General features: G+C 44.2%; 102 protein-coding genes and 6 pseudogenes (1 of these 108 cut by a window edge). 5 read left to right on the top strand and 103 right to left on the bottom strand.

The annotated features are described in order from the left end of the window. Positions 1-80 precede the first annotated feature (80 nt). From LJE11_RS01700 to LJE11_RS01510, 40 genes and pseudogenes are all read right to left on the bottom strand, one after another. Positions 81-1,022: a DUF5301 domain-containing protein gene (locus LJE11_RS01700; protein ID WP_227295392.1), complete on the bottom strand. Its 942-nt coding sequence runs from the start codon at positions 1,020-1,022 to the stop codon at positions 81-83. Between the two features lie 177 nt (positions 1,023-1,199). Next, positions 1,200-1,766, bottom strand: coding sequence for a CPBP family intramembrane glutamic endopeptidase (locus LJE11_RS01695; RefSeq protein ID WP_044952171.1), 567 nt, complete (start codon positions 1,764-1,766; stop codon positions 1,200-1,202). Positions 1,767-1,813: 47 nt separating this feature from the next. After that, positions 1,814-2,191: a TnpV protein gene (locus LJE11_RS01690; protein WP_227295390.1), complete on the bottom strand. Its 378-nt coding sequence runs from the start codon at positions 2,189-2,191 to the stop codon at positions 1,814-1,816. Beyond that, positions 2,151-2,423, bottom strand: coding sequence for a helix-turn-helix domain-containing protein (locus tag LJE11_RS01685; protein ID WP_002592127.1), 273 nt, complete (start codon positions 2,421-2,423; stop codon positions 2,151-2,153). Before LJE11_RS01685 ends, LJE11_RS01690 begins: the two co-directional genes overlap by 41 nt. Positions 2,424-2,587: 164 nt before the next feature. Next, positions 2,588-2,686 (bottom strand): annotated as a pseudogene (locus LJE11_RS20725) (Maff2 family mobile element protein); the annotation flags it as partial. A gap of 21 nt (positions 2,687-2,707) precedes the next feature. Further along, on the bottom strand, positions 2,708-4,318 hold the full coding sequence (locus LJE11_RS01680) for a recombinase family protein (RefSeq protein WP_227295388.1): 1,611 nt from the start codon (positions 4,316-4,318) through the stop codon (positions 2,708-2,710). Between the two features lie 100 nt (positions 4,319-4,418). Then, entirely contained in the window at positions 4,419-4,601 is a 183-nt protein-coding gene (locus tag LJE11_RS01675; RefSeq protein WP_227295386.1) for a transposon-encoded TnpW family protein, read from the bottom strand. Then, positions 4,598-5,455 carry an ATP-binding protein gene (locus LJE11_RS01670; RefSeq protein ID WP_227295384.1) on the bottom strand — a complete coding sequence of 286 codons (858 nt, stop codon included), beginning with the start codon at positions 5,453-5,455 and terminating at the stop codon, positions 4,598-4,600. The genes LJE11_RS01675 and LJE11_RS01670 overlap by 4 nt, the downstream gene beginning before the upstream one ends. Next, positions 5,452-6,216, bottom strand: a complete 765-nt coding sequence (locus tag LJE11_RS01665) for a phage replisome organizer N-terminal domain-containing protein (RefSeq protein ID WP_227295382.1) — start codon at positions 6,214-6,216, stop codon at positions 5,452-5,454. Before LJE11_RS01665 ends, LJE11_RS01670 begins: the two co-directional genes overlap by 4 nt. Continuing rightward, a complete protein-coding gene (locus LJE11_RS01660) occupies positions 6,206-6,397 on the bottom strand; it encodes a hypothetical protein (RefSeq protein WP_006058351.1) in 192 nt (63 codons plus the stop codon). Before LJE11_RS01660 ends, LJE11_RS01665 begins: the two co-directional genes overlap by 11 nt. Positions 6,398-6,581: 184 nt before the next feature. Beyond that, positions 6,582-8,204: a relaxase/mobilization nuclease domain-containing protein gene (locus LJE11_RS01655; RefSeq protein WP_227295380.1), complete on the bottom strand. Its 1,623-nt coding sequence runs from the start codon at positions 8,202-8,204 to the stop codon at positions 6,582-6,584. Continuing rightward, positions 8,176-8,574, bottom strand: a complete 399-nt coding sequence (locus LJE11_RS01650; protein ID WP_227295378.1) for a plasmid mobilization protein — start codon at positions 8,572-8,574, stop codon at positions 8,176-8,178. Before LJE11_RS01650 ends, LJE11_RS01655 begins: the two co-directional genes overlap by 29 nt. Before the next feature lie 327 nt (positions 8,575-8,901). Beyond that, positions 8,902-9,129: a helix-turn-helix domain-containing protein gene (locus LJE11_RS01645; RefSeq protein ID WP_055230545.1), complete on the bottom strand. Its 228-nt coding sequence runs from the start codon at positions 9,127-9,129 to the stop codon at positions 8,902-8,904. Next, on the bottom strand, positions 9,119-9,565 hold the full coding sequence (locus tag LJE11_RS01640) for a sigma-70 family RNA polymerase sigma factor (RefSeq protein ID WP_227295399.1): 447 nt from the start codon (positions 9,563-9,565) through the stop codon (positions 9,119-9,121). The genes LJE11_RS01645 and LJE11_RS01640 overlap by 11 nt, the downstream gene beginning before the upstream one ends. A 215-nt stretch (positions 9,566-9,780) precedes the next feature. Then, positions 9,781-10,260, bottom strand: coding sequence for a hypothetical protein (locus LJE11_RS01635; protein ID WP_118375090.1), 480 nt, complete (start codon positions 10,258-10,260; stop codon positions 9,781-9,783). 176 nt (positions 10,261-10,436) lie between these two features. Beyond that, positions 10,437-11,081, bottom strand: a complete 645-nt coding sequence (locus LJE11_RS01630; protein WP_055230542.1) for a zf-HC2 domain-containing protein — start codon at positions 11,079-11,081, stop codon at positions 10,437-10,439. Then, the gene (locus LJE11_RS01625) at positions 11,074-11,574 is read right to left on the bottom strand and encodes an RNA polymerase sigma factor (protein ID WP_055230541.1); all 501 of its coding nucleotides are present in this window, start codon (positions 11,572-11,574) and stop codon (positions 11,074-11,076) included. Before LJE11_RS01625 ends, LJE11_RS01630 begins: the two co-directional genes overlap by 8 nt. A gap of 198 nt (positions 11,575-11,772) precedes the next feature. Continuing rightward, positions 11,773-11,913 (bottom strand): Maff2 family mobile element protein, encoded by a 141-nt coding sequence (locus LJE11_RS01620; RefSeq protein ID WP_227295376.1) that lies wholly within the window; start codon positions 11,911-11,913, stop codon positions 11,773-11,775. A gap of 240 nt (positions 11,914-12,153) precedes the next feature. Further along, positions 12,154-12,847 (bottom strand): annotated as a pseudogene (locus LJE11_RS01615) (VirD4-like conjugal transfer protein, CD1115 family); the annotation flags it as partial. A gap of 41 nt (positions 12,848-12,888) precedes the next feature. Continuing rightward, a complete protein-coding gene (locus tag LJE11_RS01610; RefSeq protein WP_006428300.1) occupies positions 12,889-13,047 on the bottom strand; it encodes a transposon-encoded TnpW family protein in 159 nt (52 codons plus the stop codon). A gap of 142 nt (positions 13,048-13,189) precedes the next feature. After that, on the bottom strand, positions 13,190-15,061 hold the full coding sequence (locus tag LJE11_RS01605; RefSeq protein WP_227295374.1) for an AAA family ATPase: 1,872 nt from the start codon (positions 15,059-15,061) through the stop codon (positions 13,190-13,192). Further along, positions 15,058-16,554 carry a MobQ family relaxase gene (mobQ, locus tag LJE11_RS01600; RefSeq protein ID WP_118332364.1) on the bottom strand — a complete coding sequence of 499 codons (1,497 nt, stop codon included), beginning with the start codon at positions 16,552-16,554 and terminating at the stop codon, positions 15,058-15,060. Before mobQ ends, LJE11_RS01605 begins: the two co-directional genes overlap by 4 nt. Next, positions 16,520-16,879, bottom strand: coding sequence for a DUF3847 domain-containing protein (locus LJE11_RS01595; RefSeq protein WP_015516226.1), 360 nt, complete (start codon positions 16,877-16,879; stop codon positions 16,520-16,522). The genes mobQ and LJE11_RS01595 overlap by 35 nt, the downstream gene beginning before the upstream one ends. Positions 16,880-17,006: 127 nt before the next feature. Then, positions 17,007-17,531: a hypothetical protein gene (locus LJE11_RS01590; RefSeq protein ID WP_015516227.1), complete on the bottom strand. Its 525-nt coding sequence runs from the start codon at positions 17,529-17,531 to the stop codon at positions 17,007-17,009. 320 nt (positions 17,532-17,851) lie between these two features. Then, positions 17,852-18,460, bottom strand: a complete 609-nt coding sequence (locus tag LJE11_RS01585; RefSeq protein ID WP_227295372.1) for an ATP-binding cassette domain-containing protein — start codon at positions 18,458-18,460, stop codon at positions 17,852-17,854. Then, positions 18,457-20,421: a DUF1430 domain-containing protein gene (locus LJE11_RS01580; protein WP_227295369.1), complete on the bottom strand. Its 1,965-nt coding sequence runs from the start codon at positions 20,419-20,421 to the stop codon at positions 18,457-18,459. Before LJE11_RS01580 ends, LJE11_RS01585 begins: the two co-directional genes overlap by 4 nt. Before the next feature lie 215 nt (positions 20,422-20,636). Then, complete coding sequence (locus LJE11_RS01575) at positions 20,637-20,981, bottom strand: TnpV protein (protein ID WP_227295367.1); 345 nt, start codon at positions 20,979-20,981, stop codon at positions 20,637-20,639. Beyond that, a complete protein-coding gene (locus tag LJE11_RS01570; protein ID WP_227295365.1) occupies positions 20,978-24,031 on the bottom strand; it encodes a DUF4368 domain-containing protein in 3,054 nt (1,017 codons plus the stop codon). Before LJE11_RS01570 ends, LJE11_RS01575 begins: the two co-directional genes overlap by 4 nt. Next, complete coding sequence (locus LJE11_RS01565) at positions 24,028-24,519, bottom strand: PcfB family protein (protein WP_054752943.1); 492 nt, start codon at positions 24,517-24,519, stop codon at positions 24,028-24,030. Before LJE11_RS01565 ends, LJE11_RS01570 begins: the two co-directional genes overlap by 4 nt. An 82-nt stretch (positions 24,520-24,601) precedes the next feature. Next, entirely contained in the window at positions 24,602-25,396 is a 795-nt protein-coding gene (locus LJE11_RS01560) for an ATP-binding protein (RefSeq protein WP_024720794.1), read from the bottom strand. Then, on the bottom strand, positions 25,396-26,214 hold the full coding sequence (locus tag LJE11_RS01555; protein WP_024720795.1) for a replication initiator protein A: 819 nt from the start codon (positions 26,212-26,214) through the stop codon (positions 25,396-25,398). The genes LJE11_RS01560 and LJE11_RS01555 overlap by 1 nt, the downstream gene beginning before the upstream one ends. 9 nt (positions 26,215-26,223) lie before the next feature. Then, positions 26,224-27,102, bottom strand: a complete 879-nt coding sequence (locus tag LJE11_RS01550; protein WP_008688050.1) for a replication initiator protein A — start codon at positions 27,100-27,102, stop codon at positions 26,224-26,226. Continuing rightward, positions 27,095-27,487 carry a hypothetical protein gene (locus tag LJE11_RS01545; RefSeq protein WP_008688048.1) on the bottom strand — a complete coding sequence of 131 codons (393 nt, stop codon included), beginning with the start codon at positions 27,485-27,487 and terminating at the stop codon, positions 27,095-27,097. The genes LJE11_RS01550 and LJE11_RS01545 overlap by 8 nt, the downstream gene beginning before the upstream one ends. 13 nt (positions 27,488-27,500) lie before the next feature. Next, positions 27,501-27,899 carry a single-stranded DNA-binding protein gene (locus LJE11_RS01540; RefSeq protein WP_005344165.1) on the bottom strand — a complete coding sequence of 133 codons (399 nt, stop codon included), beginning with the start codon at positions 27,897-27,899 and terminating at the stop codon, positions 27,501-27,503. Positions 27,900-27,912: 13 nt separating this feature from the next. Next, the gene (locus LJE11_RS01535; protein ID WP_008688044.1) at positions 27,913-28,311 is read right to left on the bottom strand and encodes a hypothetical protein; all 399 of its coding nucleotides are present in this window, start codon (positions 28,309-28,311) and stop codon (positions 27,913-27,915) included. A 131-nt stretch (positions 28,312-28,442) separates the two neighbouring features. Then, positions 28,443-28,754: a DUF6050 family protein gene (locus LJE11_RS01530; RefSeq protein ID WP_215708070.1), complete on the bottom strand. Its 312-nt coding sequence runs from the start codon at positions 28,752-28,754 to the stop codon at positions 28,443-28,445. A 35-nt stretch (positions 28,755-28,789) separates the two neighbouring features. Then, positions 28,790-29,686, bottom strand: coding sequence for a ParB/RepB/Spo0J family partition protein (locus LJE11_RS01525; RefSeq protein WP_012744321.1), 897 nt, complete (start codon positions 29,684-29,686; stop codon positions 28,790-28,792). Then, a complete protein-coding gene (locus tag LJE11_RS01520; RefSeq protein ID WP_227295363.1) occupies positions 29,676-30,461 on the bottom strand; it encodes a ParA family protein in 786 nt (261 codons plus the stop codon). The genes LJE11_RS01525 and LJE11_RS01520 overlap by 11 nt, the downstream gene beginning before the upstream one ends. A 497-nt stretch (positions 30,462-30,958) precedes the next feature. Beyond that, positions 30,959-31,159, bottom strand: a pseudogene (locus LJE11_RS01515) (hypothetical protein); the annotation flags it as partial. A gap of 110 nt (positions 31,160-31,269) precedes the next feature. Beyond that, the gene (locus tag LJE11_RS01510) at positions 31,270-31,842 is read right to left on the bottom strand and encodes a hypothetical protein (protein WP_173684671.1); all 573 of its coding nucleotides are present in this window, start codon (positions 31,840-31,842) and stop codon (positions 31,270-31,272) included. A gap of 186 nt (positions 31,843-32,028) precedes the next feature. On the opposite strand from LJE11_RS01510, the gene LJE11_RS01505 reads away from it, so the two are divergent. Continuing rightward, complete coding sequence (locus tag LJE11_RS01505; protein WP_226839781.1) at positions 32,029-32,508, top strand: hypothetical protein; 480 nt, start codon at positions 32,029-32,031, stop codon at positions 32,506-32,508. Positions 32,509-32,531: 23 nt separating this feature from the next. Here the strand turns inward: LJE11_RS01505 and LJE11_RS01500 are convergent, their stop codons facing one another. Next, entirely contained in the window at positions 32,532-32,945 is a 414-nt protein-coding gene (locus LJE11_RS01500; RefSeq protein WP_005426519.1) for a winged helix-turn-helix domain-containing protein, read from the bottom strand. A gap of 118 nt (positions 32,946-33,063) precedes the next feature. Here LJE11_RS01500 and LJE11_RS01495 point away from each other — a divergent pair, with 118 nt between their 5' ends. Beyond that, entirely contained in the window at positions 33,064-33,438 is a 375-nt protein-coding gene (locus LJE11_RS01495; RefSeq protein ID WP_092073165.1) for a BlaI/MecI/CopY family transcriptional regulator, read from the top strand. A 10-nt stretch (positions 33,439-33,448) separates the two neighbouring features. Further along, positions 33,449-35,245 carry a BlaR1 family beta-lactam sensor/signal transducer gene (locus tag LJE11_RS01490; protein WP_020994034.1) on the top strand — a complete coding sequence of 599 codons (1,797 nt, stop codon included), beginning with the start codon at positions 33,449-33,451 and terminating at the stop codon, positions 35,243-35,245. 27 nt (positions 35,246-35,272) lie between these two features. Here the strand turns inward: LJE11_RS01490 and LJE11_RS01485 are convergent, their stop codons facing one another. From LJE11_RS01485 to LJE11_RS01470, 4 genes are all read right to left on the bottom strand, one after another. Beyond that, complete coding sequence (locus LJE11_RS01485) at positions 35,273-36,520, bottom strand: DUF6070 family protein (RefSeq protein WP_118339508.1); 1,248 nt, start codon at positions 36,518-36,520, stop codon at positions 35,273-35,275. After that, positions 36,507-37,664: a DUF6070 family protein gene (locus LJE11_RS01480; protein ID WP_118339510.1), complete on the bottom strand. Its 1,158-nt coding sequence runs from the start codon at positions 37,662-37,664 to the stop codon at positions 36,507-36,509. Before LJE11_RS01480 ends, LJE11_RS01485 begins: the two co-directional genes overlap by 14 nt. 40 nt (positions 37,665-37,704) lie before the next feature. Further along, a complete protein-coding gene (locus LJE11_RS01475; protein ID WP_144137109.1) occupies positions 37,705-39,807 on the bottom strand; it encodes a penicillin-binding transpeptidase domain-containing protein in 2,103 nt (700 codons plus the stop codon). A 727-nt stretch (positions 39,808-40,534) separates the two neighbouring features. Next, the gene (locus LJE11_RS01470; RefSeq protein WP_144137110.1) at positions 40,535-40,780 is read right to left on the bottom strand and encodes a transposon-transfer assisting family protein; all 246 of its coding nucleotides are present in this window, start codon (positions 40,778-40,780) and stop codon (positions 40,535-40,537) included. A gap of 247 nt (positions 40,781-41,027) precedes the next feature. Here LJE11_RS01470 and LJE11_RS01465 point away from each other — a divergent pair, with 247 nt between their 5' ends. Then, a complete protein-coding gene (locus LJE11_RS01465) occupies positions 41,028-42,176 on the top strand; it encodes an SLC13 family permease (RefSeq protein ID WP_020994035.1) in 1,149 nt (382 codons plus the stop codon). Between the two features lie 118 nt (positions 42,177-42,294). On the opposite strand, the pseudogene LJE11_RS01460 reads toward LJE11_RS01465, so the two are convergent. The 48 genes and pseudogenes from LJE11_RS01460 to LJE11_RS01225 all read right to left on the bottom strand — a co-directional run. Next, positions 42,295-42,567, bottom strand: a pseudogene (locus LJE11_RS01460) (cupin domain-containing protein); the annotation flags it as partial. Between the two features lie 127 nt (positions 42,568-42,694). Further along, a pseudogene (locus LJE11_RS01455) lies at positions 42,695-43,009 on the bottom strand (carboxymuconolactone decarboxylase family protein); the annotation flags it as partial. A gap of 25 nt (positions 43,010-43,034) precedes the next feature. Further along, positions 43,035-43,457: a cupin domain-containing protein gene (locus tag LJE11_RS01450; protein ID WP_008400007.1), complete on the bottom strand. Its 423-nt coding sequence runs from the start codon at positions 43,455-43,457 to the stop codon at positions 43,035-43,037. A 286-nt stretch (positions 43,458-43,743) separates the two neighbouring features. Further along, positions 43,744-44,127 (bottom strand): DUF6262 family protein, encoded by a 384-nt coding sequence (locus LJE11_RS01445; RefSeq protein WP_015533403.1) that lies wholly within the window; start codon positions 44,125-44,127, stop codon positions 43,744-43,746. After that, entirely contained in the window at positions 44,111-45,610 is a 1,500-nt protein-coding gene (locus LJE11_RS01440) for a tyrosine-type recombinase/integrase (protein WP_227295351.1), read from the bottom strand. The genes LJE11_RS01445 and LJE11_RS01440 overlap by 17 nt, the downstream gene beginning before the upstream one ends. Then, on the bottom strand, positions 45,603-47,354 hold the full coding sequence (locus LJE11_RS01435; RefSeq protein WP_195278058.1) for a tyrosine-type recombinase/integrase: 1,752 nt from the start codon (positions 47,352-47,354) through the stop codon (positions 45,603-45,605). The genes LJE11_RS01440 and LJE11_RS01435 overlap by 8 nt, the downstream gene beginning before the upstream one ends. Positions 47,355-47,366: 12 nt before the next feature. Continuing rightward, entirely contained in the window at positions 47,367-48,485 is a 1,119-nt protein-coding gene (locus LJE11_RS01430) for a tyrosine-type recombinase/integrase (protein ID WP_015513392.1), read from the bottom strand. Between the two features lie 169 nt (positions 48,486-48,654). Then, positions 48,655-50,631 (bottom strand): ATP-dependent DNA helicase, encoded by a 1,977-nt coding sequence (locus LJE11_RS01425; protein WP_015513391.1) that lies wholly within the window; start codon positions 50,629-50,631, stop codon positions 48,655-48,657. Positions 50,632-50,652: 21 nt separating this feature from the next. Further along, a complete protein-coding gene (locus tag LJE11_RS01420; protein ID WP_015513390.1) occupies positions 50,653-51,378 on the bottom strand; it encodes a DUF4240 domain-containing protein in 726 nt (241 codons plus the stop codon). A gap of 524 nt (positions 51,379-51,902) precedes the next feature. Next, on the bottom strand, positions 51,903-52,397 hold the full coding sequence (locus LJE11_RS01415; RefSeq protein ID WP_015513389.1) for a DUF3846 domain-containing protein: 495 nt from the start codon (positions 52,395-52,397) through the stop codon (positions 51,903-51,905). A 56-nt stretch (positions 52,398-52,453) separates the two neighbouring features. Beyond that, the gene (locus tag LJE11_RS01410) at positions 52,454-52,894 is read right to left on the bottom strand and encodes an ECF-type sigma factor (RefSeq protein WP_008400020.1); all 441 of its coding nucleotides are present in this window, start codon (positions 52,892-52,894) and stop codon (positions 52,454-52,456) included. A 272-nt stretch (positions 52,895-53,166) separates the two neighbouring features. Continuing rightward, positions 53,167-53,886, bottom strand: coding sequence for a winged helix-turn-helix transcriptional regulator (locus LJE11_RS01405; protein WP_006428314.1), 720 nt, complete (start codon positions 53,884-53,886; stop codon positions 53,167-53,169). A 30-nt stretch (positions 53,887-53,916) separates the two neighbouring features. Further along, complete coding sequence (locus LJE11_RS01400) at positions 53,917-54,333, bottom strand: metal-dependent transcriptional regulator (RefSeq protein WP_006428313.1); 417 nt, start codon at positions 54,331-54,333, stop codon at positions 53,917-53,919. An 18-nt stretch (positions 54,334-54,351) separates the two neighbouring features. After that, positions 54,352-56,100, bottom strand: coding sequence for an ABC transporter ATP-binding protein (locus LJE11_RS01395; RefSeq protein WP_227295348.1), 1,749 nt, complete (start codon positions 56,098-56,100; stop codon positions 54,352-54,354). Next, the gene (locus LJE11_RS01390; protein ID WP_006428311.1) at positions 56,101-57,885 is read right to left on the bottom strand and encodes an ABC transporter ATP-binding protein; all 1,785 of its coding nucleotides are present in this window, start codon (positions 57,883-57,885) and stop codon (positions 56,101-56,103) included. Positions 57,886-58,011: 126 nt separating this feature from the next. Continuing rightward, positions 58,012-59,478: an ABC transporter ATP-binding protein gene (locus tag LJE11_RS01385; protein ID WP_227295346.1), complete on the bottom strand. Its 1,467-nt coding sequence runs from the start codon at positions 59,476-59,478 to the stop codon at positions 58,012-58,014. Continuing rightward, positions 59,475-60,227, bottom strand: a complete 753-nt coding sequence (locus LJE11_RS01380) for an energy-coupling factor transporter transmembrane component T (RefSeq protein WP_015528444.1) — start codon at positions 60,225-60,227, stop codon at positions 59,475-59,477. The genes LJE11_RS01385 and LJE11_RS01380 overlap by 4 nt, the downstream gene beginning before the upstream one ends. Continuing rightward, on the bottom strand, positions 60,227-60,823 hold the full coding sequence (locus LJE11_RS01375; RefSeq protein ID WP_044921312.1) for an MptD family putative ECF transporter S component: 597 nt from the start codon (positions 60,821-60,823) through the stop codon (positions 60,227-60,229). Before LJE11_RS01375 ends, LJE11_RS01380 begins: the two co-directional genes overlap by 1 nt. A 130-nt stretch (positions 60,824-60,953) precedes the next feature. After that, the gene (locus LJE11_RS01370) at positions 60,954-61,919 is read right to left on the bottom strand and encodes a helix-turn-helix domain-containing protein (RefSeq protein ID WP_055238778.1); all 966 of its coding nucleotides are present in this window, start codon (positions 61,917-61,919) and stop codon (positions 60,954-60,956) included. Positions 61,920-62,034: 115 nt separating this feature from the next. After that, positions 62,035-63,978 carry a lysozyme family protein gene (locus LJE11_RS01365; RefSeq protein ID WP_173706279.1) on the bottom strand — a complete coding sequence of 648 codons (1,944 nt, stop codon included), beginning with the start codon at positions 63,976-63,978 and terminating at the stop codon, positions 62,035-62,037. Positions 63,979-64,009: 31 nt separating this feature from the next. Continuing rightward, entirely contained in the window at positions 64,010-66,340 is a 2,331-nt protein-coding gene (locus LJE11_RS01360) for a VirB4-like conjugal transfer ATPase, CD1110 family (protein ID WP_330386286.1), read from the bottom strand. After that, positions 66,333-66,767 carry a PrgI family protein gene (locus tag LJE11_RS01355; RefSeq protein WP_015535752.1) on the bottom strand — a complete coding sequence of 145 codons (435 nt, stop codon included), beginning with the start codon at positions 66,765-66,767 and terminating at the stop codon, positions 66,333-66,335. The genes LJE11_RS01360 and LJE11_RS01355 overlap by 8 nt, the downstream gene beginning before the upstream one ends. An 8-nt stretch (positions 66,768-66,775) precedes the next feature. Beyond that, positions 66,776-67,213 (bottom strand): DUF4313 domain-containing protein, encoded by a 438-nt coding sequence (locus LJE11_RS01350; protein ID WP_148462899.1) that lies wholly within the window; start codon positions 67,211-67,213, stop codon positions 66,776-66,778. Between the two features lie 12 nt (positions 67,214-67,225). Beyond that, a complete protein-coding gene (locus LJE11_RS01345; protein WP_227295342.1) occupies positions 67,226-68,065 on the bottom strand; it encodes a hypothetical protein in 840 nt (279 codons plus the stop codon). A gap of 74 nt (positions 68,066-68,139) precedes the next feature. Continuing rightward, positions 68,140-68,514: a hypothetical protein gene (locus LJE11_RS01340; RefSeq protein WP_008400039.1), complete on the bottom strand. Its 375-nt coding sequence runs from the start codon at positions 68,512-68,514 to the stop codon at positions 68,140-68,142. Then, complete coding sequence (locus LJE11_RS01335) at positions 68,514-70,247, bottom strand: VirD4-like conjugal transfer protein, CD1115 family (RefSeq protein ID WP_227295339.1); 1,734 nt, start codon at positions 70,245-70,247, stop codon at positions 68,514-68,516. The genes LJE11_RS01340 and LJE11_RS01335 overlap by 1 nt, the downstream gene beginning before the upstream one ends. 23 nt (positions 70,248-70,270) lie before the next feature. Further along, positions 70,271-70,522 (bottom strand): DUF4314 domain-containing protein, encoded by a 252-nt coding sequence (locus LJE11_RS01330; protein ID WP_015513377.1) that lies wholly within the window; start codon positions 70,520-70,522, stop codon positions 70,271-70,273. A 30-nt stretch (positions 70,523-70,552) separates the two neighbouring features. Continuing rightward, complete coding sequence (locus LJE11_RS01325) at positions 70,553-70,867, bottom strand: hypothetical protein (protein WP_015513376.1); 315 nt, start codon at positions 70,865-70,867, stop codon at positions 70,553-70,555. Positions 70,868-70,963: 96 nt separating this feature from the next. Then, a complete protein-coding gene (locus LJE11_RS01320; protein WP_008400043.1) occupies positions 70,964-71,902 on the bottom strand; it encodes an ArdC-like ssDNA-binding domain-containing protein in 939 nt (312 codons plus the stop codon). A gap of 3 nt (positions 71,903-71,905) precedes the next feature. Next, positions 71,906-72,742, bottom strand: a complete 837-nt coding sequence (locus tag LJE11_RS01315) for a PcfB family protein (RefSeq protein ID WP_008400044.1) — start codon at positions 72,740-72,742, stop codon at positions 71,906-71,908. Positions 72,743-72,747: 5 nt separating this feature from the next. Further along, entirely contained in the window at positions 72,748-74,037 is a 1,290-nt protein-coding gene (locus tag LJE11_RS01310; protein WP_021650207.1) for a relaxase/mobilization nuclease domain-containing protein, read from the bottom strand. Between the two features lie 3 nt (positions 74,038-74,040). Next, positions 74,041-74,349 (bottom strand): plasmid mobilization protein, encoded by a 309-nt coding sequence (locus LJE11_RS01305; protein ID WP_019162193.1) that lies wholly within the window; start codon positions 74,347-74,349, stop codon positions 74,041-74,043. A 126-nt stretch (positions 74,350-74,475) separates the two neighbouring features. Continuing rightward, positions 74,476-74,853: a DUF3789 domain-containing protein gene (locus LJE11_RS01300; protein WP_025577043.1), complete on the bottom strand. Its 378-nt coding sequence runs from the start codon at positions 74,851-74,853 to the stop codon at positions 74,476-74,478. 142 nt (positions 74,854-74,995) lie between these two features. Next, a complete protein-coding gene (locus LJE11_RS01295) occupies positions 74,996-75,319 on the bottom strand; it encodes a DUF7768 domain-containing protein (RefSeq protein ID WP_172678593.1) in 324 nt (107 codons plus the stop codon). A gap of 148 nt (positions 75,320-75,467) precedes the next feature. Then, on the bottom strand, positions 75,468-76,280 hold the full coding sequence (locus LJE11_RS01290; RefSeq protein WP_015513369.1) for a DNA-methyltransferase: 813 nt from the start codon (positions 76,278-76,280) through the stop codon (positions 75,468-75,470). Positions 76,281-76,346: 66 nt separating this feature from the next. Further along, positions 76,347-77,120, bottom strand: coding sequence for a hypothetical protein (locus tag LJE11_RS01285; RefSeq protein ID WP_070102285.1), 774 nt, complete (start codon positions 77,118-77,120; stop codon positions 76,347-76,349). A 4-nt stretch (positions 77,121-77,124) separates the two neighbouring features. Further along, on the bottom strand, positions 77,125-78,096 hold the full coding sequence (locus LJE11_RS01280) for a DUF3991 domain-containing protein (RefSeq protein WP_227295337.1): 972 nt from the start codon (positions 78,094-78,096) through the stop codon (positions 77,125-77,127). Further along, positions 78,096-79,256 (bottom strand): methionine adenosyltransferase, encoded by a 1,161-nt coding sequence (metK, locus tag LJE11_RS01275; protein WP_227295335.1) that lies wholly within the window; start codon positions 79,254-79,256, stop codon positions 78,096-78,098. Before metK ends, LJE11_RS01280 begins: the two co-directional genes overlap by 1 nt. A gap of 444 nt (positions 79,257-79,700) precedes the next feature. After that, positions 79,701-80,498, bottom strand: a complete 798-nt coding sequence (locus LJE11_RS01270) for a class B sortase (RefSeq protein WP_055267993.1) — start codon at positions 80,496-80,498, stop codon at positions 79,701-79,703. Continuing rightward, positions 80,495-80,992, bottom strand: coding sequence for a gamma-glutamylcyclotransferase family protein (locus LJE11_RS01265; RefSeq protein WP_082426267.1), 498 nt, complete (start codon positions 80,990-80,992; stop codon positions 80,495-80,497). The genes LJE11_RS01270 and LJE11_RS01265 overlap by 4 nt, the downstream gene beginning before the upstream one ends. 1 nt (position 80,993) lies before the next feature. Beyond that, positions 80,994-87,323 carry a SpaA isopeptide-forming pilin-related protein gene (locus LJE11_RS01260; protein ID WP_306557251.1) on the bottom strand — a complete coding sequence of 2,110 codons (6,330 nt, stop codon included), beginning with the start codon at positions 87,321-87,323 and terminating at the stop codon, positions 80,994-80,996. Between the two features lie 85 nt (positions 87,324-87,408). Then, entirely contained in the window at positions 87,409-88,359 is a 951-nt protein-coding gene (locus LJE11_RS01255) for an amidoligase family protein (RefSeq protein ID WP_071849528.1), read from the bottom strand. A 5-nt stretch (positions 88,360-88,364) separates the two neighbouring features. Beyond that, on the bottom strand, positions 88,365-89,666 hold the full coding sequence (dcm, locus tag LJE11_RS01250) for a DNA (cytosine-5-)-methyltransferase (RefSeq protein WP_255655308.1): 1,302 nt from the start codon (positions 89,664-89,666) through the stop codon (positions 88,365-88,367). 75 nt (positions 89,667-89,741) lie between these two features. Continuing rightward, positions 89,742-90,314 carry a hypothetical protein gene (locus LJE11_RS01245; RefSeq protein ID WP_015533347.1) on the bottom strand — a complete coding sequence of 191 codons (573 nt, stop codon included), beginning with the start codon at positions 90,312-90,314 and terminating at the stop codon, positions 89,742-89,744. Between the two features lie 218 nt (positions 90,315-90,532). Beyond that, complete coding sequence (locus LJE11_RS01240; RefSeq protein WP_006428275.1) at positions 90,533-90,826, bottom strand: hypothetical protein; 294 nt, start codon at positions 90,824-90,826, stop codon at positions 90,533-90,535. After that, complete coding sequence (locus LJE11_RS01235; RefSeq protein ID WP_227295395.1) at positions 90,814-91,722, bottom strand: ParM/StbA family protein; 909 nt, start codon at positions 91,720-91,722, stop codon at positions 90,814-90,816. Before LJE11_RS01235 ends, LJE11_RS01240 begins: the two co-directional genes overlap by 13 nt. A gap of 164 nt (positions 91,723-91,886) precedes the next feature. Beyond that, the gene (locus tag LJE11_RS01230) at positions 91,887-93,008 is read right to left on the bottom strand and encodes a DUF4062 domain-containing protein (RefSeq protein WP_055149049.1); all 1,122 of its coding nucleotides are present in this window, start codon (positions 93,006-93,008) and stop codon (positions 91,887-91,889) included. 122 nt (positions 93,009-93,130) lie between these two features. Next, positions 93,131-93,475, bottom strand: a complete 345-nt coding sequence (locus LJE11_RS01225; protein WP_015533346.1) for a hypothetical protein — start codon at positions 93,473-93,475, stop codon at positions 93,131-93,133. Between the two features lie 129 nt (positions 93,476-93,604). On the opposite strand from LJE11_RS01225, the gene LJE11_RS01220 reads away from it, so the two are divergent. Next, positions 93,605-93,856, top strand: a complete 252-nt coding sequence (locus LJE11_RS01220) for a helix-turn-helix domain-containing protein (RefSeq protein WP_015513363.1) — start codon at positions 93,605-93,607, stop codon at positions 93,854-93,856. Positions 93,857-93,910: 54 nt separating this feature from the next. Here the strand turns inward: LJE11_RS01220 and LJE11_RS01215 are convergent, their stop codons facing one another. From LJE11_RS01215 to LJE11_RS01170, 10 genes and pseudogenes are all read right to left on the bottom strand, one after another. Beyond that, on the bottom strand, positions 93,911-94,519 hold the full coding sequence (locus LJE11_RS01215) for a DUF6664 family protein (protein ID WP_055147690.1): 609 nt from the start codon (positions 94,517-94,519) through the stop codon (positions 93,911-93,913). A gap of 296 nt (positions 94,520-94,815) precedes the next feature. Further along, positions 94,816-95,313: pseudogene (locus LJE11_RS01210) on the bottom strand (carboxymuconolactone decarboxylase family protein); the annotation flags it as partial. 28 nt (positions 95,314-95,341) lie between these two features. Then, positions 95,342-95,812: a flavodoxin gene (locus tag LJE11_RS01205; RefSeq protein ID WP_020994036.1), complete on the bottom strand. Its 471-nt coding sequence runs from the start codon at positions 95,810-95,812 to the stop codon at positions 95,342-95,344. Positions 95,813-95,938: 126 nt separating this feature from the next. After that, positions 95,939-96,817, bottom strand: coding sequence for a LysR family transcriptional regulator (locus LJE11_RS01200; RefSeq protein ID WP_008703856.1), 879 nt, complete (start codon positions 96,815-96,817; stop codon positions 95,939-95,941). A 221-nt stretch (positions 96,818-97,038) separates the two neighbouring features. Next, positions 97,039-97,359: a nucleotide pyrophosphohydrolase gene (locus LJE11_RS01195; protein ID WP_008703857.1), complete on the bottom strand. Its 321-nt coding sequence runs from the start codon at positions 97,357-97,359 to the stop codon at positions 97,039-97,041. 92 nt (positions 97,360-97,451) lie between these two features. Then, positions 97,452-99,269, bottom strand: a complete 1,818-nt coding sequence (locus LJE11_RS01190) for a DUF6320 domain-containing protein (protein WP_008703858.1) — start codon at positions 99,267-99,269, stop codon at positions 97,452-97,454. Continuing rightward, positions 99,266-100,216 carry an alpha/beta hydrolase gene (locus tag LJE11_RS01185; protein WP_020994037.1) on the bottom strand — a complete coding sequence of 317 codons (951 nt, stop codon included), beginning with the start codon at positions 100,214-100,216 and terminating at the stop codon, positions 99,266-99,268. Before LJE11_RS01185 ends, LJE11_RS01190 begins: the two co-directional genes overlap by 4 nt. Positions 100,217-100,357: 141 nt before the next feature. Further along, entirely contained in the window at positions 100,358-101,506 is a 1,149-nt protein-coding gene (gene iadA, locus LJE11_RS01180) for a beta-aspartyl-peptidase (RefSeq protein ID WP_044952676.1), read from the bottom strand. Between the two features lie 32 nt (positions 101,507-101,538). Further along, positions 101,539-103,059: a putative basic amino acid antiporter YfcC gene (gene yfcC / locus LJE11_RS01175; RefSeq protein ID WP_008703861.1), complete on the bottom strand. Its 1,521-nt coding sequence runs from the start codon at positions 103,057-103,059 to the stop codon at positions 101,539-101,541. Positions 103,060-103,196: 137 nt separating this feature from the next. Next, positions 103,197-103,341, bottom strand: the 3' portion of a protein-coding gene (locus LJE11_RS01170) for a hypothetical protein (RefSeq protein ID WP_008703862.1). Its footprint extends 845 nt past the window's final position; 145 of the gene's 990 nt are visible here — the last part of the coding sequence; its start codon lies beyond the right edge, outside the window — the gene reads right to left on this strand; its stop codon occupies positions 103,197-103,199.

The raw sequence follows: 103,341 nt of genomic DNA, 5'->3' as shown, positions 1-103,341 counted from the left end.
CTTTGCGGTTTTACAGGTTTTCACATAATCTATTTGAAGTAGCACAATAGGTTAATTTAACTTATCTATCGTTTATTCTCTCATTCAGATTCTTCTCTGTATTCAAAGACGAACCACTTTTCATTCATATAAATTTCTATTGTATCGTCTGCTCCATACTGATAACCAAATCCACTTCCAAAATTAGACTGATTATCTTCTGTTGGTATTTCAGTTCCATCGACAGTTGATGTTATTTCTCCATCCATAGTGCCACAACGTGCATCCATGATGCTTTCTCTCCCTGTATCGTAGTATAATTTACCATCTATTCTTACCATAGGTATTCTATCCCACATGGCATTTGCTTCTGTCTGTTCTATCACGGTAATTTTATAAACCTCTCCTAATTGTGCAGGATATGATTCCATTATTTCTCCGTTATAGCTAATTTCTACGAAATCTCCAATTTGCAATTCAAGGTTCTCTTCGTTTGATATATAAAACTTATCTGCTGAATCAAGTTCCAAAGAACCATCTACCGGTTTTACTATTATTGAATCATGATTCGTTTCAATTACCGATGCCTGAAATGTTACCATTAGCGGTCTATTATCTGCCGAAGCAAGCATTTCAGTTATACAATTACCTAAAGCAGGCGTTGGTTTATAAATTCCTTGATATGGCTGTTCTACATATTCGATTCCTTTATCTACATAGTAAAAAAGAGTAGTTCCTGCCGCCCCATCACAATTTATATTGATCGTAATAGAAGCTTTGTTGACCGGTGCATCATTGATTGATTGCTGACTGGTTGTTTCCATATCCATTAGCATAGATAAAAATTCATCAATAAACTCCGTAGCTTCACCTTCTGTGTTAGGTGATATAGCATATTTGTCACCGTCAGAGACACCAATCGATACAATATCCTCTCTGGCTGGCAATCTAATAGGATTCCCCTGTTCTTTTCTTCCACATGCACATAACATAATTGAAACAAAGTAGCAAAGACAAACCATACTGCATAATTTCTTTTTCATGGTCATAATCCTCCCCAAAATATATTTCGTATTATACGTTATCTAAGTGTATATTTCAATGTGTGGGAAATAGCCAGAACGTGTTTTTATGCATTGTGAATGCATGTTTATAGGCTCGTTTTCAGTGGGTACACAATTCCGAAAAGGGAGTTGTATAAAGCGATAAACTGTAAGCTATCAATCGCCACTTAGGCGTGTTTTCCCAATAACAATGTAAAACAACGGTATCATTATAATCATTGCTGCTATGATATGTACATATATGAAACTTTGTGTTCCTGTAACAAGAAACAAACTTGTTATTGTATAATTCCATAACCAATGAAATCCTGTGGGCATCCAAATACTCTTTGTAGTGTAAAACATTTCATTGGCAAATATTCCATATAGAAAAGGAAAAATAAACATTACCAGAACAGAAATATTATCGGTATTAAAAATATGTGGTAGTGTAAAAATAAGTGCAGCTATTACGCAACTCAAATACTTATTTTTACATTTTTGCAGCAACAGCCCAAAAATAATTCCTCTAAAAATAACTTCTTCAATAAAGGACACGAAAAAGTAAAATATGAATTTCCCTTTATGATTCATCAACAGTGATAAAAAATCAGTATCTTGAAGAATTATATTTGATTTGACTGATGAATAAACTATAAACAATACAATGATTGGCATTATAGCTCCAATTGCAAAATTCAGAAAATCTATTTTTCTAAAATATAACCCTATGCTTTTTAACATAACGCACCTTTTAACCTCTGATTTGTCATAATCCTGACACCATACTATTATGAATAAATTATCTCATGCAAAACAATTTCTTCTGCCCGATTGTGGATATTATTGCACCGCCGCACCCATTCCATTTGACGGGTACACTTTAATTCCTCGGTTACGCCCTCGGCAATTTTCATCTGCTCCATGATAGTGTCTAACCGTTCCTGTGCCTGTTCGTTCAGGTCTGTAAGATATGTCCATAGCTCTCCGGTCAATATCAATGTGTTCAATCTGGCTGGGTGGACTTCTCTTAAATATTCCCGGTGTAGCCGTCCATACTTTCCAATGGGGCGGTGTTCTTCCGGCAGCTTCAAATCCGGGATGTAGTAATCCCCAACAAGGATATAATCAATTCCGTTTTCTGTTATTCTTGGTTTCAATTCGCTCATGTTCCTTACCTCCTGTGGAAGCAGGCTCGTCTGGTACTAACTCAATCACATCGGTAATCTCACAATTCAGCGTTTCGCAGATACGGGCTAATGTGTCCATGCTGATGTGCTTTCCCTCTTTGCTCATGTTGGCAATCATATTCGTTGTCATACCGGCGGCAAGCCTTAAATCTTCTTTTCTCATATCACGCTCTAACAGTGTGTGCCAGAGTGGTTTATAGCTGATGTGCATATTGTTTTCCTGCCTTTCTATCCATACCACCGGGGCGGCTGCCCCGGCAGGAACTTTTCTCTTATTATTATAGCACCAATCTTGTGAAATCACAATTTATTCTTGTAACCTGCCGCTGATACCGTCTGGATTGTGCTTTTCCTTTCTTTTTGTTCCCTTTAATTAGCCATGAACTGTTTGATGCCCTGGCTCTTTACTGATGTGTGATAAAGAAGTAAAAGAAGTGTAAAAAAATTTGCCGTTCCTATCCGGCACTTGCGCATTGCGCCGGATAGGTCGGGCGGTCATTCGGGCAGGTCTACCTTGCCAACGAAAGAGTAGTAAATATCAATATCCTGTCTGCGTGTGCCGTTCTCGTCATAGCTGCACTCATGCACAACGATTTTCTCCACAAACTCACGCAAGAGGGTAGGGGTAAGTTCTTCAAAGCTGGTGTACTTGCGGACAACATTCATAAACTTTTCAGCGTTTACCGTGGCTTCCTGCGCTTTGGAAAGCTCTGCCCGGATAGCGGCGGCTCTCTCTTTCAGTTCTTTCTGCTCGGCTTCATAGTCTGCCGACAGCTCCGTGAAACGCTCGTCTGAAATGCGCCCGGTCACGCTGTCCTCATACAGTCGCTTGAAGATAGCGGATAACTCGCTGATACGCTTCTCGGCGGCTTCCAGCTCCTTTTTCTTTGCGGCGTTCCTGCGCTTGCCCCCGTCCTCGTTCTGCTCGATCAGCAGCTTCATAAACCGGGCTTCATGCTTCGCCGCATAGCTGGTAACTTTCCGCAGATTGTCCGTCACTCCGGCGGTCAACAGGTCGGTGCGGATAAAGTGCGCCGTACAGTCACGGGTACGCTTCTTGTAGCTCCCGCAGATGTAACAATCCTGCTTGCGGGTGGCGTTCTGGTAACGCTGCTGGTAAAGGACGCTGCCGCAGTCGGCACAAAAGAGTATGCCGGAGAATAAGCCCACTTCATCATAGCGGTTCGGGCGTTTGCGCTGCTTGCGTAACTCCTGCACACGCTCCCACATCTGGGTGTCAATGATAGGCTCGTGGTGGTTCTCGAAAATCGCCTGTTTCTCAATGGGGTTCTCTACGCTGTGCTTGGTCTTGTAGGACGGCTTCTCCGTCTTGAAGTTTACCAGACAGCCCGTGTACTCCCTGTTTTCAAGGATATGTACCACGGTATTGGTCGCCCACTTGCACTCATAGCCGGGGTGGTAGCGGCGGGTGCTTCCCGTCCGGCGGTATTCCAGCGTTCCCGGCGTGGGGATTTCCTGCTCTGTGAGCATACGGGCTATCTTGGTCGGCCCGTTCCCGGCAAGGCACAAGCTGTAAATCTGCCGCACGACAGGGGCAGCTTCCCCGTCAATGATGAAATTTTCGTCCTCGTCCATAAGGTAGCCATACACGGGTTTGCTCGTGACGGGCTTCCCGCTCATACCCTTAGACCGTTTTACTGCTTTGATTTTTTTGCTCGTATCTCTCACCAGCCATTCGTTAAAAATGTTCCGCAGAGGGGCAAAATCGTTGTCACCCTGTGCGCTGTCCACTCCGTCATTGATAGCGATAAAGCGGACGCCTTTCTGTGGGAAAATCATTTCTGTGTACATTCCCACTTGCAGATAGTTTCGCCCTAACCGTGACATATCCTTGACGATAACGGTGCCGACTTTCCCGGCTTCAATGTCCGCAAGCATGGCTTGAAAACCGGGTCTTTGGAAGTTCGCCCCAGAATAACCGTCATCTGTGTACCATTGCAGATTGGAAAAGCCGTTCTGCTTCGCATAGGTTTCAAGAATACGCTTCTGGTTTGAAATAGAATTGCTCTCACCTTGCAGCTCGTCCTCGTGGGATAATCTCGGATAAAGGGCGGTAATAAGGTTTCGGGTGGTCTGTCTTAACATAGTGTCCTCCATTTCCGACAGCCAGCCCCACTATTCCGTATGACTATCATACCACATGGGGCGGCTGTCTGTATAGGGCTTTTTGCTTCTTTACGTCCCGTCAAATTGCCGATTTTTGTGTAGCAGCTTCCGCTTCCAACACTTTCATCATCTTGTCGGCGGCGGTGGCGGTGGTGTCCTGCTTGAAATAGCCGGAAACGACAAGGACAGAATTACCTATGCGGATTTCCGTCACGCAATCCGGGCGGCGGGTGCTGCGGTCATTCTTTGGGGTGTTGGTCATAGGCGGCTCTCCTTTCTGTTCATCAGCTTTTTCAGTTGTTCCATTTTCTCCTGCGCCGTGGCTTTTCGGAAGTTGCTCCCGGTAAAGCGGACAGGAGAACACATTTCAATCAGACGGTCATAAATGCGGGCGTGGGCGGTGTCCTCCGGGTGCTGCAAGTCCTCCAGCGTGAGATTAGTCGTGACGATCAGCGGCCTGCCGCTGCGGTAACGACTGTCAATCACGTTGTAGACCTGCTCTAAGCCGTATTCCGTTCCCCGTTCCATTCCAAAATCGTCAAGGATAAGCAGCGGGAAGCTGCAAAGTCGGGAGATATATTCATTCCTGCCCTCAAAGCTGGCGGCAAGGTCATTGAGTATCAATGCAAAGTTTGTCATGCACACGGGGATTTCACGCTCCATAAGGGCATTTGCGATACAGCCCGCAAAATAGCTCTTGCCTGTGCCAACGCCGCCCCATAGCAGATAGCCAATGTTGCGCTCTTTCATGGTTTCCCAGTTCTCCACATAGAAATGGGCGTGTTCCATTTGCGGGCATTTGCCGTTGTCGTTCTCAAACGTCCAGCCCTGCATAGCCGGGTCTGTAAAGCCCCGCCGCTTTAACCTCTCAACAGTTTCAAGGTGGCTGCTCTGTTTCTCTGCGGCTTCCCGTTTCTCACGCTCTGCCCGCTGGCAGTCACATTCTGCCGGGTGGCGGTCACGCCCCAGCCATGCGGCGGTTTCTTTGGGGAAATAGCCCTCTTTGGGCTTGTGGCACTTCCCGCAGTATAAAAGCCCGTCCTCGCCGGTGTAGTCCTCCGGCTCCGGCGTGGTGTCGGTCATATTCAAAATCATTTCATCAAATCCATTCGTCATAAGCTCTCGCCCTCCTTACAGGTATAATCGGGTATGCCCTTTTTCGGGGCTTTCTTGGCTGCGTCCTCCTGCGCCCACTTGAAAATCGTGGCTGCATGGCTCTTGTATTTCCTCCCGCTGGAAGCGATATGGCAGGATAGGCGGTCAATGTAATACTCCCACTTGCCGGGAAGCTCTGTTTTCAGCCCGTCAAGCTCCGTATCGGAAAGAATGACATTGTGGTATCTGCCATAGGCGGCGGGGGCGGGGTGTCCCGTTTCTAACTCTCTCTCTTTTTCTATCTCTATATCTATCTCTATCTCTTTCTCTATCTCTATCTCTGGTGGACAAATGTCCGCTCGATATGGTGGACATTTGTCCGCCCCTGTCTGCGGCAGGGCTTTTTGTTCCTGCAAAGCCAGCCGCGCCCTGCGCTTGCGCTCCCCCTCGGTAGAGGACTGGCCGATTAAAAGCTCAATGTTGCTCATGTAGAGTGCGCCGCTTGGCAAAGGCTCCACAAGCCCCAGCTTCATAAAGATTTTCAAGGCTCTCTCTACAGTGCCTACCTGCTGGCGGGTAATGGTCGCAATCATCTGGGCGGTGTAGGGGATATTCTCGTCAAGCTGCAATTTCCCGCCGTTTTTCAGCGATTTCAAGTACAGCTTTAAGAGAATGTTGGAATAGATAACGCCGTCCTGCATACTTTCCAGAAGCACGATTGCGTCATCATCAAAATAGCTCTCTTTCAGCTTGAGGTAGTAATATTTGCGGTTATCTGCCATAGGCTGCGTCCTCCTTTTTCCAGCGTTTGGAATAATAGCGGGGGCATAGTATGATAACCGCCCGGAAGCTCTGTTTGCAGTCACGGGTGCAGCCCCGGCATAGGTCGTTGTAAGTGATACGGTTGCGGTGGTTGAGGAAGAAAGACCATTCCAGCCGCCGCTTCTTGCTCATTCTCGGCAATGGTAAGCTCCTTTCTGCCGTTCCTATCGGTGCAACGGGATAGGGGGCATTTTCTGTATGTTCTCGGTGTCATTTTCGGGCTTTTTCTGCCCTGTAAGCCCCGTTTGGAAGTCGGGGAGTTGCGGTAAGGGTTCATATCATACCTGTATTTTTGTAGGGTTTCGGTATCATTTCGGGGCAGTCTTTAACGCTCCTGTTCGTGCTTTTTCTGCTGGCTCGGTGCGCCCCTTAAAATCTGGTCGATATTGCGTCTGACTGTCTGAAGCTCCTGCGCCCGCTGGCGTTTCTCCCGGTAGTCGTTATATCCGGCGTTCTTCTGGACGGTAAGCTGCTCAATCTCCCTTTGCAGGGCTTTGCTGGCTGGCAGCTTGGTTATTCCATGCTCCCGGAAATAACGGGCGGCTGTGTCCGCTATGATAAAATCGCTTTCGTGCTGTTCCCGGTAGGCTCTCCGGGCTTTCTCCGATTTCTGCGCTTTCAGACCGTCACGGGCGGGCTTCGTGCCGATATAGCCCAAAAGGTTGCGCTGCAATTCCTTTTTCTCCCGGATAGCGGCTTCCAGCCCTTTCAGTCCGGCAAGGCTCTCCTGCGTGGCGGCGTTGGCTGCGGAAATGGCAGCGTCCAGCTCGTCCGGGGAAGAAAAGCCGTACTGCTGGTATAGCATGAGGGTAGCCGACATCTGTTTGAGGTTGTGCATGGTCGCCCACTTCTCATAGCCCCGTCCTTTCCCCTCGGCTCGCTTGGCGGCTATGTCTACCATGCGCTGTACAGTGTCATTGTTCGGGGCGTTTTTCGCTTCTTTTTTCGTCCGTAAGCGGTCTTTGATACTGCCGGGGTATTCCGCTATGGCTGCGGGTTTTTCGGCGGCTCTGGCGGCGTTCTGCTCCAAAACGGAGAGGACAGAAGCCCGGTCAAAATCGTCCCCCAGTTTCCGGGCGGTAATTGGCTTCGTCCTGTCCGGCGTGAGGTAACTTAGCCGCCCCCGGCTCTCCTTGACGGTCACGCCATGCCGGAGAAGCAGGGCAGCAAACTCGTCAAAGCCGGAAGCAGCGGCAAGGGCTTCCCGGATAGTCCGGCGCAGCTTCGCCTTATCCGTTTCAAACTTGGTCTGCCGGGGCGTGATACCGTCCGCAATCATAGGGGCGTTGGCTCTATCCAGCGCAGCCTGTCCTTTCTTCTGCGCCCAATATTCACGCTCGGTAATGCGCTCCTTGCTGCCGTTCAAAAGGTCTATCTGATAAAGCCCCTCGCTGTGGCACATTTCCATGACTTCGGCTTTCAGATAGTTCATAGCTGCGTCTGTGCAGCGGTGCTTGCAGCCTGCTTTCCTGTCCGCTGGCCTGTCCATGTGGGGCAGCATGGGAACCTCCGCAATCCGCAGACTGTTAATGACGATATGCACATGGATATTTTCGGTGTGGCTGTGCCCGTCCGGGTGGGTGCAGACAAGAGCCTGGTGTCCGGGGAAATGCTCGGCGCAGAACTTCTCTCCCAGCTCCTGCGCCCGATCAACGGTCAAGCCGTTGTCCGGGCCGTCCCGTGGGTCAAAGCTGATGATATAGTGGTGGCTCTTTACGTCCTCCCGTTTCTGGTTCTTGCCATAGCGGAGATTGGAGCGCATACAGGCAACGGCAAAATCCTCCCCGCCACAATTCAGAGAGGATATGCGGTAGTCTGCCCTCGGTATGAGCCACCCGTCTGCGTCAAGGGTGGGCTTCATGGTAAACTCGTCATGCTCGAATGTGAGGTATTTTTCAGCGTCCCCGTAGTTGGCATTTTTAGAGCTGATATGTTTGAGTATCGCCAACGGCTTCACCTACTTTCTGCAAGACTTCAAACTTCAAGGCGGCAAGGTCGGCGGCAGCTCCCCGTACCTCGCCGGATAAGGCGGTATAAGGTGCGCCGTACTCGTTAAGGCTCCGGGCTATCTGGTTGAGGTTGCCACCGATTTTCCCGTACTCCGCTGTGAGCTTGGAGAGGGCGGTAAGCAGCCCGTCATTGACCGGGGAAACGGTAATCACGGGGCGTATGGTCGCTCCCCGTATGGCTTGCCGGATAAACTCGGACTGGCTGATTTCATACGCCGCCAGCCGCCCGGTGAAGTCGGCGTATTCTTCATCTGACAGGCGGGTTTTAACCACATGGCGGCGGTGGGGCGTATTGTATTTCTTTCGCATGGTCTGTGACCTCCTTTCTCGCCCGACAGGGCGCATAGCAGGGTTTGGGGAAGGCACTCCCCAACAAGATTCCCGCAGGGGCAAAATGAGCGGATAAGCGAATTTTGGTACTGTGGTAGAATCTTGCTCTAAGAAAAGCACGCTCCGGCTCGGCGTACTTTTTACTCAATTTCTCCTGTTATGTTCTACTACGGACAACTTGCGATTTTGCCAAACGGAACGGCAAACTTTTTTCAAATGCTGCACACTTTAGGAGAAATGGGCGCAAAAAAAGCAGCAAACCTTTTCAGATTTACTGCTTGTATGTGCCGCTGTAATGGGCGGTGGTTATTCAGTTGTATCGGGCGGGGATACTCGGCTAAAGCGAAACTTAAATAACGCTTTCAGCAGCGTTTCCGTGATGAAGTCCTCGGCTTCCTTGTCAGCTTGTCCGCTGATACGGGAAGCATAGCGTATTCGCCGCCCATAATATTGCAATACGGTGTTGACCGCTTCCGGCTCGCCGCTGGTAGCCTGTACGATTGTGTCATAGGGGAGAAGCTCGTTATTCCTCATGCGCCAGTCCCTCCATTTCCTCGTAAAGCTGCTGTATGGTTTTTCGGATATGGTAGCCCGCTGCACTGCGGCTGCGTCCGTACCGTCTGCCGATTTCATGCTGCGGCATACGCTTGAAAAAGGACAGATAGAGCATTTCCTGCTTCTGCGCTGGTAGACGGGAGAGGGCTTGTACCAGCAGCCCATTGCTTAGGATAACGGTATCGCCGCAAAGATGGACGATGTATTCCTCGTCCGGCTCCGGGGCTTTGAAATATTCATCTGTCGTGCCTAAAGGATAGTGCTTTTCATCTGTGATGTAGTCAAGGGATATTTCTCTTTTGTGTTTCCTGCTCCATGTCCGCAGCGCTGTGTAGCTGGCATTGCGGATAACAATTTTACAAAAAGCGTGGAATGTGTACTCGATATGCTCTTTGTATTCTTCTGTGCAAGTCATAGGAAATTCCCCCTTCCCTCCGCAAAGAGTTGTGGCTGGTTGATGGTTGCTTTTTGTGATGACAAAGGGCGGCAGCATTTTTTGCTGTCGCCCCTTGATTACCCATTTGCGAAACCGGGCGGGGCTGTCAACGGCGGGCTTTAGCCCGTTCATCTTGACCGTTGACTCCTCCGGTTGGGTTTGCTATTTGTGTTTTAATCACTTACCTAAAGAAATTATTTTTCTTTCCACGACTTTTCAAGAAAATCTGTTAATTCTGGGATTTCCATCTGTTTTAGACCAGTTATATTTCCATTTCTATCTCTTTCTGTAATAATGCCAATATCACCGTTTGCAGAGTGTACCTCAGTTCCTTCAAAAGTTCCATCGGTAGCCCGGTTATCAGCAAAATAGCAGACTGACTTACCATTAAAAAACAGCTGGTTTTCGTCAGAATTATAGGTTAAACCGTATTGCTCATACTGTTCTAAGTTATTAGCAGTTTCTTCGTAAATCTGTTTGTTGATTAGTTCATTAAATGCCTTTTGTTCTTCCGTAAGCCCTTTTTCATAGTCTTGGTCAGTGGTATCCCGAACATTTTCAGCTTTGCTTTTTTCAGGTTGAGTTGAAGAAAAAACAGCATATACGCCACCAACCATCAAAAGCATTACGGCAAGAGTGAGAATAGGAACAATTATTTTTTTCTGTTTCATCATAATATTAAATCCTTTCTTTTTGCAAGTTGATAAGTATAGTATAGTGTTTTCCTCCTTTCACCCATAAGAGCAGCACCATCACAGAATGTTACACATGATTTGCAGTTTTTTAAGCTCTAAAGTATAAAGAGTAGCTACCTCACACAAAGATAGCTACCCTCAAATTTTATGCAGCTTTACTCGAAAATATCTTTTGGTGCAGTAGGTAATAAATCGCCTTTCTTCCAAATAAGCTCACAATTATTAGGTGTACCATAATATACAGCAATGTAGTCCTTTTTTTCATGGTTAAACCCATAATTCATTATTTCGGTTTCTCCATCGGATAATTCTTCTTTGATAACCGTTCTTAATACAGAAATATACAAGTTTCTATTTTCGTCTGTGTAAGTCTTAATTGTTCCTCCACAGTATCCGTCAAGTAGTTCTAATCTAAAAGTAATCTGTTCATCGGTCAGTGAATATGCCGAGATTGAAATTTGCTCTGGGCTTACCATGCTATTTTGTCTTATAAACAAGGCATAATATGTTCCAAATATCGCTGTAAGGACGATAGTCGTTATTACAATTCCTATGATAAATGACCTTAATAGTGAACGTTTCCATGAATGTGCCATCTTCCCCATGACACTGCTTTGTATGCTTTCAGCATTTTCCTTTGTATCAACCACACATTCTGTTTTTAGCTTCTGAAAAATATTGGAACACTTTTCACATTCCTGCAAATGCTCCTCAATCATTTTTCTGCTGTCTGCTGAACAAACTTCATCATAATACAGCGGCAACATATCTTGAATGATGTCGCATGAAATTTTACTCATAACTTTCCTCCTTTACTTGTTCAATGATTTTTAATTTAGCTCTATGAAAGGTTACTCTTGCCCAACTTTCTGTTTTACCAAAAAGTTTTGCTATATCCTGATAACTTAATTCTCCTAACACCCGTAAAGAAAAGACTTCCTTATATGGCTCTGGTAAATTGTGTAGCAGTTTATGTATTCCAAACGCCTGCTCTCTTTGTCCTAACAAAATCTCTATGGAATTAGTATCAACTATTTCATTCTCTACAGAATTAAGGTCGATATTTCTTTTCCTGTGCTTCTCATACAAGAAAAATGAATGCTTCGCAATTTGGCACAGCCAAGTCGTTATTTTACAGTCACCTCGAAAGTTCTCATAGCTTTTCATAGCCTTAAAAAAAGTATCTTGCGCTAATTCTTCTGCAAGTTCTTCATCGTGGCAAAGAGCTAACAGATATTTATATACATCTTCAAAATATAAGGTATATATGTCACTAAAATTAGGGGTATTCAATTATGCACACCTCCTTTCAGCAATAAGAGTAGGCAAGTAACATTTTGTTACAAAAAATATTTGAAGATAACATCAACAAAATATATTATAGCGTGACCGTGTTTGATTTTCAATTTCTGTAAATGCAGAAACATGGAGTGTTCCCCAAATTATACGGAATAGCAGGGGTACTGTCATATCTAATTTATTGTTGCTTCTTTACCAACCATGAGCATTAGCGCCGGGATTGTCATTTCCATATCCTTCCAGAAGGTTTACGACACCCCACACGCCAAGACCTGCGCCGATTGCGACTACAAGAGTTTTTAAAGTTGTAATTGCACTGCTAAAAAATGCCATATACAGTCACCAAAACTGACTTCTTTCAGGTGTTTACGGGAATGAAAAAACACCGACTAAAAAGCCGGCGCACCTAATGTCAGTTATTCCTTTCCTCATTATTTTTCGTTCATTCCCAAGGTTACTCCGACAGCTCCACCTGAATTACCTCCACCTCTTCTTCGGGTTTCGGTGTGTACTGCGGATTTAACTCTTTTTCTACTTTGTACCGGTTCTTCTCGTTTTCATCTGCAAGAAGCCGATAGTTTTTGTGTTTCGTGATATCATATTTATCCGAGAAAAATGGTCTGGCACCACGGATCTGCAGGATACATTTTCCTCCATCCATGACTGCAATCTCATCTTCCGTCATCAGCTGTTTGCCTGTTTTCTGGTAATTCAATCCAAAGGACTTCTGATTACTCCTCGTCTCCGAAGTGTTATACAGGTCAATGGTTTCCTTCCCCAGAAGCTCACTCATTTCCTTTAAGGTAGTTTTCTCTTTGCCACCAAGAAAAAGTGTAGTATCACAGTTGCCCAGAATGGTATCTGCACTATCCTTATACATTGCCTTTAGCTGACTCTGGGACTGCAAAATAATAGAAGCAGAGATTTCCCTGCTTCGGATAGTTGCGATCAGCTTATCGAACTGAGGAATCTGACCAATGTTTGCGAACTCATCAGCGATGACACGCACATGCACCGGAAGTCTTCCACCATATTCATCATCTGCCTTATCGCAAAGCAGATTGAAAAGCTGTGACTGTAACATGGCAATCACAAAGTTAAAGGTTGTATCTGTGTCGGACATAATCAAGAACAAGGCTGTTTTCCTATCCCCGATCTTATCCAGTTCCATTTCATCGTAAGACATGATCTCACGAAGTTCTGCGATATCAAATGGGGCAAGTCTGGCTCCACAGGATATCAAAATCGACTTCGCCGTTTTACCAGAGACGAAAAGTCAAGGACTTTTTCATCAAATCCAAAAAGAAGTCACATTTTGCGGACTTCCTCACGGAGCAGACGCTTGATTTTGTCCTCCATTGTCTCTTTTGCGGTCTGGCTGAAATGCACACGGACGATATAGGTTGTCTTGCCGATCTGCTTTCTGACAGTCGGGCAAGTGGCGGTGTTGGTTGCGGTATTGTTCATTCAAAATCCTCCTGTAAATGAAAAATGCCCGGTGACTGTTCATCATCGGGCGGTGTCGGTATGAGGGAACAAGGCAAGGCGGCAACATTAAGGTATCTATAAAACCCTTGCCGTCTTTGCCACGCTTGCCGTGTTCCTGTTGTCAATCTCGGAGATAGCAGACCCATGCTGTGCCGTCTTTCTCGGTCACAAGTCTGTCCCCGATACGGCTCTTTGCCGTTCTCATGGTGCGTGAGGAAATCCCACGCTCATTGACTGCCTTTTCCAGCTCTGCACTCGGCATACGCTTTCCGTCCGCAAGCAGTTCCAGAATGAGCATTTGCGCCTGTGCGGTCTTGCTTTCGGTCTTGGCGGTGTCTGTCCCGGCAAGAAGCTCGTCAGCGGTAATGTCATAAGCCCCTATCCACTCAAAGCCTTTCTCGTCTCCCAGAGAAAAGGCAAGGGACTGTCCGGGCGGCGCAAGGGAGCTTTTCTCATGGATAAGCACCCTCGTTGTGGGACTGTCCTTCAGCTTGCCGATAAAGAGCAGACTGCGGACTGCCGCCGTAATGTCGATAGACCCTAATCCCCGGTAGGTGCTTTGCGTTCCTGCGGCTTTGTTCAGGTGTCCAATCAGCACGATAGCGCACCCGGTAGCCTGTGCAATGTCTCCCAGACTGCGGAATATCGGGCGCACCTCGTTTGCTCTGTTCATGTCCACATCTGCGCCCAGAAACGCCTGTACCGGGTCAATGATAACAAGCCTTGCGTTGTTCTCCCGGATTGCCCTTGCTATGCGCTCATCGGCAAGGGTCAGCGGTGTGTCCCTATCGTCAATGACAAGCACTCGTTCAAGGTCTGCGTCAGCTTCCATCAGCCGGGGCTTAACGGTATCGCCCAAACCGTCCTCGGCGGTCTGATAGATGATATTAAAAGGCTCAATTGTTTCCATACCGGGCAAGGGCTTTCGGTTGGTGCAAGCCGCCGCAAGACGCATGGCAAAGTAGGTCTTTCCCTCGCCGGGGTTGCCCTGTATGATCGTCAGCTTTCCAAAGGGGATATACGGAAACCATAGCCAATCCACGCTCGTCAGCTCCACATCTGCCATACGGAGCATGGGGACAGGCTGGGCGGTGGGCAGCTCTCGTAGCGTGATTGTTTCCGCTATAAATTTGCGGCTGGGAATGTCCCCTTGCTGACGGAGAACATCGTTCCAGTCTTTCCTTGCCGGGACAAGGCGAATGACGGCGATCTCGCTGGGAATGGACTGTGCCAGTCGGGTACAGGCTTCGCTTCCTGCGGTGTCGCTGTCAAGGCAGAGGAACACTTTTTGGGTGTCCTTGCGTTCAGAAAGAAAACGGTCAAGAGCTTTGCCCGAAACGCCGCCCAGGGCAAGATAATTTCTTTTCTGCCAGTCCTGCGGATAAAGGCAGATAAAGGACAAAAGGTCTATCGGAGCTTCAAAGACAAAGAGCTGGTTGCTGTTGCCCTCATATCGGAACGGATAGGACTTGTCAGACCCGGCAATGTCCTGTCTGAATGGGTCTGCCGTTCCTCGCACATGGGCGTATCTCGGCGTACCGCTTCGGTCTCTGCCGACAAACACAACATTGTGCCGCTTTGCTTCCTCGTAAATATCCCCGGAAAGAAGAAAAGCCTCAACAAGCGTTTTGTTGAGACCTCGGCTTTCGCAAAGAAATTGAATTGCTCTGTCGGCTGTTCTGTTGTGCAAGGGCAAGTGAAACGCTGTGGGCGGTGTTGTGCTGGCTTCGGTCTGCCCCTCGCCGCTTTCGCCGGTCAGGAGCTGGACAGCTTCGGGAAAGGACTTGCCGTAAAACTCCATGACAAAATCAATGGGATAGCCGCCCTTGCTCTGGCTGTGGCGAAACCACTTGTTTCCCCGGACGGTCAGGCTGTCATGTTCTTTCCAGCGGTATTCTCGTCCGCTTTTGATAAGCGTCTCTCCCTGTGTACGGAGAAAATCTTCCAGACTGACGGCGTTCGCCCGATCAATCTGTGGTTGGGTGTAATTCATCGGGATATATCCTCCTTTTTGTGTCGTGTTTGGGGTCGATTTTGGAGCATTTGTTCCTCTGTACGCTCGTTAAATCGGGCGGCAGTATCTACACATGACTTGACCTTCCAAAGACGGTGTAAATCGTCTCTGACGGTCTTAAACTCGCCATAGGTGGTGTTGTGCGCCTGTTCCAGCTCGTCATACTCTTCGGTCAGCTTTTTCATATCCACCTTGCCGTCCGGGAATTCTCCGGTCAGCTTGCGTCTGGCGGCGTAGAACTGTTTCAGTTCCGTTTCATGCTCTGCCTTGTACTTGGCTCTGGGCTTCTCAAACTTGATTTTCTGCAAGCCGTCATAGACAGGCTTCAAGCTCTGGAAAGCAGCAGAGCTGTCATAGAGCCGCTTAATCGCTTTCATTCGAGCGGTCTGTTCGTCCAGCGTTTTCTTCAAGCTCTCTGTGGCAGCACTGTGTTCGCTGACACGGTGTTCCAAATCCTCAAGGGAGTAAATCCCGTTTGCCCGGAGATAATTGAAAGTCTCATTCATCTCCTTTAGATTGCTGACCTTGTCTTTCTGCGAATACGCCCCGGCTCTGCGCTGGGTGTAATAGGCGTTCAGCAGAGAAACAAGGTCGGGTGCCTGCGGCTTGGCAATCTCCGCTTTTGCTTCGGCAATCCAATCGAACAGGAGAGCGATTTTCTTCTTGATGTCCCGGATAACGGCATTGGTTGCCTTGATCCAGCGGTTGAACTCGCCTTTCTCGGTGCGTATGCCTTTCTTCTCCATTGCCCGGACGGTTGCGCCCTCGTGGACGGTGGGAAGAAGCTCCACGCCCTGACGCTCATAGCTTCGGTGGTCGATACGAACGTCAAGCCCCTTTTCCGCAAACTTGCCATTGCATAGCTCCGCCCATGTCTGCCGCCAGTATTCCAGCGTTTCGGGACTGCCCCAGTCGGTAGTGGGAACGGCGTTGAACACAAACTTTCCGTTTGCGTCTCGAATACGGTTGCCGTCCTCGTCCAGCTCATACACCCGGCGTTGCTTTAGCCCCCATTTGCCGTTCTGCTCGATGGGGCGGATAGGGCAAAGCACATGAAAATGTGGATTGGGTATGCCGCCGTCCTCACGGTCTGGCTGGTGTACGGCGAAGTCAACCACCATGCCCCGGCTCACAAAGTTCTCCAACAAAAATTGCCTTGCAAGAGCGATGTTTTCCTCAAGGGAAAATTCATTCTGCAAGGCAATGTCAAAGCTGTATGCAAGCTGGGCGTTCTTTCCACGCTCGGCTTTTTCCACGGCGTTCCATAGGGTCTGGCGGTCTGCGTATTCGGGCGGTGCATGGGACGGCAGGAGAATGTCAGAGCAGATCACGCCGCCCTTTCTGGTGTAGTCGCTGTATTCGCCGTAATACTCGCTATACAATCGCGCCCCGGCTCGGTAGGCGGCAGAAGCGATAGCGGACTGTCCTGCGCTTCGCTTAGTCTGCGTGACGCTCAGATGAAATAGTGCCATCGGCTTTCAACTCCTTTTCTCTGTTCGCTTGGTTGGTGTGAGTAATCGCCATGTGACGGACGGCTCGCTGGACTTCGGACAGAGAAAAGATGTGTTCCATCAGCTCTGTCATTTCGGTGCGTGTGAGATCTTTGACCTCCGGGGCAAGACTCTCAACCGTGCCGCCCAGATTGCAAAGGCGGTGGGTGCGCTTGGTGCGTTCGCCTTTCTCCAGATACTTCTTTCTATTCTCAAGACGCTCCAGCTTGTGCTGTTCCTGTGCAAGCTGCGTCTCGGCTTGCTCCTTTTCGGCTTGGAGCTGGTCGAGGGTTTTCGGTTTTGTCATTGTAATTGACCTCCTTTTTTGATTTTGGGGATAAAAAAAGACCGTCAACTTTTCGCATAGTGCGACCAGTCAACGGTCAGTTTTTCGGTATTCAGTTGTTGTGTTCAGTTCGGTAAATTGAAGTTGGTCAAAGTTGTTGGCGAAGATATTCCACAACATTTCCATTCGTATCATAGAAACAGATGTTTCCTACATTGAGGGGCAGGACAATGGCGAAAGGCTTGCCACTATCAATATCAATCACCTGAATGCCGTTGCCATCATCTACTTCAAGTCGAACAATATTTTGGGTATTCATTGAGATAAATGCCCTTTCGTTATTTCCCTCAACAACAAACTCTGCAATGTAATCATCAACCTCAACTATATCTCCACCACCACGGAAGAAATATCCAAAAGACAAGCCAGGGCGATTTACATAGACAGAAAAAGTGTGGTCTGTCTTGTCCTGTGGGTAAGAAATAAATGCAGCCATTGTGTCGGAAATGCTTCCATCAACAATCCAATCATCCAAAATTTTTTGAGATTGGCGAATGTCTGCTTCTAAACTGTTTGCGGTTTTACCAATGTCATTGTTTGCATAAAGGAAACCGAAAACCAACACACAAGCCAAAATAACACCCAAGAGGATTATGGGTAATTTCTTTTTCATAGAATCACACTCCTTTATCAAATTAAGATTCTTGATTTTCAAACTTGCTGGCGGCGAACGGTTTGTCAAAACCGTTTGCGGACGGCAAGTCCACAGGGGATAGCCGCTTTAGCGGCGCAAGGGGGTGTAGCCACCTTGACGGAACGAAGTGACGCAACATTCTCGGTCATGCAGTTTTCTTCTGCTGACGGAGAATGAAGCTCCGCAGGACGCACTACTCTCGACAGAGAGTATAGAAGTGCGCCCTTTAGTTCCTAAAGGGATTTTCTTCTGACCCAAATTATATAAAATGTGGATCAAGACATTTCTAAGAGGTACTCTCAGATTTTCACAACATAAGGTTCATCTTCAATAATACCCTGATCGTGGGTAACAATGATAACCGTTTTACCTTCTTCATTGAGTTCGTGCAATAATCTCATAACAATATCTCTGTTTTTCTTGTCAAGTGAGCCAGTAGGTTCATCTGCCAAAACAACAGAACATTTTTTCATCATAAGACGAGCTAAAGCAACTCTCTGTTGTTCACCACCGGAAAGCTGATAAACTTTTTTGTTAACTTCCTTTGATAACCCCACACGGTTAAGAGCTTCTTTAAGTGATACTTTAGTTCGGCTTGATTTTTTAATCAAACTTAAATTTTCTTTAACCGTCTTATTTTCAAGCAGTGCAAAATTCTGAAAAAGAAACCCAACTGTATCAGCAAAAAAACTGTTTTTATTTTTAAGCTGGGTAACATTTATCCCTTCAATTACGATGCTACCGCTATCCGGCTTTTCGATACCACCAATCATATTGAGTAAAGTGCTTTTTCCACTGCCGCTATCGCCACTGATTACTACAAAACTTCCATCCGGAATTTCTAAATTAAAGTTAGAGAAAATTATTTTATCTCCAAATGCTTTATTTAAGCCACGAATTATAATCATAAACATCCTCCCTTCAATGACTTTGAGACATTTGTTTTTTCAACCCACATAATATTGGTGAAAATGATTGCCATTTCAATAATGGTGAGCAACGCTCCAATCAGTAAAGCAATCCCGACACTTGCGTTAGATATAAAAATCGAAACAATGCAAATCAATATCACAACGGCTATATTTTCTATGAGATTAACGGAAATAAATCTTTTGTGCCTTTCATAAAAGCTATAACCTAAAACCTTTTTGAGGGAGATTTCCATAGAGTTAAGTCTAAATTCCATTTTCGCTTCAGATACGATGATAGCTATATCTAACAGCAATACTAATACGCAAAGAGAGCTTATAAAGCTAATCAATTTTACAAGGAAACTATGACTATAAGTGTAATCCTCTCCGACATTCGTCAGCATAAAATAGTGTGAACCAAGCTGTTCTGAATATTTTTCCGCAACATTGCGAATTGTGCTTTCATCGCATCCGTAGATTACCTCACCATTATATGTTCCTGTTTCGATATAACTTCCATTTAAATCAACAGCCTCATTTGCCTGATAGATCACAATCGGATTTGTTGCTCTTGACAATCCGTCAATAGCCTCTTCTCTGTTCGAATTGAGATAATAAAACCTCTCTCTGCCAGAATATTCTTTATAAACAACACGCAGTTCTTCTGCATTTTGGGTAAGAGAGCTAATTTCCTCTTTTGCGATATCTTTGTATGATTCCGCATTTCTTCCCTTTGGCACGAAGACCACTATATCCTCTTTTTCATCATCTTCAGTAAGCATATCAGAAAACCCTTGTAGCATATCTCTGGCATTATGATTTACAAAAATATAATTATCCGTATCGCTTATCCGGCTGCCTATGCAGACCACCGGATTTATAGTGTTGTATTCATTTACGTAAAGATCATTCCAAAATTTGCTCTCTGTGGATTCCTCCTCATTTTCTTCAAAAGGAGGTTCAAGCTGCATAACTCCAAAATAATAATCATTATAATGATTTTCTAAAAGAGTAGTGTTTGTAAGTAAATTACCTTGAATGCTACTGAGATTTGTAGTTATTGTAAAAATTGTCATAGCAGTAGCAAATACTTTAAGACCGTTCAGAAGATAAAACATTCCTTTTTTATCTGAAGCATTGGCAAAGGCTTTTTTTACATCAAAGCGGACAAAAGCAGCATAAGGAATTACGGAAAGAACTGCTCCGGCACAATACACTGCCAAAATGAGATGATCTTCATACGCTCCCGATATAAATTGAGAAACAAGCAACTTTGCTAAGACGAATAATGCAGCATATGAAATCATATCAGCCACTACAGCTTTTAGAGCAATCACAGCAGCATTTTCGCCCAGAGAAGCTCGTACAACTACTTCCTTTTGCCTGCGTATCACCTCAATCATATTAAGTACAATCATCAATATGGCAACCAAGCCCCAAACAATGAACATCATATCAGTTTCGGTTGATTGCCAAAACTCTGGCTGCGATATAGAATATTCTTTTGCCAAATCTTGATATGTGGCAATAATGTCATCATCATCACCGATATAGCTGACCATTATTTCCTGTCCATTGCCTGTGTTTTTTGCTTCTCTAAAATCTTTAAATTCTATTACGGTAATTCCGCCTATCAAAGCCGTATATGTTTTTTCCTCAATATCCATTGTGCTTTTAAGACTATCCCGAACAACGGTATCATCACCATAAATATAAAGTCTTGTCTGATAATTAGAAACTCTCTGATTAAAAGTCGAAAAAATATGAACACCATGCTTCTCAGCTGTATCTTCTGCATTGGCTAAAAATGAATCCATATCGTCATTAGTAGTTGTGTACCTGGACGATAAATAATAAGCACCATTAAAGTTCCAGAGCATATTTTGATATACTTCAGCTTGCATAACAAAAGCAAAAATAATCGTAATCAACAGCAATATATTTCTTATATGTTTCATTTGAAATTCTTAAACCTCCTTTGAATAGGTAACAGACACACGATTGCCCAAAATACTAATATGGATTTTTTCATACAACCACATTCTCTTGTTAGATTCTAATTTTCCGTTTTCTTTATTCGCATAAATTGTACCATAAAACTCGTGAACAATTCTACCGCAACTTTGGAATATATGAGAAAAGTCCGAACAGTTTTCTGTCCGGACTTCCTCGCTCAATCGTATATCAATTCCGCTTTCACAACTTCCTCTGCCTGTGCCTTGCAAGCGTTCATCTGCCGCACCCATTCCATTTGGTTTTCAGCTTTCAGTTGCTCGGTCACGCCGTTTTGCTCTGCCAGTGACCGCACGATCAGCTCCATGCGGTTTCGTGCTGTTTCGTCAATCTCGGCGCAATGCTCAAAGAGCTTGTCGGATAGCACCAGCTCATTGAACAGTATCGGACGGTGCATTTCCAGATACGCCTTGCGAAGTCTGCCGTAGTGTCCGATGGGCTTGGTCTTGCGGATAATGATGTTCGGGATAAGGTAATCGCCGTTCTGTGTGTAAGTGATATTCATGCTGTTTGTACTCCTTTCATCGGCTCTCTCTGCGGTAAACTGCTGACAGGGACGAACACGCCCTTTGCAATGTCCTCCGCACGAATGGCGGCTTTCTTAGCTTCGATTTCTGCCTTTTTCCGCTTTTTGATTTTGTCCTCGTATCGCTTCTGTGCTCCGCTGGCTTTCCGCTTCAAGTAGTTCTGATGAAGCCTGTCCTTGCGTTCCTCACGCTTGCGGATTTCCTCTAATTCCTCCGGGGTCAGCTCCACTTCTCCAAACGCCGGGGGAACAAATCGACCGACAAAATTGAAGTAAATCTCGACCTCCTGTGTGGTCTGTATACTGCCCTTGCGGTCACGCTCATGCACAAGGATTTTCTCGATAAACTCGTTGAGCATGGCAATGGTCAGCTTGTCGAAGTTCTCGTACTTATCAATCAGAGCGATAAAACGATCAGCGTCCTTTTCGTGCTTCTCATAGCTCTTGACAGCCTTTTCCAGAACAGAGATTTCAGCGGTAAGCTCGGACTGTTCCTTTTCGTATTGAGCGTCCAGAGTGGCATATCTGCTGTCGGACAGCTTGCCTAAAATATTGTCCTCATAGATTTTGCAGAGCAGGACTTCCAGCTCGGAAACTCTCTGCTTTGCTGTGGCAAGGCGTGTCCGCTGTTTCCTGACCTCTGTGGTCTGCTGGCTGGACTGCGCTTCCTGCACCACACGGACAAACTCGGCTCTGTCATGCTTCGCATACTCGGCAATGGCTTTCAGCATTTCAGAGACAAGGGACAGTACCACATCTTCATTGATACGGTGCTGGGTCTTGCAGAGCGTTCCGCAAGGAACTTTGGTGTACTGTGAGCAGGTGTATTGAGAAATGCGCTTGCCGTTGTTGGTGCGGTGGACATACATCTTGCCGCCGCAATCGGCACAATAAAGCAAGCCTGTGAGGGGAGCTGCTTCGCCCCAGCCGTCCGGGTAGCGTCTGACATTCCCACGGATTTTCTGCACAAGGTCAAAGGTCTGCTGGTCAATGATAGAATCATGGGTATTCTCGAAAATTGTCCATTCGTCCTCCGGAACATAATGGCTTTTCTTGTCCTTGAAGTGCTTTCGGGTCTTGAAATTGATGGTGTGTCCCAGATATTCACGCTTTTCAAGAATGTTGCAGATGGTGGAAGAACCCCAGCCGTACACATCTTTGAAAGTCTTATTCTTGTTCACGCCCTCGCCGTGCTGGGCAAGGTAAGCGGACGGAATAAGCACTTTTTCCGATTTCAGTTTGCTGGCGATCTGATACGGACCGTAGCCCTCAATCGTCATGGCAAAGATACGCTTGACCACCTCGGCGGCTTCGGGGTCAACCAACCATTGGTCTCTGGCTTCGTTCCAAAGATAGCCGTAAATGACCGTGCCTGTGAGGTGCTTGCCGGACTTGCCTTTGGACTGGAAAGTGGAACGGATTTTACGGCTGGTGTCTCTGGCGTAGTATTCGTTCATAATGTTGCGGAAAGGGGTAAAATCATCGTCCCCTCTGGCACTGTCCACGCCGTCATTGATGGCGATAAGGCGAACGCCACGCTGACGCAGGATTTCCATAATCTGACCGACTTTCAGATAGTCACGACCCATGCGGCTCATGTCCTTGATGCACAAATACTCCACATTCCCGGCTTCCACTTCTTTCATCATTGCTAAAAATCCGGGACGGTCAAAGCAAGTACCACTAATGCCATCGTCCGTGAAATGGACAATGTTTGTAAAGCCCTGCCGTGCGGCGAACTCCTCCAACATTGCCTTTTGATTGGATATAGAATTGCTCTCACGCTGTTGGTCATCATCTTTGCCAAAGTCATCACGGCTCAGTCGTTCGTACAGAGCTGTGATTTTCTCATTTTTTCTCATAACTTGCGCTCCTTTCTTCGGTTTTAGGCTGTGTGTTCTAAGAGACGTCCCAACCGCTTGATTAAGAAGTCTTTTAGAGCATACAACACCAGCCGCCATTTTATATTTTTTATACTGTCTGACCGCAAAGTGCTGCGGATCTCTTTCTTCCAGCTCCTGGAACATCATATCCACAGGATTCTGGTAAGTTTCATCCTCTTCACGGGTTTCGCTTTCGTTCAAAAGATCCAGAAGGGTATTCAGATTCTTTTCCTCTTCATCCCCTTCATACCAGATAAAAGCAATCAGTGCTGTGTACAGCAATTTCTCTGCTTTCACCCAAAAATCTTCGGAAGCTTTTTCCCCTTCGCCTTTGGTATTCACAATGATTGTTGTCACCAGCTTCAAGATATCTTTTTCAGACCGTATATAAGCAAATGGATTGTAATGAAGCGATTTTGAAAAGTTAATGGTATTCAAAACCTTAATCACATATGGCTCATGAACCACTTTTCCAGATTTATCTTTCATAATATTTCCATTCTTATCTCTCTTAGGCGGTCCCTTTGCTAACATCTTCCCGCACTCCTCAATGAGAGTGCCCTTTGGATCTGTAATGACCATGGAACAATTCATCTGCATGACCGACGGTTTCACGAAAAATCGTGTCTTACCGGAACCACTACCGCCAATAACTACAATATTTTTATTTCTTGCATATTTCGGTTGTTTTGGTCGACTTTCCATAGTCAATGCTTCTGTTGCTGTCAACGGAATATTCATCCAGGGATCATCTGACATATAAGGCTTGATATCCTCTGCAGTTCCCCATCTGGCTGAACCATACTCGATTCCCTTCCGAAGTTTCTTTGCATCTGACTGTTTCTGCCAAACCAATAGTTTCAAAATAACTGCGACAGTAACTCCAACCAATAGATCTCTCAGGTCAAAGCTCAACAGAATCCCTGTAAAGATCCGATCTGCATGTTCCATCGCATATAACAGTTTGTTCCCTATATCTTCTCCAGGACTGCTCCTGTATAAGCAGGATGCCCGGTCCGCATAAAAAGCGGTCAGAACATAGGGAAGATTTGTAAGAACCAGTTTCTTTTTATCCAGGGCGGACAGCCTGACCCCAGCTTTATTCTTCCACTTCTGCATCAGATTATTGCCGTTTTGTTTCTTCATCGGCTCTGTTCCTGATGTCGGTTCTTTACTTTGTCCTTCGTCTTCTTTGGCATCATTGCCCGGTAAGCTGCAAGACGCTTATGAATGGAAGGTTTATTCGCTTTTTGAATCTGTTTCTGGGAAAACTCACGGAAAGCAGCATTGAGGGCATCCTGATCACGTCCCTTGAAAAATACCAGATAAACCGGCGGCTCTTTGCTCTTGTCTTTTTTCAGAGCATAATTGATCCCATATTTTCTGGCATACCGTTCAAAGGACTTGATATTTTTGTCCGTGATCTCGATATTGACCATCCCGGCATTCTGTTTTGCCAGCTCTTTTACCGTGACCTTTCCCTGCTTCGGCTGATTTTTCTGTGCTTTCTTCTCTACTGATTTCTGCTTCTGATGACGCAGATACGCAACAAGAACCTTTTTCAACAGGTCTGCCGTAATCTTAGTAGCCCGAATACAGAACGTGACCGTTTTCTGAGTTACCTCTTCCTGCATGACTTTTCCCTCCTTTCAGCGATTCAACTGCTGTCCAAATCTGTAATCATGGCAATCACCCCCTTTAATGAAAAAAGACAGATTAACCGGTAATCAGGTTCTGCACCTGTACGAGTTTTTCTGTCCCTTCTTCTTTTCTCTTATCTTCTCCACCACAATAGATGGGAACACACATTTCAAGTATTCTACTGTAAATACGCTGATGGGCAGTATCCAAATCTGTGGACTTCATTTCATTCAGTCCCAGATTCGTTGTTATGATCAGCGGAAGCATTTTACAATAGCGGCTGTCTATCACATTATAGACCTGCTCCAAAGCAAACTCGGAATTTCGTTCTATTCCCAAGTCATCAATAATCAGCAGCGGATAATCCACAAGATTTTGTATAATCTGGTTCTTATCTGCCTGATAGCTGGTCATTTCATTTAAAATCCTGGAAAAGTTTGTCATCATGACACGTTCTCCCTGTTCCAAAAGTGCATTTGCAATACAGCCTGCAAAAAAGCTCTTCCCGGTTCCAACCGGTCCCATCAAAAGCAATCCTACATTTTTTCTCTTCATATCTGTCCAGTTTTCTACATACTGCCTGGCGATTAGTATCTTCTGGTTGCTTCCATTGTCATTTTCAAATTTCCATTCCCAGAATCTTCTTTCCCGAAGTCCGACGGATTTTCTCTGATAAAGCTGCCGCTGTTCTTCTTCCCGCTGCATCTTCTCATCCAGTTCCTGCCTGGCTTTTACCTCGCATTCGCACAAACAGGACACTACATGCTCAAAACCCATCAGACTGACTTTCATCTGTTTTCTTTTTCCACAGGTGCCACAATGAAGACATCCCTCTTCGTCCAGATAATCTGCTGTTACTTTGTTTTCCATCACAGGCTTTCTCCTTCCTGAAATTCATATTTATCCATTCCTATCCTGGTTCCATCCCTTTCTGCCCAAAGACAGATTGTTGCAAAATGGTTTTGATACTCTTTTCCACTGGATTTCATATAAACAGAAAGATGATCAATCCGTTTCTGGTAATCCCATGGAAATAGCGTCATCAACTCCTGCAGTTCAGCTTCCGACAGAACAACATTTTTAAATCTACCATATTGACTGAATTTTTCTTCCAAAGCGGGTGTATTGCCCTTACTCTTATCAGTATGATTCTTTTCAGTCTTATTTATCTTAGTATTACTTCCATCCAGATTCTTGCAGTCCGGACTTCTATTTTTTTGCGTTCCGGACTTCCAGTTTCTTGCAATCCGGATTTCCAATTCTTTGCAGTCTGGATTTCCAGTTTCTGGCATTCCAGAAACAAAGTATCTTACTGGCTTTCCTCTACTCCGTTTTACAAAATTTTTCACATATATGACAGAGGGACGATTATTCCCCTGCCGATACCGCTCGATCAATCCAATCCCATGCACACTATCCAGCTCATATAGAAGCTTTGTCACTGTCGTATGCGACATTCGCAACAGCTCCTGCAATTCTGCGATCGTGTAAATGATATAGACATAACCCTCACTGTCAATCCAGCCATTTTTCTTGGACAGGCTGATTCGATCAAGCAGAATTCCATAAAGGAGCTTTGCGTCTGTGGACAGGCTTGCAAACTCTTTTTCTGTGAACAGAGCTTTTGGTATCCGAAAAAAAGAAAACTGGTCAGATTCTTCTGCTCTGAAATATTCAAAATCTGCCATAATATTTTCCTACTCTTCTACATCAAAATCACAATTTGCTGCACTGCCTGTACCATGGCACATCTCATCAAATACAAAATTGAATGATTGAATCATTTCGTCCAAATAATAATTTCTGGCCTTCTTGTTACAAGCATACATATCACCAATAAAGCCTTCATCATTCCCCATCGCATGAACAAGGGTTTCCAGGACCTTCATAAACTTCTTTTTTGAACAGCTTTCATACTGTCTGTTCACATATTTCTGGATATCTAACACACGAGCAGGATTATTTTCATTTTCCTCCAGAATTCCAAATGCAAGATCCATACCAAACTCATATCCATCAGCCTGAATTTGATCAATATCCATCTCTCCAAGCTCATCCTGGTATCCTCGCTTTTCCATTGCAGTTAAAGACGTTTCATATTGATCAATATATCCCATATCCGCAATAGTTTCAAAAATATCTCTGGATGCTTTCACCATCTTATCCATAATAATTTCTCTTTCAGCCAGCGGCATATTTGCCATGATAGTATCTAATGTCATCATTGATTCTTCCTCCATCTCATTTTCATAAATACCATTGATATAAAAGTGGTTCGCCTTTCCATTGTTTGGAATGATACGCACCAGTTTACCAACCTGAACCAGTTCCTGTACTGCCTGATCTACTCCATATCGAGTCGTATTCAGGTCTTTCTTTATTTCACTTTTGGGATAGATAACAAACAGATTCCCGTTATGATCTACCCAGCCATTTTGCACCGCAAATTTCAAACGATCCAGAAATAAGCTGTATAGAATCTTTGCTGTATTTGACAGATTTTTGTATTTTTCCATCTGAAACAGCACCTTTGGCACCTGCAGACAATCTACCGGCATATACTCCATCTTACTCATTGATTGTTTCCTCCTTCTGTTTGTACAGCACTTCGGCTGAATTAATATTGATTTCCAGCATCCCTACAAACACCTGATAGTACAGCAGGCATATCTGTTCATCCTCTCTTGCCAGATACAATCCTTCCAGTTCATTGGACGGATGTTTCATTCCGTATACTGCCTGACAGATATCATGGATTTTCTCACATTCCACACTTCTAAGATGCATCTCCAAGGTGTGATTAAATCTCTGCCAGTCCTCCAGTTTCTGATTTACTGCCATCATGCACTGGAACAGTTCCGCTGCTTCACATGCTGCTGACAGCACTACATTTTTGTTGTTGATACTTCCATCGGCATTTTTCATATGCCCTACCATATACGCCTGATCTACTGAAACCATCTTTTATCCTCCTCTATCTAAACGGCATTTCTTCTTCCATACCCTCTGGGATCTCTAAGAACCCTTCCGCATCTTCTGGAAACGGTGGTCTGTCAACCATTTTTGCACCTGCGAATTCAATCCGGTTTGCATACACTTCGGTGGTATAGATCTTTTTCCCGGTATCCTTATCTTCATAATTACCTGTGACAATCTCGCCTTCCACCATGACCTTCGTTCCCTGCATCAGATAATCTCTGGCAAATTCTGCTTTCTTTGCAAAAGCCTTTACCGGAATGAAACTGACTTCATCGGAATAATTTCTTCTGACTGCCAGAACGAACTTGGCAATCTTATGAAGTCCTTTTTCATTCTCCACTTCGTTGTATCCAGGATTTCTTACTAATCGCCCGGAAATAACTGTTGTATTCATTGGCTTACCCCTCCTATGCTTTCATTGATTTGTAACAGATACCGATACATGGTCCACATTTTCCATAGGCACATCCGTAACATTCATCTTTTTCCAACTCTTCTTGCTTCATTTCATCGGCAAACATTCCTAACAGTGTTGTGTAAATCTTTTTCATTGCCAGGAATTTTTCTTCTGCTTTTTCCATCTTCTCTTTGTAAAATGGGATCAGTTCACGAAGAACTGGATGGAAACGTTCATTTTCATCATCCCAGGCACAGGTTTTCATCATACAGCGTGGCTGTTTCTCATAATTGCCCAGATAATATGGGCAGAACGTACAGCCTCTTTCTTTAACAATTGCCACCGGAATCACTGGCATCTGACTTTTGATTTCCTTTGTTACATGCTTACTTTCAATTCGCTCTCTCATCTTAAAAATCCTCCAAGAATATATATATTTGCAAAAGGGAATTCCCCTGAATTGCCTGTTTTTAAGCACAAAAAAAGAGGCAGACTTACGATTTTTATTTTCGCAAGCCTGCCTCTTATCAATCTAATATTCTATTTTCCAATGACATACCGTATAAACACGTATATCGCTCTGATCACATACACTGGAATCATGATGCTTCCAATCAATGCTCCAATAATGACACTTAATGCAGCCATCCCAAGTGTTGCTGTTATATCCATTCCTTTTGGAATCAGGACCAGCCGCATTTTATGTATTCCAAATGGAAGTCCGGAAAGAAATATCCACCAGAATAAGTCTGTCTGTCCACTGACTTTCATGATGGTGGATACCATCCAGAACCAGAATAGCATAAATGCCAGTGGCAGTATTGATTTTTTAATTACATCTTCTATCATCATCTTTTCATTCCTTCTGTCCAACTTCGCATATCATATTATTGTTTTTCTGCCCATGATGCCAGGAGCATAAATATCACTTCTTCCATCTGAGCTTTAGAATATGACTCAGGAAAATACTGTTTCAGCTTTTTCGCCGGAATCTGTACCTGTACTTTCTCAGTACTTTCATTCATACAGATCTGGTCAATCTCTGAATATGTCAACATCTGCTCTTTTGCAATCTGCTTCAATTCCTTTGCCTGCTTCATAGACGGTACCATATTGTGATTACTCATATACTGAAGCAATATCTGTTGTTCTTCACTTCTCAAATATGAAACTTCAACAGCTGTATTAAAGGGAAGCTTCTTCTCGTCTGCCAGTTCTAAAAGTTCTGCGATTAACTCTGTCAGATGAATATATCGAAGAATCTGTCTGGAACTATCTCCTGTATTCTGACTGACTTCTTCTGCCGCCAACTTCTTGCCAACTTGGCAAGAAGTTAAATCAGACCGTTTTCCCTGACGCTTTAACGCCTCATATTTCATTTTATAAGCGAATGCCTTTTCACTGATCAGCAGCTCTTCTCGTTGAATGTTGGAATCTACCATGATCACCGTCGCTTCATCATCTGTAAGATCTTTGATGATAACAGGCATTTTCTCTAATCCCGCAAGTTCACATGCTCGTTTTCGCCTATGACCAGCTACCAGCTCATAACCACCGGACTCTCTCAATCGCACAATACCAGGAACCAACACGCCATATTGTGTAATGCTTTCTGATAATTCTTCCATTTTCTTATCATCTTTTACTTGAAACGGGTGATTTGGAAATGGATGAAGGCTTCCTATTTCTATCTCACAAATTCCATTGTTTGTTTCTTCGTTTGTTCCAAATAACGCATCAAGTGGCTGTAAGGAAATGGGAGTTGCTCTTTTTTTAGATGGCATCTTTCAGCACCTCCTCCGTCACTCTCCGATAAGCTTCTGTAGCTTTGCCTTTCGGATCATAAGAGAAAATACTCTGTCCTTCTCTGACTGCTTCCTTCATTCTTACAGAAAATGGAATATAATTATCAAAGATATGAATTTGACTTCCATATACATTTCTGAGAAGTTCCATGTTATTTCTGGCATCATTCGTATGAGCATCGACCATCGTAAACAAAATACCTCCGACTTGCAGCTTCGGATTAATCTGCTTACGGACCTTACCGATTGTTTTTAACAACTGCTGCAATCCTTTGATTGGCAGGTAGGATGCTTCAACTGGAATGAGGACTTCATCTGATGCAGCCAGCGCATTAATCGTAATCATTCCCAATGATGGCATACAATCAATGATGACTACATCATATTGATCTTTGATACCATATAAAATCTGTTTCAATACATATTCTCTACTCATTGCATTTACCAACTGTACTTCCGTACCTGCCAGTCCAATGTTAGAACAGATAATGTCTATTCCTTCTGCCTGATGCCTGATATAACAGTCTGAAGGAATATCTTCATCTTTCATTACTGTATCCATAAGAGCTGTAAGTGTTTCATTACTTTCATCACAATCACGATATCCAAATCCTGCGGATACATCAGACTGTGGATCGGCATCTACAATCAACACTTTCATATTCTTTTGTGCTAATCCTACTGCTAAATTAGCTGTACATGCGGATTTTCCCGTTCCCCCTTTTTGGTTTACAATAGAAATAATTCTAGCCATTTTTCATCACCTTTCATCGTCATCAATCAAAAAGAGGACTGAATTAGACATCCGGAATCTATATTCCGTGCGAGCTAATTCAGTCCTATAATTACAATAATTCTGTTGTTTTTACTCTTGTCTTACACAAATCCATTTCCAGTCTGAATCTGTAATAATTCATATTCTGGAATGACAGCGCTGCTTTATTTTTCCCTTTTCAGGAAATTAAAAATAAGGACTAAATTAGTGCAACCCCTTGTATTTACTGGAGTTTTCTAACTTGTCCTTATTATAACTCGACCATGAGGTGTAATCTTCGGTAACGGTTCTTCATGCTTGCTGTTGTACTTGTCTACAAGTTTTCGGAATACAGCTTCATAATTTACTGCCACTTGTGGATTGCCATTGCGGTTGATGAATAAAAAAACACTATATCCGTCAATCACAAGGTTCTTCTGTTTCCTGCGGTGTTTCAGTATGTTTTGAAAGGCTTGATACACTTCGTCGCTCATTGTCTTGTAAATATATTCTTCTGGTGTAGGGCGTTTATTTCCAAAATACTTTTTGAAATTTGTCTGCACCTCTGGGTCGGCACTATCCATAGCTTCATCAATCGTTGCTTCAATATCAGCCCGAACATCAGCCAATGATACACCGCCAGCCTTTGCACCAGCTTTTAATGCCTTTTTTATATCTCGTTTTCTTAGACTTATCATATTTAACCTTTCTTATCATAATTGCAAATTTATAAATTCATCAGTATTAAAACTGAAATTCAAATACGCTACTAAAATCATTATTCAAGACATAATAAACTTTGTTTTTATTAAATATCCATACGAATTGTTTTGTGTACAATATTACAATAACTTATTATGGAAATTATAGCCATAATCCCCCACAAAAAGAGAAAAGGAAAATTAGTATAACTCATAGTAGAAATAACATTTGCTGAACAACTAGCTATAATAATTGCACTGACAATCGTTGTCTGCACAGACATTTTTATAAATCCTATTTTTGTAGCTACTATGCCAACGCATAAAGCGTACACAGAACATAATAATAACTCACTCCATATTTTAATGATATTTCCAAAAGAAAAAGTATCGGGAACTAGAGGGAATATGCGTTCAGTAATAAAGAAAATTAAAAAAATCAAAGCACTTCCGAGAAGCATACCACCAATTCCACTAAAAGCTACTAATAATACTTTCGCTTTCAAAAGGGTAGATTTATCAACAGGATAAGTAAACAAAAGTAAATTAAGTTTTCCAGCATACTCTTTGATGATAAATGTTGAAAACATAACAGAAATTAAAACAGCGTAAGCTACGGTTTGCAAAGCATTTATTAAAGTCCAAATATTTTCATATGTTGAAAATTCGATAGCGTCCACTTCACCGCCTGCATAAGCAATTAAGGCAAATGTGTATAAAAATCCCAAAATCACTAAAGAGATACTGTTCCTTCTGTTCGTAATAAGTTAATAGACACCAACACTCCCAATATAGCAGGAAACATTGGACTTCAGAAATGGGCAAATAAGGAAAATTTAAAAATTGTCTCTGCTGAATATAACAAGATGTTCACACATAATCTACATAATTTTTCAGGACTTGAAGACCGCATAGCCTTGTTACATATGCAGCAAAAAGAGGTAAATACCTCTGTTGTTTCTCTCGAGTCTCAGATACGCCATCTTCGAGAAATGCTAAAATATGCCGAACAATATCAGAAAAATAAAATTTACGACGACCATTATAAAAGCTCCAAAGATCCAGATCGTTATTTCCGTAAATATGAATCTCAAATTATTCTTTTCGCGGGTGCTGAACATATTTTACAGGAAAATGGCATGGATCTGAAGCATCTTAATTCCAATAAGTTACAAGAGCAAATTGCAGATCTTATTTCCAGAAAGGAATCACTAAATACTCAATACGTTTCTTTTAAGCAAGAAATAAAAGAGTTGGAATTGATACATCAAAACCTGTCCAAATATCTCAAACAGGATGCTCCTGAAATACAAAGATCTTCTCATAACCAACTCCCTTCTTTGTAAAACCATAATAATAGGCAGCGATTTCACTCGCTGCCTAAATTCCCGTTAAACCGATATCCCACACCTCGTACTGTTTGTATATATAATGGTTGTCCAGGATCATCTTCTATTTTTTCTCTGATATTGCAGATATGTCGCATAACCACATTATAATCACCGGAATAAGGTTCATTCCATACCAGATCATAAACCATTTCTTTTCCAAATATTCTACCTGGACTTTTCGCTAAAAGAAGTAAAATATCATATTCATATTTTGAAAGATGAACATCACTATCATTCTTTTTAACAATTCGTTCCTGTAGATATATTTTTAATTCTCCAAACCTTATAATTTCCGGTATGAATTGGTTTTTATGTTCCCAGCTAGTCAATATGTTTTCACTTATGCTTCCATTAGCATCTGTGATTCTCTCAATAATTTCTATCTTTTTCACCTTTATTGCCTCTACATTATTAATTTTATATTCTATATATCATCTGCCATTTGACTTTTTTCTTCTACAAGTAATATAATATATTTATTACATATGTAGGATTTAGCAGGAGGATTTTATTATGTCACTACCCCAAATTTCAGAAGCCGAATTTGAAGTTATGAAAATTGTATGGAAATATGCTCCCATCAATACAAATGAAATTACAGAAAAACTTACTCTAACTACCAGCTGGAGTCCAAAAACAATTCAAACTCTTATCAAGAGACTTGTTTCCAAAAAAGCTCTTTCCTACGAAAAACAAAGCCGGGTATTTGTCTATACTCCATTAGTCCAAGAAGATGAATATATACGCCAGGAAAGCAATTCTTTTTTAAAGCGATATTATAATGGAAATCTTTCTTCTATGCTGGCTTCTTACCTTGAAGACGATAAGCTCTCTTCAACAGAAATTGATAACTTACGCCATTTATTATCAAAACATCAGAAATAGGAGGTTTTGAATGAGCAACTGGATTATCCACTTTTTAATCAGTAATATCTTCATATGTATTTTTACACTTGTAATAATCGGAACAAAAAAACTTCTGAAAAAATATTTATCTGCGGCTACACAGTACCATCTCTGTTTTCTTTTATTTTTACTACTTGCCGTGCCATTTTTTCCTGTACAGATTCATGGCTCACAACTTTTTTCATGGTTACATTTTTTTCAAACTGACACAGGACTTAACTCTGGTACCGACACGCTATCCGAACTTACCAGTAATACACAAAATATTTTGTTAAACCAGGTGAATGATTTTTCAGTTTCCATCAGTAGTCAATTTTCTGGAGGCTTGAATACCATACTCTTTCTAATATGGATAACGGGTGTTATGATTATGTCAGTCCTCACCCTTCATTCATTAAACTATGTACGTTCCATAAAAAGATCTGCTCTCCCGCTTCAAAATCAGCAGGTAAAAACTATTTATTACAATTGTTTAAAGGAACTTAAAATCTCTCACCCAGTATCAGTCTACAGTACTGCATTTTTAAAATCACCAGTTTTAATCGGAATAATACATCCCAGAATTTACATTCCCATCCATTTAATTTCCGAACTGAATCCTGATGATATGCGTTTTATGCTGCTACACGAATTACAGCATTACCGTCACAAAGATACATTTATTGGCTTCCTCATGGTCATAAGTAATATACTCTACTGGTTTAACCCTTTTGTTTGGTACACTTTAAAAGAAATTCTCTGTGACCGTGAAATAGCCTGTGATTCTGCTGTATTGCAGATGATTTCTGCTGATGAATACCAAGCTTATGGAACTACACTGATTAATTTTGCAGAAAAAATATCCTCTTTTTCCTCTCCACTGGCAGTTGGAATGTCCGGAAATTTCAGGCAGATGAAACGACGTATTCTCAACATCGCCGTTTTTAGGAAAGAAACTCTTTATCAAAAAATGAGAGCATTGATAATTTATCTGGTCATTAGTGCTGTTTTTATTGGATGTACACCCATTTTATCCATTGATGCCTCTACTCAAAGCGTATATCATTTTAGTGATACAGACAAAAATATCTCCCTGTTAGATATATCCGAAACATTTGGAACATATGATGGATCATTTGTTTTGTATGACAATAATTTGGATTCCTGGAAAATATACAATCTTGAAGAAGCCACCAAACGTATTCCGCCAGAGTCTACCTACAAAATATACGATGCATTATTAGGGTTGGAATCCGGAATCATCACACCAGAACACTCTTCCATGACATGGAATGGTGATGCCTTTCCTTTTCCATCCTGGGAAGCTGATCAGGATTTAAACTCTGCTATGCAAAATTCCGTTAACTGGTATTTCCAGGCAATTGATTCGCAGCTCGGAATTAACAGAGTCCAGGGATTTTTGAATAAAATAGAATATGGAAACCAGACAACCAGTTCAAATCTGGATTTATACTGGTCCGATTTTTCATTAAAAATCTCGCCTTTAGAGCAAGTAACATTATTGAAAAAATTTAACACAAATGAATTCCATCTAAATTCCCAAAATGTATTTTCTGTTAAAAATGCTATAAAAATTGCCAGTACACCTAATGGTAATTTCTACGGAAAAACTGGAACCGGTCGTGTCAACGGACAGGATATCAACGGCTGGTTTATCGGATATGTAGAAACTTCCGATAACAGCTATTATTTTGCAACCAATATCCAAAGTGATTCTAATGCAACTGGCAAAAAAGCATTTGAAATCACTTCTGATATCTTAAAAAAATTACATATATGGAATTAACAAATATGAAAGGGCTGATAGTTGTTATCAGTTCTTTCTTTTTATTCTATATTGATATTTGGGAACTTCTTTCGTACCATTATTCAGAATTTTATTCCCCATATATTTAAAACTCTTATCATCGTTGAACTTAACAGTCAGCTCACTTGTAATAACGGCATCATTACATATAAATGTATCACATACAGCATCAACAACCAGCACATTGTTTCCCTCTCCGCTATCTCTTATTTCAACGACCTCCGGTAAAGATGTTCCAAAATAAGTAGGGCTATAATTTAAACAACCTAATCGTTCCCAGTCATAAGTTTGATGTTCCGAATCAAATACTGCCCATTTTTTAATTTGCTCCGCTGTTATCGGCAAAAACTCCATTATCAGATTTTCAAACTCTTCTGCCGGAATTCCACTTGAGTTACCTGAAAACTCATATCTCTCCCCGTATTTCATTCGATATAAATATTCATATAAACCATTATAATCTAACCCTTCCATATCAGATCTATCCCAATCAGAACATAAAAGATTATTCCCCTGATATCCAAGCAAATACACACACTTCTTCGAAACTTCCCGGCATTCATCACTTAAAGGTTTAATTCTTATCATAGAACTGCCATCAACCGCTTCTGATACTTCCGGATACTTTGGAACGCATAGCGTATAACCAAACCAGCCTTTTTCTGTATATTTCCATTCTTCTATCCTTGTATACGAAACATATACAATAGATGGATTGTCGTTCATACCCCAAACAGCTTTCACAGCCAGCAAATACATATCTGTCCCATCATAATTGAATTTGAGTCTTTCTATCCCACCATCCCTGTTAATCCTATATAAGACGATATCTCCTGTCAGATCCTGTTCTGCCCTGAAAAGAAATTCTTCCATTTTAGAATAATTAGCCATATTTGAATACGGCGCTGATGTAATAACAGGGACATTTTTTTCCTTTAATACTTCCTGCATTTCTTCCATTACTGTCTCAGAAACTACTACATTCGATGAAGTTCCTTTATCCGCCTTTTGATAAATGGCTTTCATCTGATTCATAACATTCTTACAATCTTCAATAGCTTCTTCTTTCACGACTTCATCTACTGGCAAATCATATCCTCTTTCTTGTACAGCATAATTCGCAGTTTCCTGTGAAATATATTCTAAATCAGCCCCTTTACATTTTGTATTTCCTATGAAAAAGCATCCCAAAATAAATAAAACACTCACCATCTTTTTCAGTTTTCTTTTTGTACTCATATCAATTATCTCCATAACATTCCTCCCACTTTTCGTCTAATAATCTTTCCGTATACCAGGTAACCTCTATTTCTGACCTTGATACATAATTGGATACATATTGAAATCTATCTTTATCTAACAGCCGAATGGTTACGCTATGACAAAACGCCTGATCTAATTCTTTTTGTGGCCATACCGCATTTACTTCCAGTGTTATTGTTCCATCTTGATTTTCTATGTAGGAAACAACTTCCGGATATGGAATATATGGTGTGGGAGCAAAATCATATACGATTCCTCTGGTTCGATACCGATATGTCTGTGTTTCCGTGTGAAATACCGTTCCTGTCTGCAGTATCTCTGCGCTTATATTAAAATATTTTTGAAATATCGCTTCAAATGATTCTTTTGGGATTTCATAAGTCTTTCCTTCCTTAAATTCATCAGTTTTTTCTTCCATTGAAAGTAAACGGTCAAAAACATCATAAAAATTTATTCCATCATAATTTTTTTCACTCCAATTAGAAGTAAACAATTTATTAAGTGTATATCCAAAAGGAAGTATATATTTTCGATTCAGCTCCCTGCATTTTTTATTTAACGGCACTACCCGAAAGGCCCGATATCCAGACGGTCCATCATATCCAGCCGGATGATATTCTTCCATAAAGAAATACCCGTTTTCTGTATATTTCCATGAATTAGCTCTAAACTCATGATAATATGTTTCCTGCCAAGTATCCTCTTTCCATTTAAAAGAGCTTACTTCAACGTCTATTTTCCCCTGTTTGGTTTTCAGATCATACCGAATAAAATGATCTCCTGCTATAACTTGAAATATAGTAGTTTTTCCATTCTTCTCTTTTTCTGCTTTTTTCAAAAAATCATCTACTTTAATACTTTGAACCATATCCAGCTGATTGTAGGAATCAATTACTGCATATCCATATTTTCCAAAATAATCCATACTTTTTTGTATTGTACTCAGCTCATATAGTGCATTTTCTTTCGCAGCATTCTCATATATGCTCTGATAGTCTTCTGCCAGCATTTCACACTCTCTGTAAATTTTTTCTTTCGTATCTTCAATTGTCTTTTTCTGCTCTTTCTTTATGCCACATCCACTACAGACAGCAAGAAAAATAACTCCCACAAATATTTTCCAAATTTTTTTCATATCATTTTCCTCTTACATTTGTAATATTTAAAGGTAAAAATTATTCATTACCAAGATATTCATCCAGTATCGCCTTATCCTTTTCCACCACATAACCGCTTCCTCCAATATCTTTCACATTCTCTACCATACTGATGAGCAAAATAGGATTCTTTGTATCTCTATCTGTAGTAAAAACTGTAAACCAGCCAATTTCTGTTCCAGATGTATCTTCTTTTGTAGCTTTCAGTTCCGCTGTTCCGGTTTTTCCTGCTAATCTAATGTCTTCCCGGCATGCTCCATAACCAGTTCCTTCCGGGTTATTCACTACACCCTCTAACCCCTCCATAACCTCCGAAACAATTTGTGGTGAAAAAACATCTTTTATCCAGATTTCACTGGAAGTGCTTCCACCATCCGCGTGAAGATATGGCTTTATCATATTTCCATCATTTAGAAAAGCCGTATAAATGCTTGCAAGATGCAAAGGATTTACCAGAATCTGTCCCTGTCCATACCCACTGTCAGCAAGCTGGATTTCTGTTTCTATCTTGTCCATATTAGAATATTGGGACTCTGACATTTTAATATCAAATGGAAGTTCCTGATTAAATCCTATTTGATTTATAGACTGCATCAGTTGATCCGCACCAATTTTTAATGCTGCTTTTGCAAAATAAATATTATCTGAATAAATAAGCGCATTTTTCAAGATCACAGGTTCATAATCATGAAGTGTAGTCACTGTATAATCTCCCCACGAGGAATCTTTCTGCCACGCCAGACCCTCATTTCCAAAATCGTCATTTGCAGTAAATGCCCCCACTTTTAATCCAATTGCAGCAATTACAGGTTTAAAAGTTGAGCCTGGACACCATGTCTGGCGAAAGCGGTTGTATAAAGGCCTGTCTTCATTTTCATTTAATGCACTCCACTGGCTATTGTCCATTCCACGTACAAAATCATTATTATCATAAGATGGCGTACTTACCAACGCCAGTACTTCCCCTGTATAAGGATTCAAGGCTACAGAACATCCTCTGTCTTCTTTAAATTGTTCATAAAGAGTACTTTGAAGATCGCCATCAATCGTAGTATGGATATCTTCTCCATCTTTTTTAGGCTCATATGCAATGACACTTTTTTTATTTCCATTTGCATCTACAATACAGATCTCACACCCATCTGTCCCTTTTAGTTCTTTTTCATAAAGCGTTTCCAGTCCCGTCTTTCCAATCACACTGTTTGTACGATACCCTTCCCCTTTATGTTCCTGCAAATCCTCGGCTGTAACCGCCTGTACATACCCTACCAGATGAGAGGCAGCTTCTTTTAGATAATAAGTTCGTACTTTTACATCAGATAACATAATACCTGGAATCTTCAATAATGTGTCCTGCTTTTCTTTTTCTTCCAGAACAGTTTCATCCGGATTCACTGTCAGAAGATCGACCTCTTGTATTTTAGGAATTGTTGCTACTGGTACAAAAGAATCTGCTTTTACCCAATCGGCTTTTAACTTATCCTCAATTTCGTCTGCTCCAATTCCAAGATACTCTGCCAGTTTTTTTATTGTATCTTCCCTGTTCTCCATTCTGCCCGGAACAATTCCTACCGAAGATGCAGTTCCCTCTCCAGCCAGCTGGCGACCATTTCTGTCTAAAATATTTCCTCTTTTTGCCTCTTCTAACGTTACCTGAACTTTATCCGTTGCAGATAACTCTGGAAAAATCAACTGATCCTGCCAGATTAAATGATATCCTGTCCAGTTATGTGAAAATACCGCATTGTTGGTAAATTCTACATTTCCTGCAGCAGTCTGCATATTTGTTGTATAGGAAACTGCCGCATTTCCGTTTTCTTTTCTTTTTGCTGTAATATCGGTTATGGACAGATCAGACATCTCAATGCCTTCATATATTTTAGAATTTCGTTCTATAAATTCTTCCTTACTGTTCATGCTGCTTTTTTTCTGATCCAGCATGGCATACATTTGCTCATATTCCCCTTTTTCAATATATTTCATATATTCCATTAGTCTTTTTTCAGGAACATTACGATTCATTATTGTTACAATACCGATTCCACCACCAATCAATATACCGCTAAATAAAACTATTTTTGTGATAGTCTTCGTGTGTTTTTTTCTTTTCGTTTTTCTCATATAGTTTTATTTCTCCTTTTTTCGTATTTTCTTAAATATTACACTTGTAATATTTAAACGTCAAGTTTTTTCTTAGGTTTATATATGTAAACAAGAGGAAAGATTTGGATAAAAAAAGAAAGGGCATCTCAAAGCTCTCTTTGATAAAGAACTTTACCGACACCCTGAGGTAATGGTTTCTCCGGATGTTTCCCAAACGCTATAATCACTCTCCAGAAGAACCAAAAACGATTTTTAATTTTTCTCTCAGAAAAAAAGAACTACTCTAAATCTGCAGATCTTTGAAATAACCCTGCTCGTTTCTTATAATCACAAACATATTCAGGCAACACATTCTTTGCTGGCAGATTATTATAGCGGAAAACGCAACAAATCCCTTTATTAACTTTTGTTCTATATAATTCCTGTACCAATCCTATTGTTTCATCATCTGAACAAAAGCTCTTCGGAATCTCCTACAATCCCTGATAATAACGCAAATCTGTTTACTATGTCCTCTCTGTCAGTATACAAGCCAGCTAATCTCTTTATTATAGTATCTAAATACTTCTTCCCAATTCCACTACTCAAAATTTCTTCAGTCACTGTTTCTGCAGATGTGTTTTTATATCAGCCAGAGTTTCCCTGGCTGAATTCTTCCAATATATACCTGTTAACACTTCTCAATGCTGACACTTTTTCCTTCGCTTCTCATCTTTCACCTGCTATACTGCACTCTGGCTTGAATTCATTCTCTCTCTTCCAGTTCCGATTTATAATCTTCCAAGTCCATAAGAAAAGTCTCATAACCTTCATCACTCATGCAGAACAGCTTTCTTAGGGTATTGCAGACAAGCACGATCATATCCGCATCCCCTTTTAGAAATGGAATGATATGGTCGATTGCTTCCATTGTGTCATTTCTGTTTCCTTTATCAAACATTGCCGTTACTGAACATTCGTCTGTATCAAAGTTCATTGCCAGATTCATCATAATTCTACATCCCCCTTCTTATGTGCTTTGGATTTTTCTACTTCTTTATTTTCCTGCTCCTGTGCTTTTGCCCTTGCCTGAAACTCTTTCAACGACTGCAGTACAGATTTTTTCAGTTCTCCTTTCATTATACAAGAATGAGGCGGTAATCGCAAACACAATCCACAATACAAAATGATGTTCTTTTTTTCTGGATGTTTCTGTGATATACTTTTACGCGGTCGTATCAGACCGGAAAGGAAATATTATGTTACAAAAATTATATGTTTTTTTCAAGAAAGAAACTGTTTTGTCAATTGCAGTGATCCTTGCACTTCTTTCTATGTTCTGGATCAGACCTGATAAGGTTTATTTTAATTATATCGATTTCAGGACTCTCGGGCTCCTCTTTTGTTTGATGTCAATCGTAGCTGGTTTGAAGGCAATTGGTGTTTTTGATATGCTTGCAAAAAAATTGCTGATGGGAACATCGGGAACTGTGGGTGTAATCAGGCTGTTGGTGCTTTTATGCTTCTTCCTGTCAATGGTGATTACCAATGATGTAGCATTAATTACCTTTGTTCCTCTTGCACTGATCATTGTACATAAGCTGCCAAAGGAACTGACCAATTACTGGCTTCTTAAAATAGTAGCCATGCAGACAATCGCTGCTAATCTCGGAAGCATGCTCACACCAATCGGAAATCCGCAGAACCTTTATCTATATGCCAGAGCAGGGATGTCCGCGGCAGAATTAATAACCCTGATGCTTCCCTATTCCGCCACAGCACTTATCCTTCTTCTGATATGGATACAGGTAGCCGCTGCCAAAGCACCTCACGTATGCGGTTCCGAAAAAGATAAAACTCTTTTGGGATTCTCTGACAGAAAAGAACTTAACATGGAATACCTGGCCGCTTACCTGATCTTATTTACAATCTGCCTGCTCACTGTTGCACGTATCATTCCATACCAGATTCCTCTTGTATTGGTTCTTATATATATGCTGCTAAGAAACAGGGAAAATATAAGCAGGGTGGATTACTCCCTGCTTGCCACCTTTATCGCATTATTTATTTTTATCGGCAACCTTGGAAGGATTCCGCAATTCAGCAGTTTTCTGGAAAGAATCATGGCAGGAAGGGAAACACTTACTGCTGTTCTTGCCAGTCAGATTATGAGCAATGTTCCCGCTGCGCTTCTTTTATCCGGCTTTACAGATAATTACCGGGCTTTAATTGTCGGAACCAATATTGGAGGTCTCGGCACTCTGATTGCATCCATGGCAAGCCTGATAAGTTTCAAATATATTGCAAAAGAAAACAGGAATCTGAGAGGGAAGTATTTGGGAATATTCACAGCCTCCAATATTATATTCATGATATTCATGTTAATATTGTATTTTTTTCTTAGATAAAGGTTTTCCCGGAATTACAAAAGCTATAGCAATTCTTTCTTCGCAAAAAATTCTCCGCGGCACTCTCCCATCCTGGAAGAAAAGCCGCGGAGAAATAAATATATTTTTTTCAACCTTCCTATTTTAGTTTTCTATATTCTTCATCACTTACCGGTTCAAGCCATTCATTGGAACTATTTTCGCCCGGAACTTCTATTGCCAGATGTGAAAACCATTCATCCGGTGCTGCGCCATGCCAGTGTTTCACTTCTGCCGGAATATTGATGCAGTCGCCTGGCTTCATTTCTACAGCTTCTTTACCTTCTACCTGATAATATCCTCTTCCGGCAACGCATACCAGAATCTGTCCGCCTCCACTTTTTGCATGATGGATATGCCAGTTATTTCTGCATAAAACTGGACTACCCCTCCGCAATCCCTTATAGTTACGGGCTTTAACGGCATACACGTCTGTGTTTTGTGCGACCCTTTCATGACGAGCAGTTTCTGCCAGGTTATTTCTCTGCTTCGTCCTCATTCCAAACCTCTTTTGCAAGATTAAAGACTGCCCAGCCTTTTGGCCAGCCTGCATAGAATGCTACGTGAGTGATGATTGCTGCGATCTCTTTCTGTGTTACCCCATGATCCTTTGCATTCTGTAAATGGAATTTCAAAGAGGAATCTGTGATTCCCTGTGCCATCAGTGCTACAACTGTGATGATACTTCTTGTTTTTAAATCAATATCTTCGTTATTCCAGTTCTCTCCGAAAAGAATGTCATCGTTAAAATGTGCAAAATCTGGTGCAAATGTTCCCAGAGCATTTCTTCCTGCTATCTGTGTGATCTTTGCCATGATATCAAACCTCCATCTTTCTTATTTATGGTAATTTGTTATACTCTTCTTCCGGTAAAAACTCCAGCCATTCGTTGGAAGCTCCCTCTGCTGGAACTTCAACAGCCAGATGCTGGAACCAGCTGTCTTTCGCTGCCCCGTGCCAGTGTTTTACTTCTGGTGAAATATTTACTACATCTCCAGCTTTCAATTCACGAGCTGGTTTTCCTTCTTCCTGGTACCATCCTCTTCCACCAGTAACCAGAAGGATCTGTCCACCTTTATGATGGATGTGGTATGCATTGATTGTTCCCGGAGCGAAAGTAACCAGACCAACTGGTACTCTCTCTGTTGTAAGCATATTCAAATAGCATTCACCTGTAAAATACTTTGCGAATGCTACGTTTTCTTCACCGATTGGAAATACGTTACCTCCACCTAAGTCTTTTTTCATCTGTTCGATATCCATAAAAAATTCCTCCTTGCTCTTTTTATTTTATGGTACAACCTGAAGTAAGCTCTAGGTCAATAGATTTTGCAACTTTTTACATAAAGTTCATAATTTTTCTGTGACAGTTTGCATTTCAGGTACACTCTATTTCTTATCGGTATCATCATACTCCCATATTGCTTTCTATGTCCAATACCCATTATTATGGGTTGCTTAATGCCTTTTAAGCATAATCTGTTTCTATATCACAATGCAAAACAGATCTGCTGTATTCTGGCAGACCTACTTTGCATTATGATATAGCTTAAATCTGTTTGATAAGATTCAACTCTTTCTTGGATAGTGCTTTTTTTAACTTCTGGTTTTCCTTTATTAGATTCTCATTTTCGCTTTTCAGTTTCTGTAGCTGTTGCCGGAGCAGATTCATTTCCGCTTCCATCGCCTGACTGATAATGTTTCTCCTTGGATCCACCATACCAGCCTGCTGTTCCATTGCTGCATCAATCTCACCTCTTACAATCGGATTCTTGTAAAAGAATCCTCTAGATAAACCAGTCTTTTGCATCAGTGCTGGTACGGACACCTTTTCTCTCTCCAACACCATTGTCCGTATTGTCAGGACTGCCCGTTCCACTTTTTCTTCGCTCTTTCTTTTATTCAATTCCAGCATCTTATCGTATTTGCTCATATTCTTCTCCCCATCCGTCCAGATTTGCTAAGATAATCTGTGACATAAGATTTCTTACTTCCCTTGTCTCATCTGCCAGTCGCTGATTGCTCATTTTCCGGTAGTACTGGACGCTTTTCACTCCTTTATGACCCAGGAGCTTTGCTATGGTCCAATCATCCACATGGAGTTCTGTCAGCTTTACCCCATAACAGTGCCGGAACATATGCGTTCCAAATCCGAATAATTTCCCGCTGTCATCTCGGATATCTTTTTCATAGATCATTCGAAGCACTTTATCCTGCAAGGTTTGGTAACTGATTGGTCTCTCCGGTTTGTTCTCGTCCGCAAAGATATAAATGCTTTCAGGATAATGCTCATTTGCATAACTGACTGCCTTTCCAATCAGCTGTGCCAGCTCCCGGCTGATCGGTTTTTCATATCTTCTTGTTTTCGGCTGGTATATGATAATCATATCCTGACGGTCATGTTTATAAAGGCAGTCTTTCCGCAAGGTCAGCGTGTCGGAAATTCTGGTTCCAAGCATCTGGTGGATGATCATTGCCCTTGCTATCTGCTCTTCCATTTTTACAATCTGGGCATTCAGTCTTTTCAGCTCACTGTCCGAATAAGATTTGAATTCTGCTTTCCGTTCTGGCGGAAAATCAGATTTTAAAAACAGTTTTGTAAGATGTGGAAAATCATAAATTTTTCCGATTGTTTCCAGCACATTTCGAAGCTTTAGCAGGTCATCCCGGATGCCATTCCCTCCGTTTGATTCTACCTTGATGTTGATTAAAAATTGTTCTATGATCTCCCGGTCAATCTCTTCGCAGGTGCTGATCTTGGAATGCTTTTCATCCAAATACTTTGAAAATTTATTCATGGCGGACAGTTCACGTTTTATACTGCCAAGGGCTTCGGTTTTCAGATGATGGTAAATTGCTTTTTTTACTTCTTCCCGAATATCTGGTTGCCGGATTCCTCTGAAATTTAGTGTCTTATGGTTGACAATCGGATTTGTCCGCAGGATAAGCGGAAGCCTTTCCAGATGCCAGATATCCTTTGCCAGCTCATTGGTTTCTGATCGGTCCAGTGTAAATTCCAGAAGGCTTTCAAAATACCGGATCAGGGCAGCTTTTTCCACCGATTCAGTCTGAATGTTCGTCACTTTATGCTTCGTCAAAGCCCTACCGTTTTGTATCATCCACATTTTCAACTGCTTTATCCAGAAGTCTTTTTCTCTGTCAAGCAGGCTGTTTTCCTGATGGGATGACTTCTGAAAAAATTCACATAAGCTGTTAAAATAATGCCTTTCCCTTTTTATGGTCAGGATGGATACCTGCGTTCCACGGTAGTAAATGTATTCGACAAATTCTGTCTGAAGCTGGTTTCCCGGCAGTTTATCCAGATCAAAATATTGTTCCTTATTCAGCTTTTCCTTTTGCTCATCGGTAGCCAGCTTATAACATTCCAGTTGTTGGAATTTCAGTTTATTATCCATGCTTCTCTCCTTTCTGCATACAGGCAAGCAGGCTGTTTTCCTCTTCCTCAAAGTATGCGTCATTTTCTTTAGCAATTTTTCTTGGCATATAATCTATATACTGCATGGTCATTTCCTCAAACATATGTCCCAGATAGTCCCGGATGCTTTGGATTGATACGCCATGCTCATAAAAATTGGTTGCTACGGTATGTCGGTAATCATGAGACTTAAAAATATATTCTCCATTCTGTATGCCTATCTGGGAGCAGTATTTTTTCATCTGCTCCATGAAGGTGCTTTTGGAAAATGCTCCACCTTTCCGATTCCGAAAAATGTATGCTTCTTTTTCGGTAGGGTGTTTTTTCAGATAAACCTGCATCAGACGATACAATGTTACCGGAATGGGAACCCTTTTATAATTTTTCATTTTCACCTGGTAGACCTTCATCCAGCAGTCACCATTCTGGATATAATACGCATCCCCTTTTAAGGTGCAGACCTCACTGATCCGGAGTCCCACACACCAGAGATGTAAAAACATCATTCTCAGGTGTTCAGGAAACTGTGAGAGGTTTTGGATAATTTCCATATACACATCCTCTTCCACACTTCTGTCATGGTGGACTGGGATCTGTTTTTCCAAGTAATACGATGCATAAAACGGAACCTTTTTTATATACCCCTTTACTTCCAGAAATTTCATAAAAAACTGTATTCCCGAAACATTGGTATTAAATGTCTTTGCTCCCATAGCACCATTCTGCAAATTCTTTAAATATACATCAATCAGGCTGGCATCACACTTGGTAACTTCCAGTTCGCTGATCTCCTGCAAAAAATTTCGAATGGTTCGGAATCTTTCGTACACCGTACTGAGCGCCAGTTCTCCGATTCCAATTTCGTACTTCATATATTCCTGAAGCAGCAATCGATTCTTGGGCTGTAGAACTTCCTGAAATGATATTTTTTCTATACTGTCACTCTGGTTTATTCTTTCTTTGGCAATACGAAACCGCTCTAAATACCAGATGGTAGCATCCCATCTTGTTTCATCAGTTTCTATAAAAATCACTTTACGGGCAGTTTCCACAATGCTCTTCAGTCGTTTTCGCCGTTGCTCTTTCTCGACTTTCTGCTTCAGGTAGTCCTGAAATGCTGTTTCCTGTTCCAGCTCCAGAAGCTGGATATCTGTAATCTGCTCCCGGATGCAAAATTCGTAAAAAAGCTGTAACCCGGTCAGTTTATATTCCCTCAGTCTGGAAATTTCATAATTCTCCAGAATATATTCCAGCACGGTAAAAATCTGACGTTTCAGTTTCTCACTGGCTGCCGCTTTAAAATTCCAGACCATGTTACTCCGACACCGTACCGTTTCCACACTCTTTACGATTACAGGATCTGAGTGGTATGGAACAAAAAGTATTTCATTTTTATATTTCCATTCACATTCCCTCTGTCCAGCCGGAGTTTTCATCCGTTCCCGGATGTACGCCTGCCGTATCCGGTCGAACGTTCCGGTATATCGGTAAATGTAATTTCGCTTTATCAGCGGTGTTATATATAATTCAAATTTCATTCGCAGTTCATAATCTATTTCCGAAAGATGTTCTACCATCTCATCTGCCAGAAACAGCAGAATCTGTTCTGTAATGGAACTTCCTGCTTCCTCTTTTGCAAACTCCCGGATTTCTTTTCGTAGCTGCTCAATCCGCCTGCTCCGTTCTTGTTCTGCCTCTATAAAAGACTGTAAAAACGCAGGCATAAAAACCACCTCCTATAGCAATTCCTCAATCCCATACAGGGAGGAGTGTTTCTCGTAGAATTCCTGGCTGGCATCCAGCAGTTCATCATCCACAATGTCCAGATAATTGATGGTTGTCTGGATGTGGCGGTGTCCATAGGCCAGCTGTATCAGTTCCAGCGACCATCCTGCTTTTCTCCGCTCATTTCCAAAGTAATGCCGGAGCATATGAGGCGTGATCTTAATCCCTGTTTTCTTATCCATTCTTTTTAGCATAGAGTATACTGCTTCCACGTTCATTGGTTTTCCGATATTATCCCCGGAAATATTCACAAACAGGCTTGTCTGGTGCTGAAGTAGTTTTCGGTACTCTGCGATATACAGATTTAAAAAGCCGAAGGTATCTTTGCTGATCTTCGCACTTCGGTATTCTGCATTCTTTGCTCTCGCTCCATTTTCATTGTCCTCACGGAAATATACCCGGATTATGTGGTTCTGATAATCAATGTCCTTACTGTAATCAATTCCTAAGATCTCACCGATTCGGTAGCCTGTCTCTGCCAGAAGCAGCATGAGAAGCCGATCTCTTATATTGGTACACGCTTTCAAGATTTCCACAATTTCATCTTTCTTTGCTGCTCTCGCCTTATGCTCTTCCTCTTTTAAATAGCCTTTGAAACTCTTTGATCGTATGCTTTTCTTTACGCCTACTGCATCCACGGCTACAAAATAATTATAGGACAGGACTTTCAGCTCCCCGAACTGCTGGTACTCTTCTTCTATAAAAAGATAGAACCTGAACACATCTCTTAAGTATGCGTTGCAGGTTCCATTGTTTGGAGATCTGTGATTTTTATCTCTGGTATGCTTCCCGGCTTTCAGCCAGTATAAAAATTCCACAAAGTGATTTGTCTGTTCAACATAAGGCATTTGATATACGTCTGTCAATTCCTTTTTCTTTCCATGGATGTATTCCAGATAGTACAGGATTGCAAGTGCGGAGCGCCGCACCGTATTCGGTGAACATTTACTCCGTATCTTGTGCATCAGATATTTGGTTGGAAGCAGGACGATATCCAGTGTTTCCACATCTCTGATAAAGAAATAAACGGTGGAACCCTCTCTTTCTTTTTCCAGTTCATATCGTCTCATTCCTGCTCACTTCCTTTCCTCTAACGCTATACACAGTATACCCAACTCATGCCGATAAAGCTATCACAAATACCACCAATTCGGTCAAAACCGCTCCTGAAATACCACTAAACTTTTTGTCTTATTTTCTGTCCAGATCTGGGCAGAACCAACAACACCACGGATGTTATCAGCTGTAGTAACGCTCCACTTTCCGGCTTCGGATAAAGTCCTCTACTTCATCGATTTTTTCTGCCATCTGGCACTTTGGCAGGGCGTCCAGAACATCTCCCCGGTACTTTCCTTTCTTTGCCGCTCGGTGGTCTAAAATGGACACTACACAGGTGTCCTGCTCCGTCCGGATCGCCCGTCCGAATCCCTGGCGCAGTTTCTTCTGCATATCTGGAACAACAACATTTTGAATGTAGGATTCCAGTGATCGGTATTGTTCCCTTTGTGCTTCATGGATGGGGTCCGGTACAGCAAACGGCAATTTTACAATGATCAGGGACGATACCATATCCCCCGGAAAATCCACACCTTCCCAACAGGAGCCGGCTGCAAACAGAACGGCATTTTCCATCTTCTTAAACCGTGCGATTTCTTCCTGTGAGTTTCTCCATACCTGCACCATCGGAAACGGGATCTGATCCCGCAAAAGCTGCTGCACATTTCCCATCAGGGTATAAGATGTAAACAGTACCAGTGTATGCCCGTAAGTGGAACACACCAGATCACGGATCTGGCCTGCAAGTTGCTCGGCCTCTTCCCGGCTTCCCTTGAGCGTCGCTTTTAAATTCTCAGGAATATAAAGCAGACAGTTCTCTCTGTAACAAAATGGGGATTCTGCTACACACTCCCGGACTCTGCTTTTCTTTTCCAGCCCGGTCATCTGTCTGGTCCTTACAAACCCATTTCCGGCTTTTAAAGTTCCACTGGTGAGAATCGAGGGAAATCCCCTGTCCCATAAGGAATCATGGAGAAACCTTGGAATCTCTCTGCTAACAGCCATAAACACAGGATCTCCCCTGCCGTCTGGCTGAAGAAATAAAATGTATCTGGTATCCTTCTTCAGAAACCAGCCGAACAGCTCTTCCATCTCTTCCAGCCGCCGGAAGATCCAGTAAGGGACATTTCCAGCAAGTCTTTTAAGCATAAGACTGAGATTCCCCCTTACCTGCTCCAGAGAAGATCGGCACTTTGCCGGAAAATAGAAATTTTCTTTTCCAGCTATGTCATCTCCCATCCCAGCCTGATCCTTACGGATTTCCATTGAAAGTGTATTAAACCAATCCTGTAGTCTCTTACCTTCCGAACTTTTATGCTCCCTGTTTAAGAAATACGAGATTTCCTGCACATCCTCTCTTCCAATACTTCTCCCATCCATCTGGCTGGCAGCTTCTGGGAGCTTATGTGCTTCATCTACTACCAATGCTCTGTAATCTGCCAGCAGAGGCCGGTATTCATTCATCCGGTGCATGGCGTCTGCCAGAAGATAATTGTGATTGCATATCTGTATAAAAACTTCCTCTTTTTTGGAAACATCCAAATATTTCTGATAACGGCATCCTGCTTTCCCCGGACACTCCCTGGGGCAGAATTTCGGTACGCACACCAGCCTGCGGTCAAAACCGCTCAGGTTATGTACGGAATCTAAATCAAAGTTATGCCGGAGGGACTTCAATGCCTCCATCTGTGCCTGATTTTTATTCTTATCCCGGACTGCCTCCAGTCTTTGGGCCAGCCTGTAATCGCACACAAAATGTTCCTTTCCCTTGCGGACAACTGCCTTTAATTCTCCCTGAAGCAGATCTGCTTTTAACAGTACATCCGATAAAAAAGGAACATATTCCTCTATGATAGCTTTCTGTAAGGCAATGCTGGAAGTGGATACCACCACAGGCCGCCTGTCACATCCCGAATAACCGGAATGCAGTACACTATATTTCCGCATCAGGATGCAGGCAGTCAGATAGGCATAGGTTTTTCCAATGCCCACTCCTGCATCACAGAGCGTGATCTCATTTTTCATAAGGGCATCCAGCATTTCATGGCAGAGACGGATCTGTTCTTCTCTTACGTGAAGCCCGGCTTCCGGTAGAAGTTCCCGAAAGATTCTTTCCACTTCGCCATGCGCCCTTTTTTGATATTCATTTTTATAACACATTACTTCTCCTTGCCGGGAAGCTTATCTTACCGTACCCTTACGGACGGATCTGACTGCTTCCGGTGCTTTTGCTCCCTGCTCCTGCATTTTCTTTATGGCAGCATTTCCCCGTGCCATCATCCTTCGGATATCCGTCCGGGAAACATTCCATGTCCTTACCTTCTGTGGAGCATTCCTTACCTGCTCGGACAAATGCCTTTCACAGAGTTTCGGATAAACCACCATGGCTTCTGGCAATTCCAACGGATACTCGATCATGGGATGGTACACAATATCCCGGATCACCTGCTCATAGCTTTCCATCTGCATTCTGGCTGTACTATCCTGGTAAATATTTTTTCCTTTCATGGCACTGTAGACCTGCGATGAGATATATCCCAATGATTCAAAACTACAGTATCCATAAGGAGTTACACCGGAAAGGGAATCCGGATCTTTTAAGGCATTCAGATATACATCTTTTCCCTGGGCGATCAGCCACATCCGAAAATCGGAAAAGCTGTCATCACTGCACCTTGTTTCCATCAGAATACCTGCCGCTGTCCATAAGCCATACTTATAAGCTGCATCCCGGTAACTGTAAACAAGATTGTGGAATTGGAGGACATCCTCCGGTGTCATATAGAAGAGCTGCTGCTTGATCCACACTGCCGAAGCATCCAGATCGATGCCGCACACTTCCTTTGCTTTTTCAATCAGATTCCAGAATTGATCCTTGCTCATTCCACTTCTTTTTGTTTCTTCCATCTGTTCTCTCCCCTTGATGTGACGTTAATACCACAAGAATACGGCTGTAGTCTCCCACAGCCGCATGGTATCTGATATCAACGACACACTTCTTCATTGATTTCTTTTTTATCTTGCTGTTCCGCATTTGACCTCGCACCCCCGGAACTATCCCTGTATTTCTTCTGGGAAAGGGGACACTACAGGCGGGCGGCTGGCCTGCCGCCGCTCACAGATGTCCTAGGGGTCTTTCTGATTACAACCCGGAGTCCATCTTCCGCTCTCTGGCTGGTAACGTGTATCATTATCCCCCGTCCGTGATCCTGGCGAAAGGCTGCCACCGCCTTATTCACAGCTATGCTTTCTCGCTCCAAGTCTAAGAATCTTTACCCTATACTTAATCATGGCGCTCATACTGTCACGCTTCTACGGTTGGGAACGTACCTGTAGTGCCGATATTCACTTGCCAAAGAACAGCCGAGGGATGTCCCTCTGCTTACTAGCCGATGGCAGTGTATTTTTTTATTCACTTCACAAAAAATATTTTATCTTGCATCCCCGGATCTGTTTTTCTTCTTTGCCGGATTCTTTTGTTTTTCATCGTTCTTACGGCTTTCTTTCTGTTTTTTTGCTTCTTCCGGCGGCATCTTCATCACATGGAGTTCTCCGTTAAACAGAGTAAAAATTTCCGGTGACTGGTATTTTTCTTTAAATTTTTCAATCTGCCCCGGTGTCAGCGAAGTAAAATCATCTTCTGTCAGCCCTACTACAAGGAAAGTCCCGGCTATCGCATCATAGACCTGTCCATGATCATCATATAACGCCCGGTTCAGTGGCAATCCCTCAAATTTTCCATTGCCGTTTAAAAGGATTCCAACTTTATCATCAAACGGATAGGTCATTTCAATGTCACCGCCTACCGCCTGCTGCAGATCCTCCAGCTCATTGGGGATGTTCTTGACATAGGGAGCTTTCATCGGCTCGACTACCAGTACCGTCATCATTTCTTCCTGCATTTCGGACCCTTCTTTCTCATCCATCGTATCAATCCTCCTGTCTGTTCGTTCTAATAGTCAGCCGATGAGAACCTTTTGTTTTATTCAAATTTCATGGACTTTTTGATCTTTTCCCGTAACCTCCGCAATCTTGTATAAACCGTCTGCTCCGGCAGTTCCATGTGATGACTGATCTCTTTTGGTGCATATCCCATCATCTTCAGGACAATCATCTGAAGAGTTTTCTTATCAGTTGATAACAGGATCTGAAGCAGTTCTTCGTTCTCCACGGTATCCAGCAGGGCTTCTACGCTCTCCGGCTGGGACTCTTTGGTTTCTTTTTCTTCCAGGAGCAGTTCCATACAGTCCAGAAGCGAGGTCTGGTGTTCCCGGAATCTCCGCTCTGCATTGAAATCGTCCCAGTCATACTCCCGAAGCTTCTGGATCGTCTCTTCATCCACGCCCTGTTCACGCAGGATCTTCTCTTCCTCTGCTTTCCACTGGTTCCATCTATATTCTTCTTTTGCTTTATTGTAAGCCACTTATGTTTTCCTCCGATCTGAATTTTTGCGAAATCAAATCGGAGTGTGGCGGTGCTCTGGTCCGTTCTTCCTGTCTACAGGAATGTCCGGCATTTCTGCTGTCTCCCTGCAAACACGGATCTCCTTTGTAATCATATCTTTACAAAGGCACAGTGTATCGGATGCACCTGTCAGTTAACGGTCAGAAAACTGTCAATTGACGGTCAGTTTTTATCACCTTCTTTCCAGAATAAATAAAATAAGACGAACAATCTTTTTACGGATCATTCGCCTTACTGTTGTTCGTTTTCTTTATTCAATTCAAATTTGTAACCTATATCCCTGACACTGACGATACAATTCCCAGCACCATCTTCAACAACATTCAGCTTTTTTCTCAGTCGCTTTACCAGACACCAGATGATATTTTTAATATCACCAACAGGATAATCTTTCCAGACAAGCTGGTAAATCTGTTCAAACGTGTATACTCTCATCGGTGTCGCCGCTAATAAGTATAAAAAATTATATTCTTGTCGTGTTAAATGTAACGCTACATCATTCCAAAATACTTTATGTTTCTTATGATCCATTACAAGTTTTCCCTTATTAATCATCGTTTCGGATTGCTTTTGAGTTATTTTTTGTTTATTGTTTCGTCGTGCCAATGAAAAAATCTGCAGATCTACTTCTTCTATAGTGCTATTTATATCCATTACACAATCTGCACCAGCGTATATTAATTCTTTTTTCCATGACATACACAATAAAGAAGATGCATCCGTCAAAATAATAATTGGTATCTGCGTTATCTTTCTAATAGCAGATATAATATTACTTATGTTCTCTTTATAAACGATTACTCCTATTACAAGCATATCATAAGAAAATAAACTCAAATTATGCAGTAAAATTTGTAGATTTTCTGCATAATCTGAGTTTATCTCATTGAATAGTTTTCGATATGATTGATTGTCAAAATATGCTAATATCTTGTATTTTGTGTCTTTCATATTTAATCTATTTTAGCAAAGCAACATTTTCTACTTCTTCACAGGAAAATCATCAAATGTATTGTCAATTTTTTGTGAAGCAATCTCTCTCATCGCATGCTCTTTCAGTTTTTGAAAACTTTCATCACTGACTGCATGTTCCATGCGACAAGCATCAACTTCTGCAATTTGTGGATTAACTCCAACGGATATAAGTTGATGAGTAAAAAAACAATGGCGTTCGTAAATTTTTTCAGCCACATCCCAGCCAAGGTCGGTCAGGTGTATATAATGGTTTTCGTCTGTTGTCAAAAAGCCACCCTCTCGTAAAGTTCCTACTGCGTAACATACGCTGGGTTTTGAAACTTCCATGTACCGGGCAACATCCACAGAGCGCACCATACCGAGCTTCTTTTGGAGTATAAGCACGGCCTCCAAATAATCCTCTCCGGCAGTATGAAGTTTCATAGGCAGCTCCTTTCGCCATTAAGCAAGACTCCATACAGCCGCACTCTTTCGGATATTGACAAAATCCTGATAGATACCGGGCTGTTTCAAAAGTTCCTCATGGTTTCCTTGCTGTGCAATCTGGCCGTTGTCTATAACTAAAATCTGATCAGCAGTTTGGATCGTATTCAGACGATGAGCAATTACAAGCAGGGTCTTTCCCTTCACCAATTCGGAAATAGCTTCCTGAATATAGCTTTCATTGTCTGTATCCACACTTGCGGTAGCTTCGTCCAAAATGACGATAGGCGCGTCTTTCAGGATACAGCGAGCAATCGAAATGCGCTGCTTTTCGCCCCCAGAGAGTGTCGCACCGCCTTCGCCAACCACCGTTTTGAACCCATCAGGCAGAGCCATAATGAAATCATAGCAGCGGGCTTTTCTGGCAGCCTCATAAACTTCTTCTTCCGTAGCATCCGGTTTTCCCATACTGATATTGTTGTAAATGGTGTCCTGAAACAGATACACACGCTGGAATACCATGCTGATCTGATCCATCAATTCCGACAGAGGTACATTGCGAATATCCACGCCCCTTATCGTCACATTGCCAGATTTTACATCCCAAAGTCGCGCCAGCAAGTTTGCAATGGTGGACTTACCACTACCGGATGGCCCAACCAGTGCTGTCATAGAATTTTTCTTCATGGCAAAACTGATATGATGCAGAACCTCTTTGTCCTGATAAGCAAATGTAACATCGTTGAACTGGACTTCTGGCTGTCCTGGCTGTGCCTGAGCTGGAATATGCTGCTTGCCATTGTCGGAAAGTTCTGGTTCGTCCAGTACCGCTTCAATGCGATCAAGGGCAGCGTTCATAACGGTCAGTCTGGATGCTTCTCCATAGAGAGCCTTCAACGGGCCAAAAAGATCAAATACAAACAGCAGAACACCCGACACATAAGCCAAAGAAAGCACACCGCTCTGTTCCAACACAATAGACAGACCGAAAATTGCCGCAATACCAATACCATAAAGGATATTCAGCCCCATTGTCCACGGGGTCATTTTCTGTTCAAAGTCAAGCGATGTATTTCTGGAACGCTTGAAATTGCCGGACAGTTCTTCGGATTTTTCTCCAAGCAGGTTATAGCTCTTAATAACACCAATGCCCTCCACAAAAGACAGCACCGCATCGGTCAGCCGTTCGCTCTGCTCCTGACGGCCTGCTGCTTCTCGCAGGGAAACTTTGTTCATCCCCTTAGATACCAGCCATGCCAAAATAGTAACTATCAAGGCGATCAAGCCAAGCTGCCAATTCAGATAAAACATGAACGCCAGCAAAACCAACGAGGATAGCAGATAGCTCATCATGTTTCCCAGCGTACTCATAGCAACTTCTTCAATGAACACCATGTCGGTACTGAGGACTGAACTGATCTTGCCAATATTGCCGGAAGTGAAGTATCCCATTGGAAGTTTCCTCAGATGGCCGCCCAATTCGATACGCTTGTCGGCAAACATCAAATATCCCGCTGCACTTTGCAGGCTGTCACTAAGATAGTGGACGAACATCTGAACCAGCACAATAGCGACAAGGCCAAGTCCCACATAAAGACAAGTCTGCCCGGTAATTGTCTTATTTGCAAATCCACTCAAAACCACAAAGGCCAGAAAAATCGGCATTTTGGACAGAATGGATTCCAGAAACGCACAAACAAATGCGCCCTGAATACGGCTCTTATAATGGTCGGAAAGTTTCAATATTCTTGAAAACAAAGCAAACATTTATTTCCCCTCCTTTGCAGTATGTACTTTCCACTCGGCGCTGTCCTGTGCCGCTTTCCACAACTTTTGATATTCTGGGCAGGACTGGATCAGCTCCTGATGTTTGCCCGTTGCAACCAGCTTTCCGTGATCCATAACACAAATCTGATCTGCGTTCATAATGGCTGGTAATTTGTGTGCGATAACCACAAGGGTCTTACCTTTTACAAGCTCTGCAATAGCAGCCTCCATCTTTTCCTCGTTTTCAGGATCAGCATAGGCAGTTGCCTCGTCAAGCACCACAATAGGCGCATCCTTTAAGATTGCCCGCGCCAAAGAAATACGCTGGCGCTGACCGCCGGATAGCATTTTTCCTGCATCACCAGCCATCGAATGAATACCCTGCGGAAGTTTCTCAAGGAACTCCATACACTGAGCTTTCTTTGCGGCCTCCACCACTTCTTCATCCGTTGCGTTCAGCCGACCAAGCCGAATGTTTTCGAGCAGAGAGGTGTTGAACAGGTATTGATCCTGCGCCACATAGGAGATACGGCTGTTCAGTGCTTCAAGGCTCATATCGCATAATTTCTGTCCACCGATGGAAATACTGCCTTTCTGTGGGTCATAATAGTGAATCAGCAGTTTCGCTAATGTACTCTTGCCGGAGCCAGATTCACCAACAAGGGCTGTTTTCTGTCCAGCTTTTGCCGTAAAGGAAATGTCATGGAGAACTTCATCCTCAATTACAACAGGCTTTCCATCCGGGCCGGGCTGTGTGGTCTGATAAGCGAAAGAAACATGGTCATAAGTAATGGTGTCATCTTTCCCGTGGAACGCATCTTCTGTCTGCTGGAGCTCTGGCGCATCCAACACCTGCTCCAATGCAGAAATTTTATAGTTGAGCTGGGGCATGGTAGGCAGGAAACCGAGAGATTTCAGCAGTGGCATACCAATACTTAAAGAAAGACACAGTACCAAGATCAAATTAGGCAAAGTAGACCAGCCAGAGAGAACGAACCATGCGCCAACAGGTAAAGTCAGAATAATGGTGCATGGAAGCAGACTGCTGTAAATTGCCATCCACGGCCACGCCGCCTTGTACCACGCCAGAGTATAGTCCCGATAATCTGATACATCTTTGCGGAACCGCTCATAGGAATCTGCGTCCTTATTGAATACCTTGACAACCTCCATACCATTGATGTACTCAATGATCGTGTTGTTCATTTTCTGTGCAGACTGATAGTAGGGACCCATGCGCTTCATTCCAACAGAGTACATAATGACCATGGAGAGCAGGCTGATCGGGATAGAGGCCAAAGACATAAGAGCCAGTTTCCAGTCCGCACAAAACATAGCAACATAAATCACCAGCGGAATCAGTAAATTTGCGATACCCTCTGGGACTGAATGAGCAAGGAGCAATTCCAAGCTGTCCACATCATCGACAAACAGCTTTTTGATTGTGCCTGTCCCTTTTTCCTCCACAATGCCAAGGGGAAGTTTCTCAAACTTCTTTTGCAGAGATACCCGCAGCCGGAACAATGTGTTATATGCTGCTTTATGAGAAATTGATAATCCCCATCCATAAAAAAACGCCTGCAAAACAAGACAGATCAAAACCCCTATAACACGCAATAAAACAAATTCTGTTTCAACAGAATCGCCCATAACCAATGGCGAAATGACCTGATAGGCCAGCACAAAAGGCAGGATGCCCATAAGAACGCTGACCAGTACGACAACCGTGGCCACATACATATTTTTCTTATATGGCCCTGCGTACTCAAAGATTTTTTTAAACATAAGCCCTCCTTATATTGAGCCGTACTGTCTGTGCTTCAAAAACAAGAGGCCGCCAAAGTAAAGCGGCCTCTTATCATTATCTTTCTGTCCAGTCAAGGCGGCCCTGACATTCATAATTTCTAAAATTCACTGGCGGATTCGGAAAAAATCCAAAACCTTTTTACTGCCGGATTCGTCCAATGGATAGCTTTCTTTTACTTGCCCTTTTTCCATATGGACTACATACGAACATCCCGCCATCACCAACTCCGGATCATGCGTAATAACAAGAAGCGTTTTGCCCTGATCCGCGAGTGACTTCAAACTCCGCGCAACTTCCCGCATATGTTTGAGATCAAGCCCACTTGTTGGTTCGTCAAACACAATGATCTCCCGGTTACTCACAATGGCAGACGCGATCGCTACCCGCTGTTTTTGCCCGCCGGAAAGAGAAAGCGGGTGCCTCTCTTTATATTCCAGCAGATCAAACTGTTTAAGGATTTTATCCACAACAGTTTCATCCTTGTTGTCCATGCTCAGAAGCACTTCATCCGCCACGCTTTCGGTAAATAGCTGATGGCTGGTATCCTGCATTACCATGTAGCAATGTTTGAGCCGGGCTTTCCAATCAAGGGTTTTCCCCTCAACCTGCAAAAAGCCACACTTCTTTTCCAGTCCGCAAATACAGCGGGCCAGAGTAGATTTTCCAGCGCCATTCAGACCGATAATGGCAATCGTTTCTCCAACAGGCAGTTCTGCACTCGGAATATGGAGGCTTTCCGGTTCCCGCTTTTTATACGCAAAGCAGAAATTTTGAAATTCCATCTGTTTAGCTGTATGCGCCTGATACTGATTCGCAGGCTTCAACTTCGAGAGAGAAAACGGCCGCAGCCCCATTTCTTTTCGAGTGCCATCCGATAAGCTGTCAAATTCAGCAGGCGTGTATTCCCGTTCAATCTCCCCATCTTTTACATACAGCACACGATCTGCAAGATCGTGAAGGTAGTAAAGGCGGTGTTCTGCGATCAGAATTGTTTTGCCCTGCTTTTTCCAGAGGCTTAGGACCTGCCGCAGGTCATCAATAGCAGCCATATCCAAATTAGAAGATGGTTCGTCCAGGACCATAATTCCCGGCAGCAATACACTTGATGAAGCACAGGCTATTTTTTGCTTTTCGCCTCCGGACAGAGCAAACACGCTTCGCCCCATCAAATCTTCAATATGATAATCGGAAACTGTCCGGTCAATCCTTTTCAGGATATCCTCCTGAGGATAGCCTAAATTTTCACAGGCAAAGGCTAATTCACTATCCGTATCCACGTTGAAAAACTGACTTTTGGGATTCTGGAATACAGATCCCACCATAGCAGCCAAGTCATAAAGCGGCGTATCTGATACGCTTTTTCCGTCCAGAAGGACATCGCCCTCTAATTTGCCCTCGTAATAATGAGGCACCAGCCCATTTACCAAACGGGTAATCGTTGTTTTCCCACAGCCGGATTCTCCCGTGAGTAAAACAAATTCCCCTGTGTTTATGGTGAGATTGACATTTCTAATCCCTCCGCCGCTGGATTCTTCACCATAAGAAAAAGAAACATTTTGAAAATCTATCATGGCAAAATCCCTCCTGCGGAAATTATCGGGGAAGCAATCGCCCAAAACACTACAAAGCAACAAAACAAGATCAGCACCACATCGGCAAAATTGAATTTAAGCTGGCAAATGTTTGTGCGTTTGACAGGAGCGCCGAGGCCACGGGTAATTGCCGCAGCGGAAAGTTCCTCACCGATTTTCACGGAGCAGGTAATCATCGGGATCAGCTTATACTCCAATATTTTTGAAGATTTTTTCCCTCCAAGTTTAATCCCACGCATTTTCATAGCGTCACTGATTGCTTCTGACTCCTGAAAGACAGTTGGAAAGAAGCGGAACATGACCGTTAAGGGGATCGTCACTTCTTTAGGCATATGGATTCTTTCCATGCCGGAAATCAATTCACTGACCGTTGTTGTTTTCACTGCATAGGCAGCAATCGCAACACTGGGAAGGATTCGGCAGAAGAATCCTGTTGTAAACAGAACAAGGAAATTCAATATCCCCGTAAGGTGCGGCAAAACATAAATTTGGACAGCATAAAAAACAGAAAACACAGCAATATAGCCCACAGCTTTTGCACATTGTTTCGAGGTAAGCAGCAATATAGCCGGAACCACACAAAGAACAAGGCGGATCAGTCCCATAGCTTCTCCGCCTGTTCCACCCATGACAAAAATGCTTATGATGAAGATGAGCAACAGTTTTGTACGCGGATCGAGCCGCAACCCTTGTTCTGTTTTTTTGCTGAGCAGAATTTCCCGCGCCATTATGCAATACCGGCACGCTGGAAGTGCTTTTTGCAAATGGCTTTCCCAATCATACCTCCGACAAGGCCAAACACAAAGCAGGCAACCAGCAAAATAGGCGCAATCCACATAGGCATATATGTATTAAGGGTAGCTGCATATTCAGTGCCGTATCCTTCAGTCAGCATTACCATATAGCTTTCACGGTTCAGGAAAATGGGAGCAAAGTTGCCAAACACCCAGATGCTGAACACACCGCAGGAAAGAACTGTACTCTTTGCACTTTTGTAGTCTGCCTTTTTCAGGATCACGTCAGCCAACAGGCCGCCAACAAGACCAGTTACCATAGTAAGATAGCCGTTGCCGAAGAACACCATGATTAGGCCAATCAGGAAACCCATGATTGCAGTCATCCCGAATTTTTTAGCCTTTGTAACATACAGCATATAGGGGATGCCGCCAATCAAAGGACACAGCACCGCCATCAGCGGAATAAAAATGGGGATGAAGCCAAGCATCGCCACCAGCATAACAATGACGACATAGATGACGGTGTAGATGCCGATAGTAATTAAATCTTTTCCCTCAAGCCGGGAATTTTTTTTCTGGGAACTCATACCAGTATCCTCCTATCTAAAAAATGGTGTAGTTAGTATTTTCTAACTACACCACATATAATAACAATTTACGCCTACATTTCCAACCTAAAAACGGTTTTATTCTACCCAAAATCGGTATTTTTTAATTTTAACCAATCGTATTTTCCGTTTTATAGTTTTTAGGAATTACCCCATACTTCTTTTTGAATGCCGCAGCAAAGTTACTCGGTTTTGAATAGCCTACAAATGCTGCCACCTGACTTACGTTCAAATTACTTTCTAATAGTAGACTTGCCGCCTTTTCCAATCGCTGATCTATAATATACGCATGAACCGATGTTCCAAACAGCGAGGAAAAACCCTTTGACAATTTTGAAGTACTAATATTGACTTTTCGCGCCAATTCCTCACAACTTGGTGCCAAAGCAAGCTGACTGTCAATGATTCTCTTCGCTTCTATGATGGATTCTCGGTCACTTCTGGAAATTGCTATATAAGTTGACGCAAGAATACTCAGTTCCAAAATCTCACTCAAATATACAGATAACAACTCAAAAACTTTGCTTTCCAAAAACAGGTATCCCAATCCGCCGCGATATTGCGTGAAGTCTTTCAGTTCCGCAAAAATGTGCTCCATATAGGGAGTAATACCTACTTTTGATATACCTTCCAATAGTTTTTTCTGATAAACCTCAATCTCACCAACATCAAAATAGTCATTCATAATTTTACGGAAATACGACAGTGGTACTTTTACATTTTTGAAAAGGAAATCGTTTTGTTTGGAATAGCACAGATATTCCATTTTCCCGTGTCCACGATAAATACAGGACTCACCTTTTTGTATGCTGATACTTTGTCGGCTATCTGCAATATTCCAGGAAACACCATCATTGAAGCAGAACAACATTTGAATGTATTCTTCGCTACTCACTCCCTGCACGTTCATATCTGAAAAATAATTCATTTTCCAGTCCGAAACAACTGCTCCTTGCTTTGTAACAACTTGCGAAATCTGACCTGTTCCCATATCAGCCGGAATATCTATTGTCACTGTCTGCGGAGAGTTGGAGAGCAGATCGTGATACAGCTTCGTCATATATTGGTTTGTCATCGTGCGCCCTCCTTTTTCTAGTTAGTCGAAGCTAATCACATAATACTTTATATTTGTTTTTTAGTCAAGGTAATCTAAACTATTGACTACTCTCTAAGAGTCAACATATTAATTTTCAAAGTATGCCGTATCCCATGATCGTTCCGTTATTGATATCATAGCTTCTCTTGTTCACGGCATCACTGGAGTTTCCCTCTACCGTATATACGGTACTTCCCTCAATTTTCTCCACGATTCCCACATGGTCTGAGGTTCCGTCCCCGTTCCAGTCAAAGAAGATCAGGGTTCCGGGTGCTGGCGAATATCCTCTGCTCTTCCATTTTCCCTTGCCCTGAAACCACGCGATCCCATCATCGCATAGGGAGAACTTCGGCATCTTGCCGCTCTCGATCAGTCCTGCCTGATCCCCACACCAGCTGGCAAAGCAGGCACACCACGCCACATGGCTGTCAAATCCATACCATGACCAGAACTTCTGGCCTCCTTCATTTCCAAGCTGGGTAAGTGCCACGGATACGATCTGGCCGTTGCCTCCAAACAGGCCGGCAAACAATCCGCCGCTGGAATAATACCTCAGGACGTGAGGGACGTATTCTGGATCGCCATAGGCACTCCAGCCATGCGAAGCAGCCTGATCATTGGAAAACTGCAGAGCATTTTCTGCACTGTAGCCCCCGTAGTTTCGGAGCGCCCACGTTATGTATCCGTTGCCGTAGTTATACCCTTGCAGGGACAGCTTCAGCTTATCCATGTCCTGGGGGCTGGTGCATCCGGCTTCCTTCAGGCAGTCCGCATAATACTGGATTCCTACATGTATGGAATAGTCGGCATCCTGGATGGCATTCGGGCTGTTGGAATACCGGGTGTTGTATGGGCACTCACTGCTCTGCATGGGATCGGTCCCCCGGCCGCCAGATTCCTGCATCATGATTGCCTGTATCACGGAAACGTATTCGAGGATTCCATACTGGTTGGCGTATTTCTGGATGGTTGCCGTATAGGAAAGTACTTCCTGGCTGAGTGCTTCGTTGCTCTCTGAGCTTCCAGAGAATGCCGCACCGCCAATGATCCCGACCATGATAACCAGAAGCAGAACCATGACCGCTCCGGCGGCTCCCAGTGCAGCCATCATGGACTGCACCGTTTTCGCTGCCGCTTCTACAGCGGCCTTAGCTGCCTTGAAGGTATTCTCTCCTGCCCTTGCCGTTTTCTGTATCCGGCGGACTCCATCGGAAGTCTGCAAGGCGGCTTTCTTCGCCGCCTGCTTCGCTGCCCTTCGTTCCATCTGCTTCTGCATCCGGGCTGTCAGGGCGTTGGAACTGGCCACCCGGAGCTTCTGCTCTGGCTGGATGCTGATCTTCACAGATGGAGGGGCGGTCTTAATAGTACGCCGCTGTATGGTCTTCGGCTCCAACTGTTTCCGTGGCTTTTCCTTGATCCGTATGGTTTCCGGCTGTTTCTGGCGGATGGCATTCTGCCTTGCGGTATCTCCGGCCTTGCTTTTCTGGTTTTGTCTTTTGATGGAAAGCGATCCACCTTCCGACATTTCCTGTCCATTCTGGATTCTTGGTGTCTCCCTGGCAGCCCGGATCTTCTGCTCTTTTGTTTTGACGGCATCTGAAACCGCCTTTTGCCGCTGGGCATTCTGAATCTGTACTTCCCGGCTCTTCTGCTCGGGTGCTTCCCGGCTAGCAGGATCGGCGGTCTGTGTGTCCCCTGTTCCTCTGGCGGTTTCTTTCTCCGCTTCTTTTTCTACTTCTTTTTTGCCAGCGGCTCTCTGTTTGATCTTCTCGTAGGAAGTCTGTGCGGCTGTCTTTCCGGCTCTGGTTACAGTTCTGCCTGTCTTTCTTGCAGCCCATTCCTCTGCGGATGCGACTTTCCCACTGGCATATTCGGATGGGGACTGTTCTCCCATGTCATTGTCCCTGGCATTTGCGATGGCCTGGGATTTTTCCTTGCTCTCCAGTATGGCCGTCCGCATCAGCTCCTTGGGGATTCTGGAGGCAGGATTTTTGGTCTTTGGTTTTGTTGTAACTTCTTTGGTTTTGATATCCTTCATCTCTCACCTCCAGTCCCGGCTTGTCCCGCTCTTACCCTTCGCCCGGCTTGGTCGTCATCAGGCGGTACAGCTTTGTATTTCTTGGAAACGAATTTTCAAACGGCACCAGATTTCCGGAACAGCGGATCAGACCATGGCCGGCACCCACATTGGTGATGTAGGATAACTGGTTGTCTGAAATATTCAGAAGTGCCGCCAGCTCATCCCGGTCGGTGGTAGCCTGATTCAAAAGGATCAGGAACTCACTGTTCGCCAGCATCAGGCGGGCGGTATCGGATTTCAGAAGTTCCTCAACGTTCTGGGTAAGTCCGGTTACAAATCCGGAATACTTACGGATACGCTTGTACAGGCGGTAGAAAAAGTCCGCACTGTATTCATAGCGGAACAGCAGATAAAACTCATCCGCAAAGATCCATGTCGTTTTTCCCTTCTTCCAGTTCTGGATCACACGGTTAAAAATCGAATCCAGTGTGACCAGCATGCCAAGGGGCATCAGCTGTTCGCCCAGCTCCCGGATGTCATAGTCGATGATACGGCTCTTCGTGTTGACATTGGTTTCCTGGGCAAAGGTGTTCAGACTGCCATTGATAAACAGTTCCGAAGACAGAGCCAGCCCTCTGGCTTCTTCTTCCGGCTGGAGCATGAGTTGTCGGTACAGGTCCTTTAAGGTCGGCACCTGCCCTTTGTAACCGCCCCTCATATAATCCCGGTACACATCTGCGGTGCAGCGGTCAAGGATGGATTTCTCCTTTGCCGAAAGGTTTCCGGCTCCTACGAGCTGCTCAAACAGGGAAAGGATAAATTCTGACTTCTCAATCAGAGGATTTCGATCATTGCCATAGGCAGAATCCATATCCAGTGCATTCAGATGGGTATCCGAGGTTGCCGAGATCCGGATGACCTCTCCGTTTAAGGCTTCCACCAGAGAAGCAAACTCCGACTCCGGATCGAGGATGAGGATGTCATCTTCCGTGGAAAGGGCAAGGTCTACGATCTCCTCTTTTGCCGAGAAGCTCTTGCCGGAGCCGCTGACACCCAGTCGGAAAGAGTTGCCGTTTAACAGCTTCCTTCGGTCTGCCACCAGCATATTTTTGCTGACGGCATTCTGCCCATAATAGATGCCTCCCGGCTGCATGATTTCCTGCGTATGGAACGGGATCAGGACGGCGGTGGATTCTGTAGTAAGGGTACGCACTGCATCGATTTTCCGCAGGCCATACGGCAGGACGGTATTCAGTCCATCGACCTGTTGCCACTTCAAAGTTGCCATCTGGCAGAGGTGTTTTCTCGCAATGGAATACAGGGTTTCCGTATCGGAGTCCAGTTGTTTCTTGCTGTCTGCCATATGTACCATTGTCAGGATACCGAACATCATCCTCTGATCCCTGGTGGTCAGATCGTCCAGCATTTCCTTGGTCTCTTTTCTCTGCAGCTCCATGTCATAGGGAACTACGGCTGAAAAGTTATTGTTGGCATTCTGGCGTCTCTGCCAGTTGGTGACGTTTGTCTCCACGCCCAGCAGTCGGTTCTGGATCTCACGCACCGCTTCGTCTGTCGGTACGGGGATGATATCAATGGACAGCATCAGGTTCCTGCCAAGGCTGCACAGTTCGGAGATCATCTCATCCTTTACATAGCTGGCGTAATCTTCCATAAAAAGGACTCTGCCGTACTGCTCGCCCAGCTTGAAATGGTCGTTATGGAATTCCATTGTGTCCGGGCAGATCCAGTCTTTGAAGCTGTGTCCTTTTTTCGCAAAGGCTTTCATGTCAAATGGAAAACTCTGTGGAACGTCTGCCTTGAAAAAGTCCCGGAAGATCTGGAGCCTCTGCTCTGCATCCAGCTCTTCCCCAATAGAGGACAGCTTGGCCAGATGGGTGATGATGTCCGTTCCCACACGTGCGAAATAGGTTCTGGCTTCATCGATGTTTTTCTTGTGGACGCTGATGGTCAGATAGCGTTCCTGGTAGATACTGTTGTTGGTACCGGAGATCTTGGAAAGGAGCATGTCATTGTACTCTTTCCGGTACTCGTCCAGACCGTCCCCTTTCATCGGGATCAGCAGGGACTGCTCAAACTCTTCCTTGTTGATCTTACGATTGTTCAGGGTGATCTTCGCCGTACAGCCAGAATCCAGTGCATTTAAAAGTTCAGAGTAGTCCAGGAACATTTCCGTCTTATCCGCTTTACTGGCAATGGAATAGTTGATATCCGTAAACCGGAATGTCCTGGAATACTTGCTCTCCACCTGAAAAATACCATCTGGCCAGATCTTGCGAATCGGGATGGCCTGCTGGACAGACTTCGGTACTTTAAATTTTTCCTTGTCCTGTTTCAGTGTCTGACTCAGGGTTTTAATCAAAGGCATCACCCCTTCCTCTTCGCTTCTTTGGTTTCTTCTGTTTCGTCCGCTTCTTTTCCAGAAGTTCCGCTCCGTTTCCCATCATCTTTTCACCCAGCCGCAGGCTCTCTTCCATGCAGGAAAAGTACAGGTTCTCCGACTTAAATACCAGCCGCTTCGGGTACAGCAGTTCGGATTTAATGACTACCCATGCAAACTGTTCTGCCGTCATGCCGTGGTAACGAAAAAAGCCGCAGGCTGCAAAGGGAGCCGCCCCAAGGATGCACAGCCATCCGGTTACCTGTTCCCCGGCATATTTCCGGGTGACAAAATAGATTCCAAGGGCTGCCAGGATCGCCAGTACCGAAAATAAGCACTGCCGGAAGCTTAAGCCCCAGAACATTGACTCCTGATAGTCTCGGATTTCTTTATTCATTTTCACTTCCATGTTGTTTTCTACCTTTCTCTTTGTAATCTCTGTTTTTTCTTTTGTTTCTGTTTTGGTACATCCCTTTGCCGGATGCCATTTCTTTCCATAAATCTTTTTGTTCCTTCCGGATCAAGCTCTGCCAGTTTTTTCAGGTCGAATGCAACCCTCTGGAAAATGCAGTAACCGGAGGATGCGGTATCCGGCTGTATCGTTCCCAGCTTATGCTGCTTTATAAAACGAAGCTTTTCTTTGCTGAAATTGTGGTCGATATAGGCTTCATTGATACCGCCCAGCGGAGCAAAAGGCAGGTTTACCGTAAGGTCTGCAAAGCTTTCCGGGTATCCATCTTCCATATGGTAAAGCCCGATATAGAGATTGTCATCGCTCATGTAACTGTCTACCCTGAGAAATAATTCCTCCCGGCCATACTGCCAGTCGTAGCTCAGTGTCTTTGATTCTTCCATTTTTTTCGCCTCCTATAATCCCATGATTTCTTTTACGATCCGGTCAGATGCCTTGACTGCCCCTACCAGTACCAGTAAGTTAAAGACCAGCTCCCCGATGTAGTTCCAGACAATCGTCACGGCAGACAGGCCGGTATCCCCGACGGCCGGCGGACTTGCAGCAAACACCGAAAAGATGATACAGGCCAGTGCGATGATGGCTCCTTCCAGACATACCCCGGCATAGGAACGGATAAAGTTCTTTCCTACGGACTGGGTTGGCTCCCCGGCAAAGGTTGCTAGCGGGATCGGTGCGATGGCTGTGTACATATACAGCTTGAACATTCTTCCGTATACAGTCAGAATCATGACAAATGACAATACCGTAATCAGCAGGCTGCCCAATAGGGTTACGATCCACAAAGGGATGGATTCCAGCATTCCGACTGCTTCGATCTTGTCCACGATCTCTGAGGGCAGTTCCGTTACCGTTCCACCTGCCATCCCGGAATGAGACATAATGCTGGAGACGATCCCCTGCACAATGGAAAAAATTGCCGTCAGAAGTTCCATGCCGGACATGACGGCTCCCTGTGCCAGTGCAAAACGGATAAAGGCTTTCACTACGTGTTCCGGCTTTTTCATATCCGTAAAACTTCCACAGGTTTTCACCAGCCCTGCCGCAAAAAATAAGACCAGCAGGCCGTACCCGATGGCTTTCAGTCCACCGTTGATGTTCGTCATCACGCTCCAGATTGCCCCGCCCTTGAAATTCTCCGGGCTTTGCGTCAGCAGTGTCCAGATTTCAGCCAGCTTGTCGCTCCAGGTCTGCAAGGCAGAATTTAGATTCTGTACGATCCAGTTATCACTCAAACAGTTTCACCTCCCATCCTCAAAAGTGAGCAGGGAGCCGGCATTTCGCATGGCTCCCCTTCTGGACTCTTCTCCTATCCCATGATCAGGTCCAGGATCTCTTTTGCAAAGGTAATGATGATACCGCCTGCCAGTGTCAAAAATCCGTTTGCCCTCTGGCTTGGATCGTGGCTCTTTAAGGACAGACCGACCTGCACGATACCAAATCCCAGCAGAATCAGGCCAATGGCGCGGATCAGGGAAAAGATAAACGTGGATAGGTTATTGACTACGGTCAGCGGATCGCCTGCGGCATAAACGCAGGTCGCCCCAATGCAGATCGACAGTACCATGACTGCATACAGAGCAAACAGTTTCTTCTGCCCTCTCTTCATCTTTAGCGGTGCGGTCTCTTTCCTGATTTCTGTGTGTTTCTTATTTTTCAGTAAATTCATTGGCATTCCTCCCATCAAAAAAGCTCCCCGATGATGTCCTCATCCAGAAGCAGTTCGTAATCGTCATATCTTGTTTCGTCAAATGTAAAATCGTCATGCGCCAGCGGTGCTTTCGCATAATTGAACGGGCCGGCACCTCCGTCCTCGGTATACCGGATGTTGGGATGCTTCATCAGGTCATACTTGGCATCCAGTATGGGCCGCTCCCCGCGGATAAACAGAAGTGCATTCTGGTTATCCAGCATACGGACTTCATCCGGCTGTAACAGCTCCCTTCCGCTCTGCTGGAAGTTGGTGGAGTAGCTGCCGGATTTCCCCTTGGTCTGGCCGTAGGTATTTGTGTCAATGGTCTCTTTTCCCAATAATTCCGATACATATTTGTGTGTCTCTTTTTCGTTGCCGCCCAGGTATAAAAACTCATCGCAGTTGCCCACCAGACTCTCCCACGAATCCTTGAACAGAGCTTTTAGCTGGCTCATGTTCTGGATGATGATGCTACAGTAAATGGAACGGGATCGGCAGGTTGCCAGGATCTTCTCAAACTCGTTTGGCAAGGATACGTTTGGAAACTCATCCATGATGCAGTTGACCGGAACCGGAAGGGCACCGCCATGCACACGGTCTGCCATGTAATAAAGAGTCTGGAAAAGCTGGCTGTAGATCATGCCTACCAGATAATTCAAAGAGGTATCCGCATCCGGGATACAGCAGAAAAGGGCTACTTTCTTCTCGCCCATGCTGGAAAGATCCAGCTCATCGGTATTGGTCAGCTTGGCGATCTGCGGCAGGTTAAAAGCTGCCAGACGGACACCGACACTGATCAGGATGGACTTGGCGGTCTTTCCTGCCGCCTGCTTGTAGATGTGGTACTGCTTCACGGCAATGCTGTCCGGGTCCCGCATCTCCAGACGATCAAACAAAATGTCCAGAGGGGATTCGTAGTCCTCGTCCTCTTCTTTTACCTGGGCAGAACCTAACATCTCCATGATCATGGCGAAGTTCTGTTCTTCCGGCGGAGCTTCGTGGAGCAGATACAGCATCAGTGCCTGAAGCAGTGCGGTCTCGCTCTTCTCCCAGAACGGATCGGAGGACTGGGAACCTTTGGGTGTGGTGTTTTGTATCAGATTGGAAATAAGACGGAGCACGTCTTTGTCATCGTGGACATACTCGAATGGATTGTAGCAAAAAGATGTGTCGGGATTGATGAGGTCAAAGACACGCACCTCATATCCTTTCTTTTCCAGCAGACCGCCTGTCTTTCGGAGCAGTTCGGCTTTCGGATCGGTGATGACCATCGAACAGCAGCACTGCATGATGTTTGGCAGGGCAAAGCCTCTGGATTTTCCTGCACCGGAGCCTCCCACTACGAGAATGTTGAGACATCTGCGGTGCTTGTGGGTGTCAAGGCTAATGCGGAAGTTCTGTGTCAGCAGGATGTTCTGGGAGTACGGCTTCTTGCTATATTTCTTACAGATCTGCCGGGCATCGCCCCATCTGGCAGAGCCATGTTCTTCCCCTCTGCGGTAGTTCTTCTGACCGGAATAAAAAATGCCGATCCCGGCTGCGTAAAGTAACGTGCAGACCAGCATCGACTTGATGGTGTATTCCGTATAATGAAACTGGAAGGGATGGTTCAGCTTTTCTGTGAGAACCTCCATCAGCTCGAAAAGATTCCTGCCCGGCTGGATGGCATCCGCAAGCAGGATTGCTACCCACCAGATGACAGGCAGTCCGGCAAGCCAAATCACCCAGTCTGACTTCCGGCTGTTTGTTACCGGGATGGTTGCTGTTTGGGCCTCTCTGCTCTTGGCAGGTCCGTAATGTGGAAGCTGTCCACTCCCGGAACGAGGGCAAGGCTGCTTCCATTCTCCCAGTTTACGTGGATCTGCCCTGCATCGTCTACCATATCCACCTTACCTTTTAAGCCGGGTGGCATGTGGCTCTCCCCCTCCATGCTGTTAAGCGTGACCTCGGTTCCCGGCGGATATCTTCTCCGCATGGCTTCTATTCTTTCTTGTGTCATATTTCTGTATATTTGTACCACATCCTTTCTTCATCTTCCCCTTCCACGGTATGGGCGGTATCTGGATTTCATGATCTTTAACAGGACGCTGTCGATCCCATCGGAATAGCGTCCGTTTTTCAGGTATGTGTCCCGGAGCTGGTTTAAGGCTTCCACGGATTTGCTGTGTTCGGCTTCTGTCAGGTAGAGCTTTCCCTCTTCCTGCTCTGCCAGCTTCAGAACCAGATCCCGTGTGGTATCCACCGGAAGCCCCTGTTCTTTTTCCTGCCGGAACACTTCCCGGAGTGCATGGATCAGCATGTGGTTCATGATCCGGTCCATCTTTACATATCGCATTCTTGTCATAGGCGAGCCTCCTTTTTTCCTCTTTTTTCTCAACCACAACATACCACACTTCCTCCCGGAAAGCTACTGCAAAAGAGCCGGAAAAGCCCCTTTTTATCAGCGTTCCGGGGACTTTTTACTCTTGGCAGGTTTCTCCGTTTTTTCCTCCGGGATGGCAAATTCATCGGTCATAAATTCCTGCTCGCTTTTGCCAAGGTTGCGGTCTACCTGCTTGCCAATGGAATAGGCTGCACTCTTTACATCCTGGATAAAGGAGCGGAGTTCTTTCGGATCTTTCTGTCCGAATGCCTGCATCTGGCATACCTTGTCAAAGGAAAAACCGGAGACATCCACGCCGTATTTCTGTGCTGTCACATACGCCGCACAATAGGCCTGTGCCGATACCCCTGCCCGGCTGTAGCTTCCATCGTGATGGTCAAGGGATGCACAGGCCAGCTCCCGGCTGATGGAATGGAACGTTGCATTTTCGCTCATGCCATTTCGGACATAGATCGTCCGCTTGTTCGGGATGTACTGTGCCTGTACCTTATCCGGCAGATTGTCTGCGATCTGAATCCGTACCTCGCTGTCGGTCAGCAGTGCTTCCATCAGCTGGTCCATCGGCTTTGGCTCTGCCTCTTCTGGCTGCTTGGTACGGATCTGGCTGATGTCATAGGCTTTCTGGATGGAGTACCCCTGCTGGATGACACCGTCCTTTTCATATTCCTGTCCGACAATGAAGTTGTATCCCTTGCTTCCGGTCTTGACTACCTTGCCTTCTTCCTTCCATTTTTCAAAGGTCTTGACCTGCCGGATCTCCGGATTCTGTGCATAAAGCAGGAACAGGTTGTCTGTCCTCTGCGGCTTGCACTGTCCCATAAAATCAAGGAATCCTTTTAAGGAGTCCCCATTCTGGAAGACCTCCTGTGCCTTTCCATCGATCATACCCCAGATTTCTTCCCTCTCCTGCTTTTTCTGTGCGGCATATTCTTCTTTCGATAACCGCTGGGCGGACTGCTCCTGCGAGTCCTGCCCTAAAAATTTTGTCAGGTCCATCTCCTACCTCGCTTTCACCTTTCGTTTCTTTCTTGCTTTCTTCTGCGTTTTCCTTGGTCCACGGTTCTTTTCCCGGCTCCGCTTCTGGGATTCCTCTGCTTTCTCCCGTTTGATGTTCTCCAGCTCCCGGCGGACACTGGGACGCTCCTGTTCCCTCTGCCCTGCATCAGTCCCTTTTTCCTGCCCGGTAGAAATATTTCTGCTGTGCAAGGAAGAGCCGGACAGATTCTCTTCCCCCTCTTCCTGCACCGGGATAAAATTTTCCGGTTCGGAAAACTCCTTTTCGGGATGATTCTGGTTCTTTTCCTCTTCAGAAAAGTCCATGTCACCGACCTGGAATGCTTCGTCCAGATCGCTGATTTCAAACTGCACCTCGCCCTCCGGCATCTGCACAGTTTCCTGTACTGCTTCGGTTTCCGGTGCTTCCATTCCGGCGGTTACCTCATGGACAGCTTCCCCGACTTCGCTCCTTACAAAATCAAGGTTCATCTTATCCATGACACGGTTGACTTTGGCTGCATCATCGGCAAAGACCATGACCTCGCTCATCTCCGGGTTCTTTTTATCCCGGATGATCACATAGAGCAGTCCTCGTTTCCTGCCCTCACTGCAGAATTCACGCAGGCGGTCAGATGGCACAGTGAAGAACTTCAATGGCTTGTTCTCCTTTAACATCCGCACCATTCTGGTCTTGCCCCTCGTTTTCTTCTGGTCTTTTAATACGGCGGCAACAAATACCGCCAGATGCTTTGCCAGCGTACCCGAAAGCCTGAGCCCGTGGTCCACGCCGTCCAGGGAATACCGGACGATCTGGTCCGCCGCATCGCCTCCATAATTCATGTTGTTCACCTGCTTTCTGTTCTCGGTTTTCTGTTTTTCTCCGTCTGTTCTTCTTCCTGTCTCTGGATCTGCTCTGCCAGACGCATCTTTTCTTCCATCTCCTGGGACTGCTGTTCGATCCGGATACAAATGCGGATATCCTTTCGAAGCGGCTTCAGTTCTTCGGTGATCTGACCGATCCTGACACTGTCCGGTTCGCTCCGGTAGAGCCGCTTCCGCTCTTTCGTGAGTGCCTGTACCCTCTCTTCCAACGATGTGCGGTAGGCGAGTAGCTCTTCACGGGTAGTAATCTGATGCTTCTGTAGAAATTCCATCTGCTCGATCCTGGCATCCAGTTTTCGGATGTCTGCCCGGAGCACCGGGGAGATCCTTTTCGGCTTCTGCTTTAGGGCACCCATCTGGTACAGATAGGAATAGTACAGGGCCTGTATCCCTTTTAACTTCTTTTTAGGGAATCTGGAATCTCCTTCTTTTCCAGCAGGTATCCTGCTCTTGGGCTGCAAGATCCACTGCCGGATGCTCTCTTCCGAGTAATGCTTCCCAAGGCTCCGCAGACGGATATACCGTTCCATCCCCGGTGCTTTTAATGCAATGTACTTCCGGTTCAGCTTCCACTGGTATCCCCTCTGCTTCATCTGTTCCAGAAACTGTTTCCATGTGAAGCTCTCTGCCACAGCATCCCGGATGTCCAGACGGATCGAGGTTCTCCAGGTCGGCTTTCCGTCCTGTTCTGCCATCCACTGTGCATAGGATTTCCCTTTGCCGTTTTTCGGTTCGATGACAGATAAGCCGTATTTCAGGCATAAGGCATCCGAAGCTTTCCGCACATCCTCATAGTAACTCCTGCTGTTGCTGTGGTACTTTTTCCCATCTTCCATGCTCACGGAATTAAACACGATGTGGTTGTGGTAATGCTCCGTATTCAGATGGGTGGTGATGACTGCTTCGTATTTTCCCTGAAGGAGCCTTTCTGCCATTTCCATGCCGATCTGGTGAGCAAGCTCCGGGGTGACTTCCCCTTTGACAAAGCTCTGCACCAGATGGTACCCCTGTACTCCGTCCATCTTGTGGTATCGTTTCTTCGTAGCTACCATATCTTGATAGGCAGTCTCACAGACGCAGCCGATGGCATCCTCAAAAACGGAACGCTCCGTCTTGTCCCGATTCATGGCGTAATCGATGGCTTCTTCCAGAGAGCCGGCACTCTGCCCTTTCTTGGTGGTCTTATCCTTGTTTCGGATGTACGTGATGGAATTGTCCAGACGGCTGACCGGGATGATACTGGTGTATGCCATCGGCTACCATTCCTCTTTGACCAGCCTCCATGTCTCTTTCGTCATGCGGAGCATTTCCCGGATACTCTCTTCCCCGGCCATCCCACAGCCATTGGCTACATGGGCAAGCTGATTGGCGTTGTTGCACAGACCGGATATTTTCCGCAAAAGCTCCGTATGATGCTCACAGGGTCTTGCCCGGACTTCGCCACCCATGACAATGGAACGGATGTATTCCTCACGGGACAGGCCGCTTTTTTCTACCTGCTCTTCCAGAAAACGCAGCTCTTTTGCATTGAGGCGGACTGGTATCACATGGTTCCTTTTTCTCATCTCTTCACCTGCTTTCCAACGGGTTATTGGTTGCGTCATTACATTTCACGATTTTTCCAGATCAGGAAACCTGCCAGGACGCCGATGGCTACCGCTGCAGCAATGATCTTTTTCTTCATATGGACCTCACCCCCTTTCCGATACCTGGCACAGCTCCATCGGGGCGAACATGATCCCTCTCTTTTCCATCTCTTTTGCGAATTCCAGGAGGTTCCATTTTTTCCCATCAATCATAGCAGAATCGGCATCCAGATAGTGGCAGGTGGATACGTTCCGCTCTCCATTTGGGGCATTCTGCACAAGGCTTTCCCCGTCTGCCAGACGGAACAGTTCCTCTCCCTGGCTGTTTACAAAACAGATGCACACGCCGTGGTCAATGATCTCCTTTGGTTTCATCCGGCACCGCTCCAATGCCTCATCCTCACGTTTTCCAGCTATGAAAAGACACATTGCAAAAACGCCCATTACTCCTCCGGTCATTGTGCCAAGTATAAATCCCAACATTTTTTCGTTCTCCTTTCGTCTGTTTACGGCTCGGTATGGGGGATTGGGGTTCTCCCCAAAGTGCGTTTGGATATCCAAACGCTATGCTTGCAAAACCAGTCGCATCCGGTTTCGTCCCCTCTGAACCAGTTGTTTTTCTGAATCATTCATTTTCCTTGATTTTGCTCAACCCATCCAGTGTGGTACAGATGATATGGAGTCTGTCAGCCATGCTGATCGCCGTGTTCATCGTCCCGGTGGTCTCTTTTCCGCAGACAACCACCATCCTGCACCGCCTTAATATCTGGTGGGACATTCTCCGCATGGCCTGCATATCCTCTGCATCCCCGTCATCAAGGAATGGGGAAAAGCTGTACTGCGGGCAGATCGGCACATATCCCAGTTCGTAGATCTTCCGGCAGTACCGCTGTACTTTGGTCTTTCCTTCTTCTGCAGAACAGCAGACATAAGCAAGTGCCTGTTCCAATACGACCATCTCCTTTCCTGGCCGGACAGGTTTCCTCTGCCCGGCGTTTTTCCAAAAAGAAACACCCACAAAGCATTCCGCTCTGTGGATGTCTTGTGGACATCTGGATTCTTTTCTTCTCTTTTTCAGATGTCTGCCAGACATCCGGCTACTGTGGTTCTTTGTTTTCCGCTTCTTCCCCAGCTTCCAGTGCAATGCGGACACGGTCGCTTCCCAGCTTATAATACGCATCGGTCACTTCAATGCCGACTGCCTGAAACCCCGACTCTGCCGCCGCAAGGATGGTAGTACCAGCTCCGGCAAACGGGTCTAAGATCAGGCCGCCCGGCTCACAGATCTGGATGACATCCTTCATCAGCTGGAGCGGCTTTTCTGTCACATGGATGCGGTTCTGGGGATTCCCATAACGGAACACACCCGGAAGGCAGGACACCGGGCGGTTGATCGGCATCGGTCCGTTGCTTCCCCATACAATATATTCTGCCTGCTGGCGGAATCTGCCTTTCTGCGGACGGGAGTTCCCCTTGTCCCAGACGGCAGTCCCTCTCCAGATCCACCCTGCCCACTGGAGGGCATCGGTGATGGACGGGTACTGTCTCCAGTCAATAAAGAGGCAGATCGGAGCCCCTCTCTTGCAGGCTTTCCGCACATCGTACAGCCATTCTGCCATCCAGTGGGTCCAGGAACGCTGGTCTTTATTATCCCCATCAAAATCCGGCAGGGCATTTTCTGCTTTCATGCTGCTGTACTTCTGGTTGGTAGTTCGGTTGCGTTCGTTCTGCTTGGTTCCCCCGGACGCATAGGGCGGATCGGTTATAACTGCATCAAAGATCCCCGGCTGGAATCCTTTGACCAGTTTTAAGGTATCTCCATGCAGGATACGCCAGTTCTCCCCTCCGGCAGACTCATCCGGCACACAGTCCGGTTTTAAAAGATCTTCAAGTTTCAGGGTATTTCCCATAGGCATCATCCTTTCGGTCGCTTATTTTCCAGATTTCTCTGGAAGTGCTTTTCTTTATGGAACTGCTCATCGGCAGGTATCCTCTTTTTTCAGTGTTTCTTTTCTTGGCGTTCTGGGCTGTTCACGGTGGTCCGACAGCTCGGTTTTCACGTATTCGCTGATGATTCCCAGCGCTTCATAGTAATTGCTGCTCTTGTGGACACGATCCGCCATTTCGTTGGCCTGTTCGGACATCCCGGCACGTCTAAGCAGTCTTGCGGCATCCCCAAGGATTGAGAAAATATTTCCGTCATGCCCTAAGAGCTTAAGTTCTGGACGGGACGGCTTTTGTTCCGGCTGCTTTTCCTGCACACCGTTTTCCGGTGCTTTCACCTGTATCTGGAAATCCGAGCCGGCACCAACATAGAAATGTAAGTATAATTCACCACCGTCTACCTTGATCTCCCGCTGTTCCAGACTTTCTCCCCAGCCATCGCTGTACTGCCCTCTCAGATACTGCCCCACCACACGGTATTCCTCTGGTGTCAGATTCTCCCGGAGTGTCAGGTTTGCACAGCCATATAAAACGCCCTCCTGTTCCTTTACCGCCATTGTAATGCGTTCCACTTTTTCCTTAATGTCCTTGTTTTGGTCAAAATAATCGATCAGGTTGCATGGCTGGTTGTCAGGCATACCGAGCCGATTGATCTCGTCAACCTTTTCTGCGATGGATGTCTGATACTGCACCAGGTCAGGTCCTTCCAATGGCTCCGCATCATCCAGATTCACAATATCTGAATAGTCCGGAATAAACTCTGCCATCAGAGGTGACAGCATTTCCACTTCTATTTTATCTTTCAAAGCATCACCTCGCTTCCCTATTCTGCCGTTTCTCCGGTGTACGGGCAGCCATTTTTGCCATGTCTGCCCAGTCTGCCCCTTCGATTTCCGGCAGGTTCTCGATGATCCGATAGCTTCCCTCGTAGGCTTTTCGGATATGTTCACACGCCCACCGTCCGGCAAAGTCATTGTCGGTACACACTTCGATCTCGGTGATCTCCGGGTGCTGGGACAGAAAATGTTCCAATGCCTGCGGCTTTTTCATGCTCCGCTGGCTCTGCCCTTCTTTTGGTGCGCTGATCCCGCCAAGCTCCAGACGGTACTTATCCCGGCTTCCCTGTCTCTGTTCCAATGTCATGTGGGCAAGCACATCCACACAGGCTTCATAAACAGCAACCCGTCTGCATCCCGATTTCGCCGGAACACAAAAAGCGTATGCCTTTTCACTTCCGGCCTGTTCCATCTTAAAAGCCTTTCCGCTGGCATCGTAAATCCCACGCAGGAAAGCATATCTTGCCACCTGGTTTTCATCCCGTCCTATGAACACGGCATTGTGGTAGGGCAGACTCTCATATAAGATTCCCAAATGAACACACCGCTGTAAGACCTCGCCACTGATGCCCCGCTCTTTCAGATAGCGGAACACCCTGCGGCAGTCTGGGCTGGCCGTAGGCAGGACAAATGGCTTCTTTGGCTTTGCTTCCACTGGAGGAGGGATATAGGTGGGATACTCATCTTTCAGCATTTGCACTGCCTCCAGAAAAGAACACCCGTCTACATGAATCAGGAAATTTAAAGCACTGGTGCCCCCGATATCTCTGGATTTCCAGTGCCACTGGCTGGTCTGCTCGTTAATCTTAAAGCTGTCGTGGTCTGTCAGCTCCCATTCATTTCTGGCTGAAGATTTTTTCAGACGGTTTGGCTGATATTTCTTCAGGTATTCAATGGCGGTGATCTCCCTTGCACGTTTGATTTCTTCTTCCGGAATCCACGGCATTACATCACGGTATCCCGGAGCTGCTCTGCCTTATCCGTTTTCTCCCACGGGAATTCCTTTCTTCCAAAATGCCCGAACACCGCACTCTGTCGGTAGATTGGCCGCTTCAGGTGCAGGGTGTCACAGATCTGGCTTGGGGTAAGCCCGAACACCAGAGGGATCGCTGCGGCGAGGCAGTCATCCGCACAGATCTTTCCCGTTCCAAAGGTATCCACCTGCACCATGACTGGCTGGGCAACCCCAATGGCATAGGCAAGGGACACCTGGCATCGGCTGGCAAGTCCGGCAGCTACCATGTTTTTGGCGATGTAACGGGCCATGTATGCCCCGGAACGGTCAACTTTGGAACAATCCTTCCCGGAGAATGCACCGCCGCCATGCGGTACCAGGCTGCCGTAGGTATCCACCATTAGTTTCCTTCCGGTCAGTCCGGTGTCTGCATCCAGACCTCCGCACACAAATCTGCCCGATGGGTTAATCAGGATCTTGGTATCCTCATCCGGTGGCAGCATACGGAGTGCCGGGCGTAACACTTTCTCCCGGATCTCATGCTCCAGCTTCCGAAGGGATTTTTCCTTTTCATGCTGGCAGGACACAATGACGGTATCCAGCCGGGCAGGTCTGTCATCTTCATACTCCACGGTCACCTGCGCCTTTCCATCTGGCAAGATTCCCGTGATATATCCGCTTCTACGGCTTGCAGACAGTTCTCTTACGATGCGGTTCGCCAGAACCACTGGCATCGGCATAAGCTGCGGCGTATCATCGCAGGCGTATCCCACCATGATTCCCTGATCCCCGGCTCCATTGGCAAGTCCGCTCTGAACAGAAACAGTCCCTGTCCTGCGTTCTCTGGAACGTTCCACTGCCCCGGCGATATCCGGACTCTGTTTGTGGATGAGGGCATCCATATGGATTCCATCTGCTTCATAGCCTGCACTCTCCAACACCTTTCTGACGATTTCAAACACCTGTGGCTCATATCGGCTGGTGATCTCTCCTGCCACAATGATGTTCCCTTTAGTAGCCAGCACTTCGCAGGCCACCTTGGAATTTTCGTCCTCTTTCAGACACGCATCCAGAATACTGTCTGCAATTAAGTCGCAGAGCTTATCCGGATGTCCTTCCGTTACGGATTCTGCTGTATAAAATCGTTTCATAATTATTACCATCCTTTCCAACGAGTCAAAACTCGCTGCTCGTTATAAACTAAATAGATCCAGCAGAAAGCACTCCTTTTTGGAACACTTCCTGCCGGATCTGGATTATGAGCTGTCTCACATTCTGCACTTTTCTAGTACGTTCAGACACTTTTTTCCATCTGAATACTACCAACACACACCCTTACATAATCCCCCTGTTTTGAACACTTCCCAGTCTGTGCGGTCATCATTTGTCTCATTTCTACACTTTTTGGGGGCTTTCAGACACTTTTCGTTAGAGCATTCGCTGATATTCCGTAGAGTATTTACCAAAGTTTCCACTTTTGAACACATTTTCCATCTGAATACACCTGGCATACACCCTTTATATACTCCCCTGTTTTGAACACATCCCTGCCCATGCGGTCATTATTTGTCTCATTTTCTGCACTTTTCGGGTACTTACGAACACTTCTGACTCCACACTGCCCCGGAAACCGGCACCGCCAGGACGATATTCCTGGCACCGCTCCATTCATATGAACACGTGACGAGCGTCAAAACCTTATCGTATATACACTTCAGGTAATCATCTCCGGTTTCGAACACTTCCCTCCGCTTGGCTACTTTTAGGTACTCTTGCACGGCCACCACATCTGGAAGTTTCTGCTGGAACGGGAACAGATTCCGGTCTGCTTTCAGTACCGTGACAATCTTATACTCCTGAATGCCGTCCTCTGTCTGAAGATAAGCAAAACGATGGGCGTTATAATAATCTTCCCCTGCATATAAGTCCAGGTTTCCGAAGATCGCCCCGCTGTTCATGTTGTGACCGTAAATGATGAGATTCCTGCTTTCGGACACTTTACAGTCTGCCTGTAAAAACAGGCTTCCGTTGATGTCATATTCCTTTTTGTAATTCCGTTTCAGGTAAAACTCCCCATTCTCCTGTTTGGACTGAAGCACCGGGTAATCAATCCCGGTATCCGGTATGGTCAGCCATCCCTGCACATCCGGGTATTGTTCCTGGAGAGAAACAAGGTCTACCGCAGCCACCGGGCATTTTCTCCCAGCTGGTTGGTCTTTCTTTTCAGATCCTGAGGCTCCCGGAGCTTCCGGCTCCGGGAAATTCCCTTTCAGCTCTGCCACCAGCTTTTTGTTCTCCATTGGGAGATATACCATATGGTAAAGCAGGAACCCGGCACTTAAGAAAAGTGCTGCAAGGCATACCGTTTGAAAAAGTTTTTTCGCGATTTTCATCGTTCCTGTCCGGCTTTCCTCTGCTTCTTTGGCTGGCTTTTCTGCGTCTGTCCCGGCACAGGCGGTTTTCTGGCTGCTTTCAGGATCGGCTCTGTCGGAATCTGGTTCTGTCTGCAGCCCTTTAAGATTCCGGTCAGGTACGACCGTCCGGGCGGATTAAAGTTCTGCATGTAATCTTTTGTCATGATATAGACAATGGCTTTGATCTCTCTTCCGCCTTTATTCTTGACGGTGATTTCCTGTTTGTCGTAAAAATCAGGATAGCCTTCATAAAGATCTAGGCTCTTTTCGCAGTCCCCGGTCAGTGACCAGAGGACGCCGTCCACATGGCTTCCCTCTTCCGGGAAGATGGTGGCAAGACCGCTTCCTGCGGCTGCAAAGGTCAGCCGATACCCCTCCAGGCGGACGGTTTCTACCATCTCCGCCTTTGGACACCGATATGCCATCTGGTCCAGATCCATGTTGCTTCCATACGCAAAATATAATTGTTTCAGCCTATCTGCCCCCTTTTTTCTTCTTTCTTCTGGATGCCACACCCATGCCGATCAGACCGCCTGTGGAAAGAATTAGGCACAGGGCCGGAAACCAGAGGTTGGTGTCATCGCCTGTTTTCGGGTTACTTACAGACGGGGTGTCCTCCGGCAGCTTCTCGTTCGTCACTTTCTGGATGACTTCAATCACTGGGGTTTTGTCATCTACATAAGTAAATGTCACTTCATGCTTGGTCTCATCCATCTGATATCCTTCCGGTGCTTTGGTCTCAACCAGATAATAAATGGCTGCCTTATCAAATTTGCCATCCTTATAAGTTCCGATTGCAAGCAGTCCGCTGGTTGCATGACCGTTTTCATCAGTGGTCAGGGTTTCTACCACTTTGCCATCGGCATCCCTCAATTCAAATTCCGCACCTTTCAGTGCAGCTCCGGTATCCTTGTCCGTTTTCTCAATGATCAGACGTCCCTTTGCGGTATCATCTTTCATGGCTACCTTCTGGATCTCTGCGGTGTCTGCCACCTCGAAGGTGATCTCTTCCGAAACGACATAACCGTTTGGAGCCTGCTCTTCTTTCAGGGTGTATTTACCGATTGGAAGTTTTTCGATATAATGCGGCTCTTTACCGGAAGTCCAGGTTTCTACGATATTGCCATTTTCATCTGTGATGGTCAGTTTGGCTCCTTCGATCTCATTATCTCCGGTAATATCCGTTTTGCTGATCTCCACTTTGGTCACATCATCTTCCATTACCTGTTTCTGGATCTCTACAGTATTCTCCACGGTGAATGTGATGCTTTCCGCAGTGGCATATCCATCGGCCGGCTTGGTTTCTGTCAGGGTGTACGATTTTCCTACAACCAATTCTTTGATGATGTGCGGCTCCTTGGTGGATGTCCATTCCTCAACAACAGCCCCGTTTTCATCCGTCAGCTGTAATCTGGCTCCCGGCAGTTCCTCGCCTGTGGTCAGATCGGTTTTGGAAAGTTCCACGGTTGTCGGCTCATCTTCAAATACGAACTCATAGGACACTTCTGCTTCTTTGTCTCCCTGGTACTCAAAAACAAATTCCTGTTCTTCTCCGGTGGTAACAAATCCATCCGGTGCATACAGCTCCTTCACATAATAGGTTCCGTCAATCGGCAGGTCTGCAATAAAGGAAATCTTTCCATCTACATCTGTTGTTTTTAACTCGATCAGGGTATCTGCTTCCATCAGCACCTTTCCAGATGCGGACAGGATATCGTTCCTAGTGTACAATCCAAAGATGCCGCCTTTTAATACACGGCCGGTATCCTTTTCTTTCTTCAGGACGTTCACTTTCACCTTCTGGCGGTTGTTCTGCCAGTCCTCATCGTATACGACAACCGGGGTATCCTGATCGCGGTAGGAAAGATCTACATATCGTGGTTCTTCATCCAGCACATAACCATATGCTGTGCCCACCTCTTTGACATAGTATTTTCCAACCGGAAGGTCAGATACTTCTGCAACACCGTTTGCATCAGTAGTCACGGTTGCCACCAGCTCGTCCTTAGCATAATAATCCGGGCTTACACCATCGGCTGCTTTGATATCCTCTGCAGCGTAAATCTCAAAGGTAACGTCTGACAGGCTTCCTGTGATGTACTCAAACAGATGCTCTACAACGCCTTTGACATTGTCCAGCAGGGTGATCTTATCAAGGAATTCACCCTTCTTGTTTACGATCAGCAGGGCTTTCGGCACATCGTCTTTCATTTCCACTTTCTGTACTTTTGCGGTATCCTGAACGGTGAATTCCACATCCGTGGTCTTTAAATAACCAAGCGGTGCAAGAGATTCACGGAGGGTATAAGTTTTTCCAACGGTCAGGTATTTGATCACATGAGGCTCATCCTTTACGGAAGTCCAGCTGTCGATCACATTTCCATCCTTGTCCAGAACAGAAAGGGATGCCCCGTTCAGCTCTACGCCTGTGGTCAGGTCGGATTTTGTCACCTCGATGGTGGTCGGCTGGTTCTTCTTCACAGATTTCAGCTTGATGGTCGGAATGTCCTGCCCCTGATAGGTGGCATCAAATTCCAGTATCTCGTCAGAAGATACAAAACCATCCGGTGCAGAAATTTCTTTCACATAATAAGTTCCAAGCGGCAGGTCCAGGGTGAAGTGTGCCTGTCCTTTTTCATCGCTTGTGATCTCCTGTAATAAGGTATCTGCTTTCACAATAATCTTGTCACCGGATTTGATCTCGTTCTTATTGTAAAGACCGAATGTAGCTCCAGCTACCGTGCTTCCTGTTTCTGCATCCTGTTTTTCCACGGTGATGCTTACTTTCTGGCGTTCATTGGTAAAAGTCACTTCTTCGTCTACGACTGGGGTATCCTGTCCGGCATAGGTAAAAGTTACTTCTTCGCCTTTGGCATTCCAGGTGTAGCCCTCCGGCGTTTTTTTCTCTTCTACACGGTATTTGCCGAGCGGAAGGTTCTCTACTACGGCACTTCCGGTTTCATCGGTTGTCACCGTTGCCACCAGTGTGTCTTTGGCATATTCCAGATAACGGTTGCCGTTCTCATCTTTCTGATGGTCTGCGGTATAGATATCTTCTGCGGCATAAACCTCAAACACGGCTCCTGCAAGGCTGGCTTCCTCATAGGTGAAATCCTTGTCAAAACCTTTGACTACTTCTCCTTCCTTGTGGATGGTCAGTCTGCCTTTTGCCGGGTGGTTCTCGAATTCCACCTCGATGATCAGGTCACCGCTGACCGGATCTTCCTGGTATGCAGTATCGCTGTCTACCTTGATTTCCACGGTATTGGCACTGTGGGTGTATCCATCCGGTGCAGTCACTTCTTCGATGCGGTAATTTCCACAAGCCAGATTCTGTGGCAGGATCAGGTATCCATTCTCATCCGTAAAATAAGATTTATGTACCATAGTAGATGGGTAGGTGGTCACCTGTTCCACATATTTCTTGTTATCCAGATCGTATACTTTAAACTCAGTATTCGGAACCAGGACAGATTTCTTTGTCTCGTCATCTTTTTTGACGATCTTTAATTTTGCTTCAAACTCTTCGTCCAGAAGCACACGCCATACCTGCGGCTGATCCGGATTGTTTTCCGAGATCACAACCTTAAAGTCATCGACTGGTTTGAAGTTGTGCGGTGTGGTGGTCTCCCTTACAATGTAGGTTCCGTATGCAAGCGGAATGGAGCATGCATATCCACGCTCATCCGTGAACATTTCTGTCTGTCCGTCTGCGGTCAGTACAACCGGAGTTGCAGATGCAAAGTCATAGGAACCGTCCTTATTTTTCTTCAGGCTGCTCTCCAGATATGCACTGAATCCCACACCTTTTAACAGATCGGCATCGGTCTTACCATTGTTGGCTGCTTTAATGACCTGGAACGGCTGTTTGATCACATCTTCCAGAGAAGTTGCGGTACGTTCTACCGTCTGAACCAGATCTCCCTCGTCATTACACTCCAGATCATGTTCTTCCGGGTCTGCCAGATATCCAACAGGCGGCGTCAATTCTTTCACGTAATACTTTCCGAGATAGAGGTCTGCGATTTCTGCATTTCCCTCTGTATCCGTAGTCAGGGTTGCAATCTGCGTTCCTGCCGGGTAAAGGACACCTGTCTGTCCATCCGGATGAACGATATCCTCACGGGCATACAGTCCGTAAACCGCACCCTCAAGGGTTGCATCTCCCTGTGCGGTCTTTCCGGTTTCGGAATCCTCTTTTACCAGTTTGATCTTCGCATTGACACGCTCGTTCTGGAACGTGTGGCTGAAAGAAACGGTTGCCTCTTTGTCTGTGGTGTACTGGAACGTAAAAGAGTACACATCCTCACTGTTTCTGGTATATCCGGCCGGTGCAGAAACCTCTTTCATGTAGTAGCTGTTAGCGATCGGCAGGTCTGCCTGATATACGGCTTTTCCGTCTGTTCCGGTCACTACCTTCTCAATGAGGGTATCTTTTTTGACCACAACGGTTCCGTCCGCTGCTTTGATGTCGTTTCCGGCATACAGGCCATAAGTGCCGCCCGGAAGGTATTTCCTGGTTTCCTTATCCTGTTTGTATACGCTTACGCTTGCTTTTTGGCGGTCATTTTTGAATGTCACGCTTCCCATGACCTTCTCCACATTGCTTCCGGCATAGGAAAGGGTGATTTCCTGGCTTTCGCCTGTGCATATCAGATTTTGTGGTGCCTGCATTTCTTTTACCACATATTTTCCCAGATATAGATTATCCAGTGTGACACTTCCGTCATCCCCGGTAGTAAGTCCGGCTTTGACCAGTGCGTCTTTTTTATAAATGACGGTTCCGTCTGCGGATACAATATCCGCTGCGGCATAAACATTGTAAACCGCACTCTTCTGTTTCTGCTCGGTATAAACAAAGGAAACACCATCATCAGTTACCTTTGCTCCGGTCAGGACTTCTCCTAATTTATAAACAGTCAGGCTTGCCATCTGCTCTGCATCGGTAACGGTTTGTTTTACAGTATCTCCGATGACCAGTTTCACATCGTAGGCTTTGGTATCCAGCAGATATCCGTTTGGTACGGAGATCTCTTTCAGGTATACGGTATCCTGTGTTTTGGTGATCGTAACGCTGGAAGCTCCGTTGGCATCTGTGGCCGGCATCTTTGTGATCAAGTTCTTTCCATCCTTGTCACTGTAAACGCCATAAACTGCACCTGCGATGGCTTTGTTGCTCTTGCGGTCCTTCTTTACGATCTCCAGAGTTGCCTGTTTTACCCATGACACTTTAAAATCTACATACTTCTCATCGGTCACGCCCTCGCCAAATACCAGGGCAAGGTCCTGTGTCTCGCTTCCGGTTGTGATCTTGTAAGCGGAATAGTCTTTGATGATGCTTCCCTTCATGGTAACAGACCATTCCCCTTTGACATCCACTGCCTGTGTCAGCGGTGCAGATAAGTAGAATTTGGTACCGCCGCAGATCTCCACGGATGCACCTGCACTGCTTGTTTTTCCCGTTGTCACATTATGCAGTTTGACACCGGAAGGCAGTTTCATGGTGATGGTCTGCAGTTCGGATGCCTTAAAGGTGATCTCTTCTGTTCTCTGGCTGTTGCCGCTGATATATGCGGTAACATCTGCATTGGAGAAACTCATGTCCACTTCCGGTATCTCCGGCTGGCTCATGCAATAATTGTAGAGTTCCATTGCCAGAGCCTGTCCGGTTGCATTCGTACCGGAAAAAGCGTCACTACTGTTATTGGCATAAGACGCAGCCAGATGGACAATGATAAACTGTTTTCCAGCGGAAAAATCAGGATGTTTCTCTGAGAAAAATCCATTTTCGCCGGATGCTTTTGTGCCGTAGTAGCATACTTTTGCCAGTGCTTTGCTGTCACCCAGTTTGGTGATCTTATAAACACCATCCCCAGGTCCTGCTTTTGACGGCTGCACACAGTAGGCAGTTGCAGACACGTTTCCAAATTTTACGGTATATTTATAGGTTACATAAGAACCCAGACCGTAGTCTGCATAATAGTATGCAGTCCCTCTTGTCACATCTACATCCTGTGTTGCTCTTGTACTGGTATTGACTGCGGTGAAAGAAACGGTTTCCCCATCTTCCATTGCCATAAGGTCAATATCCTGTTCCCCTGCCTGCTCCAGAACATCGCTGAGTGTCAGCCCGGATTCTTTATCGGTTGTATTTTCTGTTTCGGCTTCCTCTAATGCGGCATCAAACTCAGATTCAGAAAGTCCACCCTGAAATTCGGGTTCTGTTTCTTCCGGTTCTTCTGTTTCAGATTCAGCTGTCTCCGGCTCAACAATTTCTGTTTCTACAGGCACTGTCTCAGTTTCTTCCTGCGAGGCAGCTTCCTCATCATCAGAACCTGTATCCTCTTCGGTAACTGCCTGTTCTGTCTGCGGTTCACTCTGAGCTGCTGTCACAGGCTCTTTTACGATCAGGTTTCTCCCAATCTGATAAACCGGGTGGTTCTGGTTGACTGGCTCCACATAATAAACGGCATGGTAAGTGTCTGCATGGCTGGTGCTGAAGTTCTCCCCGGCGTCATTCTCTGCTTTCTGGAATGTCACTTTGACTTTGCTTTCGTCCTTGATTTCCAAATTTGTAAAATCCGTGGAAACATCAAAGTCCTGTCCGACTTCCAGCTCCAGATCGGTGGCTTTTACCACTTCATTTTCATCCAGCTGATCCTTTACGGATTCATACGCTGGCGGTTCCGCCGCTTTCGGCTCTTCCGAAGCATACACCGTCAGCGGTGAAATGACCGTGGATAAGATGGTGACTGCCGCCATCACCCCTGAAAGGATTCGCCTGAATCGATATTTACTCTTCATGTTTTCTACCTCTTTCTTCTTTTTCTTCATTTTGCATAAGAACAGCCGGATGTTTCCACCCGGCCTGTCTGTTCTCATTATTCTGTTATCTCGCATCATCTGTCCGTCTTGGATTCTGCAGACAGGCATAGGTACTTTTGTCATACCGCCATGCCTTATCCCCGTCCAGATTGGCAAGTAGATGCTTCCGTACATTTTTGTATTCGTCCCCGATCAATCCGAGGCGGAGCAGAAAGGTGCGGAACGTAAATGCCGGGTTATCCCCGATCTCCGTCTTTTTTGCATGGGTACAAGATTGGTTGATCGCCTGTGCGGATATGGCAAGTGCCAGTGTGATATTCGACCGGACTTTTCCTGCATGGAGGGTGCTTTCAAAACAACGCCATTCCAGTGTTCCCTTGGAAAAAACAGCATGTAGGTTTAAGGCATAATACCTTGTCCAGTTGTAATGCTCGGAGCTTCCGTCATTTCCCTCATACCATGCCCTTTTGAATTTTTCCATCGTGATGGTGCTGTTTGGCATCCGGCGGATCTTCTCCAATACCATAGGACGGACTTTCTGGCAATACTCATCTTCCCTTCTCGTCTGTACATTTAAGGCTTTGAACAGAATATCCTCTTTGCAGTACATGATCGTCAGTGCATTTTTCAGACTCCTTGGTGTATGATTGGATGCGTCCACATGGACATGCATGCCACAGGATGAATTGACAAAAGCACCTGCGTTTTTGACACACCGCACCACTTCCTGGAGTTTCCCCATTTCCGAATATTCCAATTTCGGGGATACCATTTCTGTCGAATAATCTCCATCGGCATCTATTACAGTACCATTTGCCAGCCTTTCACAGTCGATACTGCTGTCTCTTGAAAATTTCCACGTTTTTCCATCTGAATCTTTTACACACCAGGAATCGTAAGAACGGATATGATATGGCTCTGTTCCGAACATTCTTCCAATCGCAACAGCCGCATCATAGCGGCTGATACCTGTCATCTCAATCTCTGTACCAAAATACTGGTCTTTTAGGTCGATCTGCTTCACCCACCCTTCGCTTCTGGAACAGGTGAGCCGCTTTGGATCTCTTCATCTACTGCTTTCAAATTTCTGCCTATTGCTTCAATGACATTGACAGTGACACCATTACCGGCCTGCTTGTAAAGCTGATTATCCGATGTTTCTTTTTCCATCTTGGAAATCTGACCATCCCGATATCCCTGCAGCCGCAGACACTCCCTTGGCGTCAGCCTGCGGATTCTGCCGTGGTAAATCACTCCATGACGGTCAGTTGCCGTAATGGTGAACATTGGCTCTTCCGGTTCTTTCATCCTTCTTCCATTCTGGCGGACTTTTTCCTTGGCCGGTGTCAGCACTGCCCTTGGCGGTTCTTCCACCAGCACCCCGGAACTTTCGCCTCTGTGGTTATGGATGCTGGAATCCTGTCTGGTATTCAGACATCTTGCAACGTCTGTCACCAGCGGCGGAAGGGAGATATCTACAAAATGCAGTGTTCCCTGCTGGTTTCCGGTCGTCAGGGTATGGGCGATCTCATGCCCGACTCTCCCCCTGCGACTGTTGATTCCCGGATATCCGAGATCGATGCTGTCCCCCTCGTAGGCCATCTTGTATCCTTTTCGGGTGTTTTCCTTGATTGGGATACCGACTTCGTATAATCCGGTCTTGCCGCCCATACCACCAGACCCGCTGGTCAGCGTGCAGCTCAGTCCTTCTTCTGCGTAGACTCTTTCTCCCTGTTTGCCAGCATGGACTTGTATAAGAGCTGTTCCATTTGCTTTTGGGAAAGGTAATATTTTTCCGGCACATCTTCCATCAAGATATCCGACAATATACACCCGCTTCCTTGACTGGGGGACTCCGAAATCCTTGCTGTTAAGCACTTTCCATTCGACATGATACCCCAGTTCAGATAGCGTACTGAGGATGGTGTGAAACGTCCGCCCTTTGTCATGCGAAAGCAGACCGGGTACGTTTTCAAGGAGAAAATACGCAGGTCGTTTGTCTGCAACCAGTCTGGCAACTTCAAAGAAAAGGGTTCCTCTTGCATCGGCAAATCCTTCCCTTCGTCCAGCGATTGAGAATGCCTGGCAAGGAAATCCCGCACATAAAAGATCAAAGTCCGGCATTCGTTCTGTTTCAATATTTCTTGCGTCATTGCAGAACCACTCTCCTTCCGTATCAAACAGCACCCGGTAGTTGTGGTCTGCATATGCATCTGCTTCACAGTGTCCGACACAGGTGAAGCCCCCTGCCCTGTGCAGCCCTTCTCGGAATCCTCCGATTCCACTGAACAGGTCAAAAAATCGAATTGTTCCGGCTATCAGCCTCCCTTCGCTGCGAAAAAAACAGTGCAGATTTCTCTGCACCGTTTCCGTCTCTTGGTTTCTGTTTTGTGATGTCTATTCTTCTGATTCCGCTTCCTCTGGCTCAGATTCTTCTGCTTCTTCGGTTTCCAGTTCTGTTGGCTCTGCTTCCGCTGGCTCTTCGTTTTCTGGCTCTGTCGGCTCTTCATCTGCTTCAGCTTCGTCCGGTTCTGTCATTTCTCCGTCTGTTTCAGCTTCCAGTGCTTCTGTCTCAGGCTCTTCTGCTTCAGGTTCTACTGACTCTTCATCCGGTTCTGATTTTGCAGTCTCAGGATCTTCCATTTCTGTTTCTTCGGCTTCCTCTGACTCTGCTTTCCATTTGGCTTCTTCTTTTTCGATTGCATCTTCGATAAGCCCGATTAAGAAGTCTTTCTGTTTCATGCCATTCCTGGCGAGGACTGCTTTCAGTCTGGAAAATAAATCCTCGGTTACCTGTACTGCTACTGTTCTTAAATCTGCCATGTTCGCCTTTTCTCCTTTTCTTGTCATGTGTTCTTCGATTACCATTTCAAGGTATTTTGGTATGCTGATTCCTAACTCTTCGACTTCCAGTTTTAGCTTTTCATGCAGCTCTACCGGGATTTTTCCGCATATGTTTTTCATCTCCATTGTGTTCGTTCTCCTTTCTTTTTTCTACATACAACATACCCTAAAACGTGACAGAAAGCTATTCACAATACCCAACGAATATGAGGCTCTCAAAAGCTCCCAAAGGATGCAGATCCAATAACATTCAATAGGCATCACCCCTTTCAAAAATCCGTGATTTATACTAATTTGACTGCTTGAAATTTGGCTATTTTATCACCAGGAAAGACTTGACTTTTTCAGAATGCATCCTCAAGCCCGGAGAGAAAATCCAGCATCTGGGACGGGATTTCTTCCTTTTTTGAAACACTCTCCCCGGAGCCAGAAATGGAAACACCTGCCAGTTCTTCCCGGATTGCCTGCCGGATGCTTTTCTCCAGCTGGTTGTTTTCCTGATCTTTTAAGATCACCTGAACCAGATAGCTGCTCTTCTGTCCATCTGGAACACTTTGCAGGATCTCCCATGCCTTTTTGTGATCTGGGTTATCAAGGTTCAGGCGGAACGAGAAAACGGGTCTCTTTACTTCGCGCACATCTGCCCCACAATCCGCTCATAGCCGGAAGCATTGGCGTGTACGTCTGTCAGGTAAATCTGCCGACACAGCCCGTCCTGCGGTGTCACGTGCCGTTTCAGAATGCTGGCTCCGCCGCCCATGATCACGGACGGAATTGCCTTCAGATCGAACCCGGCTTCCATAATTGCAGACAGTATTTTCTCCGTGTAGAGCCTTCCCTGCCGGACAATGATTTCTTTTGCGGCCGGGTCCATGCTGCAGCTCTGGCCGTTCAGAACACGTTCGATCTGAATATCCGTTACAGACAGTCCGGTATTTCTGCGTACCTGCTCGGTGATCTCATCCACACACCGGATCACACCAAGTTCCAGGCTGCGGCAGGTAGCGGCATTTGGAACACTGTTGTCCAGCCGCATCAGGTCTACGGTCCAGCCACCGATATCTGCGAGAAGAACAGAAGGCTCGTCCCGAACACATTCCGGGTGGAGAGCCAGGGCTGAGTATCCCTGTGGGAACAGTTTTACATCCTGAATCCGGATCTCATAGCTCTCATCCTCGTACCGGAAACGCAGAGGCTGCTCTTTCCGAAACAGATATTCCCGGAAACCTTTTTTCTCCCTGCCAAAACTTGCCAGTGGGAGGCCGGCTGTCAGAACCACATCTGTTTTCCTCTCTCCCCGGCGGTAGCGGATCTCCTGTGCAATGGCTGCCATTGTCAAAAGATAATAATTGTCATTGGAAGTCTTGCTTCTCACCAGCGTCTGCCGCCCAGTTCCACACACATAAAATTTCCCATTGTACTGCAGGACATTTTGCATGGTATACGGCTCATAATCGTACCCGGTCAGTCCAGTCGGGAAACACACATGGGGAGTTTTGATGGCATAATATCCATGATCGATTCCTATAATAATAAGTCACCACATCCTTTCAGGTTTTTCTTGTTCTTTTCCAGCAGGTGGTCTTTTGGTCTGGAAAAAGAAAAAGGGCAGAACCCCGAAGAGCCCTGCCCGTAATAAAAAATACAGCCATGTATATTTGCAAATAAATACGCATAACTGTATTAGTTTAATTCTTATTAATCTTCAAACTCTTTTAACTCGTCAAGCGGTTCTTTTGAAGTATCTATTGCCATATTGTTCTTTAACCAATCAGCTTTGCTATAACCTGTTCCGGTCAATTCAAATATTTCACCTTTATACCCTACAGCTTTAACCCAGCCCCATTCTATAAGTCTGTCTAAAGCCTCTTCCCATCTCGCAGATTCTCTTTTTGAATTATCAGCCATAAACTGCTTACCTGATGTAAAAATCTGAGTAGGTGAACCAAGTGTCCGTATCTTTAGTATTTGCCCATCACCATCAGCCGCATATACTAATAAAAAGGCAGAGTCCACTGGAATGTTCCCAACATCATCTAGCCCTACAACTGATTTATTTTCTTCTGGATTTCCAATAATTAACGTATTATCTTCAACCTGGAACAATTTTTTGATATCTTCACTTGTTGCTGTAGGAATTTCTTTCAAGGTTAACTGGTTATTTTCTAGGTCAGTGAGTCTACTATAGAATTGAGAAAACATCTCTTTCATGTCATCTAGCATCTTCTGCTGATGTTCTCCAAGTTCAGTATTTGCTTTATTTCGTCCTTCTGCCTCTTCATTAATTATATCCACTATATCTCGATATCGAACCCATCCAGCGTTATCATCAACATAGTTAACGGCGTTCCTAAATGTCGGTGATGCCACATACTTTAAACTGTTTAAATCTGTGAAAAAATCAACTGTATTTTTATCATTTTTGACTTTTTCTCTAAACTCATCCAGTTTCTTCATTTTATCATACTTATCATTTCCGGTATCCTTTTCACTTTCAGAAATAGCCGAAGGTTGTTTAATCAATACAAGTACTGGTAATCCTTTAGTTTTTGCATAATTGTATTCTTTCTCTGTGTAACTTATACCAGTTTCTTCATCAATTGACCCATACCTAGCACCAATAACAAGAAGATAAAAATCACACTCATCAATCATTTTTGTTATAACATTCCATTGACTTGTAGGTGCAGCATGAAATTGCTCCATTCCTACCGGAATAAAATTATTCTCTAGTGCCACACCTACCAATGCCTGTCTTTCCTTTTTAAGATCTTCATAGGTAGAACTTATAAAAATAGAAAACTTTCGTCTATTCTTCATATCAATATGCTCCTTTTATACTTATCTCTTATCACTCCAGGTTTCCGCAAAATCAAATTTCACAAACTCTACTAATAATGATACCACAAAAATGAGTTAGGGTATATTTTTATTTACATTTCTTAAGCTAATTCTCGAAGCCATTCTCTGATTTCCATTGGTGTATTTTTGCAAAAATCCCTAATCCACATTTCATGCAATCTGGACTCTGATTCTGTATTTTCTATGCTCACAGCACATCCACCTGTTTCCTGAAGTGCTTCCAAGCAATCCCATTCTTTTTTAAAGTCTCCTGCAAATTCCATCCAAACTTTTATGTGATATTCCTTAAAACCAAGATGATAAATCAGATAAGTCAACCTGTCGAAATCAGCTAACTGCATTTTTTCTTTCTTAAATAATAGCCTTTTATCATGCTCGCTGCATAAATATAAAAATGCAAACTGTTCTATTTTTACCTGCTCCATATATTTCTCCCTCTTCTGTTCTTGTCTCACTTTTACAACCGATTCTACCTTGTCCAATCGTTAAAATCAATACAGATGGTGCAAAAAGTGAGACAAGCCATCCTTTTACCAGAGAGGAAGAGATTTAAGATGCCAAAGCCAAGGACACAGTCTGGTGAGAAGAATCTGATTAGCCAGCGATTGATTGAACTTCGCAAGACCCACAATATGTCTCAGCGTGATCTTGCCTATAAACTCCAGTTAGCTGGTTACGATATGGATAAAAATGTAATCACCAGAATCGAAACAAACAAGCGTTATGTCACTGATCTTGAATTAAAAGCCATTGCTGAAATCTTTCAGGTTTCATACATATTTCTCATTGATGGCAAAGATGAATAGAAGTGACAAATGGGGAAGTTCCTTTCGTGCTTCCCCATTTTATCCGTCCCTTTTTTACAAATTTAATAGTTCCAGAATTTTCTGCATGCCAGCCTGATATAAAGATTCCGCATATAATATCCATCTCTCACTAACTTCAGTAACGTATTTGTCTATTGTTTTTCGCTTTTCTTTTGATAATCCCATTGTCTGAACCTGTTCTTCATATTTCGATATTTTTTCAAGCATTCCCTGGTACACTGTATTTTCTTTCAGCTGATCTTCAACCTCATCAATCCAGGTATCCAGCAGCAACTCCAGCAGTTTCTTTGTGTCACCGTCATCATTTCCCAATATTGCTTTTTTAATTTTTCCAAGCATTGCTCCATAGGAGATCATTTGAGCCTGTCCCATATAAAAATGGTACTGTTCTTCTATCATTTCCTTTTCGCTTTCCAGTCGGAAATATTGATGCACTGCCTTATGCTCTTCTGTCGTTAGACTGATTGCCTGATTCGACTCCATAAATGTTTCTATTACTGGATACCTCTCTGTAAGTTCCAGTATTTTATTTTGCAGTCTCTGGTATTCCGCATCATGCTTTTTCAGATAGGTGCAAACCTGTTCTCCTATCCGTATCCCCAAGCATTGCTCATTCCAGATGATATCTGGCTGTGCTGTCATATCGGTGTCTCCCTTCTGTGTAGTTTTCCTGTTCCAAGCACAAGACTATACCACACTTCTGGGAGAAAGCTATTCACCAAACCTACTGAAATCTCCTGGCAGATCCTGTGCAACCTATCCCTTTTTCCACAAAAAAACTGGTATGAAAGACTCCTTGTTCTCTCATACCAGCTATCTATTTCTTATTTAACTGAATACACATTCTTTTCTATTCTCTGTGTATCCTGTACTTATTTATGGCAAAAATCAGACTACAGACACGCTATACACTCTTATGCTACATAATCCAGTTTACTGCATCCTGGTTCGAATGTCACATTGAAAATTCCAACCTGAGAAGTAGAAATCGGTGCAAGAAAACTCCTGCCCGAAAAATACTGTGCAAAGCCATCGTTTGGTGCACCAATTGGAAATACCATCTCTTTTGCATGCGCCCGCATCGCTTCCTCTTCGTATGGCAAATCTCCTTCGCCTGTTTCCCACACTTCCTTTGCAAGATTGAAGACAGCCCATGCTTTTGGCCAACCTGCATAGAATGCGGCATGTGTGATCACTGCAGCAATCTCTTTTTGTGTCACACCATGATTTTTTGCATTTTGAAGATGATATCTTAAAGAAGAATCCGTAATTCCGGAAGCCATCAGAGCAACCACTGTAATAATGCTTCTTGTTTTTACGTCGATGTCCTGATTATTCCAGTTTTCGCCGAAAAGTACATCATCGTTAAAATGTGCAAATTCCGGTGCGAATTCACCAAGTGTATTTCTCCCTGCTGTCTGTACTATTTTTCCCATATTCTGTATACCTCCATAACGCTGTTATTTATAAAGAGTTTACCCATTCAGTGATTTCCTGTTTCGTTCCACATTTTAACAGTCTGCCTTCTGTAATAACTGCGTCTGATGCAGATGACTGCAATTCTTTCACAGTGTTCCCAAATCCACTTCCTCCGGATGTTGCAAAAAGCACAATCTTTTTACCACTGAAATCGTAAGCTTCTAAAAATGTATTGATGATTGTCGGAGCCACATACCACCAGATTGGGAATCCCAGAAGGATCTCGTCATAAGAACTCATATCCATCTCTTTTTTCATAATCGCCGGTCTATATTTTTTATCACTCATTTCCACACTGCTTCTGGATTTTTTATTCATCCAGTCAAGATCAAGCTTTGTATATGGAACTTTCGGCTCAATCTCAAACAAATCCGCTTTTGCTTCCTCTGCGATCATCTGTGCTACTTTTTTTGTTGTTCCGCTTGCACTGAAAAATGCCACTAATTTTTTACTCATAATAAAAAGCCCCTTTCTATACGTATTTTTCACAAAAAAATAGATGTATAAGATTTACATTCATCTTACACATCTATTTTAAGCTCTATCGCTTCATTATGTCTAATGCTTATATTGAATTTTGTTTTATGCCTGAAAAGCATTAATCTCCTCGATCATTTTACGGACTGCCAAAGAATATGGGATATTCCGTCGCCAGGCAATCACCGTACTAGTCTTTATTTCAGGAGAAATTCTTCGCTGTACAAGAATATCCTCTCGCCAATACTTTGCAGCACCCTCAATTGAAATTGGATACCCCAGTCCATTTGCCGCCATAACTCCGGCATTCGTTCCAAGATTACTCGTAAAAGCAATCTGTAATTTTGAAAAGTCTTTCCCAAACCAGTTGGCAAGTTCACTTTGAACGTTCATTCTTTCCGGCAGGATCAAGGGCTTTCCAATAAGATCTTCTTTTTTTATAAACTCTTTTTCTGCCAGCGGATCATCCGGCCGCATTCCAACACACCAGTGATCGCAATCTGTGATCCGGATATAATCCAGCCCTTCGGTGTCCACCGGCTCCATGAATAATGCAATATCTACAAGTCCTTTGTTCATCATCTCATACACTGCATCTGCTGTTGCAGTATGCAATACAATCTGAACCAGCGGATATTTTTCTTTATATGTTTTACATATCTTCGCCAATGTCTCCACTGCTGCAAATTCACCGCATCCAATGGTTATCGTGCTCTCTACAACCTCTTCTTTTCCTTTCAGTTCCTCAAGCGTCCTTTCCTCAAGATTAAGAATCTCCAAGGCACGCCTTTTTAATAAAATTCCTTCATCAGTGAGCGATATTTTCTTCCCGTTTCGAATAAATAATGTTATTCCCAGGTCCTCTTCAAATGCCGCCATTTGTCTGGATAGCGTTGGCTGGGTAATATGCAATTGTTCTGCTGCTTTTGTAAAGCTCTGTTCTTTTGCTACTGTTAAAAAATAGCGTAATAATCTTAATTCCATATCTTTATATTCCTACAAATTTTTCTTGTAACCATTCTATCATATTGCATCCCAGACATATCTGCACAAAATACCGTGGGTTATTTTTGGGTTATTTTCTAACCGCCTATGCCCTTCAGACTGTGATTTTACTGGCTTTTGGGCGAAGCTTTCAAAGAGTGCCGTGGCATATAAATAGTATTTTTATCATTGTTCTTATAACGCCTCTTCCTTTTCCACTATTATAGCTGATCGTACTTGGCCGCACTCCCTTTTGCCTTATCTACCGGATACTTTGCTTCATTCTGCGACATCTTCATATTTATGATTTCATCTGCATCCAGTTCCAGTTTGTCTAACAGATTCTGACTATAAACCAAAACATCCGCCAATTCCTCCTTGACATGTTGCAGATCATATTCTTCATCAGACCACTGAAAACACTCTAATAACTCTGCTGCCTCAATTACGATTGATTTTGCAAGATTTGCCGGCGAATGAAACTGATCCCAGTTTCGATCTTCTGTAAATTTTCTAATTCTGTCTATTGTTTCATACTTCATAATTAAATACTCCTTTATTTTGCTACTTCTAACAATGCTTTCTGACAAAGTGAAATTTTTCAGACACGCTCTAATGTTTCATCAACACTATTTTATACATGCAGATTTTTCTGCATCTCTTCTTTAAATTCTCTTCCTTTAAACAATATCACTGCTACAAGAAACAGGAAACATATTAACGCTCCAAACATACTTACTGTTGGATTTTTCACCACTTTGCATAAGAGTAAGATTCCCGGAAGAATCAATCCGTATCCGGCAGCCATAATTTCGTAAATAAGATACTCTCGCACAGGGCATTTCCGCACCTTAGCGATTACAAACATCGCTGTAAGTGTAGATACACTCATGATCGGCAGCACAAGATCTACAGACCAACTGTGCCAACCGGTCAGTGCATCCCATATAAAGCAGATAATAGTACCGATAAAAAGCTGCCACATCGCATTTTTCAGCAGATTATAGCGTTTAAAAAATCCAATCGATGAGGCAATCCACATTGTCACAACGCCTCCGGCTGTGAATAAGGTCCAGCGAATTCTAGGATGGAAATTATACTCCGTAACAAGCATTGCTGCAACAATTGCAATACACAGAAAGCTATAAATTTTATAGACTTTCATTTCCTGTTCGCTTGGCTCATTTGTCTTTGGAAATTCAGGTTTTACTTTTTCAGATGCAATTCCCTGTTCTTTTAACAAGCGATAAAAATTACGTTCAACGTTCACTGTGTCGTATCTGGATGTAAATGCAAATGATAATTTATCCTGAAAAGAACACAAACACAATTCAAACTTAGGAGTGTTTGTGTACACACCAAATCGTTCAATATAAGGCACATAACTCGCATGCATTTTAACCGCACTCATATTAGAGAAGATTGCTGTCGTGTTCTTCTCTGAATATTTTGCCCCGGCCTGAATACATAGATTTTTCAATTCCAAAGGTGCAAGCCTCAGAATCGGATGCAGTTCCAAAGCAAGCAACTCGCTGATATGCGCTGACATCTTTTCTTTTGTCAGTTCTGTCTCAAAAAATTCTTTCGTATATTTCAGTATTGCCTCAAAACTTTGATCTTGTGTAGTAAAATTATATCCCGGCTCAATCCAATTAAAAAAATTCAGCATCGATAAAGACGGGAAAAACTTTCTTAAGTTAACCGGAACCATTAACACGACCGGCTTTTTCTTTTGCATTTTAGACATTTCTTCATTTATTGCCATCATAAATAATGCTGTCAAAAAGACTGTCATAGATACTCCGAGTTCCCTGCTCCGCTTCAATACTGCCTGAACTGAAACAACAGATTCATGGACGTGCAGATGATTTCCATCTTTCTTTTTTCTCCGTATCTGGAAAGCATGTAGTTTTCTTTTTTCCGGTCGTTTCTGATCTTTTGAATAATATTTCAAAAAACTATCAACTTCTTGATCTTGTACCGTCATATCTTCTGGTAACAATGAAACTGGTTCTAATCCATTTACTTTGTGAATAAGATAGAGATAATTTTTTACCAGTTCTTTTAAAAATTCTGTCGCTCCTGTGCCATCTGTCAATACATGGAATACTTCGAAGTTGATTCGTTTTTTATAATAGGTTACTTCAAAAAGCAGTGTCTTCTTATCCTTTATATAGAGTCTACTACAAGGCTCTTTGTACTCTTCCTTTACAATCGGTCGTAAATTACATGGCTCAAGATAATGCCAGAATAATCCTTTGCGAAGCACCATTAAAAACGTAGGAAATGTTTCTATTGTCTGATTCAATGCTTCCTGCAAAACGTCAGGATTTACTTCTTCTTTCAATTCGCAGTAAAAACGAAACACTCTCGTATCTTTTTTATTACTGGCAGCAGAATATAATTTTGCTGCATTATCTAGTTTTCTCCAACGTGCTTTTTTCTTACTCACAGTGTTTCCTCTTTCAGAAATTCATTGATATAGGTGAAACTTTCCTGTACATGAAGCTGCTTGATCCCCAACGCAAAATATCCATGTAATGCATCTTTGATCCGATGTATCTCCACATAATTTCCAGCCTCTTTTAAGCGCTTCCCATATGCTTCCCCTTCATCTCGAAGTGGATCAAATTCACATGTAAGAATCAATGTATCAGGTTGATTCGCTAAATCTTCTGCTATGTATGGTGCAAAATAAGGATTCTTCTTATCCTCTTTATTTCTCGCATAAAGATCAATATAATCCTGCATCTTCCCAGCTGTCAAAAGATAATCTGTTCCATTTTCCTTAACAGATGGAAATGGTGAATTTTCTGTATAATCATTATATGTAGCCGGATAGATCAGTATCTGTCTTTTTGGCATAAATTCTCCACAATCTCTAGCCATCAAAGATAATGCTGCACAAAGATTCCCTCCGGCACTATCTCCGATCAATGTAATATTTTCGGGTTTTATGTTGAGCATAAAATCTCCGGAATATAATGTTTTCGCAACGGCATAACAATCTTCCAGACCTGCCGGGAATTTATCTTCCGGTGCCAGTCGGTATTCAACTGCAACTACATATTGTCCGGTTGCATTAGCAAGCCGGGCACAAATTCTTTCATAATTATCGATACTCTCTGTAACCCAGCCGCCGCCATGTATAAACAAAAGCATCTTTTTATCTTGAATATTATGTTTCTTTTCTTCACTCTCACGAAAACTTTTTTCAGTTGGAAAGAAAATACGAATCGGGACTGCATGACTCCCGTTATATATTTTCTCATCTATTTTTTTATAAAAAATCTTCATAGGATCCAATCGTTTTAAATCCGCCATATGACGAAATGCTTCTACTTCCACACCATCAAAAGACAGAGCTTTCAAAATCTTCTTCGCTGTCTGATTAATCAATACTATATTCTCCTTATACCCGTTCTTATATCTGTAAAAGACTACGAGCCCATTATATCATAAAGTGCTTATTAAAGTGAATTTAATATTGCAAAAAGCACCAGCCAACTGAATGACTGGTGCTTTTAACATCAATATACTTTATTTTGTATAAACTGTATTCCCTTTTGCAATTACTTCAACAAGCTGAAGTTCCTGGTCAAGAATACAAAGATCCGCATCATAGCCTTCTTCAACCTTACCTTTTCCTTTGAGGCGAAGAATATCTGCCGGATTAGATGTAATTGTAGAAATAGCTATTTCTAAAGGAATTTCTGTTTTAAATACACATTCCTTTACTTCCTTCAGAAGGCAGCTGGACTGTCCAACGCCCATTCCAAGGAATTCGCCATCACTACTGTACATCGGAAGGCTTCCCTGTCCATCAGAAGAAATTGTCATGCGGTCAGGATTTACTCCTGCATCCAGCATCCGTTTGATACCATTACATACACGTACCTCATCACAGATAGTTTCCCAATAGTCAATATCTTCATTTCCGGTAAAGTCTACTGCTCCGCCTTTCAGCGCATACTCAATCGACTTGCCAAAAAGCATCTCATTTCGATTGATATGTGTTGGCAGTATTTGAGAAGCCGGTATCTCTGTCTCATCTACCACTCGTTCAATAAGATCTAAGCATCTCGGACTGTCGCCAAGATGAACATTTACAATACCTGCTTTCCCAGAAAGAACACCGCCAAGTCTTGTATCCGCAACGACACGCGCAAATTCCTCAAAAGTCGGCTGTGAAGAACGATGATCAGAGATCGCGATTTCTCCGGTTCCAATGATTTCCTGAATCATCATAATATCTTTGACAATACTGTCAGTCAATGTGTGAACCGGAATCTGATAACTGCCTGTATAACAGTATGCAGACATTCCCTGCTCATTCAATCCTTTTGTCTTTGCAACCAGTGCACACATATCACGACCGATTCCATCCGTTCCAAGGCAGCCAACAACTGTTGTTACTCCAAACTTCGTAAGTCCTTCCATAGTTGCTTCCGGAGTACGATTGGCGAATCCACCTTCGCCACCGCCTCCAAGTACATGAACATGACAGTCAATGAATCCCGGAGTTAAAAGTAACCCCTCTCCATTGATCATTTCTGCCTCAGAAAGAAATCCGTCTGCGCATATAGAGCCTGCATCTTTAATCTTGACAATCTTATCATTGATTATAAGTACATCTTTTTTCCCCAGATGCTGTGGGGCATAGACATCAATATTCTGAATTAATTTCATCATAAATCACTCTCAATTATCAAATGTATGTTTTAGAATCCAGTTCCAACTGCAATAAGAATTGTAATAATTGCACCAATCATTAATACACCAAGGAATTTCCACATGAATTTAATCCAGTTAGACCACTCAATCTTTGCAATTGCAAGAGATCCGATCAGGCATCCTGATGTAGGAACAATCAGGTTTGTAAATGCATCACCAAGCTGGAATGCAACTACAGCTGTCTGACGTGAAACACCTAACAGGTCTGACAGTGGAGCCATGATTGGCATTGTAATCGCAGCCTGTCCGGTTCCGGATACAACGAAGAAGTTGAATACGGACTGGAACAGATACATAAGTACTGCTGCAACTGCTCCGGAAACTCCAGACAGTGCATTTGAAATATTATACATAATTGTATTAATAACCGTAGGTGTTGTCGGATCAGATCCACCAAGAACCTGCATGATGCCCTGTGCCATAGCAACAACAAGTGCAGCACCGATCAGGTCTTTTGCTCCATCTTTGAATGATGTTGCGATATCATTCAGTTTCATATCGTTCAGTTTAAAGATAACTCCAATCACACCGGAAACAATTCCCATAATGAAGAACTGAGTAGCAATCTCTGGCATGTAGTATCCTTGAGTCATAACTCCCCAAACTACCCATACTACTGTAGCAGCCAGTGTCAGAAGAACTAAAATGTGTCCAAGACCAAATGAATGTCCTTCGTCAATTCCTGTTTTTTCATTCTGCTCACGGAAATATGCATCGGTCTTATATGCGATTGAGATTGTCGGAGTCTTTTTGATCTTTGATGCATAGAACATAGTCATTCCACAGCCGAGTGCTGTAAATACTACCCACATTACCATACGGAATCCTGCTCCGGAGAATACGTCAATACCTGCAATTCCCTGTGCAATACCTACAGAGAATGGATTCATCCATGATGAACCGAAACCAATCTGTGTTGCAACATAAGTAACAAGAACTGCAATAACTGAATCGTATCCAACTGCTACAAACAACGGACAAAGAATCATAGTAAACGGAAGTGCTTCTTCTCCCATTCCAAAAACTGCTCCACCAAGAGAAAACAATACGAAAAGTATCGGAATCAGCAGTTTTTCTGCTCCCTTTGCCTTACGGATCAATCCAATCAATCCGGATTCAATCGCTCCTGTACGGATCATGATACCGAATGCACCGCCTACTACCATAAGAAATGCGATAATCTCGATTGCAGAACTGCTTACGATTCCGTTATACATATAGTTGAAGAATCCTGTTCCACCATCTCCACTAAAGAGTGCTACTCCTTCTGTTACTACATTTCCTGCATCATCTGTCAGATACTGAAAACTTCCGTCTTTGATTACTGTACGGGTTTTCTCAACACCATTGATCATATACGAAATATCCTGTGTTTCGTAAAATCCCTTTGGTACAAGGAAAGTCAGAAGTGCAGCGACAACAACTACTAAAAAGATAATAATGTAGGTATCAGGCACTTGAAATCCCTTGTTAAAAGACTTTAACCCTTTTCCTTCTTTTTTGCTCATTTTCGAGTTTCCCTCCCATTTTTGATATACTATATCAGTGTACCATAAAATGCCTAAAATATAACTAAAAATTTACATATTTTATCAATTTTTGTCATTTCCCTGTATTTTTATACATCAAAAGATAGGTGTTTTATTCAATCAATCACATCATTCTGAAATCTTGACAAATGTTCATAAGGTAAGATCAGTCTTCCCCTGAACAGTCCGCACCCATCATTGATCAGGCTGTTATCTACTGCGGAAAACATATTTACATCCAGATCTGCCAGTTCCAGCTGC

It is taken from the genome of Blautia sp. DFI.1.216 (assembly GCF_020594215.1).
GTDB classification, from domain to species: Bacteria; Bacillota; Clostridia; order Lachnospirales; family Lachnospiraceae; genus Blautia_A; species Blautia_A wexlerae.
Note: the sequence above shows the minus strand (reverse complement) of the source record. Positions and strands in the feature narration are given on the sequence as shown.

Coding starts and splice junctions, on each gene's coding strand:
- LJE11_RS01700 (WP_227295392.1), bottom strand. CDS start 1,022: ATGAAAAAGAAATTATGCAGTATGGTTTGTCTTTGCTACTTTGTTTCA.
- LJE11_RS01695 (WP_044952171.1), bottom strand. CDS start 1,766: ATGTTAAAAAGCATAGGGTTATATTTTAGAAAAATAGATTTTCTGAAT.
- LJE11_RS01690 (WP_227295390.1), bottom strand. CDS start 2,191: ATGAGCGAATTGAAACCAAGAATAACAGAAAACGGAATTGATTATATC.
- LJE11_RS01685 (WP_002592127.1), bottom strand. CDS start 2,423: ATGCACATCAGCTATAAACCACTCTGGCACACACTGTTAGAGCGTGAT.
- LJE11_RS01680 (WP_227295388.1), bottom strand. CDS start 4,318: ATGTTAAGACAGACCACCCGAAACCTTATTACCGCCCTTTATCCGAGA.
- LJE11_RS01675 (WP_227295386.1), bottom strand. CDS start 4,601: ATGACCAACACCCCAAAGAATGACCGCAGCACCCGCCGCCCGGATTGC.
- LJE11_RS01670 (WP_227295384.1), bottom strand. CDS start 5,455: ATGACGAATGGATTTGATGAAATGATTTTGAATATGACCGACACCACG.
- LJE11_RS01665 (WP_227295382.1), bottom strand. CDS start 6,216: ATGGCAGATAACCGCAAATATTACTACCTCAAGCTGAAAGAGAGCTAT.
- LJE11_RS01650 (WP_227295378.1), bottom strand. CDS start 8,574: ATGCGAAAGAAATACAATACGCCCCACCGCCGCCATGTGGTTAAAACC.
- LJE11_RS01645 (WP_055230545.1), bottom strand. CDS start 9,129: ATGAGGAATAACGAGCTTCTCCCCTATGACACAATCGTACAGGCTACC.
- LJE11_RS01640 (WP_227295399.1), bottom strand. CDS start 9,565: ATGACTTGCACAGAAGAATACAAAGAGCATATCGAGTACACATTCCAC.
- LJE11_RS01635 (WP_118375090.1), bottom strand. CDS start 10,260: ATGATGAAACAGAAAAAAATAATTGTTCCTATTCTCACTCTTGCCGTA.
- LJE11_RS01630 (WP_055230542.1), bottom strand. CDS start 11,081: ATGAGTAAAATTTCATGCGACATCATTCAAGATATGTTGCCGCTGTAT.
- LJE11_RS01620 (WP_227295376.1), bottom strand. CDS start 11,913: ATGGCATTTTTTAGCAGTGCAATTACAACTTTAAAAACTCTTGTAGTC.
- LJE11_RS01610 (WP_006428300.1), bottom strand. CDS start 13,047: ATGAACAATACCGCAACCAACACCGCCACTTGCCCGACTGTCAGAAAG.
- LJE11_RS01605 (WP_227295374.1), bottom strand. CDS start 15,061: ATGAATTACACCCAACCACAGATTGATCGGGCGAACGCCGTCAGTCTG.
- mobQ (WP_118332364.1), bottom strand. CDS start 16,554: ATGGCACTATTTCATCTGAGCGTCACGCAGACTAAGCGAAGCGCAGGA.
- LJE11_RS01595 (WP_015516226.1), bottom strand. CDS start 16,879: ATGACAAAACCGAAAACCCTCGACCAGCTCCAAGCCGAAAAGGAGCAA.
- LJE11_RS01590 (WP_015516227.1), bottom strand. CDS start 17,531: ATGAAAAAGAAATTACCCATAATCCTCTTGGGTGTTATTTTGGCTTGT.
- LJE11_RS01585 (WP_227295372.1), bottom strand. CDS start 18,460: ATGATTATAATTCGTGGCTTAAATAAAGCATTTGGAGATAAAATAATT.
- LJE11_RS01580 (WP_227295369.1), bottom strand. CDS start 20,421: ATGAAACATATAAGAAATATATTGCTGTTGATTACGATTATTTTTGCT.
- LJE11_RS01575 (WP_227295367.1), bottom strand. CDS start 20,981: ATGAATATCACTTACACACAGAACGGCGATTACCTTATCCCGAACATC.
- LJE11_RS01570 (WP_227295365.1), bottom strand. CDS start 24,031: ATGAAGAAACAAAACGGCAATAATCTGATGCAGAAGTGGAAGAATAAA.
- LJE11_RS01565 (WP_054752943.1), bottom strand. CDS start 24,519: ATGCAGGAAGAGGTAACTCAGAAAACGGTCACGTTCTGTATTCGGGCT.
- LJE11_RS01560 (WP_024720794.1), bottom strand. CDS start 25,396: ATGGAAAACAAAGTAACAGCAGATTATCTGGACGAAGAGGGATGTCTT.
- LJE11_RS01555 (WP_024720795.1), bottom strand. CDS start 26,214: ATGGCAGATTTTGAATATTTCAGAGCAGAAGAATCTGACCAGTTTTCT.
- LJE11_RS01550 (WP_008688050.1), bottom strand. CDS start 27,102: ATGAGTAAGATGGAGTATATGCCGGTAGATTGTCTGCAGGTGCCAAAG.
- LJE11_RS01545 (WP_008688048.1), bottom strand. CDS start 27,487: ATGGTTTCAGTAGATCAGGCGTATATGGTAGGGCATATGAAAAATGCC.
- LJE11_RS01540 (WP_005344165.1), bottom strand. CDS start 27,899: ATGAATACAACAGTTATTTCCGGGCGATTAGTAAGAAATCCTGGATAC.
- LJE11_RS01535 (WP_008688044.1), bottom strand. CDS start 28,311: ATGAGAGAGCGAATTGAAAGTAAGCATGTAACAAAGGAAATCAAAAGT.
- LJE11_RS01530 (WP_215708070.1), bottom strand. CDS start 28,754: ATGATGATAGAAGATGTAATTAAAAAATCAATACTGCCACTGGCATTT.
- LJE11_RS01525 (WP_012744321.1), bottom strand. CDS start 29,686: ATGCCATCTAAAAAAAGAGCAACTCCCATTTCCTTACAGCCACTTGAT.
- LJE11_RS01520 (WP_227295363.1), bottom strand. CDS start 30,461: ATGGCTAGAATTATTTCTATTGTAAACCAAAAAGGGGGAACGGGAAAA.
- LJE11_RS01505 (WP_226839781.1), top strand. CDS start 32,029: ATGTTCACACATAATCTACATAATTTTTCAGGACTTGAAGACCGCATA.
- LJE11_RS01490 (WP_020994034.1), top strand. CDS start 33,449: ATGAGCAACTGGATTATCCACTTTTTAATCAGTAATATCTTCATATGT.
- LJE11_RS01485 (WP_118339508.1), bottom strand. CDS start 36,520: ATGGAGATAATTGATATGAGTACAAAAAGAAAACTGAAAAAGATGGTG.
- LJE11_RS01480 (WP_118339510.1), bottom strand. CDS start 37,664: ATGAAAAAAATTTGGAAAATATTTGTGGGAGTTATTTTTCTTGCTGTC.
- LJE11_RS01475 (WP_144137109.1), bottom strand. CDS start 39,807: ATGAGAAAAACGAAAAGAAAAAAACACACGAAGACTATCACAAAAATA.
- LJE11_RS01470 (WP_144137110.1), bottom strand. CDS start 40,780: ATGATGAATCTGGCAATGAACTTTGATACAGACGAATGTTCAGTAACG.
- LJE11_RS01465 (WP_020994035.1), top strand. CDS start 41,028: ATGTTACAAAAATTATATGTTTTTTTCAAGAAAGAAACTGTTTTGTCA.
- LJE11_RS01450 (WP_008400007.1), bottom strand. CDS start 43,457: ATGGATATCGAACAGATGAAAAAAGACTTAGGTGGAGGTAACGTATTT.
- LJE11_RS01445 (WP_015533403.1), bottom strand. CDS start 44,127: ATGAGCAAATACGATAAGATGCTGGAATTGAATAAAAGAAAGAGCGAA.
- LJE11_RS01440 (WP_227295351.1), bottom strand. CDS start 45,610: ATGGATAATAAACTGAAATTCCAACAACTGGAATGTTATAAGCTGGCT.
- LJE11_RS01435 (WP_195278058.1), bottom strand. CDS start 47,354: ATGCCTGCGTTTTTACAGTCTTTTATAGAGGCAGAACAAGAACGGAGC.
- LJE11_RS01430 (WP_015513392.1), bottom strand. CDS start 48,485: ATGAGACGATATGAACTGGAAAAAGAAAGAGAGGGTTCCACCGTTTAT.
- LJE11_RS01425 (WP_015513391.1), bottom strand. CDS start 50,631: ATGTGTTATAAAAATGAATATCAAAAAAGGGCGCATGGCGAAGTGGAA.
- LJE11_RS01420 (WP_015513390.1), bottom strand. CDS start 51,378: ATGGAAGAAACAAAAAGAAGTGGAATGAGCAAGGATCAATTCTGGAAT.
- LJE11_RS01415 (WP_015513389.1), bottom strand. CDS start 52,397: ATGGATGAGAAAGAAGGGTCCGAAATGCAGGAAGAAATGATGACGGTA.
- LJE11_RS01405 (WP_006428314.1), bottom strand. CDS start 53,886: ATGAAAGACACAAAATACAAGATATTAGCATATTTTGACAATCAATCA.
- LJE11_RS01400 (WP_006428313.1), bottom strand. CDS start 54,333: ATGAAACTTCATACTGCCGGAGAGGATTATTTGGAGGCCGTGCTTATA.
- LJE11_RS01395 (WP_227295348.1), bottom strand. CDS start 56,100: ATGTTTGCTTTGTTTTCAAGAATATTGAAACTTTCCGACCATTATAAG.
- LJE11_RS01390 (WP_006428311.1), bottom strand. CDS start 57,885: ATGTTTAAAAAAATCTTTGAGTACGCAGGGCCATATAAGAAAAATATG.
- LJE11_RS01385 (WP_227295346.1), bottom strand. CDS start 59,478: ATGATAGATTTTCAAAATGTTTCTTTTTCTTATGGTGAAGAATCCAGC.
- LJE11_RS01380 (WP_015528444.1), bottom strand. CDS start 60,227: ATGGCGCGGGAAATTCTGCTCAGCAAAAAAACAGAACAAGGGTTGCGG.
- LJE11_RS01375 (WP_044921312.1), bottom strand. CDS start 60,823: ATGAGTTCCCAGAAAAAAAATTCCCGGCTTGAGGGAAAAGATTTAATT.
- LJE11_RS01370 (WP_055238778.1), bottom strand. CDS start 61,919: ATGACAAACCAATATATGACGAAGCTGTATCACGATCTGCTCTCCAAC.
- LJE11_RS01365 (WP_173706279.1), bottom strand. CDS start 63,978: ATGAAGGATATCAAAACCAAAGAAGTTACAACAAAACCAAAGACCAAA.
- LJE11_RS01355 (WP_015535752.1), bottom strand. CDS start 66,767: ATGGAAGTGAAAATGAATAAAGAAATCCGAGACTATCAGGAGTCAATG.
- LJE11_RS01350 (WP_148462899.1), bottom strand. CDS start 67,213: ATGGAAGAATCAAAGACACTGAGCTACGACTGGCAGTATGGCCGGGAG.
- LJE11_RS01340 (WP_008400039.1), bottom strand. CDS start 68,514: ATGGGAGGAATGCCAATGAATTTACTGAAAAATAAGAAACACACAGAA.
- LJE11_RS01330 (WP_015513377.1), bottom strand. CDS start 70,522: ATGACACAAGAAAGAATAGAAGCCATGCGGAGAAGATATCCGCCGGGA.
- LJE11_RS01325 (WP_015513376.1), bottom strand. CDS start 70,867: ATGACAAGAATGCGATATGTAAAGATGGACCGGATCATGAACCACATG.
- LJE11_RS01320 (WP_008400043.1), bottom strand. CDS start 71,902: ATGGACCTGACAAAATTTTTAGGGCAGGACTCGCAGGAGCAGTCCGCC.
- LJE11_RS01315 (WP_008400044.1), bottom strand. CDS start 72,742: ATGAATTATGGAGGCGATGCGGCGGACCAGATCGTCCGGTATTCCCTG.
- LJE11_RS01310 (WP_021650207.1), bottom strand. CDS start 74,037: ATGGCATACACCAGTATCATCCCGGTCAGCCGTCTGGACAATTCCATC.
- LJE11_RS01305 (WP_019162193.1), bottom strand. CDS start 74,349: ATGAGAAAAAGGAACCATGTGATACCAGTCCGCCTCAATGCAAAAGAG.
- LJE11_RS01300 (WP_025577043.1), bottom strand. CDS start 74,853: ATGTTGGGATTTATACTTGGCACAATGACCGGAGGAGTAATGGGCGTT.
- LJE11_RS01290 (WP_015513369.1), bottom strand. CDS start 76,280: ATGGGAAATACCCTGAAACTTGAAGATCTTTTAAAACCGGACTGTGTG.
- LJE11_RS01280 (WP_227295337.1), bottom strand. CDS start 78,096: ATGCCGTGGATTCCGGAAGAAGAAATCAAACGTGCAAGGGAGATCACC.
- metK (WP_227295335.1), bottom strand. CDS start 79,256: ATGAAACGATTTTATACAGCAGAATCCGTAACGGAAGGACATCCGGAT.
- LJE11_RS01270 (WP_055267993.1), bottom strand. CDS start 80,498: ATGAAAATCGCGAAAAAACTTTTTCAAACGGTATGCCTTGCAGCACTT.
- LJE11_RS01260 (WP_306557251.1), bottom strand. CDS start 87,323: ATGAAGAGTAAATATCGATTCAGGCGAATCCTTTCAGGGGTGATGGCG.
- LJE11_RS01245 (WP_015533347.1), bottom strand. CDS start 90,314: ATGGAGATGAAAAACATATGCGGAAAAATCCCGGTAGAGCTGCATGAA.
- LJE11_RS01230 (WP_055149049.1), bottom strand. CDS start 93,008: ATGAAGAATAGACGAAAGTTTTCTATTTTTATAAGTTCTACCTATGAA.
- LJE11_RS01225 (WP_015533346.1), bottom strand. CDS start 93,475: ATGGAGCAGGTAAAAATAGAACAGTTTGCATTTTTATATTTATGCAGC.
- LJE11_RS01220 (WP_015513363.1), top strand. CDS start 93,605: ATGCCAAAGCCAAGGACACAGTCTGGTGAGAAGAATCTGATTAGCCAG.
- LJE11_RS01215 (WP_055147690.1), bottom strand. CDS start 94,519: ATGACAGCACAGCCAGATATCATCTGGAATGAGCAATGCTTGGGGATA.
- LJE11_RS01205 (WP_020994036.1), bottom strand. CDS start 95,812: ATGAGTAAAAAATTAGTGGCATTTTTCAGTGCAAGCGGAACAACAAAA.
- LJE11_RS01200 (WP_008703856.1), bottom strand. CDS start 96,817: ATGGAATTAAGATTATTACGCTATTTTTTAACAGTAGCAAAAGAACAG.
- LJE11_RS01195 (WP_008703857.1), bottom strand. CDS start 97,359: ATGAAGTATGAAACAATAGACAGAATTAGAAAATTTACAGAAGATCGA.
- iadA (WP_044952676.1), bottom strand. CDS start 101,506: ATGAAATTAATTCAGAATATTGATGTCTATGCCCCACAGCATCTGGGG.
- yfcC (WP_008703861.1), bottom strand. CDS start 103,059: ATGAGCAAAAAAGAAGGAAAAGGGTTAAAGTCTTTTAACAAGGGATTT.